Here is a 115,343-nt window from a genome sequence, read left to right on the forward strand (position 1 = left end):
AAATACAAAAAGGTGATGAAAGAATATTAACCGATAGCTTTTTAAGATTTAAAAGTCATTATGGCTTTAAATCAATATTTTGCAATGCAGCAGCTGGAAATGAAAAAGGAAATGTAGAGAATAAATGTGGATATGTAAGACGAAATTTTTGTGTTCCAATACCAATATTTAAAAGCTTTGAAACATTGGAAAATGAACTTGATAAGAGAACTAAAAAAGATATGCAACGTGTACATTACGCAAAAGATCAAAAGATACATGAATTATGGGAAGAAGATAAAAAGAATTTAAAAAAGTTACCAGATACAGAATATGAAATATATAGATTAGAAAGTAAAACTGTTAATAAATACGGTGAAATCAAGGTAGATAATACAGATATAAAGATATTTGGAGTCAATATAGGTACAAGCCTTCCTGTAAAGGTTACATGGGACAAAATAGATATATTAGACACAAAATATAACATGATTACATCAATACCAAGACCATATACAGATAAAATCCATGAGGTTCCATGGATAGAAGTATTTAAAGGATATAGTAAAAAGCCAAGAAGTGTAATACATTCACAATTTACAAAGATGTTACCAAAAGAACTAAAAGAATATATAAGCATAGAAAATTTAGATGTTCGAAAAGAAAGAATATCAGCCTGTATTAATTGGTTAAATGTATACAATATCAAGGACATATCAGTATGTATAGGACAATATAATCATAACAATAGTATTTCAACGATAACCGCTGCTTTATACGATAATTCTGAACATAGTGGAATTTACAAAAGTGATATAAATGAAAATTACACTCCAAAGGATATAAAAGAATCATCAATAAATTTATGCAAATATAATAAATTATCACATGGAGGTGTAAGTGTTGAATAATGAAGCAATAAAGGATATATGTAAACAGTTAAAAATAGCATATATAGATGATTTAATTGAAACTAGTACAACTAAGCAAAAAGAATATATTTATGAGGTTTTAAATGCTGAAATAGAAGGCAGAAAAAGAGCTAAACTTAGCAAATTATTAAAAACATCAAATATTCCTCAAATTAAAACATTTGAAGGATATAAATTTGACGAAATAATCTTTCCATCAACATGTAACAAAGAAAGATTAATATCATTAGAATGGATAAAAAATAAGGAAAACATAGTTTTAATGGGTAACGTAGGAACTGGTAAAACACATATGGCTACGGCCTTATCAATAGAGGCTTGCAGGAAAGGACTAAATGTACAATTTTTTAGGGTTTCTGAACTCGTTGAAACTTTAGTATATAAATATAATCAGGGTAACATACGTCAATTTAGAAACAGATTGAAGAAAAATGAATTGTTAATTTTAGATGAAGTTGGGTATGTACCATTTGATAAAATAGGATCAGAATTATTGTTTAATGTAATATCAGAATGTTATGAAAAGCAAAGTATAATTGTAACTACAAACCTTGAGTTTGGTCAATGGTCATCGGTTTTTGGAGATACAAAACTTACTGCTGCCTTGATTGATAGACTTGTGCATCATGCGAGCATTGTTTCTTTCCCAGGTGAAAGCAACAGGCTTGCACAAGCACTAACTAATCAAAAATAATATATAAATTTGTAGCAAGTGCACTATGCAAAAAAAAGAAGCTACATTGTGTATTTTTTACTTGCAAAACACACAAACATATTCACAATCAGATGATTTACTGTATTTTAATTCTATATTTTTATAGGTTTTTGCTAAATAATTATCTACACTTGGTAAGTATCCTATACCAATAAAACTTGTATTTAAATCAATAGATTCAGAAGCTTGTTCTATGTCATAATCTATAAAGTAAGACATGACAGTTGTTTTTTTATGACATTTCCAGCACTCTCTTTCCCAGGAGTAAAGATTAATACCATTGTTTTTAATAAAATTATATATTATTGTACTACTAGATATATTATGTGTATCAATTTTATGTTTTTGAACAAATTCAGCTACAATTCCATGTTCAGAGGTTGTTTTATTATTTTCATTTGAATTATTTATATTGTTTGAAATATTGTTTTTCTTTGATACTTTAGTTTTATGATTATATTTAAATAGTTTAAAAATATATTTCATTATAATATTTAATATAATAGTAATCAGTAATGCTAATATAAAAGTATATAAAAATCTCCATTTTCCCATGATATATTGACATACTATAGTTTTAATATAAGAAGAATTAGGAATCGTGTTAAAAATATAATTTGAGAGAATAAAACATCTAAATAACATACTTAAATCTAAAATTATTATTAAAAACTTCCTAATATGATTACTGTTGCTAAACTTTAATAAAATTCTATCTTTAAATATTCTTCTAAGGGTAGCAATTAAAACTATAAATAGGGTAGATAATAAAATACCAGGAACAGTAATAACAGATGTTTTTAAATCCATTAACATATGATTTAAAAATTCAATTGGAATTTCGATAAAGATACGTTTTAAGAAAAATAAAATCATAAGTATAATAAAAAAAGGTATAAATTTAATAAGAAAATTAAAAAAGTCCATACAATCACCTCATAAAGAAATTTTAGATATTATTTTATATTTCTAAATTTTGAATAATTAATTACTTTCTAGTCTTTTTCTCCATCCTAACCTTATCCAACATCACGATGTTTTTACATTCTGAAAATTTTTTTCAGTTTTTAGTATTCTTAGATATTTTGTTAATTTTTTTATATTTTTTTCAATTAAATTATCAATACCATTATGTAGTAAGTGGTCATTTTTCTTCATATATGCCCCTTATTGTGAAAAATATGACATTAATAAGCGAAAAATAAACCTACAGCTTTTGTTAGATGTAGGTTGAAAATACATTATGTTAAAGTATAAGCTATCAAATATATGTTTGAAACTTTATTTTGCTATTATTTTATTTTAATTTATGTTTTAAATCTTCTCATTTCAGAAATATTAATATCTTTAAAATCTTTTCGTCAACTAAATATAATTATTAGTTAAAATTAACTAAATTATTTAGCTTCTTTATCTATGTCTTTGTTATTTTCTTCTTTTTGTTGAAGTAATAATAAATTCATGTATTTAATAAAACTATCCTGACTTTTATCTGATAAGGTTTCAAATTCTTCTATTATTTCATCAGTATCGTACTCAACTGGTTGGTTATTTACTTCAGGATTATCTGTTCTGCCAAGTAAATAGTCTACAGAGCAATCGAGGTAATCGGCTATGCCTTTTAATGTTTCACCGTTTGGTATTGAACCATTATGTAATGCTATTATAAAATTACAAAAATTTTTCAACCAATCTATCGACTGCCTGCTCGAACAGGTAGTCGATAAATCTTAAAAAATAAATAATAAACTATTGACTAAATTATAGCAGAAAAGTTCAAAAATTAAAAGCAGTTATTTATTAACACCTATATATTTTGGAATAGTTATAAACAAAAATACAAAAACAAACAAAATACTACATATGTTCCATTGGAACATAACGATACTAAAGTATTGCTGTTATGAAGCTTGTCAGGCTTAAATATAATTAACTATATCTTTATATTCTTATTATAAAATAAAAATATAAACGTATAGTTAAATTATAAAATAATTGAGTTTAATTAGCATATAATTAAGTGAGGTGATTAAATGTCAAGTTTAAACGCTCAAAAGGAATTTGATAAAAAGATAGAAAAAAATACATATAAGGTAGTTAGCAGTTTTAGTGAAGGAAAAACAGTTGTAGAAATAATAAAGGAACTTCTATCAAGCAAAGTTAAAAATTTATAGTTGCTTGATGTATAGATAAAATTTTGATAGAATAACCCATAGAAATATGGGTTGTTTTTATAGAGTTTCAAGTATTAAAAAGGAGGAGTGTGCTTGGAATTAAGTAAAACAATTTATAGTACAGCACTTTACATGAGACTTTCACGAGAAGATGATGATATAAAAGAAAGTTCAAGTATATCCACTCAGAAAAAAATGCTTGAGGCATATGCAAATGAAAATAATTTGATTATATATGATGAATATATTGATGATGGATTTTCAGGAACAAATTTTGAAAGACCAGCCTTTAAAAGAATGATACAGGATATTGAAAATAAAAAGGTAAATTTGATTATAACTAAAGATTTATCACGTCTTGGAAGAGACTATATAACAACTGGTCAGTATACAGAGATTTACTTTCCTGAGCATAGCGTCAGATATATAGCAATCAATGATGCATATGATTCAGATAATGAATATAACGATATAGCACCATTTAAAAATGTTATAAATGAAATGTATGCCAGAGATACATCAAAGAAAATAAAGACAGCATTTAAGGCTCGTATGAAAGATGGTAAATATATAGCTAATTTTGCTCCTTATGGCTATACTAAGGCAGAAGATAATAAAAACAGACTTGTTCCTGATCCAATAGCCTCAGTTGTTGTTAAAGATATCTTTGCCATGGCTAAAAAAGGACTAAGACCTATAGATATAGTTAGAGAACTTGAAAGCAACAATATTATGTCTCCTGCAGTTTATAAATGTACAATAAATTCTAAATTGAATGTAGATACATACACAAAGCATAAGCAATGGACATCAGCAACGATAACCAAAATCCTTAAAAATATTGTATATTTAGGACATACAGCTCAGGGTAAATCAAGCAAAATAAATTTTAAGAGCAAAGTTACAGTTCAAACTCCAAAGGCTGAATGGATTATAGTTGAAAATACACATGAACCTTTAGTTGACCAAGATACTTTTGATAAAGTCGCACAGTACAGAGTTACAAGGACAAATAAAAGGACAAGGAACTTTAAAAACATATTCTCAGGTATAGCAAGATGCGCTGATTGTGGAAGAGCAATGTCATCCACTGGTACAAGAAAAAAAGGTGCAGTGGCTAATTTAGTTTGCGGTGGATATAAATTATATGGTACTAAAGCATGTACAAATCATTTTATTGATTATGATACTTTGTACAATATTGTTTTAAGTGAATTAAAAAAACAAATAAATTTGTCTTCAAGTGAAAAAAATGATATAGTAAAAATAATATCTAAAGAATTTGAAGTTAATTCATCTGATAATAATGAAACTGTTAATTCTCAGAGACATCTGCAAAAACTTAATAATCGAATGACTGAACTTGACCATATAATTAAACGAATATATGAAGATAACATTATCGGCAAAATTAGTGATGAAAGATTTTCAAAACTGCTTAAAGATTATGAGAACGAGCAAAAGAGTATTAAATCAATGATAGACAGATTTAATGTTTCTAATGAGAGAGTTAAGGAAGAAAGAAAAGCTTATATTAACTTTTTTAAGCTTGTTGAAGAAGTTGCTAATGTTGACAAACTAACTCCTGATTTGCTATATAAGTTAATTGAAAAAATTGAAATCGGACAGGGAGTATATGTGAAAACAGAGCAGGGCAAGATTAAGCAGCAAACCGTAATAATTTATTATAGATTCATTGGAAACATAGAAGAAAATAGGTATAGCATATATTAACCATGCACATGCATAGGCATTGTTTCCCATGTGCACATGCTTTTTTAAATTGATGGTCAAGGTTAAATGCAACTCTAGGTAGATACCCTAAATCCTCAAGTAAAGTAAACAATGGGAAAAATATAGCCATAGGTGGAAGCATAACAGCTATAACCCATGCTAGTGTTCTATATAAACCTAAAATAAAAATTCCATGTATAAATTCTGGTACATTTAGCCTTATACACAAATTTGTTAAGATGTTTTCAAATCCAAATAATAAATTACTTAATAATTGCGAAGGATAGTTAGCACCTTGAATTGTTATCCAAAGAACTATGCCAAGTAAACATAACATTATTGGAATTCCATAAACTTTTGACGTTAGGATATCATCAATTTTTTTATCTCTATAAAGTTTTTTCTTATCTTCAGTAACACATTTATCCTTCATTAATTTTGCATTTACATAGTTATCCTTTGAAATTTCTTCTCGAATAGATGATTTATTAATACCAATATCAATAACTTCAGAAATTTCACTTAATATTACGTCTATATTATCTATATTATTAAAGAAAGTATTATCTCCATCAAGAATTCTTAATGCAATATATCTTGGATTTGATAAATTGTATTTTTCTAATATAGGTATAATTATTTCAACGTTTTTTTCTATAATATCATTGTATTTTACAGTATGTGGTTTGATAACCTTTTTATTTACTGTAACATCTTCAATGCATCTTTTTAAATCTTTCATACCTGTTCCATTCCTTGCTGCTGTTAAGATAACAGGAATTCCAAGTTCGTTTTCCAAGCGTTCTTTATCGATTTGTATATTTTTCTTCTTAGCTTCATCTATGAGATTTAAGCATAAAATTACATTTGAGGTTATTTCCATAATCTGAAAAACTAAATTCAAATTTCTTTCTATACAAGTAGCATCTGCCACAACTATTACGGCGTTATGATTTCCATAACAAATAAATTCTTTAGCAACTGCTTCATCTTGTGAAGATGTAAACAAGGAATATGCGCCAGGTAAGTCAACTAAAATATAATCATTACCGTTATAATTAAATCCCCCTCTTGCATTAGAAACTGTTTTGCCAGGCCAGTTTCCAGTGTGTTGTTTCAATCCTGTTAGGTAGTTAAATACAGTACTTTTTCCCGTGTTTGGATTTCCTGCTAATGCTATTACAAATTCATTGTTATCATTTTTTATATAAAAAATATCCTCTGGCGCAATTTTGCCAGTAGATTGTGAAGTTAAGCCCATAATTTTCCCCCTTATTAGCTAATTAATTACAATAAATATATTTAGTTTCTTCATTTCTAAGTGCTATCATTGCACCCCTTATTCTATATACAGTTAGATTGTTTTTAGGTCCTTTTCTTAACACTTCTATATTAGCACCTTCAGTCATACCAAGTGCTAAAAGTCTTTCTTTAAGAGAACTATTAGTATTGTTTTTAACAATTCTAATTATATCGCCTGGTATGGCTTCACATAAATTTTTCATAATATCTCCTATTAATATAATTATTTATTTATTAGCCTAAGCTAAAACATAATATAGTTTATGAAATAAAAATTGTTTTGACACTAATACATAAACTTTTTAAGCATAAAATATATTACTGCTATAAAAAAGAGGTAAATTTATGAATAATAATTTTTATACATTTAGTGAGTACTTAAAAAATGACAATAAAGTTTTAACTCCATCTATGGAAGACTATGTAGAAATGATTTATAGAATGAGTATTGAAAATCAGAATAATGGTATTAGAGTTAGTGATTTATCTAGTGCTTTAAATGTTAAACCACCTTCTACTACTAAAATGATAAAAAGACTTTATGAGTTAGACATATGTAAATATAAGAAGCATGAAGCAATTGTTCTTACAAAAAACGGAGTGAATTTGGGGGAGTATTTATTGGATAGACATAACATAGTAAATTTTTTTTTGGAAAAACTTGGAGTGGAAAAAACTCTATTCGAGCAAACAGAAAAAATAGAGCATGTAATCAATTCAGAAACATTAGAGTGCATTAAAATGTATTTACAAAATAATATATAAAATACTATGCTGCAAATTTTAATAATGAATGTAAATATGTATTTATTGTAAAAATAAAAAACACAAAATAAAAAGAAATCAAAAGTTTCTTTTATTTTGTGTTGTAATTTTTATCAATTGTTATAACTGGATAATAGTTAATATTAATTTTTTTTATTTCTTGTGATATACTACACGTTAATTCGTCGGGAGTTTTATCGCATTCATTTGGTATAACTATATCAAAAAGTACATTTGTATGTGTATGACCTTTTACCAATCTAAAGTCATGCATTGAGTAGTTACAACCTAAATTACTCACTATGTTATTAACAATTTCTTTTAATTTGTTTGTTTCTTTATCGTTAGTTACAATAGGGTCAAGATGTATTACAAGATTAATATCTAGATCTTTGTGTATATCTCTTTCAATATTATCAATCATGTCATGACTTATTAGGATGTCCTCACTTGCAGAAACTTCAACATGTACTGTGGCAAAGTATTTGTTTGGACCATAGCTATGAACAACTAAATCATGCAAATTAAGAACGCCTTCGTAGCATAATATTTTATCAACAATATTATCGATTAGTTCTCTGTCTGGGGGTTCACCTAAAAGTGGATTTAAAATATCCCTTAAAATATCAATACCAGAAAAAATAATTATAACTGCAACAAGCATACCAACATATCCGTCTATTTTCAAACCTGTTAGCTTAGTGATAATAACTGAAATTAGAACTGCGGATGTAGATAAAACATCATTTAGGCTGTCCTTTGCTGTGGCCTTAATTGTAGTAGAATTTATTTTGTTACCCAAATTATTGTTTACATAGCATAAAAATAGCTTGATAATTATAGATAAAACTAAAATGATAAGCAGTATTACACTAAAACTACTTTCTTCTGGATGAAGTATTTTATCAAATGATGTTTTTATTAGTTCAATACCCAAAAATAATATAATAAATGTTACTATTAAACCTGAAATGTACTCTATTCTTGCATGACCAAATGGATGATCTTTATCAGCGGGCTTATTTGAAAGTTTAAAACCTACAAGTGTAATAACTGATGAGCTGGCATCAGAAAGGTTATTAATACCATCGGCAGTTATAGAAATATTATTAAATAGAAAACCAACAATAATTTTACTTGTGCATAGTAATACATTGCAAATTATACCTAAAATACTGCTAAACCTTCCATATCTTTCACGAACATTTGCATTCTTAACATCATTATAATTTTTAACAAATAGTTTAAGTAATGTATTAATCATATTAGACCTTCCATTAAAAATAAATTTTATATAAGTATATCACATTTAACAAAAATTTCAATATTGTCCTTATTAATAGTATTTAAATTTTTATAATATGTAAATATTTACAATGCAAAATATTGACAAATTATTTATTAAAATGTATAATTTATTATAATATGTAAGGGGATCATAGTATGAATTATTTATTACAATATAAAAACGAGTTGGAAAAATTACTTGATAATGAAGACAATGTAAGTTTTTTTTGTGAAAAATTAAAAAATCAATACACAGTTGGTATAGATGAATATACACATTTTGTAGATTTTATAATTAAATTTACAGAAGATAATGATCTTATGGTGGCATCTGCGTGGTTAAAAAATTACAAATGTTGGTGCTATTACAACAATAATGAATATGAAAAAGCAATAGGACTGGCTTTGAAATCATATGGTATACTTGAAAGTTTTGATTGTAAAAAAGGTATGGCCTGTATATGCAATTCTTTAATGGCTTTTTATTCTCAAATAGGTAAAGTTGAATTGGCAAATGACTGGGGAATCAAAGGGGTATTAATGGCAGAAGAATTAGAAGATGATGAGCTTATTTTAGCCATGCTGTTAAATATTTGTGTTGGATATATTGAACTTGAAAAGTATAGAAAGTCTAGAGAAACACTGGAATTTTTAGAAAATAAAAATTTTGAAATGAATAATGATAGAAAAATTACTTATTTACAATGTTTAGCAGAGGTTGAAATTAATATAGGTGATGTTAATTATGCGTTAAATATTTTAAATAAAATATATAAAATAGCTGATTTAGTCAATGCTGATTATTATATTGGTGAAACTATTAAGCTTGAAGCTATGGCATATTGTAGACTTGATCAGTATGATAAAGCTGATGAATTGTTTCAGAAGGCATATGAAATTAATAAAGATTTATCTAATACATTTTTAGTGTGTATAACTTTATTTAAGTGGGCAGAAATGTATTTAAAAAGAGGTAGTACAGATAAATCATTAGAAAAACTAAATGGTATGTTATCTACAGCTGAAAAACACAATTATATAACATTATTACAAAAGGCTTATAATTTATTATATAAAGTATTCAAAAATAGGAACAATTCAAGCAAAGCATTAATGTATTTGGAAAAGTATATAAATGTTAATGAACAGATAAATGAGGTACATTACAGTAAGTGGAATACAAGATTAAATATAGGGCATATGGAAAGAGAGGCAAAACTATATAAAATATTATATGATAAAACAGAGTTGCTTTCTTCAATAGGAAGAGATATTTTATCAAATTTGGATGAATCTATAATATTAAATATGATTACTAAAGAAATTTCAAAACTGATGATAGCAGATGTGTTTAGTATTGGGTTATATAATGAAGAAAATAGTGAGATAGTTTATAAATATATTGGTGAAAATTCAAAAGTTGCGGTTAAAGGACCTATTAAGATGGAAAAAGGAATTTCTTTGGCAGATTATTGTATTCGGTATGGAAAAGATATAGTTATAAAGGATTTTGAAAAAGAACATGTTGAATTTAATATTAATTCTTTAGAAGAATATTATGATGATGATATAAAATACCATTCATTAATGTTTACTCCAATGTTTGTAAAAGAAAAAATCATTGGTCTTATAACAGTACAAGCTGCAGAAGTGAATTCATATGATAAAAGTGATTTAAGCACGTTGAAGATACTTAGTAATTATGTAGCGACAGCTCTATTTAATGCAAATATGTACAAGGATATGGAGAATAAAGCTATATATGACAATTTAACTGGTATTTCTAATAGGCGAGAAATACTTAAGATAGGTGAAAATTCATTAAATAAATTTTTATTGAACGGAGAAAATTTAACTATTGCTATGATAGATATTGACAAGTTCAAAAAACTAAATGATAATTATGGACATGTAGCAGGTGATAAGGTTCTTTGTAATGTAGCTGATAATATTAGTAAAAGTATTAGAAAGACTGATTATATTGGAAGATATGGTGGAGATGAATTTTTATTGATATGTACCAATACAAAATTAGAACAAGCATTTTCTATTACCGAAAGAATTAGAAAGGTTATTTATAATGATAAATTAGAGTTTAACAATAAAGCTACAAAGGTGAGTGTTAGCATAGGTTTGTATGAATTTGAAGCTGGTGATAATGAATTCATGTTAGGAGTACATAAAGCAGATGTTTCATTATACGAAGCAAAAAAAATATACGGCAATAAAGTTAGACAAAATAATAAGAAATTTAACAATATAGTTAAATTGATGAAAAGAGCAGATTAGAGAAATATTAATTCCATAGAATGTATAAGGTGTGGTGAATTTAAAAAAATTTGCCCGACAAATGCTATTTATAGTGGATTTAAATCAAAATAAAGTTAATCAAAACACCTAAGCTATGGTACATCAGCTTAGGTGTTTTTAATCTAATTCTAATGATACTCTTATTGACATATAATATTATACGTCATATAATATTATATACAAATATTTTTATTATGAAAAGTAAAGAAAGGATGTTTATATGACATTTCAATTAGGTTCTGTTTTGTTGGATGCTTGTGTATTAGCTGTATTATCAAAAGAAGATACTTATGGTTATAAACTAACACAAGAAGTTCAGTCAATTGTTAGTATTTCGGAATCAACGCTATATCCAGTACTAAGAAGATTACAGAAAGATGAGTGCTTGGAAACATACGATATGCCTTTCCAAGGTAGGAATAGAAGATACTATAAAATTACTACAAGGGGAAAAGATGTTCTTGAAGTATATCAGGAAGAATGGATAGAATATGTAAAAAAAATTAACAAGGTTTTAGGTGGAGGTAAATAAATTATGGATAGGAAACAATTTATTGTTGGGTTAAGGGAACAATTAATGTGTTTACCACATGACGAGAGGGAAAAAGCAATAAGTTACTATGAAGAATATTTTGATGATGCTGGAGTTGAAAATGAAGCAAGTGTATTAGCTGAACTGGGTGATGTTAGTAAAATTGCAAAAGAAATAATTGAAAATTCAACTACAACTTTAGAATCTGTATCGAAAAATAAATATTCTTCATCAAACAATTATTCACAGCATACTAAAAATATGGGAAGCAATAATAATTCTAATAACTCAAAAAATGGCCATAGTTATAATTATAGCTATAGTTATTCAAAAGATAAAAATAACAAAAGTGGAAATGGCAACTCGAATTTAAAACCTTTGTGGATAATATTGTGTATAATAGGTTGCATAGTTGCTTTGCCAATAATATTGTCAATATTTGGTTTGGTCGTAGGACTAATAGGCACAATAATTGGATTGGTATTTTCATCAATTGGATTGGCTATTTCTTTGATTGTAGGTATTGTAGCAGTACCGTTTACAGGTATAGCTGTTATAGGTAAAATACTATTTTCCTTAGGCAAAGGACTTGTAGGAGTAGTATTACTTATACTTATAATTATAGGTATTATAAAATTAGTTCAAGTTATTAGAAATTATTTCGAGAATAGAAATAGGGCTTAGCTGGAGGATTGGAAATGAAGAAGGTATTAGTAACAATTTTTATTATTGGTATTGTTTTACTCGTAATAGGGGGAATAATTATGACAACACAGCATGAGGGTGTTGAATTATCTAATAATAAAGATTTTGATTTTCACTTAAATTTTAATTTAGATAAAATAATTAATAAAATGAAAAATATAAATTTTAATAATAAAGTTTTCGATGAAAATAATTTTAAAGATGTAAATGATTTCAAATTTGATACAATAAAAAAAGAATTTGAAAAAACAGATGATATATCAGTAGAATCATCTATATATTCCACCTTTATTCAAAAAGATAGTAGCTTAAGCAAGATTAGTGTAGAGGTTACTAGACCAATTGTTGAAGATAAGGATGAATACATATTTGAAGTTGAATTTAACAACAGTTTAGATAAATTAATTATTAAGCAAACATATGATTATAAAGATAATATTTTCAATAAATATCAAAAACTTTTTAATAAATGCAAGATAATTATTAAAGTTCCAGATAACTTTGAAATAGGTGACGTAGATATAAATTGCTCAGTTGGTAGTATTAACATAAATGAGATAAATGCTAAAAATGTTGAAATTAAAGGTGGAGTATCATCAATAAATTTAAATGATATAGAAGCGACCTCAATTGAATTAGAAACAGGAGTTGGAAGCTTGAACGCAAAGAATGTTTTATCTAAAAAGTTTGAATTTGTTAGTGGTGTAGGCAGTATAGATTTCGAGGGAAATATAGAAGATTTATTTAATATAGATTTAGGTACAGGGAGTGCAAAAATATATTTGCCTGAAAAAGAAAAGAATTATAACTATGACTTAGATTCTGGAATAGGTAGTGTTAAGATAAATGGTTTAAAACACAAGGATAAAGCTAAGATAAACAATGAAGTATCTAAAAACATAGTTGTGGAGACAGGTACAGGTAGCATAAGTATTTTTACTAAATAGTAAACATTATTTGACCTATATTCGTTATGCTTGTATAATATGTTTAATGGGATTAGTAACGAAGGAGAAACAAAATGTCTATTAAACTAAAGTATAAAGTTTATGAAATAATGGATACAGATTTTCTTAAAATATATTATAAAGAAACTATTAAAGAAGCAATTAAGAAATTAATGTTTTCTAAAAGGGATGAAATTGTTTTAGTAAATGAAGATGATGTAATTGTTGGAATATTTACTAAAACAGATATATATAAAATGAGAAATTCAAAAGAAAGCGAATTTGAAAGGCCTGCTTTTGATTTTTCTGTCAATGACATAGTAAAAGTGAATTATGATGAAAATGTTATACTTGCTAAAGATATAATGATACAAAAAAATCTTGGAAGATTATTTGTTGAAAAAGATGAAAAAATAGTTGGAATAATAACCAATAATAATATTAGAGATAGATTTTATGCTAAAGTTGAAGATTTGCATATAATGACAGAAGAAGCATTTGATAACATTTGTGAAGCTGTATGTATATGCGATTCTAATGGTGAAGTTATATATTGGAATAAAGCATCAGAAAAATTATATAACCTAAAAAAAGATAAAATAATTGGTGCAAATATAGCTAATTATTTTCCTAATGCTTTGACAAGTAAGGTTTTTAAAGAACAAAAAGCTTATAAGTACGTATTACATCAACCTGTTAAAGGGAAAGAGGTATTTTTAAGTGCTGTTCCTATATTTAATAAAAATAATCAAATGACTGCTGTTATTACTACTGATAAGGATATAAACGAATTAGACAAATTGATGGATAAACTTAAAAGAGAAGAAGAAAAGTCTAAATATTATGAAGTAAGATATAAGGAACAAATAAAAAAGCAGTATAGTTTTTCAACAATAATCAGTAAAAATAAAAAAGTTATTGAAGCGATAGCTTTATCACAACGTATTTCAACTAGTAATGCAAATATAATGATTACTGGAGAAAGCGGTACAGGAAAAGATGTTTTTGCACGTGCAATCCACGATTCTAGCGGAAGAAAAGGTAAATTAGTAGCACTAAATTGTAGCGCTATACCTGAGGAACTGTTAGAAAGCGAGTTGTTTGGTTATGAAGAAGGAGCATTTACTGGCGCAGTTAAAGGTGGTAAAATAGGAAAATTTGAATTAGCAAACAACGGTACGCTTTTTTTAGATGAAATAGGTGAAATGCCTATAAAGATGCAAAGCAAGCTGTTAAGAGTTTTACAAGATGGCATAATCAATAGATTAGGTAGCGATAAATCTATTAAAACTAATGTTAGAATAATATCCGCTACAAATATTGATATAAAAAGTGCTATAGAAAATGATAAATTTAGAAATGATTTGTACTATAGATTGGCTGTAGTAAATATTGAATTACCGCCACTTAGAGAAAGAAAAGATGACATAAGAGAATTAACTAAATATTTTATAAAGGAGTTTTCGGAAAAAGAAAACATATCAATTGATAGCTTTGATGATGAAATTTATGATATATTTAGTGAATATTGTTGGGAGGGTAACATAAGAGAACTTCGAAACGTTGTACAAAGAATAGTTATACTTTCAAATGATGGTATCATAAAAAAAGAAGATATACCAGAATATATACTTATATATAAATCAAATACAAATATAAGTACAATGATAGAAAATCTTGAAAATGATTTGGATTTTGACGATAATATAAAAAAAATAGAAATAAAGATGTTAAAAGAAGCAATAAACATATCTAAGGGCAACAGGTCCAAAGCTGCTAAATTGTTAAAAATAAACAGAACTACTTTTTATTACAAGATAAAACAATATGGACTTGAGAAACTGTTAGATTAAAATAGTGTTTAGAAATTGACATGTTGTTTAATAATGAACAATATATATATATTTCTACAAAATACGACATTAAAGCTATAAATGTTGGAATGTAAAGACTTTGTTAAAAAAATAACTTGTTATTAAAAATGTACTGTCAGTTTTTGAACAGTACATTTTTTTTGATTATTTTTATAAAAAGTTGTAAACGTTTGCAAATCTAAAAAACACTTTTCTACTTAATTAAAATTAGTTTTTTGACATTTAAAGTGATTAAAAAATCATTAGTGTTTTGGCATGAACTTTGCATATTGCATAATTGTATAGATGTAACATAATAAAGCAATTAGAGGAGGCTTAGTATGAGTTTAATATACAATTTTCCTTTGAAGATGCATGTAGGTGCACCATGCAAAGCTATAGTAAATGTAGATGAACTTATTAAAAGAGGACAGTGTATAGCAGTTCCGGAAGGCTTAGGAGCAAAAATACATTCTAGTGTAACTGGAAAAGTAAAAGATTTCAATGATAAATTTATTTTGATAGAAGCAGATAAAGAACAATCAGAAGATTATGTCAAAATAAAAGATTGCGAAACGTTAAAAGATATTTGTTTTGAGGCCGGCATAGTTGGTGCAGGTGGAGCTGGTTTTCCTACTCATATTAAAGTAGGAACAGAATTAAAGGCTGGATACATAATAGCTAATTGTGTAGAATGTGAACCTGTTTTATGTCACAATATCACAATGATAGAACAAAATCCTGAACTTGTTGTAAAAGGAATTAAATATGCCATGGAAGCTACTAAAGCTACACATGGTGTTATAGGTATCAAAGAGAAGAATCAAAATGCTATTAAAGCATTAGAAAAGATTTTACCAAATTATAAAGATATCACAATTAAAACTCTTCCTAATTTATACCCTATGGGAGAAGAAAGAGCATTAATTCATGAAATTTTTGATAAATGGCTTGAGCCAACACAATTACCTATTGAAGCAAACTGCGTAATTTTAAATGCAGAGACATTGGCTAATATTGTTAGAGCAGTTGAAGATAAGAAGCCTGTCATAGATAAGGATGTTACTGTTGGTGGAAAATTAGTAAATGGTAAAAAGCAAAATGTGTTTTTCAATACTCCAATTGGCACACCAGTTAAGGAAATGATTGAAAAATGTGGTGGAATAGATGGAGAATATGGTGAAGTAATTATAGGTGGACCTTATACTGGTTCAGCAGGAAATATAGAGGAAGGTGTTGTTACAAAAACAACTGGAGGAATAATAGTAACTATTCCATTCCCTAAATATGAAGGAAAGCTTGGACTTTTAGTTTGTGCTTGTGGAGCTAATGAAGATAGACTTAGAGACATAGCATCAAAAATGGGTTCAGAAGTTGTAGCAGCAGTACCATGTAAAAACGTAGAGGTTATAAAAGGAGCAAATAAATGTAAAACTCCAGGAACATGACCTGGGCAAACAGCTGTAGTTTTACAGCTAAAACAAGCAGGAGCTAAAAGAATTCTTATATCAAATTGTAGTGATTGTACAAATACAGTTATGAATAGTGCTCCACAATTAGGACTTGGTGTTTACCATCATACTGACCATACATTTAGAACTGTTGATCACGAGTTATCAAGAAGATTAGAGTTATAATATATAATTAATTTATAAAAGGAGAGTGCAAAATGTCATTAAGCGCTGAACATGTAGAAGAAATAAAAACAGAACTAGCAATTGTTTGTTGTAGAATTGAAGCTGGTAATGTTATAGGTGCAGAAAACTTAGAAGACCCAGCAATCTTTGATGATTTACAAGATTCAGGCCTTTTAAAAGTACCTGCAGATTGTTTAAGAATAGAACAAGTAATAGGTGCAAAATTAACTAAAACAATTGACTCTTTAACACCTTTAACTCCTGATATATTAGAAGGAATTAAAGAAGCAAGCGTTAAAAAAGTTGAAATTAAAGTTGATGAAAATGCAAAGGCAGTTTTAAAATATAACAAAAAGTCTGGGGATGTAGTAGAAGCTCAAGATTTTGAAAATCCAATGCATTTTGAAAAAATGATAGATTCTAATTTGTTCAAAATAGATGATGAAGTATTAACTATAAAAGATGTTATAGGAAAAAAATTAAATAAGGATGTAGTAGCATTAACACCAGTTGTAGGAGAAATGATAGAGGGCTTTGTTCCTAAAAAAGCAGATAAACCAACAAACTATGTTAGATCAGCTACAAATAGTGGAGTTATGAGAATAAAAATAGACGAAGGTAAAGGAATTGATATTCAAATACCATTAAATGTCATAGCACAAGGTGGATTTGAGCAAGAGGTTGAATGTGGAGATGTTGCTTACAATCAAGTAGCAGCTACAGAAGTAAAAGAAGTGCAAAATGGAAGTTTTGTACAAGAACCAAAAGAAATAAGAAAATTATTAAAGAAACATCATAAAATTACAGAAGTTAAATTTGGTAAAGAAACTAAAATAGAAGGTTCTACTCTATATATTAGAAAAAGTATTTGTAAAGATGCAGTTAAAGGTAGTGAATTAGTAAAAGACATAAAAATTGAAATTATCACACCTAATGAATATAACAAATATAGTGAAACTATCATGGATGTTCAACCGATAGCTACTAAAGAGAAAGATTGCCAAGTTGGTAGTGGTGTTACAAGGATGTTAGATGGTGTAATCATGATGGTAACAGGCATTGACGAAGATGGAGTTCAAATAGGTGAATTTGGTTCTTCAGAAGGTATATTGGAAGAAAATATTATGTGGGGTAGACCGGGTGCACCAGATAATGGTGATATCTTTATTAAAACACAAGTTACAATAGTTGCTGGAACAAATATGGAAAGACCAGGTCCATATGCTGCTCATAAGGTTTCTGATATAATTACTCAAGAAATAAGAGATTTTATGAAAGAAGCAGACGATTCATTATTTGAATCTAATGAAGAAGTTATACAATACAGAAGACCTGGAAAGAAAAAAGTAGTTATAGTTAAAGAAATAATGGGTCAAGGTGCAATGCATGATAACTTAATATTGCCTGTTGAACCAGTAGGTGTTTTAGGAGGAAAGCCTAACGTTGATTTAGGTAATGTTCCAGTTATGTTATCTCCACTTGAAGTATTAGATGGAGGAATTCATGCTCTTACTTGTATAGGACCTGCATCTAAAGAATGTTCAAGACACTATTTTAGAGAACCATTAGTTATAGAAGCTATGAATGATGAAAATATAGATTTATGTGGAGTTATATTTGTTGGTAGCCCTCAAATAAATGCTGAAAAATTCTATGTATCTGAAAGACTTGGAATGATGGTTGAAGCATTAGATGTTGATGGAGCGGTAGTAACAACTGAAGGATTTGGAAACAACCATATTGATTTTGCTAGTCACATCGAGCAAATTGGTATGAGGGGAGTAGAAGTTGTTGGTATGTCGTTCTGTGGAGTTCAAGGTGCGTTAGTTGTTGGTAACAAATACATGAAACACATGGTAGATAACAACAAATCCGAAGAAGGAATCGAAAACGAAGTATTAGGTTGCAATACACTATGCAAAGAAGATGCATTAAGAGCACTATCAATGTTAAAATCAGCTCTTGATGGAGATGAAGTTAAAGCTCCTGAAAGAAAATGGAATGCTAATGTAAAAGAAAGTAACTTAGACTTAATTGGAAATTCTTTAAATGATAAAATTGATAGAGTAGCTAATGAAACTAGTATTCCACTTAGTGAAAAAAGAAAAAAGAAAATGGGTGGAAATCAATAATAGATGAAACATAAGAGGTAAATATGAAATATTGTGATAACTTAATTGAAATGAAAGGCATCATCACAGAAGTTCATGATGGTTGTGTTGCTATTGAATTCAAAGGAAGACTTGGAACACTTAGAATTCCAAAGAGAATGCTTATTTCAGATTATGAATTAAAGGAAGGCTTAGAGATAGGACTTAAAATGAGTTTTATAGAAGTGCTTTCAGATAAAATAGATGAAAAATATAAAAAAAATATAGAAGCAAAAAAAGAAAGGTGTGAATAAAGTGAAAGGATTACAATCAGAAATATTTGTCCCTATAACTCCTAAATCTGTGTGGACACCAGTTACAAAAGAGTTAAAGGATATGAAAATAGCTTTTGCTACAGCAGCAGGAGTGCATTTAAAAAGTGAAAAAAGATTTAACCTTGCAGGAGATTTTACTTATAGATTAATACCAGGGGATACAAAAACAGATGACTTAATGGTATCACATGGTGGATATGACAATGGTGATGTTAACAAAGACATCAACTGTATGTTCCCCCTTGATAGATTAAGAGAGTTAAAAGCTGAAGGTTTTATAGGTGATATAGCACCAACTCATGTAGGATTCATGGGTGGTGGTGGAAACCAAGAAAAATTTAAACATGAAACTGGTCCAGCAATCGCTAAAATATTAAAAGATGAGGGAGTAGATGCAGTTGTTTTAACTGCTGGCTGAGGTACTTGTCACCGTTCTAGTGTACTAGTTCAAAGAGCCATAGAAGAAGCAGGTATACCTACTATAATAATAGCGGCATTACCTCCAGTAGTTAGGCAAGCTGGAACTCCAAGAGCAGTTGCACCATTAGTTCCAATGGGAGCAAATGCTGGAGAACCACACAATGTTGAAATGCAGACTGCTATATTGAAAGATACATTGCAACAATTAGTTAAAATAGAAACACCTGGTAAAATTATTTCATTACCATATGAATATGTAGCAAGAGTTTAGTATTATGAAAAAAGAAATTAGTAAATTAACAATTAAGGTATTTAGTATAGATGATGTCATATTAGGCGAAAGCACATATATAGCAAAAAACGTACTGAGCTTAAATAAAAGTGTAGTAAGTAAGGCACATGATAATTTTACTAATTATATTAAATCAATAAATATTGATATTATAAAAAAAGAAAATAGAAATATTTTTGTTAACTCCATAATGGATTTTATTCCTATATCTACTAAGGTTTTAGGCAAAGTAGGTGAAGGTATTACGCATACATTAACAGGTGTGTGCGTAATGCTAACTGGAGTTGATGAAAAAGGCATACAAGTTGCTGAGTTTGGTTCATCAGAGGGTATATTAAATAAACATGTAATTTTAAATACTCCTGGCACTCCAAGTGATACAGATATTATAATTCATGTTGATGTTGTTTTATACGAAGGTATGGGAACAGTTAGAAAAGCTATATTATCATCTCACTTAGCATGTGATATCATAATTCAAGAAATAAGAGAATGTATGAAAAAACTCAATGGAAGAAGTTGTGATGAGAAAAAAGACTTTATCCACACCATTGATGACTCGAATATGAATATTGCAATAATAAAGCAAGTGGCTGGACAAGGGGCAATGTATGATACTCATGTGTTACCTAGTGAGCCTTGTGGCGTAAAAGGTGGGAAATCAGTAATAGACATGGGTAACTTGCCAATTGTATTAACACCCAATGAATACAGAGATGGTGCTATACGAGCAATGTATTAGAAAGCAGGTAATATAATGGGAATAGGTCCATCTACTAAAGAAACAACATTACATCACTTTAAAGATCCACTACTTGATGTTGTATCAAAAGATAGTGAAGTAAATCTTATGGGAGTTATAATAGTTGGAACACCTCAAGCAAATGAAGAAAAATACTTTGTTGGTAGAAGAGTGGCTTCAATTTGTCAGTCGATGAATTTAGATGGTTGTATAATTTCTGTTGATGGTTTTGGCAATAGTCATGTTGATTTTGCCAATACGATAGAGGAAATAGCTAGTAAAGACATATCGGTAGTAGGTATGAGCTTTATAGGAACGCAGGGTAGTTTTGTTACGACTAATGAGTATATGGATACCATAGTCGATTTAAATAAATCAATTGATGGAATCGAAACATTGAGAGTCGGAGAAAATTCATCAGTAGAATTAGATGCTAAAAAGGCAATAGCAATGTTAAAACTCAAAATTCGGAGGAGTATAAAATGATAATAAAAAAATCACTTCAGGCTATAGATTCTCATACAATGGGAGAACCTACTAGAATTATAACAAGTGGTATTCCAAAAATACATGGAAAAACAATGGCAGAAAAAAAACAATACTTAGCAAAAAAATTAGATTATATAAGAACTGCAGTTATGAATGAACCAAGAGGACACAATGATATGTTTGGATCAATCCTTATGGAACCTATATCTGATGATGCTGATTTTGGTATAGTGTTTATGGATGGTGGAGGATACCTAAATATGTGTGGACACGGTTCTATTGGTGCTGCTTCAGCAATTGTTGAAACAGGAATGGTAGATGTAGTTGAACCTATAACAAAGGTAGTGCTTGAATCACCAGCAGGACTTATAAAAGCTGATGTAAGAGTAGAAAATGATAAAGTAAAAGAAGCAACAATTACAAATGTACCTTCGTTTTTATATAAACGCGATTTAAAAATAAATGTACCTGAAGTTGGAGAAGTTACATTGGACATTTCATTTGGTGGTAGTTTTTTTGCAATAGTAAGTATAGAGCAACCAAACTTGAATTTTAAAATTTGTCCTGAAAATTCACAAATGATTAAAGAAATAGGTATTAAAATTAGAGATGAAGTAAATAAAAGTATAATTGTTTCTCATCCATATTTAACACATATAAAAACTGTAGATTTGGTTGAGTTTTATGGTCCAAGTAAAAATCCAAAAGCTTCTCTTCAAAATGTTGTTGTATTTGGAGCAGGACAAGTTGATAGGTCTCCTTGCGGAACAGGAACAAGCGCTAAGATAGCAACTTTATTTTCAAAAGGTATATTGAAAATTAATGAAGAATTTGTATATGAAAGTATAACAGGAACATTATTTAAAGCTAAAGCTATTGATGAAATAAAAGTTGGAGAGTATAATGGTATAGTTCCACAAATTACAGGAAAAGCATATATTACAGGATTTAACCATTTTGTTATAGATGAAGATGATCCATTGAAATATGGTTTTAAATTAGGATAAATATATTTTTACAACTAAATTTGTGAAAAATTATACAATGATATGGAGGATATTATGAAGAAATTAGCTTTTTTAGGCGGAAACTTAATTGATGGTACAGGAAAAGACTTAATTAAAAATTCTCTTGTATTAGTTGAAGGCAAAAAAATAGTTTACGCAGGTAGCATGAAAGAAATTTCAAGCGATTATGAGAATATAGATATAACAGGAAAAACTATAATGCCAGGTTTGATAGATACACACTTACATTTTAGTGGTAACTTAACTGACAGTGATAGTGATTGGGTACTTGAAGATGTTGTACAGAAAACAGTAGTAGCAGTACAACAAGCACATGAATGCCTTGAAAACGGTTTAACTACTGTTGGAGAAATATCTCGTTCAGGTATTGCAATCAGAGATATGGTTGAAGCAGGAGTTATGCAAGGACCAAGAGTTGTAACTTCAGGACTTGGATTTTGTAGAACAGCAGGACATGGAGATAGCCATAAACTTCCATATAGCTATAATCATGATTCTCATCCATGGGCTGAGAGAGTTGATGGACCATGGGATTTAAGAAAAGCTGTAAGACATAGACTTAGAGATAATCCAGATGCAATAAAAATATGGTCAACAGGTGGTGGAATTTGGAGATGGGATAGGAAATTGGACCAACACTATACATTAGAAGAAATACAAGCAGTAGTAGATGAATGTAACATGGTTGGAATTCCAGTATGGTCACACGCTGAAGGATATGGTGGAGCATTAGATAGCTGTAAAGCTGGAGTACATCTTATCATTCATGGTCAAACATTAAATGAAGAATGTTTAGACATTATGGCTGAAAAAGGAATTTATTTCTGTCCAACAATCCAGTTCTTAAATGAATGGTTTAAAACTTATGCTCCACCTTACAATCCAGAGGTACATGATAAATTCCCTGGAGATACAGTTGCAGAAAAAGAATTGAATAGAGTATATGCTAATCTTAGACGTGCGAAAGAAAAAGGAATAGTTCTAACAATTGGCTCTGATTCATTCTGTTCAAGCTTAACACCTTATGGAACTACAGCAATAGGAGAAATGTATTCTTTCAATGAGAAAGCACATATTAGCAATATGGATGTTATAGTAGCAGCAACAAAATCAGGTGCGGAAATGCTTAAGGTTGGAGATATAACAGGAACGCTTGAAGAAGGTAAATTTGCGGATTTATTAGTAATTGAAGGAAATCCACTTGAAAACATTAGAACTATAAGTGTTGAAAATATGGAAGTTATATTAAAAGAAGGAACATTTGTAAAAAATAATTTATAAAAAATAATTTAATAATAAACTAATAAAAATACATTTTTACTAATTAAAAGGTAAAAATGTATTTTTGTTTATACATAACATAATGTACTAAAATAATTAAAAATGAAAATGGGAATTAATATTAATATAAATATAGTAACTAAAGGATAAAAATGATGAAAAAATTATTTAGCTTATGTTTAATAATATTGACCTTATTTTTGGTTATTTTTACGGATTTAAGTATTGAAAAAAAAGTAGAAAGTAATAATGAAGAATTGCATAAAACAAAGGTCATAAATGATATTACATTAAAAGAAGTTGAATGGTTAACTGTGGAAAAGAAAAATTACATTGAAATTGACTATGAGGGTGCGAATATTAGAACAAGATATAATACTCCAGAGGGATTTCAAAGAGAAACAATTAAAGAAGGAAGTTTTGCGGATTATTTAGCAAACAAAAAATTAAAAAATTATGGATATAAAGCTTTATATTACAATGGAAGAATAAAATCCAATAAAAATATTTATGATAGTGTTTTGGACTACAATATAGGCAATCAAAATTTACATCAAGCAGCTGATGCAATAATGTTTTTGAAAGCAGATTATCTATTTAACAAAGGATTTTACAATGACATAAGTTTTAGTTTTGTCAATGGGTTTAAAGCTGAGTATAGTAAATGGATGGCAGGATACAGAATAAAGGTTAGAGATAACGAAGCATCGTATCATAAGTGTAAAGAACAAATTTGTACCTATGAAGATTTTCTAAAATACATGAATATGATTTTTGCATATTGTAGTACAATTTCACTTAAAAAGGATTTAACACCGGTGCGAATCCATGAAATGCAAGTTGGCGATGTTTTTATAAATTCAGAAACAGTAGGCCATGCAGCTATAGTAGTGGATATGGCGATAAACTATGAAACTGGAGAAAAATTATTTATGTTAGCGCAAAGCGGAACACCAGCACAGCAAACACAAATACTTATAAATATAAATGACGCTACAATTAGTCCGTGGTATAGTATTGATTTTGGGAATGAGCTAATTACCCCAGAATGGACATTTTCATCCACTGAGCTTATGAGATTTAAAAAGTAAGTTAAAAATATTTTAAGAATTATACCTATTATATTTTAATAAATGATAGGTATAATTTTTTTATAAGCAAAATAGAAATGGTGTGTTATACTATAATTGAAAGAGGTGGTTAAATGAAAATACTTGTTTGTGATGATGAGGTTGAAATCGTAGAAGCAATTGAAATCTATCTATCGAATGAAGGATACCAAATATTTAAGGCATACAATGGTAAAGAGGCGCTACAAATATTAAGTGAACAAGAAGTGCATCTGATTATAATGGATATTATGATGCCTGAAATGAATGGAATTATAGCAACAAAGAAAATAAGAGAAAAATACAATATTCCAGTTATAATGTTATCGGCTAAATCTGAGGATACTGATAAAATAATAGGACTAAACCTAGGAGCCGATGATTATATAACAAAGCCATTTAATCCATTAGAACTAATTGCTAGAGTTAAATCACAATTAAGGCGTTATACTATGTTAGGAAATTATGTTATAAAAACAGGTATATATAAGGTTGGTGAATTAATAATTGATGATGAACAAAAACAAGTAACAGTTGATGGAGATATAGTAAAGCTTACACCAGTTGAGTATAAAATATTATTATTGCTTATACAAAATCAAGGAAAAGTGTTTTCAATTGACAATATATACGAGAGTGTATGGAATGAGCCTTCATATAGTGCTGAAAATACAGTAGCAGTGCATATAAGAAGAATTCGTGAAAAAATTGAAATCAATCCTAAAAAACCTAAATATTTGAAGGTGGTGTGGGGAGTTGGCTACAAAATTGAAAAAAATCAATAGAAGCATATTTTTAAAAATAGTTGCATATTTAATTATAATTATTTGTAGCTTCACATTTATATTACTTGGGTTTAAATTTGTAGACCATGATGAAGATATTGAATCAATATTTCAAAAAGATTTTCTTAAAAGCTATAAGCTGTGTAAAATTTATAGAGATTATGTTTATAGAATAAAAGATCTCATGGAAGATAATGAAGAAGATTTAGATTATAGCTATAAGTTAAATAAACTTAAAAATACTAAAGGTATGTATTTTTATGTAACAAATGGAGTTGAAACAGTTACTAACGTAGAAGAATATGACAGAAATTTTTTTATGAATCAGAAAACATATTTATTGATAAGCGATAATGATATAACTATAAATCCGAAAATTGAGAGTATCATTGATAATGACATAGATTACTACTTTAATTCAATGTTAAGAAATTTTGATAATACTGATTGTAAAATAAGCATTGCTTTTGCAAATGAGTTTATCGCTCCGTTAGAGGAAACATGGGCTGAATCAACAAGAAATAGTACAATATTAGTTTGTATTTTAGTTTTATTATTGCTGATTTCAACTATAGCTTTTATATACCTAGTAATTACAACAGGGAAAAAAGCAACTGATGAATTAATACATTTGAACTATTTTGACAGGTTATTTACAGATTTTAATTTAATAATAATAATATTGATTATAAGTTTAACAGTTAGTTTTTTAGGTGATAATGATTTGTATGATTATTTTATGAGATATGTTATTGCAAGTGTCGTAACTACATCTTTGGGTATTACTATATTATTGCATTTATCACTAGTAAGGCATATGAAAAATGGAACACTCATAAAGAAAACATTGATTTATACAGTGCTTCATAAAATTCATTCTGTTACATTATCAATTTTCAATGCAGGTTCTTTGATGGTAAAATCAATATTTATTTTAGCTATTTTTACAACAGCTTGTATTATAGGTACACTATTTTTCCCTCTAATATTTTTAGTATTTGCAGTAGCAATTTATTTTGTCTATGTAAATGTACAAAAATTTATTAAGCTTCGAGTTGGAGTAAACAATATTAAGGATGGAAATTTGAAAGAAAAAATATACATTAAGGGTAATGGTGAATTAGCCAAGATTGCGAACAATATAAATTCTATATCTGAGGGTTTAGAAAAAGCTGTATACAATGAGGTGAAAAGTGAAAGATTGAAAACTGAATTAATCAGTAATGTATCACATGATATTAAAACACCGTTAACGTCTATCATAAATTATGTTGATTTACTTAAAAGAGAGAATATTGAATCAGAAAACGCAAAAAAATATCTTAATATATTAGACAATAAGTCACAAAGACTTAAAATATTGACAGCTGATTTATTTGAAGCAGCTAAAGCTACCAGTGGTAACATGCCTGTTAACTTTGACAAGGTTGATGTGTATTCATTAATCCAGCAAGGACTTGGAGAATTAGAAGATAAGGTTGAAAAATCTAAGCTTATTTTCAAACTCGGTATTATAGAAAACAAAATATATGTTAAAGCTGATGGAAGACTTTTGTGGAGAGTTATTGAAAATTTATTTTCTAATGTATTTAAGTATGCACTTGGTGGTTCGAGAGTTTATATAGACTTTATAGATAATGTAGATGAGAAAAATGTTGCAATTATAATAAAAAACATTTCGTCATATGAATTAAATGTTGAAGCTGAAGAGTTGATGGAAAGATTTAAAAGAGCTGATGAGTCAAGAAATACTGAGGGTAGCGGTTTAGGACTTGCGATAGCTAAAAATTTACTAGAACTTCAAAATGGAGAACTAAGACTTGAAATTGATGGAGATTTATTCAAGGCAATAGTGCTAATACCTAAGTATGATGAACATCGCAAACAAAATAATAGTGAAAAAAATAATTTGGATAAAATCAAGTAATTGCCAAATTCACTGCAATCTAATTATAAGTTGCAGTGAATTTTTTATATACTAGGAAAGTTCTATTTCTAGTATATAAAAAATGAGTTGCGACTATTGGAAAATTATTATATAATAGAATGATTATTTATATAAAATTTCAAATTTTGTAAATGATATAATTATAAAATCATCATAGAAAATGTATATTTAATAGTTTATAAAATAAACAATAATATAATAAATTAAATTTTATACTGTTAATACAGTTAGTATATTTAGGAGGAAAAAAATGAGTGTAAGATTGAGATTTGCACCAAGTCCAACAGGATATTTACATATAGGTGGACTAAGAACAGCTTTATATGATTTTTTATATGCTAAAGGACATGACGGAAAATATATATTAAGAATAGAGGATACTGACCAAACAAGATATGTTGAGGGTGCAGTAGAAAACTTGATAAGTTCTTTAACATGGGCTGGTATTGTTCATGATGAAGGTGTATTTATTGAAAATGGTAAAATAGTTCAGAAAGGTGAATTCGGTCCATATATTCAATCTGAAAGATTAGATATATATAAAAAATATATTCAAATCCTTTTAGATAAAGGATATGCATACTATTGCTTCTGTACAAAAGAAAGATTAGATGAAGTTCGTGAAAAACAACGTGCAGAAGGCAAAACACCAATGTACGATAGACATTGTAGAAATATGTCAAAAGAAGAAGTTCAAAATCGTATAGATGCTGGACAAGAATATGTTATTAGACTTGTAGTTCCAGATAATAAAGACATAACATGGACTGATCCCGTAAAAGGGCAAATAACTATAAATTCATCAGAAGTTGATGACCAAGTATTAATTAAATCTGATGGGTTTCCAACATACCATTTTGCAGTTGTTATTGATGACCACTTGATGGGTATAACACATGCAGTTAGAGGAGAAGAATGGTTAACATCAACACCAAAGCAAAAGCTATTATATGATTATTTTGGTTTTGAAATGCCTCAATTTATTCATCTTCCAACAGTATTAAACAAGGATAGAAAAAAACTTAGTAAGCGTCAAGGCGATGTTGCTACATCCGATTTTAAAGATAAAGGATATTTACCGGAAGCACTTGTTAACTATTTAGCGCTTGTTGGTTGGAGCCCTAAAGACAATAAAGAATTACTTTCAATGGATGAATTGATTGCAGAATTTGATTTTGACAGAGTTTCTAAAACAGGTGGTATATTTGATGTAGATAAATTAAATTTTATAAACAATCACTATATCAAAGAATCTGATGCAAAAAGAATAGCTGAAATAGCCGTGCCAAGCATAGTAAAAGCAGGACTTATGACAGAAGAACAAACAAAAGATAGATTTGATTGGATAGTGTTAGTGACAGATGCTTTAAAAGAACGACTAAACTATGTGTCAGAAATAGTTAGTCACATGAATATATTCTTTGGTGATACTGTAACATTTGAAACAGACGAAGCAGAAGCAATTGTTAAACAAGAGCACGTTAAAGGTTTGTTAGAAGCATTTATAGCAGAACTAGATGCAATTGATGATATAGATGAAGAATTCACTAAAAATATATTCAATATATTAAAAAAGAAAACTGGAGCAAAAGGTAAAAACTTATTTATGCCAGTGAGGTGTGCTGTTACAGGTCAACAACATGGTCCTGATATGGGTAAAATATTGATAGCTTTAGGAAAAGAAAAAACTATCAATAGGCTGAAGGAATTAGTAACAAGATTATAATGTTAGAGGTGATTAGGTATGAAACTATACAACACATTAACTAGAAAAATAGACGATTTTAAATCAATTGAAGAAAACAAGGTAAAAATGTATACCTGTGGACCGACGGTTTACAATTATGCTCATATTGGAAACCTAAGAACTTATATTCATGAAGATATACTTGAAAAATCTTTAGAATATGTTGGATATGATGTGAAAAGAGTTATGAATATAACAGACGTAGGACACCTAGAATCAGATGCTGATGATGGTGAAGACAAAATGCTAAAAGGTGCAATAAGAGAGCATAAAACAATTTTAGAAATAGCAGAACATTATACTAACGCTTTTTTTAGTGATTCTGAAAAGTTAAATATTAAAAAACCTTCTATTATTGGAAAAGCTACAGATTATATAAATGATTATATAGAATTTGTTAAAGTTTTAGAGAAAAAAGGATTTACTTATTTTGCAAATGGAAATGTTTATTTTGATATTTCTAAAAAATCTGATTATACAAAATTATCTAGACTAGATTTAGATACATTGCAAACTGCTGTTAGAGATAATGTAACAGAAGACTTACACAAGAAGAATCCACAAGATTTTGTACTATGGTTTACTAAATCAAAGTTTGAAAATCAAGCTCTAAAATGGGATTCTCCATGGGGTGTAGGTTATCCAGGATGGCATATTGAGTGTTCAGTTATTTCACTTAAAAATTTAGGTGAGCAAATGGATATACATTGTGGAGGAGTTGATCATATTCCTGTACATCATACCAATGAAATAGCTCAAACAGAAAGCTACACAGGTAAAGATTGGGTAAATTATTGGTGGCATGCCGAGCATTTACTTGATTTAGAAGGTAAAATGAGTAAATCAAAGGGAAAAGTACTTACAGTTAGCTTGTTAGAAGAAAAAGGATTCAATCCAGTTGCTTATAGATATTATGTACTTAATTCGCATTATAGAAAACAATTAACTTTTTCATTTGAATCGTTAAAGCAAGCTGAATCTGGTTATAAAAAATTAAAAAATAGAATAAAAGTTGTAAAAGACAGAAATTCAAAAGAAGAATTAACTGATAATGTTATTACTTACAAACGAAATTTCAAATCATGTATAGAGGATGATTTAAATACGGCAAATGCCATAACAGTATTGTATGACGTGTTAAAAGCTGAAGATTTAAATGATAATGAAAAATTATATCTTGTAGAAGATTTTGAAAAAGTATTATCATTAAGTTTACTTGAAGAACCAAAGATTGAAGATGTTAATTCAGATGAAGTTAAAATGATAGAAGAGCTTATTGAAAAAAGAAAAGAAGCTAAGAAAAATAAAGATTTTCAATTAGCAGATAAAATAAGAAATGAGCTTTTAAATAAAGGCATACAGATAAAAGACACAAGAGAAGGCGTAACTTGGAGTAGAATTTAATATGAATAATTTAGAAGAATTAAACAAAAATAAAAAAGATACGAACAATAAATTACAGCTACATTCACCTGCACAGCTAGCCTTTGCAGGTGATGCTGTATATGAAATGCTTGTACGTGCGTATATAGTTGAAAAATTTGATTACAACGTAAACAAAATGCACAGAGAAGCTATAAAATTTGTTAAGGCTGCTTCTCAAGCAAAGTTTATTAAAGAACTTGACGAAGTTTTGACAGAAGATGAAAAGAAAATAGTTAAACGAGGAAGAAATGCGAAAGTCACTTCTGCACCTAAAAATCAAGATATGATTGATTATAGATATGCAACAGGATTTGAAGCACTTTTTGGACACTTATACTTAAAAAGTGAAAATGAAAGAATAATGTTTTTATTTGATAAAATAATAAACATGGTTTATAAAAAGGATGATGTTAAATGAGAAAAATAGAAGGTAAAAACCCTGTATTTGAAGCATTGAATGGGGATACGGTTGTAGATACAATTTATATAAACAAAGAAATGGCTGAAGGAATGGTATCTAAAATTACTAAATTGGCTAAAGAAAGAAATATACCAATTAAATATGTAGACAAGGACAAACTTATGAAACTTTCAGAAGGTGGAAGGCATCAGGGTGTTATTGCAGTTGCTGAAGAATTTGAATATAAAGAAATAAATGATATTTTAGAGCTTGCAAATAAGAAAAATGAAAAACCATTTGTTATAATACTTGACGAAATAACAGATGTTCATAATCTTGGTGCGGTTATAAGAACTGCGGAATGCTTGGGCGCTCATGGCGTTATTATACCAAAAAGAAGAGCAGCAAGTGTAAATAGTGTTGTTGCTAAAACATCTGCTGGTGCTGTTGAATATCTACCAGTAGCTAGAGTAACTAATATAAATCAAGCAATAGAAGAACTAAAAGAAAAAGGTTTATGGATATATGGTGCTGATATGCTTGGAGAAAAATATATTAACGAAGAAAAACTAGATGGAGCAATCGGAATAGTTATAGGAAATGAAGGTAAAGGTATAAGTAGATTAACAAAAGAAAAATGCGATACCTTAATAAAAATACCAATGAAAGGCAATATAACTAGTTTAAATGCCTCTTGCGCAGCATCAATTATAATATATGAAGTGTTAAGGCAGAGAGGAATATAATATGGCTAGAACTAAGAAAGAGTATCTATTTATTGATGGATATAATATAACAAATCAATGGAAGACTTTAAGAAATTATACCGATAGTATTGAAAATAGCAGAAATAAGCTTATAGAAGGGCTTATTGAGTACAAAGCATATAGAGGTATCAATGTTATAGTTGTGTTTGATGCTCATTTAGTTAAAGGTAGCAATGAAAAAAAAGAAATAATAGCAGGTGTTGAAGTTGTATATACAAAAGAGCATGAAACAGCTGATAGCTATATTGAAAGAGAAGTAACTAGGCTTGGTAGAGATGAAATTGTTCAAGTTGCTACATCGGACAATGCAATTCAAGAGATTGTTATAGCGAGGGGTGGAACAAGATTATCTGCTGAGGAAATGTTTCAAGAAATAAGCAGAACCAAACAAGAGATAAAAAGGAAAACTGACAGCAATAACAATAATAATACAAAATTAGCCAACATGCTCGACAATAAAACCCTTGAGAAATTAGAAAAAATAAGAAGAATGATAGATTAACTTGACTCGTAAAAAATGGTAGTTATATAATGTATTTAATGTACTATATTGTTTTTATTTAGGGGGAAACATTGTGGTTGATAATACAGTGTCAAATATTAATAAAAATACATTATATGATGAGTTAGATGATGAAGAATTAATTACTTTAATAAAAAAGGGCGATATATTTGCAGAAGAATGCTTGTATGGTAGGTATATTCGTACGATAAGAAAAATTATTTCACCGTTTTTTTTGATAGGCGCAGATAAGGATGATTTGTTACAAGAAGGTATGCTTGGTTTGTATAAGGCCATAAATGAATACAAAACTAACAAACAGTGTTCATTTAAAAGCTATGCGTCATTATGTATCAAACGACATATAATCACTATTATTAGAAGTTCAACAAGACAAAAACATAATCCTCTCAATAATTATGTTTCTTTTAATATGTTATTATGTGATAGCAATGGTATATATATTTTAGATACTATTGCTAATAACTATTGTGACAATCCGGAAAGTATTATTATTCTCAATGAAAATAAGAGAAAATTAAATTTTATAATCAATAAAAATTTAAGCAATTTTGAAAAGAAGGTTATTTCATGTTACATTTCGGGGTTATCATACCATGAAGCATCAATTATCTTGGAAACAGATGAGAAATCTATAGACAATGCCTTACAAAGAATAAAGAAAAAAATGAGAGAACAATTAGATGTATGTGAGGTATAAGTTAAATTTAATTTATTTGCCTATGTGGCACAGGCGGTAGCGCATTTGCATGGTAAGCAAAAGGTCACCGGTTCAAGTCCGGTCGTAGGCTCCAGAATTTTTTTAAAATAGATGTAAAGTGAGTATTTTGTCGAATACTTGCTTTACATTAAATATTGAATAATAATTATTAAAATAAATATTGAAACTTACTTTTTATTTTGGTATAATGTTTTCAATTAGACACTAGTCCAAATAATAAATTAAATATATTATTGCTATTATGAACTTGTAAGCTGGAATCAGATATATTAATTTTAGAAAAGAAAGTTAAAAATATCAGTAAATATGCTGATTTTCAGATTCCAATTTAGAAAAGCAATGAATTTCAGGAGGAGAAATAAATGGCAAAGCAAAAATATGAAAGAAATAAACCCCATGTTAACATAGGTACAATTGGCCACGTTGACCATGGTAAGACAACATTAACAGCAGCGATCACAACTGTATTAAACGCAAGATATGGTTCAGGCGAAGCAGTAGCATTTGACAACATAGATAAAGCACCAGAAGAAAGAGAAAGAGGAATCACAATATCAACAGCACACGTTGAGTATGAAACTCCAAACAGACACTATGCACACGTTGACTGCCCAGGCCATGCTGACTATGTAAAGAACATGATAACAGGAGCAGCACAAATGGATGGTGGAATATTAGTTGTATCAGCAGCTGATGGACCAATGCCACAAACAAGAGAGCACATCTTATTATCAAGACAAGTTGGTGTTCCACAATTAGTAGTATTTTTAAATAAAGAAGATATGGTTGACGATCCAGAGTTAATCGAATTAGTAGAAATGGAAATCAGAGAATTATTATCAGAATATGACTTTGATGGAGATAATACACCAATCGTTATAGGATCAGCATTAAAAGCATTAGAAGATCCAAGTAGCGAGTGGGGAGATAAAATAGTAAAATTAATGGAAGCAGTTGATGAAACAATTCCAACTCCAGAAAGAGACGCAGACAAACCATTCCTAATGCCAGTAGAAGACGTATTCTCAATCACAGGTAGAGGAACAGTTGCAACAGGAAGAGTTGAAAGAGGAGTATTAAAAGTACAAGATAAAGTTCATATAGTAGGATTATCAGAAAAACCAACAGAAACTGTATGTACAGGAGTAGAAATGTTCAGAAAATTATTGGATCAAGCAGAAGCAGGAGACAATATCGGAGCATTATTAAGAGGAGTTCAAAGAAGTGATGTTGAAAGAGGTCAAGTTTTAGCGCACCCAGGAACAATAACACCACATACAAACTTCTTAGGAGAGGTATATGTATTAACTAAAGAAGAGGGTGGAAGACATACACCATTCTTCAAAGGATACAGACCACAATTCTATTTCAGAACAACTGATGTAACTGGATCAATCGAGTTACCAGAAGGCGTAGAAATGGTAATGCCAGGAGACAATGCAACATTTGAAGTAGATCTAATCACTCCAATCGCAATGGATGAAGGATTAAGATTTGCTATCAGAGAAGGCGGAAGAACAGTAGGTTCTGGAGTTGTTTCTAAAATCTTAAAATAAGAATATAGATAATTTTAAAATTAATTAAGGTTAAGGGATTAATTTTTCTCTTAACCTTGATGTTTTATAAAAAGCTTTAATAAATTTATTTTAATCATATTTAAGTGAATATAAACAAATAAATTTTAAAAAATGATTGACATGTTTGAAAAACTATGATAACTTATTATAGGTAATTATATAAGAAAAGTTATGCTAGTAGGATACACGGTATTGACGGCATTTATTAATAATAAACTGGAGGTGTAACAGTGAGAGTTAAAGTTAAATTAGCGTGCACAGAATGTAAACAAAGAAATTATGACACTAATAAGAATAAGAAAACTAACCCTGAAAGAATCGAAATGCAAAAATATTGTAAATTTTGCAAAAAACACACTTTGCATAAAGAAACAAAATAGTAAATAAGAGGTGTAATTAGATGTCAAGTAGAGATAATATAAAAGTTAAAACTTCGACAAGAATAAAAAATTACTTCAAAGCTGTAAAATCAGAATTAAAAAAGGTAAATTGGCCAAATAAAAAGGAATTAACTAACTATACTATAGTTGTTATGATAACTTGTATTGCAATGACAATAGTTATTGGGGGATTAGACGTTTTATTCAAACAATTTATTAAATTAGTAGTTAGATAGTTAGATAGTTAGATAATTTATATAATAATAAAGATGTAGAGTTATAATATGATAAATTATAATTAATTTGTTAGAAAAGTTGAATAGTAAAGTGAATAATAACTAGACACTTACTAAGAAGGAGTATTGTTGGTATGAAGCAAAAATCCCAAGGACCAAGATGGTATGTTGTTCATACATATTCAGGACATGAAAACAAAGTAAAGGCTAATATTGAAAAATTAGTTGAAAACAGAGAAATGCAGGATATAATCTTTGAAGTTGTTGTTCCTTCTGAAGAGTATGAAGAAACAAGAAATGGTAAAAAGAAGATTAAGGAAAAGAAAATGTTTCCTGGTTATGTAATAATTAAAATGATAATGACTGACGAATCATGGTATCTTGTAAGAAATACAAGAGGAGTAACTGGATTCGTAGGACCTGGTTCTAAACCTGTGCCATTAAATGATGAAGAAGTCAAGGCATTGGGGGTTTCAGAAAAGCTTCCTGCTATAGATTTAGAAATTGGAGAAACAGTTACAGTAGTCGAAGGTCCTTTTGAAAATTTCATTGGTACAGTAGATAGTATTAACAATGAAAAGAGAAAGATCAAAGCTTATGTATCTATGTTCGGTAGAGAAACTCTAGTCGAACTAGATTATGAACAGATTGAAAAAGTATAAACTTTGTCAATAGATAGTAATTTACATTTATTGAAAAATGTAAGTTCAAACATTTTAATACTTTTGCAAAAAACACTTGAAAAAAATGTGACAAAAGTATACCATATGTTATGTGGGAGGGAATATCCCGATTAACCACACAGAAATAAGGAGGTGTAACATTATGGCAAAAAAAGCGATAGCTTTAGTTAAGCTTCAGATTCCAGCAGGAAAGGCAACTCCAGCTCCACCAGTAGGAACAGCTTTAGGACCTCATGGCCTAAATATTATGGGATTTTGTAAAGAATTTAATGCTAAAACAGCTGATAAAGAAGGATTGATTATTCCAATAGTATTAACTGTTTATCAAGATAGATCATTCACATTTATTACAAAAACTCCACCAGCAGCAGTTTTGATTAAAAAGGCTCTTGGTATAGAAAGTGGTTCTGGTGAGCCAAACAAAAAGAAAGTGGCTAACTTATCTAAAGAAAAATTAGAAGAAATAGCTAAAATGAAAATGCCTGATTTAAATGCTAATACTATAGAAGCAGCTATGAGTATGGTTGCTGGTACAGCAAGAAGTATGGGTGTAACAGTAGAAAAATAGTAACAAGGCGAATCAGTGGGAGGCAAAAGCCGTTAGACCACGAAGGAGGTAAACAATGCCAAAAAGAGGAAAAAAATATCAAGATAGTGTTAAAACTTTTGATAAATTAAAGCAATATGATTTAAATGAAGCTGTAGACGTTGTATTAGGTACAGCAAAAGCTAATTTTGATGAAACAATTGAGCTTCATGTAAAATTAGGTGTAGATTCAAGACACGCAGACCAACAAGTTAGAGGAGCTGTAGTTCTTCCACACGGAACTGGTAAAACTGTACGTGTATTAGTATTTGCTAAAGGAGATAAAGCTAAAGAAGCTTTAGAAGCAGGTGCTGAGTATGTAGGTGAAAGCGAATTGGCAGATAAAATACAAAAAGAAAACTGGTTTGATTTTGATGTAGTTATTGCAACTCCAGATATGATGGGTGTTGTTGGTAAATTAGGTAGAGTATTAGGACCTAAAGGAATGATGCCAAACCCTAAATCAGGTACAGTAACATTTGATTTAGTTAAAGCAATTAAAGAAATCAAAGCTGGTAAAGTTGAGTATAGACTTGACAAAACTGCTATTATTCACGTTCCAGTGGGTAAAAAATCTTTCGGTAGTCAAAAATTAGTTGAAAACACAGCATCTATTATGGATGCTATAGTAAAAGCGAAACCAGCTGCTTCAAAAGGTAAATACCTTAAAAGCGTTGCATTGACAAGTACAATGGGACCTGGAATCAAATTAAATACAGCTAAATTAATGGACTAGTATTTAAATTTCAATTAATGTATATATATATATATAAGTATCGAGAAAAATTAGAACTATTTAGATATAATAATTGCTACAATTTAATATCCACCGTAGAAAGCTGGTATTCATTACGATGTAATTTCCAGCCGAGGAAGAAGCTTATATAAAATTCTCTTCGTCTGCGAGGAGATTTTTTATTGTTGCATGATTGAGGAGGTGTAACTGTATGAATCAAAACGTATTAGAACAAAAGAAAAAAGTTGTTAGTGAAATAAAAGAGAAACTTGAAAGAGCACAATCAGTTGTACTAGTTGATTATAGAGGTTTAACAGTTGAAAATGTTACTGAACTTAGAAATAAGTACAGAGAAGCAGGTGTTGAATACAAGGTTTATAAAAATACTCTTATGAGATTCGCATTCAATGAATTAGGAATGAAGGATTTCGATGAGCAATTAAATGGACCTAGTGGTATAGCAATGTGTTATGATGACGTTGTAGCTACAGCTAAAATAACAAACGAATTTGCTAAAACTAATGATAAATTAAAAATCAAAGCTGGTTTAGCAGAAGGTAAAGTTTTAGATGTTGAAGGTGTTAAGGCATTAGCTAATGTACCATCAAGAGAGGTATTATTAGGACAATTAGCTGGTGTATTACAAGCTAATATTAAAAACCTTGCTTACATGTTAAGTCAAGTTAGTGAAAAAAATGGTGGAGAAGTTGTGGAAGAAGCACAAACTTCAGATGAAAACTAATAAAATAATAAAATTCCAGGAGGTTATATAAAATGGCAAGTGAAAAAATAGTTAATTTCGTAGAAGAAATTAAAAAATTAACAGTATTAGAATTAAATGAATTAGTAAAAGCAATAGAAGAGGAATTCGGTGTATCAGCAGCTGCTCCAGTAGCAGTTATGGGTGGAGCTGGTGGAGCAGCTCCAGCAGCTGAAGAAAAAACTGAATTTGACGTAGTTCTTACAAGTGTAGGAGCTAGTAAAATTAAAGTTATTAAAGTTGTAAGAGAATTAACTGGTTTAGGATTAAAAGATGCTAAAGAAATGGTAGATGGAGTTCCTAAAACTGTTAAAGCTGGAGTATCTAAAGAAGAAGCTGAAAAAATTAAAGCATCTTTAGAAGCAGAAGGCGCTGTTGCAGAAGTAAAATAGTTATTGCTAAACTTATAAGCATGCAATGTAACATTGCATGCTTATTTTTTTCGTGATTATTTGTTGAAATATAAAGAAATTTTACACATAAATCATTTTATTAAAACAAATTAGTTAAAAATAGAAAAAATATTAATAATATATAAAAAATGGGTAATTATAATATTAAAAAATGTGTTGACAAAAAAAATCAATAATGTTAATATTAAATATAATGCGCAAGCATAAAATGTTGGCACAAAAATTGTATGTCAAAAAAAATTATTACTAAGACTAAGGGGTGAAAAAATGCCGCATCCTGTGAAAATAGGTAATCGAGTAAGAATGAGTTACTCGAAAATAGAAGAAGTTTTAGAGTTACCAGATTTAATCGAAGTCCAAAAGACATCATATGATTGGTTTGTAAAAGAAGGCTTGAAAGAAGTTTTTGACGACATATCACCAATCGAGGATTATACTGGGAATCTTATACTTGAATTTGTTGACCATTCTTTAGATGGAGAGCCAAAATTCAGTCAGCTTGAGTGTAAAGAAAGGGATACTACTTATTCAGTACCTTTAAAAATTAAAGTAAGATTAATTAACAAAGAGACAGGTGAAATCAAAGAGCAAGAAGCATTTATGGGTGATTTTCCGCTAATGACTGAGAGAGGAACATTTATCATCAATGGTGCTGAACGTGTTATTGTTAGCCAGTTAGTACGTTCACCAGGCGTCTATTATCAAATGGGTAGAGATAAATTAGGTAAAGAATTGTATTCATGTACAGTTATTCCTAATAGAGGTGCGTGGTTAGAGTATGAAACTGATTCTAACGATATAATATCAGTTAGAGTTGACAGAACAAGAAAGCTTCCTATAACTGTACTTTTAAGAGCTATGGGAATACAAACAAATTCACAAATTATTGAAACAGTTGGTGAATCTGAGCAGTTACTTAAGACATTAGAAAAGGATACTACTACTAATAGGGAAGAAGCTTTAATAGAAATTTACAAAAGACTTAGACCGGGAGAGCCTCCTACTTATGATAGTGCAAATTCTTTGATATCTTCATTATTCTTTGATCAAAAAAGATATGATTTAGCTAAAGTTGGTAGATACAAATTCAACAAGAAATTAAGCTTTAGGTCAAGAGTTGAGGGTAGAAATATTGCTGCAGACATTATAGATCTAGAAACTGGAGAATTAATTATATCAGCTGGTGAAGTTATAACAGATGCTGTTTTAGACAAAATTGAAGCTGCTGGAATTAACTCTATTGACATTCTAGATCATGAAGATAATCTAGTTAGAGTTGTAAGCAATAACTTTGTAAAAACAAAGGTATTTAATTTAGATATAGACTTTGAAAAATTAGGTCTTAAGGAAAAAATTTATTATCCTACAATGAAGAAAATTATTGATGAAAATGATAATATTGAAGATATTGAAAAAGCCATTGTAGAAAATTTCAAGTTATTAAGCCCTAAACACATTATAATAGACGATATGATCGCTTCAGTTAACTATCAATTCAATTTATTTAAAAATGTTGGTAAAACTGATGATATAGATCATCTTGGCAATAGAAGATTACGTTCAGTTGGAGAATTATTGCAAAATCAAGTAAGAGTTGGTCTTTCTAGAATGGAAAGAGTAGTAAAAGAAAGAATGACTATTCAAGACGTAGATGTAATAACTCCACAAGTTTTAATTAATATAAGACCAGTATCTGCTGCAATTAAGGAATTCTTTGGAAGTTCTCAATTGTCACAGTTTATGGATCAAACAAATCCGTTATCGGAATTAACAAATAAAAGAAGAATGTCAGCTTTAGGCCCTGGTGGTTTATCGAGAGATAGAGCCAGTTTTGAGGTTAGAGACGTTCATCAATCACATTATGGTAGAATGTGTCCTATAGAGACTCCAGAGGGTCCTAATATAGGCCTTATCACCTCCCTTGCAACTTATGCAAGGATAAATGAATATGGCTTCTTAGAGTCACCATATAGAAGAGTTGATAAAGAAACAGGTGTTGTAACAAAGAACATTGATTATTTAACAGCTGATATAGAGGATAATGTTATAGTTGCTCAGTCAAATGAGCTTCTAGATGAAAATGGAAGCTTTGTTCATAACCGTGTTGTTGTTCGTGGTGCAAATGGTGCACCAGAAATAGTTTCTAAAGATAAGGTTGATTATATGGATGTATCACCAAAACAGGTTATATCTGTTGGTACATCGATGATACCTTTCCTTGAAAATGATGACTCTAGCCGTGCTTTGATGGGATCTAACATGCAGAAACAGGCTGTTCCTTTACTTATCACTGAAGCTCCAATTATAGGAACTGGTATGGAACATAAAGCAGCTAAAGACTCTGGTGTAGTTATAGTTGCTGAACATGATGGTCTTGTTACTTACGTATCAGCAACACAAATAATTGTAAAAAGAAGCGATAATGGAATGCTTGATAAATATCAATTATTGAAATTCAAACGTTCTAACCAAGGTACTTGCTTAAATCAAAGACCAATAATAGAACATGGAGACGATGTTAAAAAAGGTCAAATTATAGCAGATGGTGCTTCAACTGAAAACGGTGATTTAGCGATAGGTAAGAATCTTCTTATAGGATTTATGACTTGGGAAGGTTATAACTATGAAGATGCTGTATTATTAAATGAAAAATTAGTTATGAATGATGTGTTAACATCAGTTCATATAGAAGAATATGAAGCAGAAGCTAGAGATACAAAACTAGGTCCAGAAGAAATAACAAGAGATATTCCGAATGTTGGTGATGATGCTCTTAAAGACTTAGACGAAAGAGGAATAATTAGAATAGGTGCAGAAGTGGTTTCTGGAGACATATTGGTTGGTAAAGTTACTCCAAAAGGGGAAACTGAATTAACTGCTGAGGAAAGATTGCTTCGTGCGATATTCGGTGAAAAAGCAAGGGAAGTTAGAGATACTTCACTTAAAGTTCCGCATGGTGAAACAGGTATTATCGTTGACGTTAAGGTATTTACAAGAGAAAACGGAGACGAGTTAAGTCCTGGAGTAAGCAAATTAGTTAGAGTGTATATTGCTACTAAAAGAAAAATTAATGTTGGGGATAAAATGTGTGGTCGCCACGGTAACAAGGGTGTTATTTCAAGAATCATGCCAGAAGAAGACATGCCTTATTTACCAGATGGTACTCCATTACAAGTTGTACTTAATCCATTAGGGGTTCCTTCTCGTATGAATATCGGTCAGGTTCTTGAAGTTCATCTTGGATTAGCTTCTAAAAAACTTGGATGGCATGTTGCTACACCTGTATTCGATGGTGCGTCTGAAGAAGATATATTTGATGCATTAGAAATGGCTGAATATCCTAGAAATGGTAAAATCAAATTAAGAGATGGTAGATCAGGCGAATACTTTGATGGTAATGTTACGGTTGGATATATGTACATGTTAAAACTTCACCATCTTGTAGATGATAAAATTCATGCTCGTTCTACAGGACCTTATTCATTAGTTACTCAACAGCCACTAGGTGGTAAAGCTCAGTTTGGTGGTCAGAGATTTGGTGAGATGGAGGTTTGGGCATTAGAGGCTTATGGTGCTGCTCATACTCTTCAAGAAATCTTAACTGTAAAATCAGACGACGTTACTGGTAGAGTTAAAACTTATGAAGCAATAGTAAAAGGCGAAAATATTCCTGAACCAGGAGTTCCAGAATCATTCAAGGTATTAATTAAGGAATTACAAAGTTTAGCTTTGGATATCAAGATTATTACAAGTGATCAAAACGAAGTGGAAATCAACGAAAGTATTGACGATGATGCCTCAGTATTAAATGAGAGTATGGAAGAAGTCAAATACGAAGAAGGTTTAGATGGTATGAGAGAAGTAAATGTCACTGATGATTTGAATAGTGACTTAGATAATGGTATAGATAACATTGATGATGTTAGTGAAGATTGCGACAACTGTGATGATGATTCAAGTTTAGAAATAGATATTGATGAAGATGATCTTAATTAGTTACAAAAAGAGTGTAGTTAATTCTACACTCTATACAAACTATCTAAAAAATAATGAAGGGAGCGGACTCCTTGATAGAATATAATAATTTTGAATCTATAAGAATTGGGTTAGCATCACCTGAAAAAATTAGACAATGGTCTAGAGGTGAAGTTAAAAAACCAGAAACTATTAACTACAGAACATTAAAGCCTGAGAAAGATGGCTTGTTTTGTGAAAAAATATTTGGACCACAAAAAGACTGGGAGTGTCATTGTGGAAAATACAAAAGAGTAAGATACAAAGGTGTAGTTTGTGACAGATGTGGAGTTGAAGTTACTAAAGCTAAAGTTAGAAGAGAGAGAATGGGTCATATTGAATTAGCAGCTCCAGTATCTCATATTTGGTATTTTAAAGGTATACCAAGTAGGTTAGGATTAATGCTAGATATGTCTCCTCGTTCTTTAGAAAAAGTTTTATATTTCGCACAGTATGTTGTTACAAATGCTGGAGATACAACATTATCAGAAAAACAACTTTTAACTGAGATGGAGTATAGAGAATATAAAGAGCATTATAAAAATGCCTTTACAGCAAAAATGGGTGCAGAGGCTGTAAGAGATTTATTATTAAAAATTGATCTTGAAAAAGAAAATATTGAATTAAGAAAAGACTTAAAAGATAGCAAAGGTCAAAAGAAAATTAGGATTACAAGAAGACTTGAAGTTGTAGAATCATTTAGAACATCAGGAAATAAACCTGAATGGATGGTATTAGATGTTGTTCCAGTTATACCACCTGATTTAAGACCAATGGTACAATTAGATGGTGGAAGATTTGCTACTTCAGATTTAAATGATTTATACAGAAGAGTTATTAATAGAAATAACAGGTTAAAAAGATTACTTGATCTTGGAGCTCCTGATATTATTGTAAGAAATGAAAAAAGAATGCTTCAAGAAGCAGTAGATGCTCTAATCAATAATGGTAGAAGAGGAAGACCAGTAACTGGTCCTGGGAATAGACCTCTTAAATCGTTGTCAGATATGTTAAGTGGTAAACAAGGTAGATTTAGACAAAACTTGCTTGGCAAGAGGGTTGACTACTCTGGACGTTCAGTTATTGTTGTTGGACCAGAGCTTAAATTCTATCAATGTGGTTTACCAAAGAAAATGGCTCTTGAATTATTCAAGCCATTTGTAATGAGACAATTAGTTGAAAGAGGTATTGCACATAATATTAAGAGTGCCAAGAAAAAAGTTGAAAAAGTAGATGCTTCTGTTTGGGATGTATTAGATGATATCATCAAAGATCATACAGTAATGCTTAACCGTGCACCTACACTTCATAGACTTGGTATACAGTCTTTTGAGCCAGTATTAGTTGATGGAAAAGCAATCAAGCTTCACCCATTGGTATGTACTGCATACAATGCAGACTTTGATGGTGATCAGATGGCTGTCCACGTTCCTTTATCAGTTGAGGCACAAGCTGAATCAAGATTCATGATGTTATCTATAAACAATATATTAGCTCCTAAAGATGGTAGACCAATAACTACTCCTACACAGGATATGGTTTTGGGTAGTTATTATTTAACAATGACGCTACCAAATGTAGAAGAAAAAGGCGCTGGTATGATTTTCAAAGATTACGATGAAATGATACTAGCTTATTTCAACAAGGATGTGTCATTACATGCTGTTGTTAAAATGAGAAAATATGTCGATGGAGAACAAAAGCTTGTAGAAAGTACAGTTGGTAGGTTTATATTCAACGCAAATATTCCACAAGATTTGGGATTTGTTGACAGAAGTGTAGATAAATTTTCTCTTGAAATTGATAAAATTGTTACAAAGAAGACACTTGAAGAAATTATATATAATTGCTTTAAAACACATGGAAATACAAGAACTTCACAAGTGTTGGATAAAATAAAATCTACAGGATTTAAGTATTCAACAATAGGTGCTATTACTGTCAGCGTTAGCGATATCGAAGTACCAGAAGAAAAGACTCAGCTTATCCATGAAGCAGAACAAAAAGTTATGGAATACGAAAAGAAATATCGTCGTGGTATCATGACTGATGAAGAACGTTATGAGAATGTTGTTAAGATTTGGAATGATACTACAGAAAAAGTAACAAATGTTCTTATGGATAATTTGAAAGAGGATAACAGCCTTTATATCATGTCTGTTTCGGGAGCCAGAGGTGGACGTAACCAGATTAAGCAATTAGCTGGTATGAGAGGTCTAATGGCAAGTTCAACTGGTAAGACAGTTGAAATTCCGGTTAAATCAAACTTTAGAGAAGGTTTATCAGTACTTGAATTCTTTATTTCAGCTACTGGTACAAGAAAAGGTCTTACAGATACAGCCTTAAGAACTGCCGACTCTGGTTATTTAACTAGAAGACTTGTTGACGTAAGCCAAGATGTTATTGTTAGAGAAGTTGACTGTGGAACAACAGATGGTATTGAAGTAGAATCATTTGTTGATGGAAATGAAAGAATAGAAGAATTAAGAGATAGAATTACAGATAGATATAGTGCTGAAGACATAGTTAACCTAAATACTGGTGAAGTTATTGTAAAAGCTGGAGAAATTATAAATGAAGAAACTGCAGTATATTTACAAAAGCTATATGAAGATGAAAAAGCAATCAAAGAGATTAAAATTAGATCTGTTTTAACTTGTAAAACTCCACATGGTGTTTGTGCAAAGTGTTATGGTAATAACCTTGCAACAGGACATCTAGTTCACGTTGGTGGTTCTGTAGGTATAATAGCTGCTCAATCTATAGGTGAGCCTGGTACACAGCTTACAATGCGTACATTCCATACTGGAGGTATAGCTGCTGCTGGAGATATCACACAGGGACTTCCTAGAATTGAAGAATTATTTGAAGCTAGAAAACCTAAAGGTTTGGCAATAATTTCTGAAATACCTGGAAAAGTTTCATTTAGTGAAAAAGTTAACAGAAAAGAAGTTATTATTACTAATGATGAACTTATGGATAGCAAGACATATTTAATTCCTTATGGATCTAAATTACTTGTTGGCGATGGTATGGAAGTTGAAGCCGGAGAGAAAATAACAGATGGTTCTATAAATCCACATGATATTTTAAGAATAAGTGGATTAAAAGCATTACAATCATATATTCTTATGGAAGTTCAAAGAGTATATAGAATGCAGGGTGTTGATATCAGTGATAAACACGTTGAAGTTATTATTAGACAGATGATGAACAAAGTTAGAGTTGATGATGCTGGTGATACAATGTTATTACCTGGAAGTTTAGTTTCTCTTCAAGAATTTCAAAAAGAAAACAAAAAAATTGAAGAACAAGGACTAGAATTAGCAACAGGCGATAGAGCATTACTTGGTATAACAAAAGCATCATTGGCAACAGAATCTTTCCTTGCAGCTGCATCTTTCCAAGAAACAACAAGAGTTTTAACTGAAGCTGCTACAAAAGGTAAAGTAGATAATCTTATTGGGTTAAAAGAAAATGTTATAATTGGTAAGTTAATTCCTGCAGGAACTGGTATGAAAAAATACAGAAATGTAGGAATTGAAGTAGAAAAAGAAGAAGAAGAAGAAAAAGAAGAAAAAGAAGAAGAAATTTTAGTTGAATAATCAAAAAGATGTTGACATAAAAAAAATATGATGATAAAATATGCAAGTATTTAATCCTTTAGTATATCCAAGATTATGTGCTCTTTTCGAGCACATAATTTTCATGGTGTTTGAAAGGAGTTTAAAATATGGAAAGTAAATTACTAGAAGGCAACAAAGTAATAGGCAAAAAGCAGACTTTAAGATATATAGCTAAGGATATGGTGAAAACAGTATTCATTTCCAAAGATGCGGATGAACATGTAACTAAGGAAATTATTGATATTTGCAATATCAAAAATATTGATATAATATATTTTAATAATATGAAAGAGCTAGGTAAAGCCTGCAATATTGATGTAAACGCAGCGGCGGCTGCCGTTTTAAAATAAACATATATAAAAAGGGAGGTGCACAAATGCCAACTATAAACCAAATCATTAGAAAAGGTAGAAAAGCAGTTGAATACAAATCAAATTCTCCAGCTTTAAATGTGAGTTTCAATACTTTACAAAAGAAAATGAATGTTAGTAACTCACCACAAAAAAGAGGAGTTTGTACTTCAGTTAAAACAGTAACACCTAAAAAACCGAACTCAGCGTTAAGAAAGATTGCCAGAGTTAGATTAACAAACGGTACTGAGGTAACTGCTTATATTCCAGGTATAGGACACAACTTACAAGAACACAGTGTTGTTCTTATAAGAGGTGGTAGAGTAAAAGACTTACCAGGAGTTAGATACCATATAGTTAGAGGTACATTAGATACAGCTGGTGTTAATAAAAGAAACCAATCTAGATCTAAGTACGGTGCTAAAAAACCTAAAAAGTAAATCGAACAATATTCGGCACACTATGCAAGCTATGCGTATGAATAAGCTGTATAGGCCTTCATAATATATAGATGTAAGTTGTGCACAGCGGCAAGCTTAGAGTATTTTGTCGAGTACCTATGAATTAAATTTTATTAAGGAGGGAAGTAAAGTGCCAAGAAAAGGACACATACCCAAAAGAGTAGTGATGGAAGATCCTATATACAAGGATAAAATAGTTTCAAAATTAATTAATCAATTAATGTACGATGGAAAAAAAGGTGTTGCTCAAACAATAGTTTACGATGCTTTTGATATCATCAAAGAAAAAACAGGTGAAGAACCACTTGAAGTATTTTACAAGGCATTAAATAATATTATGCCTGTATTAGAAGTAAAAGCAAGACGTGTAGGTGGTGCTACTTATCAAGTACCAATTGAGGTTAGACCTGAAAGAAGACAGACACTTGGTTTAAGATGGCTAGTTTCTTATTCTCGTAAAAGAGGAGAAAAAACTATGCGTGAAAAGTTAGCAAAAGAATTAATGGATGCTGCTAACAATGTAGGCGCAAGTGTTAAGAAAAGAGAAGATACTCATAAAATGGCAGAAGCTAATAAAGCATTTGCTCATTTTAGATGGTAATAATGTAGCATGATTATTAAAATGTTTTTCAAAGCAGCAAGAAGGAGGAAAAAATGAGAGATTATCCTTTAGAGAAAACAAGAAATATAGGAATAATGGCGCATATTGATGCAGGAAAAACTACATGTACTGAGAGAATTCTGTACTATACAGGAAAGATCCACAAGATTGGTGAAACTCATGAAGGTGGAGCACAAATGGACTGGATGGAACAGGAGCAGGAAAGAGGAATCACAATAACTTCTGCTGCAACTACTTGTCATTGGAAAGATATGAGAATTAATATAATCGATACACCAGGACACGTTGATTTCACAGTAGAGGTTGAAAGATCGCTTAGAGTATTAGATGGATCAGTTGCTTTATTTGATGCCAAAGCAGGTGTTGAACCTCAATCTGAAACTGTTTGGAGACAGGCTGATAAATATAATGTACCAAGAATGTGTTTTGTTAACAAAATGGATAAATTAGGTGCAGATTTTTATTATTCAGTACAAACAATGAAAGATAGATTAAAAGCAAATGTTGTTCCTATTCAGTTACCAATGGGAGCTGAGGACGAATTTGTAGGTCTTATAGACTTAGTTGAAATGAAATCATATATATATCAAAACGATGCTGGTGATGATATTTTAGTTGGTGATATTCCTGCTGAGTACTTAGACAAAGCAAAAGAATATAGAGAACAAATGTTAGAATCAATATCAGATTATGATGATGCCTTAATGGAAAAATTTCTAGAAGGTGAAGAAATAACTATTCCAGAAATAAAGAAAGCATTAAGAGAAGCTACTATCAATGTTGACATAGTACCAGTACTATGTGGTACAGCTTATAAAAACAAAGGTGTACAAAAACTTTTAGATGCTGTACTTGATTACATGCCTTCACCATTAGACATTCCACATATTACAGGTTTTGATGCTGAAACTGGAGAAGAAGTTGAGAGAAAATCTTCTGACGATGCTCCATTTGCAGCGTTAGCATTTAAAATTATGGTTGACCCATTTGTTGGAAAACTTACATTCTTTAGAATTTATTCTGGAGTTATGGAATCAGGAAGTTATGTTCTTAATTCAACAAAAGGTAAAAGAGAAAGAATTGGTAGAATTCTTCAAATGCACGCTAATAAAAGACAAGAAATTGATAAAGCTTACGCAGGCGAAATTGGAGCAGCTGTTGGTTTAAAACAAACTACAACTGGTGACACATTATGTGATACAAATAGCCCAGTAATTCTTGAGTCAATGGAATTCCCAGATCCAGTTATTGAGGTTGCTATTGAGCCTAAAACAAAAGCTGGTCAAGAAAAAATGGGTATTGGTTTAGCGAAACTTGCTGAAGAAGATCCTACATTTAGAACTTATACAAACCCTGAAACAGGTCAAACAATTATAGCTGGTATGGGTGAGTTACATCTTGAAATAATCGTTGATAGATTAATGAGAGAGTTCAAAGTTGAAGCTAATGTTGGTAAACCACAAGTTTCTTACAAAGAAACAATTAGTTCAAAAGCAAACGTTGAAGTTAAATACGCTAAACAATCTGGTGGTTCAGGTCAATACGGTCACGTTAAGATTATTATGGAACCACAAGAAATGGGTGAAGGTTTCAAATTCGTTGATGCTATAAAAGGTGGAGTTGTTCCTAGAGAATACATTCCAGCTGTTCAAAAAGGTATCGTAGAAGCATCTGAAAATGGTATATTAGCTGGATTCCCTTGTATAGACTTCAAGGTTACATTATATGATGGATCTTACCATGAGGTTGACTCAAGTGAGATGGCATTTAAGATTGCTGGATCTATGGCTTTTAAAGAAGGTATGAGAAAAGCAACACCAATAATACTTGAGCCGTATATGAAAGTTGAAGTAACATCACCAGAAGAATACTTTGGAGATGTTATGGGAGATTTAAGCTCAAGAAGAGGTAGAATCGAAGGATTCTCTGAAAGAAGCGGTGTTAAAATAATCGCTGCATTCGTTCCATTATCGGAAATGTTTGGATATGCAACAACTTTGAGATCAATAACTCAAGGTAGAGCTAACTATTCTATGGAGTCTGACCACTTCGAGAAAGTTCCTAATAATATTGCTGAAAAAATCATTGGAGCAAAACAAGACTAATAAATTAAAATATCAGATATAAGTATAGTTAACTATACTTATATCTAAACTATATAAAAATAATTTAACTTAGGAGGAAATATAAATGGCAAAGCAAAAATATGAAAGAAATAAACCCCATGTTAACATAGGTACAATTGGCCACGTTGACCATGGTAAGACAACATTAACAGCAGCAATTACAACTGTATTAAACGCAAGATACGGTTCAGGCGAAGCAGTAGCATTCGACAACATAGATAAAGCACCAGAAGAAAGAGAAAGAGGAATCACAATATCAACAGCACACGTTGAGTATGAAACTCCAAACAGACACTATGCACACGTTGACTGCCCAGGCCATGCTGACTATGTAAAGAACATGATAACAGGAGCAGCACAAATGGATGGTGGAATATTAGTTGTATCAGCAGCTGATGGACCAATGCCACAAACAAGAGAGCACATCTTATTATCAAGACAAGTTGGTGTTCCACAATTAGTAGTATTTTTAAATAAAGAAGATATGGTTGACGATCCAGAGTTAATCGAATTAGTAGAAATGGAAATCAGAGAATTATTATCAGAATATGACTTTGATGGAGATAATACACCAATCGTTATAGGATCAGCATTAAAAGCATTAGAAGATCCAAGTAGCGAGTGGGGAGATAAAATAGTAAAATTAATGGAAGCAGTTGATGAAACAATTCCAACTCCAGAAAGAGACGCAGACAAACCATTCCTAATGCCAGTAGAAGACGTATTCTCAATCACAGGTAGAGGAACAGTTGCAACAGGAAGAGTTGAAAGAGGAGTATTAAAAGTACAAGATAAAGTTCATATAGTAGGATTATCAGAAAAACCAACAGAAACTGTATGTACAGGAGTAGAAATGTTCAGAAAATTATTGGATCAAGCAGAAGCAGGAGACAATATCGGAGCATTATTAAGAGGAGTTCAAAGAAGTGATGTTGAAAGAGGTCAAGTTTTAGCGCACCCAGGAACAATAACACCACATACAAACTTCTTAGGAGAGGTATATGTATTAACTAAAGAAGAGGGTGGAAGACATACACCATTCTTCAAAGGATACAGACCACAATTCTATTTCAGAACAACTGATGTAACTGGATCAATCGAGTTACCAGAAGGCGTAGAAATGGTAATGCCAGGAGACAATGCAACATTTGAAGTAGATCTAATCACTCCAATCGCAATGGATGAAGGATTAAGATTTGCTATCAGAGAAGGCGGAAGAACAGTAGGTTCTGGCGTTGTTTCTAAAATCTTAAAATAAGATAAATATTTAAAATAATTAAATTTATTTGTGTTGTGACGTTGAAAAAGCTAGGGATTGACCCTAGCTTTTTTTTTTTTTTTGTGTGTGTAAAAAATAAGTCTATTTTATTCAATTATATTAGCTATATTCCAGTTAATATCTTTTTCTATTACTCATTTTATAATGATAAATCCATTTTGATTCAAAAATTATTAATAATATAAACATTTTTATATATATTAATATATTTTTTTATAATTTATTTAAAATATTACTTAATTTTTGAATATATATATCAAAAATATGCAATAAAACGTTACAAGTATAAGATTTTTAGCTTTATTTGCTTTAGCTAAATAGCAGGCTTTGACATATATTTTATAGTTAATTAAGTACAATGTATACTACAAGTTGTTTATATTTATACAAGATATTTTAAAAGTTATAAAAGATAAATTTATATAATCTTTAGCGTAAAATTAATTGTACATAAATATTAAATATACAAATGTTTTTAACAGAATAGTAATTTACTAAAAAGTCAAAAACATTAGTAAAAAATATTCTGTTATTAATATTACAGTGTGTTATTAATGTAGCATATATTAATGTGCAATTAACAATAAATAAAAAAGTTTTAAGGAGGATTCTTATGAAAAAAGTAAGGAGAGTAGTATCATTTATTATTGTATTATCAATGTTCATGTTGTCATTGACAAGTGTTTATGCGCAAATTACAGATATTGACACACACTGGGCAAAAAATGAAATTAACTACTTAGTAGAAAAGGGTATTTTGACAGGTTATCCAGATGGTACATTTAAACCAGAAAACAATGTTAGTAAAGTAGAATTTTACAAAATTATAAACAACACAATGGGTTATAAAGAAGAAGCTACCTTTGAATTTAAAGATGTTAGATCACCAGAGGAAGATTGGTTTTACTATGATGTATCTAAAGCTGTGAAGGCAGGGTACATAACAGATGGAGAATTTCTATATCCAACAGAATTTATAACAAGAGAAGAAGTAGCAAGAATTATTGGTGTTACATTTAAATTAAATGAAAATCCAGAATTTACAGCTTACTTTAAAGATAATTTATTAATTTCATTAGATGCATTAGGTTTTATAGGAACCTTAAAAGAAAAAGAATATATTATAGGTTTTCCTGATGAAACCTTTAGACCAACTAATTCTATTAAAAGAGCAGAACTAGTAAAAATGCTTTATAATATTTTAGTTATAGAGGGAATACCTCAAAAAGCAGATTTGACAAAATACAAAGCAGCATTAGCAGCAGTTAATGAATCTGACTATACAAAACATAGTTGGGCTGCTTATCAAAACATAGTTTTAGCAAATGTGGTTACAGAAGATAATACACAGGATGAAGTAGATGCAGCAACTGAAACAATAATAAATGCACAAAAAGAATTAGTGAAAGTATATAGATATAAACCGGTGGTTCCAGAAGAACCAGAAGAGCCAGAAGAACCAGAAAAACCAGAAGAGCCAGTAATAGATAAAATAGAATTGGCAGCAAAGATATCAGAGGCAGAAAGATTAAATGAAGAAGACTATACCGCAGAAACATGGACAGTATTAGAAACAGCATTAGGAAGAGCAATAGAAGTAAACAACAATACAGAAGCAACACAGGAACAAGTAAATGAAGCATTAACAGCATTAGAAGATGCAATACAAGGATTAGAAGAAAAACAAGAAGAGCCAGTAGTAGATAAAACAGCATTGACAGCAAAGATATCAGAGGCAGAAAGATTAAATGAAGAAGACTATACCGCAGAAACATGGACAGTATTAGAAACAGCATTAGGAAGAGCAATAGAAGTAAACAACAATACAGAAGCAACACAGGAACAAGTAAATGAAGCATTAACAGCATTAGAAGATGCAATACAAGGATTAGAAGAAAAACAAGAAGAGCCAGTAGTAGATAAAACAGCATTGACAGCAAAGATATCAGAGGCAGAAAGATTAAATGAAGAAGACTATACCGCAGAAACATGGACAGTATTAGAAACAGCATTAGGAAGAGCAATAGAAGTAAACAACAATACAGAAGCAACACAGGAACAAGTAAATGAAGCATTAACAGCATTAGAAGATGCAATACAAGGATTAGAAGAAAAACAAGAAGAGCCAGTAGTAGATAAAACAGCATTGACAGCAAAGATATCAGAGGCAGAAAGATTAAATGAAGAAGACTATACCGCAGAAACATGGACAGTATTAGAAACAGCATTAGGAAGAGCAATAGAAGTAAACAACAATACAGAAGCAACACAGGAACAAGTAAATGAAGCATTAACAGCATTAGAAGATGCAATACAAGGATTAGAAGAAAAACAAGAAGAGCCAGTAGTAGATAAAACAGCATTGACAGCAAAGATATCAGAGGCAGAAAGATTAAATGAAGAAGACTATACCGCAGAAACATGGACAGTATTAGAAACAGCATTAGGAAGAGCAATAGAAGTAAACAACAATACAGAAGCAACACAGGAACAAGTAAATGAAGCATTAACAGCATTAGAAGATGCAATACAAGGATTAGAAGAAAAACAAGAAGAGCCAGTAGTAGATAAAACAGCATTGGCAGCAAAGATATCAGAGGCAGAAAGATTAAATGAAGAAGACTATACCGCAGAAACATGGACAGTATTAGAAACAGCATTAGGAAGAGCAATAGAAGTAAACAACAATACAGAAGCAACACAGGAACAAGTAAATGAAGCATTAACAGCATTAGAAGATGCAATACAAGGATTAGAAGAAAAACAAGAAGAGCCAGTAGTAGATAAAACAGCATTGACAGCAAAGATATCAGAGGCAGAAGGATTAAATGAAGAAGACTATACACCAGAAACATGGACAGTATTAGAAACAGCATTAGGAAGAGCAATAGAAGTAAACAACAATACAGAAGCAACACAGGAACAAGTAAATGAAGCATTAACAGTATTAGAAAATGCAATACAAGGATTAGAAGAAAAACAAGAAGAGCCGGTAGTAGTTGCAACTTATCATCCACAATTATATATGCCGACTATTGGAAAAATCTCTGTAGAAGTTAATAACGTAACAAATGCTGTAAAATTTAGTGTTACATATCATCTTTCTCCTGATGAACAAGGTAATGAAGTAATAAGAACTACAGAAATTATTGATATAAACACACCTTTAACAACTGAAGGATATCCTATAATGTTTTATAATCCTAGTACAACAGGATACGATACAATAACTATTTGCATATATGATGCAAATGAAAATTTACTATACACTTTTGAAAGTGTAGTGCCAGTAACTGCACGATAGTAAAATGTATTAGATAAAAGCCCTCCCCAAAGAACTCTTTGGGGAGGGGTTATTGAGCATATAACATGTTTTGGGGTACCCAGTTGCCATTTGTGTTGGTGTAACTGAGTCAGCTTCTAACTAATTATATAATAAGGATTTAGTCCTTCTTATATAACTTAAAAATAAGGAGGTGAATATTCTTAAATTTGTATAATAAAATGGTATAGGAGGTGAAATATATAAGTATTTCTTAACAGTAATTTGTAGGCATAAACTAAATATAATATGTTTAGACTTTAGTAATGAAATTTACATCAAAATTTTAATTTATTAAAATTTTTATTAATTTCTTTGATGTAAAAGTAAAAATTAAAAGGAGAAGACTATAAATGCTAAGTAACCTAAAAGTTAAAAAGAATTTTGCCGTACTATTAACATTATTAATGTTAATAAGCATGATTCCATCATTTGCTTATGCAAATGACAGTAATATTAGCTCAGCAAAAGAAGAATTAAAACAAGAAGCATTATCAAAGATTACACCAGAAGTAATGAATGATTTTGACGAAGACCTAATAGAAGTACTAGTGTATATGAAAGAACAAGTAGACACAGAAATGATAGCTGAGGCTACAAAATCTGCTGTGTCAGATGTAATGACCCCATATAATATAAAATTAGAAGTAAGAAAAGGAGTAGTTGAAGCTTTAAAAGATGAAGCAACTACTACTCAAAAAAATATAATCAAATATTTAGATCAAGAAATGGATAAAGGAAATGTTGAAGAATTTACATCTTATCACATAGTCAATATGATATATGTAAAAGCAACAAAAGAAGTAATAGAAAATATTTCATTTATGTCAGAAGTAGAGAAAATATATAAAAATAAAGTTCACACATTAGAAGTTACAGAAATGAGTGAAGAGATAAAACCAACAACAGAGGGCATAGAGTGGAACATTGAAAAAGTTAATGCAGACCAAACTTGGGAATTGGGAATTGATGGTAGCGGAGTTGTAGTAGGAAGCCTAGATTCAGGAGTAGATTGGACACATCCAGCGATAAAGAATAAATGGAGAGGATATGATCCATCAACAGGAGAAACTAATCCTGAAGGTAGCTGGTTTGACCCAGTATATAATTCAACATTACCAGAAGATTCAGATGAGCATGGAACTCATGTTATGGGAACAGTATTAGGACAAGAGGAAGATGGAAGTAATAAAATAGGTGTAGCACCAGGAGCAAGATGGATAGCAGCAAGAGTATTTAACACTTCAGGTTCAACTACAGGTACAATATTATTATCAGCAGCAGAATGGATGCTTCAACCAAATGGAGATCCAGCAAATGCACCTGATGTTGTCAACAACTCATGGGGTGGTGGATCAGGAATAGATGAATGGTATAGAGATGCTGTAAGGAACTGGAGAGCAGCAGGAATATTCCCAGTATTTTCAGCAGGAAACCAGAGAGCGGGCGAACCAGCACCATGGCCAGGATCAATATCATGCCCAGCAAATTATCCAGAATCATTTGCAGTAGCAGCAACAGATATAAATAATATGAGAGCTTCGTTCTCAAAATTAGGTCCATCACCATATGATGAAAGTTTAATAAAACCAGAAATATCAGCACCAGGAGTAAGTATTAGATCATCAATACCAGGTGGTGGATACCAAGGTGGATGGTCAGGAACATCAATGTCAGCACCACATATTACAGGAACAGTAGCATTGTTGTTATCAGCAAACGCATCATTGACAGTGGATGATATAGATGAAGTTATCAAGAGTACAGCAATGCCATTAGTTGACACATCATATCCAACAGCACCTAATATGTCATACGGTTATGGTTTAGTTGATACATTTGAAGCAGTATCACAAGTAGCATCAGGAACAGGATATATTTCTGGTAAAGTGTTAGTACCTGGCGAAGATACAAGTGAGCCAGTTATAAATCACGAACAAATGGTAACAGAAATATATATAGGTTCAGATACAGATATAATAGCAGAGATATCTGATGATGTAGCTATAACAGAAGTAGAGTTATTAGTAAAACAAGAAGGAAAATCCTACTGGATGTTAACTCCAATGAATAGAATATCAGGAGATCATAAAGCAGGAATATACAAAGGAACAATAAGCTATGATATGCTAGGAGGAAATAGTATTACATATAAGATAAAAGCTAGAGATTATGGAGGAGATGCTATTGTTTCGCCGAATTATAATATAGAAGTTAAATTTGGTATTGTTCCAGATGAATATACTCAAGGCTTTGAAGGCGGAGTAGAAGGTTGGATATTTGGTGGAGAATGGGAATATGGAGTACCATCAGGAACAAGTCCAGAAGCATATGAAGGAGAAAAATTAGCAGGAACTAAAATAGCTGAAAATTATGCAAATGGTGCAAATAGCTTACTAGTAACTCCACCAATAGATTTAAGAAATGCTGATCTAGGTTCAGCAACATTAAGATTCCAAGAATGGTACGAAACTGAAAACAATTATGATAAATGCTATGTATATGTTACAAACGACTATGGTAGCACTTGGACACAAGTAGGCCCAATCCGTACAGGAAATGTAACGGAATGGATGGAAACAGTAATTAATCTTAATGAATATATAGGCTGTTTAGATCCAGTATTTGTTGGATTCCGCTTTACTTCAGATAGTTCAAATGTAAAACCAGGTTGGTTTATAGACAATGTAAGATTAATTGGTGTAGATACTGAAGCTCCAGCAACTCCTATGGATTTAGTTGCAGAGGCTACTCTTACAGGAATAAAATTAAATTGGACTGCTGTAGATGATAGTGATGTATCACATTATAATGTGTATCGTTCATTAACTTCAGGAGAAGGTTATGAATTTATAGCAAATGCATCTTCTAATATGTTTATAGATACAACACTAGAAGCTGGAATTACTTACTATTATAAAGTTGCAGCAGTAGACATTTCAGAAAATACAAGTGAACTAAGCGAAGAAGTATTTGGTCAAATATCAGAAACAACAGTGTTATTTAGTACAGATTTTGAAAATGATGATGCAGGATTTGTTACAGGAGTTACAGCTGGAACTGAAAATCCATGGGAATTGGGAATACCTACGTCAGGATCTAATGAAGCAACATCAGGAGTAAATCTGTGGGCAACTAATCTTGAAGGAAACTACGAGCATAGAACTGATGCATATATTCAAAGCCCAACTATACAAATCCCAGCAGACATAAACGCTGTACTTACATTCAATCACTGGGTAGATATGGAAGGAACTAGCACGTTATATGATTATGGTCAAGTGCAAATTTCTAAAGATAATGGAAGTACTTGGACTAATATAACACCTGTAACAGGGGGAAAATATGGCAAGAGAGTTCAAGCTTGGGCAAATGAAGAAATAGCTTTAGAAGGATATAATGGAGAAACTATAAATATAAGATTCTTATTCCATTCAGATGGTTCTGGAGCATATACCGGATGGTATATAGATGATGTAGTTGTGCTTGGAATGGATACTACCCCAGAAGCTTTAGCAGAACAAATAAACTTAGAAAAAGAAGAAGAACCAGAAGTTAAAAAAGCTGATTATGTAGATCCAGAAGAATTAAGTTATAGCTTAAAGAAAGACAAAACAAATAATTATGTAACAATAGAAGATGAAGAAGTACAAAATATGCAAGCTGCATATGTTGGTGGAATCCCTGCTACAGATGCAGTAGTAACAGTACTAGAGACAGGAAGAAGTGTTAAAGTAAATCCAGTTAACGGTAAATTCTATATGAGACACGTACTTGGAGAAAACTTTACACTAAGAGCAGAAGCATATGGATATTATGCAAATGAAGTAACTGTAAATGTAAATGAAGATGAAACAACAAGAGTAAATATCATGTTAGAACCAAAACCACAGGGAACTATTATAGGAAGAGTATTTGACAGATATTATAATAACGGAGCAGCTAATGCTGTAATAAGAGTGGTAGAAGACCCTAAAGTAGCTCCAGTAGTAGCAGATGAAGATGGATACTTTAGAATTAACAAAGTATACGAAGGAACATATACACTTAAAGTGGTAGCAGATGGATTTGAACCGGGAGAAATTACTGTAGATGTATACGAAGATGAAATAACAAATGTTGATATACCACTTAAGAGATTTGTAGGTTATGAAGATGATATAATCTATGACGATGGAGTAGGAGAAAACGCATTAGTATTAAATAGTGCAGGTTACGGATTAGCAGTAAGATTTACACCTGAACAATACGGTAAAGTAAAAGGAGCAAATGTTTTCTTCTGGGATAATAGCTGGCCATCACCAGGAGGAAATAGAATAGGTTTTGCAATATACGGAATAGATGATAATGGAGCACCATATCAAGTAGGAGATCCTATATTTGTTGATGTAATAAGAGGAGAATTTAACTATATAGATTTATCAAGTTTAGGCTTCTCAACAGATAGAGATTTCTATATCTCAACGATACAAGATGCAGCAGGTTCTTCTTGCCCAGGAACAGGTATAGATGAAAACTCTCCATACGGAGATAGATCATATTTGAATCTTGGTGGAGAATTCAAGCTAATATCAGAAGAAAATATCCAAGGTGGAATAATGATCAGAGCAAGAATGGAATACTCAGTAGCTGTACCAGTTATAACTAATCTAAATGAATTAACATATACAAATCAAGACTCAATAACTGTAGAAGGAACAGTTACAGCAGATGGTAAAGTAAATGTATATCTAAATGGTGAAAAGGTAACTACAGTAGATACAGAAAACAAAGAATTTGCAGTAGAAATAAATTTACCATTAGATGAAAATACAATTATGGTAACAGCAGAAATGGACGGAATAGAAACAGAGCCATCATCAGCAGTGACAGTAATAAAAGACAAGATAGCACCAGAATTAATAGTAGAAGAACCAGAAGATAATTTAAAAATCAATGAAGAAGTAGTTCATGTTGTAGGTAATGTACAAGATAATATAGAAATAACACAATTATTGATCAACGAAGTAGAAGTAGCAATAGATGAAGATGGAAACTTCCATGAAAGATTGATGGTAAATCAAGGTGTTAATATTATTACAGTTAAAGCAATAGATATTGCAGGAAATGAAACTGTTATTGAAAGAACAGTAACTGTAGAATTAACAGAACCAGAAATTACAAACATACTTCCAGCAGAAGATTTAGAGCTTTATGTTGATGATATATTAACTGTTAGCTTTAATGCACCTACAGGTGGAGAAGGATATTTCAGATTATTGCTTCCATTTGAAACTTCAGATAATAATATAGGAATTCCTATGACAGAAGAAGATGGAGTATATACTGGTACTTGGACTGTTCCTGAAGGATTTGTTGCTACAGACTTACAAGTTGAAGTAGTATATGTTAGTCAGTATGGAACTACTGTATCCGAAATAGCAGAGGGTAGAGTTACTCTAATAGGTAGAATGGAAGATCTTCCAGAAAGTACAATAATAATTAACGGTGAAGCTTTTGATATGAATTTCATAAATAGTAATCCTGAAGGACAAATAAAATTAATAGAATGGTTAAATTCAGGTAATCAAGCTTATGTCAAACTTGATAAAAATACTATAGTTGATATGGAAGGTGAAATAATTAGTATTGAATTATTACCACAACGTATAACTTATATTGATATGAGTGGCAATATAACATTCTATGAAAAATAATCTAAATCTTTATAGAAAGTTATCCCTATGTTTTAGGGATAACTTTTCTAAATCAATTACAGAATTTATTAATTTACTTTGATATAAATGGTTAAATAATCTTATAAAGGGGAGACCTAGAATGCTAAGTAATCTAAAAGTTAAAAAGAATTTTGCCGTAATATTAACATTATTAATGATAATAAGCATGATTCCATCATTTGCTTATGCAAATGACAGTAATATTAGCTCAGCAAAAGAAGAATTAAAACAAGAAGCATTATCAAAGATTACACCAGAAGTAATGAATGATTTTGACGAAGACCTAATAGAAGTACTAGTGTATATGAAAGAACAAGTAGACACAGAAATGATAGCTGAGGCTACAAAATCTGCTGTGTCAGATGTAATGACCCCATATAATACAAAATTAGAAGTAAGAAAAGGAGTAGTTGAAGCTTTAAAAGATGAAGCAACTACTACTCAAAAAAATATAATCAAATATTTAGATCAAGAAATGGATAAAGGAAATGTTGAAGAATTTACATCTTATCACATAGTCAATATGATATATGTAAAAGCAACAAAAGAAGTAATAGAAAATATTTCATTTATGTCAGAAGTAGAGAAAATATATAAAAATAAAGTTCACACATTAGAAGTTACAGAAATGAGTGAAGAGATAAAACCAACAACAGAGGGCATAGAGTGGAACATTGAAAAAGTTAATGCAGACCAAACTTGGGAATTGGGAATTGATGGTAGCGGAGTTGTAGTAGGAAGCCTAGATTCAGGAGTAGATTGGACACATCCAGCGATAAAGAATAAATGGAGAGGATATGATCCATCAACAGGAGAAACTAATCCTGAAGGTAGCTGGTTTGACCCAGTATATAATTCAACATTACCAGAAGATTCAGATGAGCATGGAACTCATGTTATGGGAACAGTATTAGGACAAGAGGAAGATGGAAGTAATAAAATAGGTGTAGCACCAGGAGCAAGATGGATAGCAGCAAGAGTATTTAACACTTCAGGTTCAACTACAGGTACAATATTATTATCAGCAGCAGAATGGATGCTTCAACCAAATGGAGATCCAGCAAATGCACCTGATGTTGTCAACAACTCATGGGGTGGTGGATCAGGAATAGATGAATGGTATAGAGATGCTGTAAGGAACTGGAGAGCAGCAGGAATATTCCCAGTATTTTCAGCAGGAAACCAGAGAGCGGGCGAACCAGCACCATGGCCAGGATCAATATCATGCCCAGCAAATTATCCAGAATCATTTGCAGTAGCAGCAACAGATATAAATAATATGAGAGCTTCGTTCTCAAAATTAGGTCCATCACCATATGATGAAAGTTTAATAAAACCAGAAATATCAGCACCAGGAGTAAGTATTAGATCATCAATACCAGGTGGTGGATACCAAGGTGGATGGTCAGGAACATCAATGTCAGCACCACATATTACAGGAACAGTAGCATTGTTGTTATCAGCAAACGCATCATTGACAGTGGATGATATAGATGAAGTTATCAAGAGTACAGCAATGCCATTAGTTGACACATCATATCCAACAGCACCTAATATGTCATACGGTTATGGTTTAGTTGATACATTTGAAGCAGTATCACAAGTAGCATCAGGAACAGGATACATTTCTGGTAAAGTGTTAGTACCTGGCGAGGATACAAGTGAGCCAGTTATAAATCACGAACAAATGGTAACAGAAATATATATAGGTTCAGATACAGATATAATAGCAGAGATATCTGATGATGTAGCTATAACAGAAGTAGAGTTATTAGTAAAACAAGAAGGCAAATCCTACTGGATGTTAACTCCAATGAATAGAATATCAGGAGATCATAAAGCAGGAATATACAAAGGAACAATAAGCTATGATATGCTAGGAGGAAATAGTATTACATATAAGATAAAAGCTAGAGATTATGGAGGAGATGCTGTTGTTTCACCAGATTATAATATAGAAGTTAAATTTGGTATTGTTCCAGATGAATATACTCAAGGCTTTGAAGATGGAGTAGAAGGCTGGATATTTGATGGAGAATGGGAATATGGAGTACCATCAGGAACAAGCCCAGAAGCATATGAAGGAGAAAAATTAGCAGGAACTAAAATAGATGGAAATTATGCAAATGATGCAGATAGCTTGTTAGTAACTCCACCAATAGATTTAAGAAATGCTGATCTAGGTTCAGCAACATTAAGATTACAAGAATGGTTCGAAACAGAATACTATTACGATATATGTTATGTTTATGTTTCAAACGATTATGGTGATACATGGACAATAGTAGGCACCCGTACAGGAATTAGAATGGAATGGATAGACACAGTAATTAATCTTAATGATTATATAGGTTCTCTAGATCCAGTATTTGTTGCATTCCGCTTTACTTCAGATAGTTCAAATGCAAATCCAGGTTGGTATATAGACAATGTAAGATTAATTGGTGTAGGTACTGACGCTATGAAAGTTTCAGAAAACCAAGTAAGTCAAGAAGAAGCGTCAAAACCTGAAATTATGAAGTCGGATTATGTAGATCCAGAAGAATTAAAATATAGCTTAAAGAAAGACAAAACAAATAATTATGTAACAATAGAAGATGAAGAAGTAAAAAGTATACCAATGGTATATGGTGGAATCCCTGCTACTGATGCAGTAGTAACAGTACTGGAGACAGGAAGAAGTGTTAAAGTAAATCCAGTTAACGGTAAATTCTATATGAGACACGTACTTGGAGAAAACCTTACACTAAGAGCAGAAGCATATGGATATTATGCAAATGAAGTAACTGTAAATGTAAATGAAGATGAAACAACAAGAGTAAATATCATGTTAGAACCAAAACCACAGGGAACTATTATAGGAAGAGTATTTGACAGATATTATAATAACGGAGCAGCTAATGCTGTAATAAGAGTGGTAGAAGACCCTAAAGTAGCTCCAGTAGTAGCAGATGAAGATGGATACTTTAGAATTAACAAAGTATATGAAGGAACATATACACTTAAAGTGGTAGCAGATGGATTTGATCCAGGAGAAATTACTGTAGATGTATACGAAGATGAAATAACAAATGTTGATATACCACTTAAGAGATTTGTAGGTTATGAAGATGATATAATCTATGACGATGGAGTAGGAGAAAACGCATTAGTATTAAATAGTGCAGGTTACGGATTAGCAGTAAGATTTACACCTGAACAATACGGTAAAGTAAAAGGAGCAAATATTTTCTTCTGGGATAATAGCTGGCCATCACCAGGAGGAAATAGAATAGGTTTTGCAATATACGGAATAGATGATAATGGAGCACCATATCAAGTAGGAGATCCTATATTTGTTGATGTAATAAGAGGAGAATTTAACTATATAGATTTATCAAGTTTAGGCTTCTCAACAGATAGAGATTTCTATATCTCAACGATACAAGATGCAGCAGGTTCTTCTTGCCCAGGAACAGGTATAGATGAAAACTCTCCATACGGAGATAGATCATATTTGAATCTTGGTGGAGAATTCAAGCTAATATCAGAAGAAAATATCCAAGGTGGAATAATGATCAGAGCAAGAATGGAATACTCAGTAGCTGTACCAGTTATAACTAATCTAAATGAATTAACATATACAAATCAAGACTCAATAACTGTAGAAGGAACAGTTACAGTAGATGGTAAAGTAAATGTATATCTAAATGGTGAAAAGGTAACTACAGTAGATACAGAAAACAAAGAATTTGCAGTAGAAATAAATTTACCATTAGATGAAAATACAATTATGGTAACAGCAGAAATGGACGGAATAGAAACAGAGCCATCATCAGCAGTGACAGTAATAAAAGACAAAATAGCACCAGAATTAATAGTAGAAGAACCAGAAGATAATTTAAAAATCAATACAGAAGTAGTTCATGTTGTAGGCAATGTACAAGATAATATAGAAATAACACAATTATTGATCAACGAAGTAGAAGTAGCAATAGATGAAGATGGAAACTTCCATGAAAGATTGATGGTAAATCAAGGTGTTAATATTATTACAGTTAAAGCAATAGATATTGCAGGAAATGAAACAGTTGTTGAAAGAACAGTAACTGTAGAATTAGCAGAACCTGAAATTACTAATATACAGCCATCAGAAGATTTAGAGCTTTATGTTGGTGATGTATTGACTGTTAGCTTCAATGCGCCAACAGGTGGAGAAGGCTACTTTAGATTATTGCTTCCATTTGAAGTTTCAGATAACAAGACAGGAATTCCTATGACAGAAGAAGATGGAGTATATACTGGTACTTGGACTGTTCCTGAAGGATTAGAGGGAAACAATATACAGGTCGAAGTTGTGTATATCAGCGAATTTGGATATGAGGTAACAGCAATTGCAGATGGAAGATTAACAATAATATTAGAAGAGACTTCAATCATAAACATACAGCCATCAGAAGATACAGAACTTAGAGAGGGAGATGCATTAGAAGTAAGTTTTAATGGACCTAGTAGATGTAGTGGATACTTTAGATTATTATTTTCACCTGAAATGTCAAATAATGAACTTGAAATTCCAATGATTGAAGTAACACCAGGATTCTATAGGGGTTTATGGACAGTACCAGAAACAATGGTAGTAAGTAACTTACAAATTGAAGTATTGTTAGTAACTGAAGATAATATTAGAATGCTTGATATAGCTGAAGGCCGTATTACAGTGGTAGGACAGATGAATATGCTTCCAGTAAATTCAGTAATAGTTGGTGAAGAAGCATATGACATAAATTATTTAAATAGTAACTCGGAAGCGCAAGAAAAATTAATCGAGTGGTTAGATTTAGGCAATCAAGTTTATATAAAACTTGATAATGATGATATAGTAGACTTTGATGGTCAAATTGTTAGTTATGAATTATTACCACAACGTATTACTTATTATAATTCAAACGGAAATATAACATTCTATTCAAAATAGTAAAATTATATCTTAATTTATAACAATACTATAGAATGGCCTATAATTTTAAAATTATAGGCCATATCAGTATGTCAAAAAGCTACATAGTTTTAATGTTTAAAAGTATTAAGTTTAACCTTAAATTACCAAAATATTTTTATTTACAAGGTAGAAAAATTAATGTATACTGTTAAAGTTGCAAAGATTAGTATAAAACATGACATTAATACTTACAACATATTTTAAACAATCTTAAATATTAATTTTTCTTAACAATTGAAAAATAATAAAAAAAAGACTTGCATTAACTGCTATATTAGTGTACTATGATATAGCGTGCCACATGCGATGAGACAAAAGGTTGCTGATTTAATCAGGTAATTTTTGTTGAGAATGTCTTGTTTTAAAAACGGGGCGACCGGTATCGTTTTTTTTAAAAAAATATTAGAAACACCCGGATAGGTGTATCAGCGATTCCGAGTTGTATGTGCAACATACGAAGAAGGAGGTAAAAAAATGGCAAGCACTCAAAAAATAAGAATTAGGTTAAAGGCTTATGACCATCAATTGATTGATCAATCTGCACAAAAAATTGTAGAGACTGCTAAAGCAACTGGAGCAACTGTAGCTGGACCAATTCCACTACCTACAGAAAAACAAGTTGTTACAATATTAAGAGCAGTTCACAAGTACAAAGATTCTAGAGAGCAGTTTGAGCAAAGAACACACAAAAGATTAATTGACATCACTAATCCTACTCCTAAAACAGTAGACTCATTAATGAAACTTAATTTGCCTGCTGGAGTAGACATTGAAATTAAGCTATAAGAAAGTAAAGTAGAGATAATATAATATATACAACTCTGCTTAGAATGATTACCTGGCGGTAATCCGCTGTAAGAAAATAGGAGGTGTAATCTAAATGAAAGCAATTCTTGGTAAAAAAATAGGAATGACTCAAGTGTTCACAGAACAAGGTAATGTTGTTCCAGTATCAGTAGTAGAATCGAGCAAAATGTTCGTAGTTCAAAAGAAAACTATTGAGAAAGATGGTTACAACGCAATCCAAGTTGGATTCGGTGATATCAAAACAAAAAATGTAACAAAACCTTTAAAAGGTCATTTCGAAAAATCAAACGTTGAATACAAAAAAATCCTTAGAGAATTTAGAGTAGAAAACATTGATGAATACGAAGTTGGACAAGAAATAAAATTAGATATTTTCCAAGCCGGAGACAAAGTTGATGTTATTGGAACATCAAAAGGTAAAGGATTTGCAGGAAATATTAAAAGACATGGTCACTCGAGAGGACCTATGAGTCATGGTTCTAAATTCCACAGATTAAGAGGTTCTTTAGGAGCTTCAGCTGGTATTTGTAGAGTAATTAAAGGAATACCTGCACACGGACATATGGGTCATGTAAGAGTAACTGTACAAAACCTTGAAATTATAAAAGTAGATACAGCTAAAAATGTATTGCTTATAAAAGGTGCTATACCAGGACCTAAAAAAGGCTTAGTAACAGTTAAAGAAACAGTAAAAAGATAGTTAGAAAAGTAGAAAGGAGGATTAAAGATGCCAAAAGTAGCTCTTTATGATATAAACGGCAGTCAAGTGGGTGATGTCGAATTATGCGATGCAATATTCGGAATTGAGCCAAATAACCACGTTATGTATGAGGCTGTAAAAAACTATTTAGCTAATCAAAGACAAGGTACACAATCAGCAAAGACTAGAGCAGAAGTAAGAGGTGGCGGAAGAAAACCTTGGAGACAAAAAGGAACAGGACGTGCAAGACAAGGTAGTATCAGAGCACCACAATGGAAAGGCGGCGGAGTTGTATTCGCACCAAAACCAAGAGATTATAGCTATTCAATACCTAAAAAGGTTAAGAGATTAGCACTTAAATCAGCATTAAGCTCAAAGGTTATAGACAAAGAAATAATTGTTCTTGATAGTTTAACTTTAGAACAACCAAAAACTAAAGAAATGGTAAAAGTTTTATCAAATCTTAAAGCAAACAAAAAATCTTTAATAGTAATACCTGAAAGAGACGCAAATGTTGTTAGATCAGCAAGCAATATTCCAGGTGTTAAAACTGCATATGTTAACACAATTAACGTATATGATATTTTGAACTGTGATACTTTCATAATAACAAAAGACGCAGTAAACAAAGTGGAGGAGGTGTACGCATAATGCGCAGTCCACACGATTTAATAAAAAGACCAATAATTACAGAAGCAAGTATGGATGCAATGGCTGACAAAAAATACACTTTTGAAGTGGATAAAAAAGCCAACAAAACTGAAATTAAAAACGCAGTTGAGCAAGTTTTCGGAGTAAAAGTTAAGAGCGTAAACACAATGAATATGCTTGGAAAAATGAAAAGACAAGGCGCTCATGCTGGAAGAAGAGCAAGTTGGAAAAAAGCTATCATAGCTTTAACTGAAGACAGCAAAGCAATTGAATTCTTCGAAGGAATGAACTAAGATTTTAATATATTATAAAAATACAATAAACAAAATAATCAAAAGGAGGAAATCTCATGGGTATAAAAAAATTTAAACCTACTTCTCCATCTTTAAGACAGATGACTGTTTCGACTTTTGAAGAGATAACAACTAACGAACCTGAGAAATCTCTTTTAGCACCTTTAAGTAAAACTGCAGGAAGAAACGTACATGGATGTATTACAGTTCGTCATAAAGGTGGCGGTGAAAAGAGAAAATACAGAATAATAGATTTCAAAAGAAATAAAGACGGTGTACCAGGTAAAATTGCTACAATTGAGTATGATCCAAACAGAAGTGCTAATATTGCATTAGTACATTATGTAGACGGAGAAAAAAGATATATAATAGCTCCAAACAAGTTAAAAGTTGGAGATGTTATAGAATCAGGTAGCAAAGCGGATATCAAAATAGGTAATACATTACAATTGAAAAACATACCTGTTGGTACTACAATTCATAATATTGAATTGAAGGCTGGAAAAGGTGCACAGTTAGTTAGATCTGCTGGTAACTCAGCACAGTTAATGGCTAAAGAAGGAAAGTATGCACAAGTTAGACTTCCAAGTGGTGAAGTAAGAATGGTAAGCATGGAGTGTAGAGCTACAATCGGTCAAGTTGGTAACATAGACCATGAAAATATCAATATCGGTAAAGCCGGTAGAAAGAGACACATGGGTATTAGACCAACAGTAAGAGGTAGTGTAATGAACCCTAACGATCACCCACACGGTGGTGGTGAAGGTAAAGCTCCAGTAGGAAGACCATCTCCAGTAACACCTTGGGGTAAACCAGCATTAGGCTATAAAACTCGTAAGAAGAATAAAAAGTCTAATAAAATGATTGTAAGAACAAGAAAATCTAAATAAATAACAGGTTTTGTGAAAGGAGGAAATAGTAGATGGGTAGATCGTTAAAAAAGGGACCTTATTGTGAGCCTAGTCTAATGAAAAAAGTAGTTACTTTAAACGAAGCTAATGACAAAAAAGTTATTAAGACTTGGTCAAGAAGATCTACAATATTCCCTGAAATGATAGGACACACATTAGCTATACATGATGGACGAAAGCACGTTCCTGTATATATAACTGAAGATATGGTTGGACATAAATTAGGTGAGTTTGCTCCGACAAGGACTTATAGAGGACATAATAAGACTGAAAAATCTTCAAAAGTTAAATAAATGAAGGGAGGTAGCTAAAGTGGAAGCTAGAGCAATCGCTAAGCATGTAAGAGTATCATCTAGAAAGATGAGATTTATATGTGATATGGTAAGAGGAAAAAGTGTTGAAGAAGCACTTACAATATTAAAGTTTACACCTAATAAAGGTGCTAAAATATTAGAAAAAGTTGTAAAATCAGCTGCTGCTAATGCAGAAAACAATTTTGATATGAATAGAGATCAGTTATTTGTATCTGAGGTATATTCAAATCAAGGACCTACTACAAAAAGATTTAGACCAAGATCACAAGGTAGAGCATTTAAAATATTAAAAAGAACTAGCCATATAGGTGTAGTTGTAAAAGAAAGAGACTAGTAAAGGAGGTAAATTAATGGGCCAAAAAGTAAATCCTCATGGACTGAGAGTTGGAGTAATTCAAGATTGGGATTCAAAATGGTACGCTAGTAAAAAGGACTTCCATATAAATCTTATTGAAGATTACAAAGTTCGTGAATTTATTAAGAAAAACTTATACCAAGCAGGAATTGCTAAGGTAGAAATAGAGAGATTTGCAAGTAGAATAAAACTTAGTGTTTATACTGCTAAACCTGGTATGATTATAGGAAAAGGCGGATCAGGTGTTGAATCATTAAAGAAGAATGTTGAAAAAATAACAGGTAAGACTGTCATAATTAATGTAGAGGAAGTAAGAGTTCCTGAGTTAGATGCTCAATTGGTTGCAGAAAGTATTGCAAGCCAAATAGAAAAAAGGGTATCATTCAGAAGAGCAATGAAACAATCTATTCAAAGAACTATGAGATCAGGTGCTAAAGGTATAAAAACTTCTGTATCGGGTAGATTAAACGGTGCTGATATGGCAAGAACTGAAAGATATACTGATGGTACAGTGCCATTGCAAACATTAAGATCTAACATAAGCTACGGTTTTGCAGAAGCAGATACTACTTATGGTAAAATAGGTGTTAAGGTTTGGATTTGTAAAGGCGAAGTTTTGGGCAAAAAACTTGTTTCTGGTCAAGAAGAAGTTAAAGGCGCAGTTTCGCACAACAAAGATAAAAGAAAAAGAAGATCAAACAATAACTATAAAAGAGATAAAAAGTAGACAGTACTTAAGGAAGGAGGAAGTTAATTATGTTAATGCCTAAAAGAGTTAAACACCGTAAAGTTCAAAGAGGAAGAATGACTGGAGTAGCAACAAGAGGCAATAAGTTAGCATATGGCGAATTTGGACTTCAAGCGTTAGAGCCAGCTTGGATCACATCTAACCAAATAGAAGCTGCCAGAAGAGCGATGACAAGATACGTAAAAAGAGGCGGTCAAATTTGGATTAAAGTATTTCCAGATAAGCCAGTTACAAAAAAACCTGCTGAAACTCGTATGGGTAAAGGTAAAGGATCTCCAGAGTACTGGGTAGCAGTAGTTAAACCAGGAAGAATTTTATTTGAAATGACAGGAGTTTCTGAGGAAGTAGCTAGAGAGGCTATGAGACTTGCCATGCATAAATTGCCTATAAAATGTAAGTTTGTTATGAAAGAAGAGCAGGCGATAGAAAAGGATGGTGAAGCAAATGAAAGCTAAAGAAATAAGAGAAAAAACAGTTAGCGAATTAAACCAATCATTAGTAGAATTAAAAACAGAACTTTTTAATTTAAGATTTCAACTTGCTACAGGTGAGTTGGAAAATCCTTTAAGAATAAATAAAGTAAAAAAAGACATTGCACGTGTTAAAACAATTCTTAGAGAGAGAGAAATTAATGTTAATGTGCAATAGTTTAAGAAAGGAGGACTATTAATTTGGAAAGAGGCAACAGAAAAGTTAGAATTGGTAAAGTAGTAAGTGATAAAATGGATAAAACAATAGTAGTTGCTACTGAAAAGCTTGTAGCACATCCTCTTTATAAGAAGCAAGTAAAGAAATCAAAGAAATATAAAGCACATGATGAAGAAAATAAGTGCAAAATTGGTGACATAGTAAAAATAATGGAAACTAGACCATTATCAAAAGACAAAAGATGGAGATTAGTTGAAATTGTTGAAGAAGCTAAATAACCCTACAACAATTGAAGGGAGGTTTAATAAATGGTACAAAACGAATCAAGATTAAGAGTTGCAGATAATTCAGGAGCTAAAGAAATACTTGTTATAAGAGTACTGGGCGGTTCAAGCAGAAGATATGCAAATATTGGTGATATAATCGTTGCTGCTGTTAAAACAGCAACACCTGGAGGAGTTGTTAAGAAGGGTGAAGTTGTTAAGGCTGTAGTTGTAAGAACAAAAAAAGGTGTTCGTAGAAACGATGGAACTTATATTAAGTTTGACGAAAATGCGGCTGTAATTATAAAAGAAGATAAAACACCTGTAGGTACTCGTATATTTGGACCTATAACAAGAGAATTAAGAGATGGTAACTTTATGAAAATAATCTCTTTAGCACCGGAAGTACTTTAATAGGAGGTGTATAAGATGCACGTTAAAAAAGGCGATAAAGTTGTAGTTATTGCAGGTAAAGATAAGGGTAAAATAGGAACAGTTTTGACAGGTATTCCAAAAAACAATAGAGTAATAGTTCAAGGTGTCAACATGATAACAAAACACCAAAAAGCAACTAGAGATATGCAACAAGCAGGTATAATACACCAAGAAGGCTCTATAAATGTTTCTAACGTTATGCTTTACTGTAGTAAATGTAAACAAGGCGTAAGAGTAGAAAAGAAAGTTTTAGAAAACGGAAAAAAAGTTAGAGTATGTAAAAAATGTGGAGAAATGTTTGAATAATGCTCGAAGGGAGGTACAAAGCAAATGGCTTCAAGATTGTTTGAGACATATAAAAATGACGTAGTGCCAGCATTGGTTGAAAAATTCCAATACAAAAGTGTTATGCAGGCACCAAAGGTAGAGAAAATAGTTATAAACATGGGAGTTGGCGAAGCAAAAGATAATCAAAAATTCTTAGAAAAAGCTGTAGAAGAAATGACTCTTATTGCTGGTCAAAAACCTGTTACAACAAAAGCAAGAAAATCTGTATCTAACTTCAAAATAAGAGAAGGCATGGCAGTTGGTTGCAAAGTTACACTTAGAGGAGAAAGAATGTATGATTTCTTAGATAAGTTTGTAAACATCTCATTGCCAAGAGTTAGAGACTTCAGAGGAGTATCAAAAACTTCATTTGATGGAAGAGGAAATTATGCATTAGGCATAAAAGAACAATTGATTTTTCCTGAAATCAACTATGATAAAATAGATAAAATAAGAGGTATGGACATAATTATAACAACAACTGCTAACACAGATGAGGAAGCAAGAGAACTATTAAAATTAATGGGTATGCCTTTTAGTAAGTAAGAGGAGGATTGAAAATTGGCTAAAACATCTTTAAAAATTAAGCAAGTAAGAAAACAAAGATTTAAGACAAGAGAGTATAGCAGATGTAAAATTTGTGGAAGACCTCATGCTTATTTGAGAAAATACGGAATTTGTCGTATATGCTTTAGAGAACTAGCATACAAAGGACAAATACCTGGCGTTAAAAAGGCTAGTTGGTAGAGAATTATAAGAATGGAAGGAGGTTACTTACATGGTAATGACAGATCCTATTGCAGATATGTTAACAAGAATCAGAAATAGTAATCATGCAAAACACGAATTCGTGGATATTCCTGCTTCTAAAATCAAAAAAGAAATAGTAACGATTTTATTAGAAGAAGGCTATATCAAGGGTTTTGATGTAATAGATGATGGTAAGCAAGGAATTATTAGAGTTGAATTAAAATATGCTAATAATAAAGAAAGAGTAATAACTGGAATAAAGAGAATTTCTAAACCTGGACTAAGAGTTTTTGTACAAAAGGATGAAACTCCTAGAGTACTTGGTGGATTAGGGATAGCAATAATCTCTACATCTTCAGGTATTATGACAGATAAGAATGCAAGAAAACACGGAATAGGCGGAGAAGTAATCTGCTACGTATGGTAATATAAGAAATAGGAGGTGCTGTACAAATGTCAAGAATAGGATTAAAGCCAATAAACGTGCCTAGCAATGTTGAAGTGAAGCTTGATGCTAATAACTTTGTAACAGTAAAAGGACCAAAAGGTACTTTAGAACAACAACTACCTAAATTAATGATAATTGAATTAAATGAAGGTGTTATAACAGTTGCTAGACCAAATGATGAAAAACAATCTAGATCATTACACGGGTTAACAAGAACTTTAATAAGCAATATGATTATTGGTGTAACAGACGGATACGAAAAAGTCCTAGAAATTGTTGGTGTTGGTTATAGAGCACAAAAAAAAGGTAAAAAATTAGTTATGAATTTAGGTTTTTCCCATCCCGTTGAAATGGAAGATCCTAATGGAATAGAAACTGCAGTTGACGGAACTAACAAGGTTATTGTTAAAGGTATTGATAAACAACAAGTTGGAAACTATGCAGCGGTAATTAGAGATTGGAGAAAACCTGAACCATATAAAGGTAAAGGTATTAAATACGCTAACGAAGTAATTAGACGTAAAGCTGGTAAGACTGGTAAATAACAGAAAGGAGTGAGTATTAGTGCTTAAAAAAGTAAATAGAAATCAAAAAAGAGTTAACAGGCACAACAAAATTAGAAATAAAATTGTAGGAACTCCTGAGAGACCAAGACTAAATGTATATAGAAGCTCTAAGAACATATATGCTCAAGTTATTGATGATGTAACAGGTACTACTATTACTTCAGCTTCAACAAAAGATAAGGAAATAGTAGCTAAAGTTACTGAATTAAATAAAACTGAAGCAGCTAAGCTTGTGGGTGCTGAAGTTGCTAAGAAAGCAAATGAAAAAGGTATAAAATCAGTTGTGTTTGATAGAGGCGGATATTTATATCATGGTAGAGTGAAATCACTTGCAGATGCTGCAAGAGAAAATGGACTTGAATTTTAAGAAGGAGGTAAGGCAATGGAACGTGGACGTATGGAAGCAAACCAAACAGATGAGTTTAAAGATAAACTTATAACTATCAACCGTGTAACAAAAGTTGTTAAAGGTGGTAGAAACTTCAGATTTTCTGCATTAGTGGTTGTAGGTAATGAAAACGGCCAAGTTGGTGTTGGTATGGCAAAAGCTATAGAAATACCAGATGCTATTAGAAAAGCTAAACAAGATGCTATGAAAAGAATGATTGAAGTGCCAATACAAAACACAACCGTACCTCATGAGATGGTTGGAGTGTTTGGCGCTGGTAGAGTTCTTATTAAACCTGCAAAAGAAGGTACTGGAATTATAGCTGGTGGCCCTGTTCGTGCGGTTTTAGAACTTGCAGGAATTAAAGATATAAGAACTAAGTCTCTAGGATCAAATAATCCTAAGAACATGGTGAGTGCAACAATAGAAGCCTTAAAATCCCTAAAGAAACCTGAAGATGTAGCAAAAATTAGAGGGAAATCAGTAGAAGAGATTTTAGGTTAAGAGGTGAACATTAATGGCAACAATTAAAATAAAACTAAAGAAAAGCTTAATTGGCAGAACACCTGCACAAAGAAAAACAATTCAAGCTTTAGGATTAAGAAAAATTAGTCATGTTGTAGAACACGAAGATAATGCTGCAATAAGAGGTATGATCGCAAAAGTTCAACACATGGTAGAGGTTGTAGAATAAAACTATAAGGAGGTGTACAGATGAAACTTCATGAATTAAAACCTAATCCTGGTAGTAACAAAAACAGAAAAAGATTAGGAAGAGGTACTGCTTCAGGACAAGGTAAAACTGCTGGTAGAGGACAAGATGGTCAAAATTCTCGTTCAGGTGGTGGTGTTAGACCTGGTTTTGAAGGTGGACAGATGCCTCTTTACAGAAGACTTCCAAAAAGAGGATTCACAAATATTTTTGCTACTAGATATGCAGAGATAAATGTTGAAGTATTAAATAGATTTGAAGATGGAGCAGAAATCACTCCAGAACTTTTAAAAGAAACAGGTATACTAAAGAAACAGCTGGATGGAGTAAAAGTTTTAGGAAATGGTGAAATCATAAAAAAACTAACAGTAAAAGCGAATAAATTTAGTAAATCTGCAGTTGAAAAGATTGAGGCTGCTGGTGGAAAAGTAGAGGTGATCTAAGTTGTTTGAAACAATGAAGAATGCATGGAAAATACCTGATTTACGAAAAAGAATACTTTTTACGTTAATGATGATAGTCATTTACAGGTTTGGTGCGGTAATACCAGTACCATTTATCGATCGTAGTGTTGTAGCACAAATGTTTACAAACTCAGGCGGGGGCGGAGGAATTTTGGATTTCTTTGACCTAATGGCTGGTGGAGCATTTAAAGATTTTACAATATTTGCGTTAAATATTTACCCTTACATTACATCATCAATAATTCTTCAGTTGCTAACTATAGTAATACCAAAGCTTGAAGAAGTATTCAAAGCTGAAGATGGAAAGAAAAAAATGGGTCAATATACAAGATATTTGACAGTAATTTTAGCTTTGATTCAAGCTGTTGCTTATAGCGTAGGTTTTTTCAATAGAGCAATTATTGATAAGAGCTTTTTCTCAATAACAGTTGTTGTAATAGTGTTAACAGCAGGTACAGCATTTTTAATGTGGCTTGGTGAACAAATTACAGATAAGGGTATTGGAAATGGTATATCAATTATTATATTTGCTGGTATTATTTCGAGAATACCAATAGATATAGGCAATGTTGTTTATTCATTCCAAGTAGGAACTGCAAGAATTCACGAATTAATCATATTCTTAATATTTGCAGTAGCAATAGTAATTGGTGTAATTGCTGTTCAACAGGGTGAAAGAAGAATACCTGTTCAATATGCAAAAAGAGTTGTAGGTAGAAAAATGTATGGTGGTCAAAACACACATATTCCAATGAAAGTTCTTATGGCAGGAGTAATGCCTGTAATATTTGCTTCAACAATATTGGCTTTACCACAAACATTAGCATTTTTCGTTCCAAGTTGGACAGATGGTTTAACTAAGTGGTTTTCAACAACTGGTAATCCAGGTAAGTGGATATATTCGTTGGTAAATATACTATTTGTTATATTCTTCACATATTTCTATACAGCAATACAATTTAATCCATTTGAGTATGCAAATAACTTGAAAGAAAATGGTGGTTTCATTCCTGGTATTAGACCTGGAAGACCAACAACAGAATTTTTAACAAAGGTATTGAATAGAGTTACAATCGTAGGAGCAGTTTCTCTTGCAATTATAGCTACAATACCAACATTAGTACTTTCATTCACTCACCTTAAAATTTATTTTGGTGGAACTGCGCTTTTAATCGTAACAGGTGTTGCTTTGGAAACAATGAAACAATTAGAAGCTCATATGTTGATGAGACACTATAAAGGATTTTTAAAATAATAATTAAAAATCAAATCGAGGAAATAAAAAATGAGAGCTATATTATTAGGACCTCCTGGTGCTGGTAAAGGCACACAGGCAGAAACTATAGTAAATGAATTTAAAATTCCACATGTTTCAACTGGAGACATGTTTAGAAAAAACATAAAAGAACAGACACAACTTGGTAAAAAGGTAAAAAGTTATCTTGATAAAGGTGCTTTAGTACCTGATGAGTTAACTGTTGAAATTGTGAAAGATAGAATTTCACAAGTTGATTGTAAAAATGGATTTCTACTTGATGGTTTTCCAAGAACACTTGAACAAGCGAATGCTTTAGACAATGTTCTTTCAGAATTAGGTCAAAAATTAGACTATGTAATAAACATTGAAGTAGATTCAAAATTATTGATAGACAGAGCAGTTGGTAGAAGAATATGTAAAGATTGTGGTCAGACATATCATTTATTATTCAACAAACCTACTAAAGAAGGTGTTTGTGACAAATGCGGTGGAGAACTATATCAACGTAAAGATGATACAGAAGAAACTGTAGCAAACAGAATCAATGTTTATCAAAATCAAACTCAACCATTAATTGAATATTATACAAACAAAGGTTGTATAATAAACATTAATGGCGAACAATCAATAGATAAAGTTAGCAGGGATATAATTTCAAATTTAAGAGGCGAGTAATATGATTATTATTAAGACGCAACGAGAAGTTGAAATAATGCGTGAAGCTGGTAGAATAGTTGCAGGAGCACATGATTTAATAAGAAAGCATATCAAGGTTGGAGTCACAACGGCTGAACTAGATAAGATTGCTGAAGATTATATAAGATCTTGCAATGCAATTCCTACTTTTAAAGGATATGGTGGCTTCCCGGCTTCAATATGTGCATCTGTAAATGAAGAAGTAGTCCATGGATTTCCTTCTTCAAGAAAGCTTAAAGATGGTGATATTGTAAGTGTAGATATAGGTGCTACATTTGAAGGATATGTTGGGGATAGTGCAAAAACACATCCGGTTGGTCAAATTGACAGTGAGAAAGAGCAGCTAATAAAAGTTACTAGACAGAGCTTTTATGAAGGTATGAAATTTGCTAGAGTTGGCTATAGGCTATCAGATATTTCACATGCAATTCAGCAATATGCTGAATCTTGTGGGTTTTCTGTTGTAAGAGACTTTGTAGGGCATGGCGTCGGCAAAGAAATGCATGAATCGCCACAAATACCTAACTTTGGAAGTCCTGGAAAAGGTCCGCGGCTGCAAAAAGGAATGGTTCTAGCAGTAGAACCAATGATAAACGCAGGAACCTATCATGTGAAAATATTAGGTAATGATTGGACTGTAGTAACTGTAGATAGCAAACCATCGGCGCATTATGAGCATACATTTGCTATAACTGATGGTGAACCAGATTTGCTTACCGTACTGTAATTGATACGAGGTGAATTGATGGATACAACAACTAGTATACAAAAAGGTCAAGTTGTTAAATCAAAAGCAGGAAGAGACAAAGGCAGAGTATTCGTGATATATGATATTATAGATGATCAACATGTATTATTGTGCGATGGTGATTTAAGGAAACTAAATTGTCCAAAGCGTAAAAAGATTAAACATTTAATGGTTTATAATTCAGTAATCGAAAATTTTGCTAAAATGTTAAAAAGTAATGAGAAAATAAATGATGCTTTTGTTAGGAAGCAATTAAATGCTTTCTATTCAGAAGAGAATTAGAAATGGGAGTTGAGAAATCAATGTCCAAAAAGGATGTAATAGAAGTAGAAGGAAAAGTTCTTGAGGCTCTACCAAATGCTATGTTTAAAGTAGAACTCCAGAATGGGTATCAGATTTTAGCTCATATCTCTGGAAAATTGAGAATGAATTATATCAGGATTCTCCCTGGAGACGCAGTTGTAGTTGAACTGTCACCATACGATTTATCAAGAGGTAGAATAACTTGGAGGAAAAAGTAGTAAGGAGGTATTACAATGAAAGTAAGACCATCAGTAAAACCAATTTGTGAAAAATGTAAGATCATAAAGAGAAAAGGTAAAGTAATGGTAATTTGTGAAAACCCTAAACATAAGCAAAAACAAGGTTAAGGATATAACAATTACGACAACTAAAATTATAAAAAAAGCAAACTACTAAGGGTAGGAGGTGTACGCTTAATGGCCAGAATTGCTGGTGTAGATTTACCAAGAGACAAAAGGGTAGAAGTAGGTTTAACATATATATTTGGTATAGGTAGATCAACTTCTAGAAAAATATTAAAATTATCAGGTGTAAACCCTGATATAAGAATTAAAGACTTAACAGAAGATGATATAGCAAAAATAAGAGCTGAGATTGATAAGTATCCAGTAGAAGGTGACTTAAGAAGAGAAGTTTCTTTAAATATTAAAAGATTAAAAGAAATCAACTGTTATAGAGGCTTAAGACACAAAAGAGGATTACCAGTTAGAGGACAAAATACTAAAAATAATTCAAGAACTAGAAAAGGTCCAAAAAAAATAGCAGGTAAAAAAAATAAATAAGGAGGGACTTAAATGGCAGCTAAAAAACAAAAAAACACAAGAGTAAGAAGAAAAGAACGTAAAAACATTGAAAAAGGCCAGGCTCATATTAAGTCTACCTTCAATAATACATTAGTAACTTTAACTGACATGCACGGAAATGCAATTTCTTGGGCTAGTTCAGGTCAAGTTGGATTTAAAGGTTCAAGAAAATCAACTCCTTTCGCTGCATCAATGGTAGCAGAAGAAGCTGCAAAAAGAGCAATGGAACACGGATTAAAAACAATAGAAGTATACGTTAAAGGCCCAGGCGCTGGAAGAGAAGCTGCAATAAGATCATTGCAAGCTGCTGGTTTGGAAGTAAGCTTAATTAAAGATGTTACTCCAATCCCACACAACGGTTGTAGACCTCCAAAACGTAGAAGAGTATAGGAAAGGTGAGGTGTAAGAATGGCAAGATATACTGGACCTGTATGCAGACTTTGTAGAAGAGAAGGTACTAAGCTTTACTTAAAAGGTGATAGATGTTACAGCGATAAGTGTGCAATTGGCAGAAGGAATTATGCTCCTGGCCAACACGGACAAGATACAAAGAAACAAAAGAACTACGGGTTACAATTAAGAGAAAAGCAAAAAGTAAGAAGATACTATGGTGTATTAGAAGGACAATTTGCTGAATATTACAATATGGCTGAAAAAATGCCTGGAAAAGCAGGAGATAATTTATTACAATTATTGGAATTAAGATTTGATAATATAGTATATAGATTAGGTTTTGCAGCATCTAGAGCAGAGGCTAGACAATTAGTTGTACACGGTCACTTTACTTTAAACGGTAAAAAGGCTGATATTCCTTCTATGATTCTTAGTGTAGGTGATATTATAGCTGTGAAAGAAAAAAGCAGAAGCTCAGCTAAATTTAAAGCAATTATAGAAAACCATAAAGTAACAGTAGCACAGTGGTTACAAGTTGACCCAGACAATTTAACAGGTAAAGTTATAGCTGAACCTACAAAAGCAGATATAGAATTACCAATTGAAGAACATCTAATTGTTGAGTGGTATTCTAAATAATAATTAATTTAAGAATTATTACCCTCGGCAAACCAAAAAAAACTAAGGAGGGTTTGGGATGATAGAAATTGAAAAGCCTAATATTACCTTAATTGATAAAAATGAGAAAAACACATATGGCAAAATTGTTGTTGAGCCATTAGAAAGAGGTTACGGAACAACTTTAGGGAATTCATTAAGAAGAATACTTCTTTCATCGTTACCTGGAGCAGCTGTAACATCTATAAATATTCAAGGTGTTTTACATGAATTTTCTACTATACCTGGAGTAAGAGAAGATGTTTCAGAAATAATTCTTAATATTAAAGATATCGCTGCAAGAATGAATGTTAATGGACCTGTGCAACTTTTAATAGATGCAAAGGGACCTAAAGAGGTAACTGCAGCTGATATAATAACTGGTGTCGATGTAGAAATTGTAAATGAAGATTTACATATTGCTACACTTGAAGAAGGCGCGGAACTAATTATTGAGATGGAAATGGAACGCGGACGTGGATATGTGGTTTCCGAAAGAAATAAGAAGGAAAATCAAACTATAGGAGTTATTCCTATTGATTCTATCTATACACCAGTTAAAAAAGTTAATTTTTCTGTAGAAGATACAAGAGTTGGCAACAGAACGGATTTTGATAAATTAACACTAGAAGTTTGGACTGATGGTACAATTGATCCTGAAGAATCAGTATCATTAGGTGCTAAGATATTAAATGAGCATCTTAACTTATTTATATCATTAACTGATCATATCAATGATGTTGAGATAATGGTAGAAAAAGAAGAAGATGAAAAAGAAAAAGTATTAGAAATGACAATAGAAGAACTTGATTTATCGGTTAGATCTTACAATTGTTTAAAGAGAGCAGGTATTAACTCTGTTGAAGAGCTTACTTATAAAACTGAAGATGATATGATGAAAGTTAGAAATCTTGGTAAAAAATCTTTAGACGAAGTAGGAAAGAAACTTGAAGAATTAGGTTTATCTTTAAGAAAAAATGATAATTAGATTCATAAGGAGGGCTAAGGCATGGGTATGCACAGAAAACTTGGTCGCCCAACTTCTCACAGAGTAGCTATGTTAAGAAACTTGACTGCAAGTTTATTGACAAATGGCAAAATCGTTACTACTGAGACTCGCGCAAAAGAGTTAAGAAAAGTAGCTGAAAAAATGATTACTCTTGGGAAAAGAGGAGACTTACATGCAAGACGTCAAGCATTAGCATATATCTACGAGAAAGACGTAGTAGCTAAATTATTTGAAGAGATAGCTCCTAAGTACGCTGAAAGAAACGGAGGCTATACGAGAATAATGAAATTAGGACCTCGTAGAGGCGACGCAGCGGAAATGGTTATAATTGAATTAGTGTAGAGCAATCTATATTATAATAGGGGATTAAGTTATACTTAATCCTCTATATATGTTTATTTGAAATTATTATTAGCATTTAAAAAAATTTAGTTGCTAATAATGATTTTAATTGGTAAAGTATAATTGCTGATAAGTTTTATTTTTCAAAAAAATATAAAGATTGTTTTATTATACACTGCAAGTTAGCTAAGATTATAGGAGGGCATTTTGAATATAATTAAAATAGATAATGTTAAATATAAATATGAAGATGAAGATAAATTTGCTTTAAATGGTGTAACACTTGATATAAAAAAAGGCGAATTCACTGCAATATTGGGACATAATGGCTCAGGTAAATCAACACTAGCCAAGCTTATAAATGCACTTCTTCTACCAACTGATGGCAAAATATATGTAAATGATATGGATACATCAGATGAAAATAAATTGTGGAATATAAGACAAACTGCAGGAATGGTTTTCCAAAATCCTGATAACCAACTAGTAGCAACAATAGTAGAAGAGGATATTGCTTTTGGTCCTGAAAATCAGGGTGTAGAGCCAAAAGAAATAAGAAAAAGAGTAGATGATGCACTAAACACGGTTGGAATGTATGAGTATAGAAAAAGACCTCCACATTTGTTATCTGGTGGTCAAAAACAAAGAATTGCAATAGCGGGAGTATTAGCATTAAATTCTGAATGCATTATACTTGATGAACCTACTGCAATGCTTGATCCAATGGGTAGAAAAGAAGTAATAGAAACAATAAAAATGCTTAACAAAGAACAAGGAAAAACAATTCTATTAATAACACATTATATGGATGAAGCAGTTCAAGCTGATAGAGTAGTAATAATGGATAAAGGGAATATTAAAATAGATGGAACACCCAAAGAAGTATTTAGAAATGTTGAAAAGATTAAAAATTTTGGGTTAGATGTTCCTCAGGTAACTGAATTAGCATATGAATTATCTAAAGATGGAATAAAGATATCAAATGATATAATAACAATAAAGGAGTTAGTAGACGAATTATGTCAATAAAAGCAGAAAATATTGTATATATTTATGGTGAAGGAACAGCTTTTAAAACAATAGCACTTGACAATGTTAATGTTACTATTACTCAAGGTGATTTTGTAGGAATAATTGGACATACTGGCTCTGGAAAATCTACATTTATTCAACTCTTAAATGGACTTGAAATGCCTGCTCAAGGAACGGTATATGTAAATGATAAGAAAATAGGTTCAAATAAGAGCGAATTAAGAAAAATCAGACAAACAGTAGGATTAGTATTTCAATATCCTGAGTATCAACTGTTTGAAGAAACAGTTGCAAAAGATGTTGCGTTTGGACCATTAAACTTAGGATTATCAAAAGAAGAAGTAAACACAAGAGTAAAAAAATCTTTAGAAGCAGTCGGATTTGATTTCAATGATATTAAAGACAGATCACCATTTGATTTAAGTGGTGGACAAAAAAGGCGTGTAGCAATTGCAGGTGTACTTGCTATGGAACCAGAATATCTTATATTAGATGAACCAACAGCAGGATTGGACCCAGCAGGAAGAAAAGAGATATTTGGACAAATAAAAAAGCTTCACAAGAGTAAAAATCAAACAATAATATTGGTTTCACACAGTATGGAGGATGTAGCAAAACTTGTAGAAAAAGTTATAGTTCTTTACAAAGGTAAAGTACATATGCAGGGGACTCCAAAAGAAATATACAAAAACTCACAGGAGTTAATTAGAATAGGGTTAGGAGTACCACAAATAGTAGAGGTGGTTTCTGAATTAAGAAGAAAAGGATTTAATCTAAGTGATGATATAATTACTGTAGAGGAAGCTAAAGTAGAAATATTAAAGGAATTAAGGAGACGAAAAAATGTTTAAAAATCTAACCATTGGACAACATTATCCTATTGAGTCACCAGTTCATGAACTTGATCCAAGAGTTAAAATTGTTGTAACATTTATATATATTATATCATTATTTGTCATAAATAATTTCCTGGGCTATATAGCAGTAGGAATTTTCTTGGCTATATCTATTATAGCTTCTAAAGTACCATTTAAATTTGTATTAAAGGGATTAAAACCAATTTTGATAATTATTTTGATCACATTTGTAATAAATCTTTTATTAACACCAGGAACACCAATCTTTAAATTTTGGATAATAAAAATAACAAGAGAAGGTTTACATCAAGCGACATTTATGGCGTTAAGACTAGTTTTATTGATACTTGGTACATCTCTATTGACATTAACTACATCGCCTATATTATTGACAGATGGTATAGAAAGTTTATTAGGTCCGTTTAAGAGAATAGGATTACCAGCACATGAATTAGCAATGATGATGACTATTGCTCTTAGATTTATACCTACACTAATGGAAGAAACTGAAAAAATTATGAAAGCTCAGAAAGCTAGAGGAGCTGATTTTGAAAGTGGGAATTTAATTAATAGAGCTAAAAATTTAGTGCCGTTACTAGTACCATTGTTTATAAGTGCATTTAGAAGAGCTGATGAACTTGCTATGGCTATGGAATCAAGATGTTATCGTGGTGGAGAAAATAGAACAAGAATGAGAATCCTTAAGATGAGAAAAGGGGATGGAATTGCAATTTTTGTATTTTCGATATATATGGTTGCAATTATAATGCTTAAAATATGAATAGAAATATAAAATTAACAATTATGTATGATGGAAATAGTTATTTTGGCTGGCAAAAGCAAAAAGATCTTCCAACTGTACAACAAGCAATAGAGAAGGCAATATACAATATAACAAAAGAAAATGTGAATTTAGTTGGTTCAGGACGAACTGATTCAAAAGTACATGCACTAGGACAAGTTGCGAATTTTATAACTGATAGTTCTATTCCAACAGACAGGTTTGCTAGAGCTATAAATTCCAATATTGATACTAGAATACGGATAATGAAAGCTGAAGAAGTAGACATTTCATTTAATTCCAGATTTAGTTCTAAAAAAAAGACATATTTATATCAGATATATAATAAATCCATATCAAATCCATTTTATGATAAATATGCTTGCTTTGTTCCATATGAACTTGATATTGAGAAGATGAGAAGTGCATTGAAACTTATTGAAGGTGAACATGATTTTAAGGCGTTTATGGCATCAAATTCTGATGTTAAATCTACAATAAGACAAATATACTCAACAAAAATAATAGTTGAAAATAGCTTGATTAAAGTTGAAATAATGGGCAATGGTTTTTTGTACAATATGGTGAGAATTATCGTCGGCACACTATTAGAAATTGGAAGTAATAGAAAAGAAATAAATGTGTTTAAAAGAGCTTTTGAGTTAAAAGATAGAAATGTTTTAGGTCAGACTGCAAAAGCAGAAGGCTTATTTTTGAAAAAAGTAATTTATTAAATTAAATGCCTTTTCCTTGCAATAAGTGACAAATTAAGTTATAATTATATAAGATTTTAACTGAAAGGAAATGTATGTTATGTGCGAAGATTTTTTAGAAAAGGATGTAGAAAATATCAATCTTCCTTGGATACTATTTGAAGTTAATAAAAACACTTATGCTGTTAACAGTGAAAATGTTATATCTATTATAAAAATGACTGACGAAATAATTTCAGTCCCAGACATTCAAAATTATATTAGAGGGGTGATTGACCTTAGAGGAAGCATAATACCACTAATTGATTTAAAAATAGTTTTTGGGGAGAAATCATATGATGAAATCATAGCTGATTATAAAAGTATGATTAACATTAGAAAAAAAGAGCATACTGCTTGGGTAAATGAATTAGAAAATTGTATAATAAATAGTAATGAATTTACTTTGTGCACAGATGCTCACGAATGTAATTTAGGAAAATGGTATTATAATTATAAACCACAAAACAATTCATTACAATATCATATGAAAAAGTTAGAAGAGCCTCATGAAAAATTACATTCATATGCTTTAGAATACAATAATATTTTAAAAAACATAAAATTAGTAAATAAACAAGAAAAAATTGATGCTATATTTAAGGAGATAAAAGAAGAATTATATCCACAAATTATATCATTATTAGATGAATCAATAGATACAATGAAGCTAAATCTAAAAGAAATGATTGTTGTTTTAGAATATAATAACTTTAAAGCTGGAATAATTGTTGATAAAGTTTCATCTATAGAAAATATTGAGAATTCATTTGAACAAGGTGATATGGATGATTTATATTATAATACTAAATATGTAACAGGCATTGGTAAATCTGAAAAATCAAAGAAAAGTGTTATGAAAATAAATTTAGATAATATTCTATCAAAAGCTGCACATATTGATTTAGAAGATTTAGAAAAAACTGAAGAAACTGAAGAAGTTGAGGAAATATTTAATAAATAGAAATAAGATAAAAAAAGAATTTAGAAATATGAAATAATATAGATTTTGTATAAATTTTATAAAAACAAAGTCGTATTATTTCTTTTTTTGTTTAAAAATGTCAATAGAAATTTATTAAAAATTAAGTATATAATAATAAACTTTATTCAAGTTTAGACGAAATATATTATAGAAAGGGTTATTAAGTAGGAAAGGAATGATAATTTGAAAATATCAAATATTGGTAGCTTCACTAGCTATCACACTAATACTAGTAAAATAAAGAAAACAGAAATTTCAAAGCCAAAAAACTTTGATTCAATTCAAATAAATAAAAACACAAATGATATAACACAGAGCAATATTTCTTTAGATATATATAAAATAAAAGATAAGATACTTTCAGAAGTTAATTTAGATGCTAATGCAGATCGAATAAAACAAATTAAAGAAAAAACAGAAAATAAAACTTATGATATCAATACTACAGAATTAGCAAAAATTCTTTTAAATATTTAAAATTCAACAATTACAGAGCTAATAATATAATAAAGAGAAGGAAGCTTAATAATGAATAAATTTGATGTATTATACGATATATTGCTTCAACAGCTTAAACTTTATGAAAGTTTTTTAATATTAGAAAACAAAAAATATGATGTTATCATAAATGACAATGTAGAGGATTTAGATAAAATAGTATCAGAAGAACAAGTATTCTTTTTGAAATCGAGAGGATTAGATTTAAAAAGAGAAGACATACTTAAACAATTGGGTATGGCAAATAAAACATTGTTAGAAGTGGTAAGTTTAATAGATGAAAATGAAAAACATAGATTTAAAGAAATGCATGCTAAAATATATAAAGTTCTTGCTGATTTTAAAGAAAAAAATACTCAATGTCAGGAACTTACACAAATTAGACTTCATAGAGTAAAAACTATAATTAATAAACTTGAGGAAAGTAAATCACAGAGTAAGCAATACTTTAAAGATGGAAATAAAGGTGAAGTTGATATAAATAAGGTAAATTTAATTTCAAAAAAAATATAAACCAAGGAGAAAATAAATGTTAAGATCTACTTTTTCAGGATTTCAAGTAGCAAACCGAGGTTTAAGTTCGAGCCAACGTTTATTAGATATAACAGCTCAAAACATAACTAACATTAATACAGAGGGTTATACAAGACAAAGATTAGATTTATATTCTATTGCATATAGCTCAGGGTCATCTCAATTTTCAGCGCTTTATGGAGGAATTGGTAGAGGAGTTGGAGATTCAGGTGCATCACAAATTAGAGACCCATTTTTAGATATCAGATATAGAAGCGAAGCTGCTAAGGTTGGCGAACAAGATATTATGAAAGATGCCTTAAAAGATTTAACCGCTATATTTGATGAGGTAACTACAGATGGGTTAGACGCACAATTTTCAGATTTAATTAAGCAATTACATGCTTTAAGTGCAACCCCATCTGATCCGGTTATAGAAGGTGTAGTTAAAACATCTGCAACAATGGTTTCTCAATTGTTAAATCACTATTCGTCGCAAATTGAAACAGTTAAAGATCAACAAATAAGTTATTTAGAAAAAGATTCAATGAGTAAGGTAAACAATCTTTTATCTGCTATTGGTGAATTAAATGACCAAATTAAACAGCAAAATGTGCATGGTGATAAGGCACTTGAGTTAAATGATAAAAGGAACTCTCTAATTGATGAATTATCTACATATATGAATATTGATTTGATAAGAGAAAAAGAGAATATCGGGAATGATCAAGATGTTGAAGTTCTTACAATTGTGTCCAATGATATAACAGACGCAGCAGGAAATAAACTTCAATTAGTAAATCAATCTAAAGCAGCAAAGCTTAATGTAGATTCTACTGATAAAAATAACATTGTAGTTTCAATAGAAACATCAATAGATGCTAATTTTAGTGATGGTGATGACATAACATCAAGCTTAAAAAAAGGTGAACTTGCTGGATACTTGAATTTCTTAAATAATAAGGCTGAATTTACAGATGGAGCATATTCAACTGAGAATAGAGGTATTCAATTTTATGAAGGTATGCTAGATGGCGTAGCAAGAGAATTTACTAAAATGTTCAATGATGCCAATGAGTATCCTGCTGGAACTAAAAAAGACCTTTTTGAAGCAGACGGTGGTGGAGAAATAACAGCTGCAAATATTAAAATTTCAGATGCTTGGAAAAATGCAAATGATTGCTACATAACCAATACAAAACAGCCAGCTGCTGGTGATGACAATAAAGGTGCAAATGACAATATATTAACTATGATTGCTTTGTTTGATAAAAAAATCAGTTTTAATAGTAAAATAGATGGAACAGGTAATTTTGTATTTAGCGGCACAATTCAAGAGGGATTTTCACATGCGGCTTCAACTTTGGATTTACAAATTAATCATGCACAAGATTTATATAAAAGCTATGGAGAAACTCTTATAACAATAGATACAAGTAGAGCATCTATATCTGGAGTATCAATGGATGAGGAGGGTATTAATCTATTACACTACAATAAGTCATACAGCGCAGCTGCTAGACTTATGACAACATTAGATGATGCACTTAGTACATTAATAAATAATACGGGTAGAGTAGGATTATAGGAGGAAATATATGAGAGTCACCAATAAAATGATAACAAGTAGATATAGTAGAGATTTGAATAAAAGTTTATCAGATCTTAATACTCTAAGTCAAAAGGTTGAAACAGGAAGAAAATTTCAAACGGGAGCAGAAGATCCCATAGGGGCAGTAAAAGCGTATAGACTTAGAAGAGAGTATTATAAAAATAAAAATTATGATACTAACTTAAAAGAAGCTGATTCTACTTTAACATCTGCAGAAGGTAATCTAATGCAGCTTAATAAAAATCTACAAGCTATTCATACAAGTTGCTTAAAAGGTATAAATGGAACTATGACACTTGATGAAAGAGAAATAATATCAAATGAATTAAAAAACATACAGCATTCAATTGTAACTACATTAAATTCTGAATTTAATGACAAATATTTATTTAGTGGTAACAGTATGAGTACACCACCGTTTTCAGTAAGTAATGATAATCATCTTCTTTACAAAGGTGTTGATGTTTCAATAGCTGACCAAAATGCAACTGCTGGTAGCGATGAGAAAAAGGCATATGATGCGTTGGTAGAATTATCAAAAGAAAATGTATATTTAGATATCGGGCTATCGTTAAAAGTAAATCCTGATAGTTCAATAGATAAAAACAGTGTATTTGATATTGGAATACCTGGAATAAATATATTAGGATTTGGTAAAGATTCAACAACTGGTATAAGCAAAAACGTATATGATACAATAACCAGTATTTGTGATGAGCTAGAAGATTCAAACTTCTCTATGAATTCTATAAGCCCATACTTAGATACATTTAATGACCAAAAAAATGATATATTAAAAGAAATAACATCAATAGGTTCAAAGTCACAGTATATAGATTTTCTAAAATCTAGAACTGAAAACAACAATATAAACTTAAATAGCAAAATGTTTGAGGTGGAATGTGTAGATCCTGCCGAAGCAATAATGGATTGGAAAATGCAAGAGTATTCATATAATGCAGCTTTGCAAATGGGTATGAAAGTAATTCAGCCAAGTTTTCTTGACTTTATGAGATAAAAATAACATAAAATATTTTACATAAATTTTAAACTAAATTATTAAGCGTTTGGGGTGAATGTAAATGTTGGAACCTTTAATAGAAATTAGAAGTATTCCGATGAGCATTGAGTATAAAATTCGTAATGCTACAATTGAATTAGCGTCTGGAGATGCAAATTTAGAGATTAATAGAGATAAAAATGGGTTGCAAATAAAAATGCAACCAGCTAAAATTAATATTGATACATTTAATGCAAGAAATTCTATGGAAACTAAATCTCCTTTGCTTTCTATAGAAAAGTTTGCAAAAGATGGTATAAAAGCTGGATATGAGGCTACAGCTGATTTTGCAAAAGAGGGAGAAATGCTTATGGACATATACTTAGACAATGATGTTTTTGCTAAAATAGCTAGTGAAAGATTAAAAAGTGATGTGCAGTTTAATTTAGGTTTTACACCAAGTGAACCAGTAGAACTAGATTATCAAGAAGGTGATTTATCTATTAAATACGAAATGGATAGACTAAATTTTGATTGGAAAATGAGCAGACCAGAATTAGAGTTTACACCTGGTGATATAGAACTTTTAATAAAAGAGTATGCTAGAGTTGAACTTGAATATATAGGTTCACCTTTGTATGTACCACCAAGTGCTAATCCTGATTACGAACCAAAATTTATAAACACAAAAGCATAAATAAGTATAAAGGGAGTAAAACATATGAACATTAATACAAAAGAATTTGGAGAAATAGAAATACAAGATAATGATATAATCAATTTTAAAGGTAGTATTTATGGCTTTGAGAAATATAAAAAGTATGTGATTCTCAACAATTCTCCGGAAGATAGTATAATGTATTTACAGTCAGTAGAGAATGAGGATTTACATTTTGTAATTGTTGATCCATATGCTATTTTTCCCTTGTACACTCCAATATTAAATGATGAAGATTATAAAAATCTTGAAATTACAAAAGGTAAACACAATAAACTAAAATATATGCTTATAGCTGTTATATCAGAAAATATGAAAGACTCAGTAGTAAATCTAAAAAGTCCTATAGTTATTAATCCGGATAATAGGTTGGCAGTACAGTCAATTTTGCAAAATCAAGATTACTGCTTAAGATATCCTCTATTTCAAAAAAAAGAGGATGGTGAATAAATGCTAGTAATCAAAAGAAAGTTAAATGAATCAATATTAATTGGAGATAATATTGAGGTAATAGTTTCCGAAATTTCAGGAGATAAGATAAAGTTAGCTATAAGTGCACCGAATGATATAAAAATAATGAGAAAAGAACTAAAAGAAACTTTAGATTTTAATAAGAATGCTACAAAAGTAATCGGCAAGTCAGACATATCTAAGTTAAATGAAAAACTTAATAAGTAAAAGCCTTTATGGCTTTTTTTAATACGCAGAGTTGCGTAGCAACTTTTTTATATAAGTGAAATCAATTTTAGTTAATAAAATTCAATTAAATTAAAAAATAAATGCTAAAAAAGTATTGACATATAACCAAGTTTAATATAAACTTGATAGGTAATTGTTAATAAAAAAGCTACCAATGCCCCGGAAGTTTTTTTTATCATAGATTATCATAGATTATTAGGAAAATAAATAGGAGGACCAACCAATATGAAAAGCTTCATTGCAAAACCTAATGAAGTAGAAAGAAAATGGTATGTTATTAATGCCGAGGGAAAAACATTAGGTAGATTATCAACAGAAGTTGCTAAGCTTTTAAGAGGAAAGCATAAACCAATATATACTACACATGTAGACACAGGAGACCATGTAATAATAGTTAACTGTGACAAAGTAGTTTTAACAGGAAAGAAATTAGAACAAAAGATGTATAGACATCACTCGGGATACATGGGTGGAATGACAGAAATTCCTTACAAACATTTCATGGAAGATAATGCTGATAAAGCTGTTTACCTTGCAGTAAAAGGAATGCTTCCTAAAAATAAATTAGGAAGACAAATGCTTAAAAAATTAAGAGTATACGCAGGACCAGAGCATGAGAACCAAGCTCAACAACCTGAAGTATACGAGTTTTAATTAGGATAGGAGGAGAAATAGCTAATGAAAGCACAATACATTGGTACTGGTAGAAGAAAAAAAGCAATTGCTAGAGTAAGATTAGTTCCAGGAACTGGAAAAATAACTATAAATAAAAGAGATATTGAAAACTTTTTTAACTATGAAACATTAAGAGTTGTAGTTAAAGAACCATTAATGATAACTGATACATTAAGCCAATATGACGTATTAGTAAACGTACATGGTGGAGGATACACTGGTCAAGCTGGAGCAATCCGTCACGGTATATCAAGAGCCTTATTACAAGCTGATGCTGAATTAAGACCAATACTTAAAAAAGCAGGTTTCTTAACAAGAGACCCAAGAATGAAAGAAAGAAAGAAATACGGTCTTAAAAAAGCTAGAAAAGCTTCACAATTTAGCAAGAGATAGAATTTCAAAATTAATGATATTAATGCGGTTTTGGGTTATCCAAAGCCGCTTAGTGTTTCCTTGGCACCCACTTTAAAAATCAAGGTCATTTAAATTAATATATGATTATTAATAAATAAGTGACTCCGGGAAACTAATAAATTCAAGGAGTTTTTTTTATGGATAAAAACAAAGTAAAATTTATAACAAAGTCTGCTATAGTTGCAGCACTTTATGCAGCAATCACATTTGCGTTTGCAGGACTATCATATGGACAAATTCAATTCAGGATATCTGAGATATTAGTTCTATTAGTATTTGTTGACAGAAAATATTTCTGGGGATTAGTATTAGGTTGTATTATATCAAATGCAGCTAGTCCACTTGGAATTGTAGATGTTTTTGCAGGAACATTGGCTACATCTATAGCATTAGCATTTATTATTTTTGTTAGAGAAAAACTTGGCGATAACAATAAAGCTTTAATCATTGCAAGTCTTGGACCTGTAATATCAAATGCAATTATTGTAGGTATAGAGTTAACTGTTCTATTCAAAGAAATGCCTTTTATAATCAATGCGGCATATGTAGCGTTAGGTGAATTTGTAGTAGTAACAATAGCTGGAGTAGTAGTTTTTGCTAAAATGAAAAATGTAATAAAAAAAGTAGCAAGTTTCTAAAAAAACGTAGGTATAAGCCTACGTTTTTATTTTGTATTTAGTTTTTTTTTTTTTTTTTTTTTTTTTTTTTTTTTTTTTTTTTTTTTTTTTTTCTTCATTACTTCCTGATTTAAGCTTTTTTAACTAATATTTGTAGTTGAGTTAAATATTGACTAACATCGCTTGTTTCATGCACATCAATTTTATATAGCTCAATAGGGTCAGATAAAACTTCCATGTTATTTTCATTTATAAAAGAAATCATTTTAGGGAGGAATTCTTTAGTTCTACTATAATCACCGTTATATTGGAGAGTAACATAATCTCCCTCAGGCAAAACAAAATCATAATTTTTATCATTCTTGTTCAAAATGAAAAATACAGATGTGTAGGAATTGTAAATTTTATTGATAACATCGGTAGCATTCATTGTTACACCAACGTAGTTATTGCCAAGAAGATATAATTTGTTTTCATACTTTTTATGAAGTTTTTTAATCAAAAAATCAGCCTCTTCATCACGAGAAAAATTATCATTAAGCATAATAACCTTACGTTCATCAAAATGCTTTAAATCTATAATTTCCTTTTCAGGATCCTTAAAATCTTCTTGTAAGGACTTCATTCTTTCTTTAATAGAGCTTTTTTGATAATTAAGCTTATTAATGCTTTTGGTTATTAAATCTATTTCTTGGTTAAGAATATCAAGAGTATTTTCAATAGTACGATTTTCCAAATATTCCTTGATTTTATTCATAGAAAAATTCAAATTTCTTAAATCTTTTATAATATTAAGTCTCCATATATCTTGAATACTATATAGTCTGTAACCATTATCTTCACGTTTAGGTTTTAATATACCTATTTTTTCATAGTACCTCAAAGAGTCTTTTCCTATGTTGTAAAGGGTAGATATTTCATTAATTTTATAATAATTTTTCATGTTAAACTCCTATTAATAAATTACGTATATTATATCACAAAAAAATAATTAAAAACTAATTTATATTGCAATAATAAAAGTATTTTAATATAAGTTGACATGGAAAAATATACATATGGAAAATGCGTTGCTTAGGCAAAATAAAACAAAGCAAAATTAAGTTTATTTATAATTCTCAATCAGAAATGAATGCGCGTTTTAACAATAATAGTATTAAGCTATTAGTATCTAATTGTGAAATCAAAGATATTATTAAAAATACTATATTGACAGAATCAACAAATAAGTTTAAAATAAAACAGTATGAAACTTATGCAAAATTTCAAAATTTTGCACTAGAAGATGGAAAAGAATATTTGCTTGTGTTTGATATAATATTCTCATCAGATTCTAATTTGACTTCATTTAATACTATCGTTGATTTTTATAGTTTCTCTAAAGATTTGTTGTATGACACCAGATATGTAAGAGAAGAAATTATGCGTGGTGAAACTGGATATAGTATTAGATTTAGCTATGATGCACAAGGTAAGTATTATGAGGTTAAAAAAAATTCTGATGCTGAGAAGAAATACATAAAAGGTACATTTGATATTATAATGATTCTAAAGATACATTTATATTTTTTAATACAGATGGAACTTTAAAAAATGGTGCACAAACGATTACTATTAAAAAGAACGACTCGTCTGAGGTTACTTTGATTAAAGTAAATAATATGGGGAATTCTTATAATGAATAATTTATTTGTTGCGCTAGACAAAACATTGGAATAAACAGCAATATGCTGGTTATAATACACAAAAAGGAGGATACAACAAATGATTTCAGCAAGTGATTTTAAAAAGGGTGTCACTATGGTGTGGAATGACGGACTTTGGCAAATAGCTGATTTTCAACATGTTAAGCCTGGTAAAGGTGCTGCATTTGTAAGAACAACATTAAAAAATATTAAGACAGGTGCAACTAGAGTAGAAACTTTTAATCCTGCAGATAAGTTTCCTAAGGCTCATATTGAAACAAAAGAAATGCAATATATATATAATGATGGTGAATTATATTATTTCATGGATCTTGAAAGCTTTGAACAGATTCCACTTAACTTTGAACAAGTTGAAGTAGCTATCAAATATATAAAAGAGAATGAAAATGCTATCATGAGATTTTATGAAGGCAAGCCTTTTGAAGTTCAAGCTCCAAATTTTGTTGAGTTAGAAGTTGTAGAAACTGAACCTGGTTTTAAAGGTGACACTGCCACTGGTGCAAATAAACCTGCTAAGTTGGAAACAGGTGCTGTTGTTAACGTACCGCTTTTCATTGAAACTGGAGATGTTTTGAAAATTGATACAAGAACAGGCGATTACTTATCTAGAGTATAATAAAAAAGGAGAAAATTTAATATGGATTTTTTATTTGAAAAAATTGCTTACCTTAAAGGTTTAGCAGAAGGTTTAGACGTATCTGAAAATACAAAAGAAGGTAAACTTTTCAAAGCTATGATTGATGTACTAGAAGAAATTACTAACAACATAGACGAATTAGTTGAAGACCAAGATGAAGTTAATGAATACTTAGATCTTTTAGATGAAGATTTATCAAAAGTAGAAGGCGAAATTTTCGGAGAATATGACATAGACGAAGACTTTGAATTTGATGAAGATGATTTTGAAGACGAATGTGAATGTAGTTGCGGATGCGACTGCGAATAATAAATAAAAAAATGCGAGCAAGTTAATTGCTCGTTTTTTTTATTTATTAGGAAAGTTCTACTTCTAGTATATAAAAAACGAGGATTGCAAAGGACGGGACGTCCTTGCCTTTAAGGGGGGTGCTCAGTAAAAATGCTTATGAAGTAGGCATTTTTACGCCGAAGGGGGACATAGGTCCCCCTAGCGGAGTTGCGTAGCAACTTTTTTATCCAATTTTTTAAGTAAATATAAAAGCAAATAGTAAAACTGACGAATTTTGTTGTAATTTTAACAATGAATTACATTAATAATTTTTAAAAATTACTTAAATTGACAAATTTTTTTTATTACTTGTTTTATAATTGATTAAATAATGTGAGCTATGGGGGTAAACCTTGGAATATTATATAGAATATATTATTTTTCAAGAATTCGTCATTGACTTCATATTGCTATATACTACTGCTTTGCTATTGAAAAAAAAGATTAAATTTAAACGAATTATAATGGCAGCAATGGTAGGAGTGTTGTATACAGTATTAGTTTTCATGATTGAAAGAGAATTTTTAAATTATTTTATAATTAAATTCCTTGTTTCTGTGTTGATGCTTACAATTGCACATTCACCTCATGGATTTTTAGGATATATTAAAACTATAATTTGTTTTTATATTCTTTCAATTTTAACATTTGGCATAGTAATTATTTCCTATTATATTTTTAAAAGTAGATTGACGATAATCTTGTTGTTAGCTACGTTATTTGCTGTATATTTGCTATTTAAAATATTATTTTTTGAAATTAGAAAAAATAACGACAATGCAGATTATTTAAGAGAAGTAAGTATATTTTTAAATGGAAATAAAGTAAATTTAACTGGTTATATTGATACTGGTAATGAACTTACTGAAACACTTACCAATAGGCCTGTGATTATTGTTAAAAGGGATAGTTTAAAGCCTTTGTTTGATGAGAAAACTATTGATGAAATCTCATTCGCATATAGTAATGGTACTGAAGCTATAATGGATTTTTTGTTAAATAAATTACAAAATTATAATTTTAGAATTTTAAAGTATGGGACTATTAGTAGTAAAAACGAGTATATGTTATGCTTAGTTCCAGATAAAATTGTCGTTAAGAACAAGGATAAGTGCTTTATAGTTGATTGTGTGATTGGTATTCATGATGGATTATTAAACGATGAAGATAATTATCAAGCTTTATTATTTAAAAAACTATTAAGTTGGGAGGGTGAAAGTTTTAATGCAAATGAATATTTTTAAAAGAATTTACATAAGAATATATACAGAATTAATAAAAAAACTAAAGATTAATAAGAAAGTATATTACATTGGTGGAAGCGATTCGTTACCTCCTCCATTAGGTATAGAAGAAGAAAAAGAACTTTTAATTAAAAAAGATATATGCTCTCAGTCTAAATCTACACTTATTGAGCACAATTTGAGATTAGTTGTATATATTGCTAAAAAATTTGAATCGTCAGGTATAAATGTAGAAGATTTAATATCTATAGGTACTATTGGCTTAATTAAGGCCGTTAATACGTTCAAAATCGAAAAAAATATTAAACTGGCTACTTATGCTTCAAAATGTATTGAAAACGAAATATTGATGTATTTAAGAAGAATTTGCAAAATGAAAACAGAGATATCATTAGATGAACCATTGAACATTGATTGGGATGGAAATGAACTTTTATTATCTGATATTTTAGGTACTGAAGAAGATGTTATTTTTAAGGATTTGGAGAATGAAATTGATTTAAATTTACTAGATGATTCTATCAAAAAGCTTAATAATAGAGAATTCTTAATTATGAAGCTTAGATTTGGATTAAAAGGTAGTAAAAGCTATACTCAAAAAGAGGTTGCTGACATGTTAGGTATTTCACAGTCGTACATATCAAGACTTGAGAAGAAAATACTTAAAAGATTAAAAAAGGAAATCAGTAAAGTGGTATAAAAACGTACACTAAGGTAATAATTTACAAGGGGGATAATTTTAAATAAAGGGGTAAAACAATGATTATAAACAAAGTAGAAATTTGTGGCATTAATACATCTGAATTGCCTAAAATCAAGTCTTCCGTTATGAGAGATATGTTAAAAAAGATTCAAGAAGGCGATACAGCTATTAGAAGTGATTTTATTTATGGAAACTTACGACTTGTTTTAAGTGTAATTCAAAGGTTTAATTCCAGAAATGAGTCGGTTGATGATTTGTTCCAAATAGGCTGTGTGGGATTAATCAAAGCTATTGATAATTTTGATTTATCTTTGGATGTAAAATTTTCTACGTATGCTGTACCAATGATAATTGGTGAAATTAGAAGATATCTTCGAGATAATAATTCTATTAGAGTTAGCAGATCTATGAAAGATACTGCATATAAAGCATTGCAAGTTAGAGAAAAATTGACTGCGTTAAAATCCTGTGAGCCTACTATTGAAGAAATTGCTAAGGAATTAGATATTGAAAAAGAAGACATCATTTTTGCATTAGAGTCTATTCAGGAGCCTGTTTCTTTATTTGAACCAATTTACAATGATGGTGGAGATGCTTTATTTATCGTAGATCAGATTAAAGATGAAAGAAATTTGGATGAAAAATGGGTAGAAAAAATGACACTAGAGCAGAGCATAAATGATTTGACTGAACGTGAAAAACAGATAGTTGATATGCGATTTTATAAGGGGAGAACACAAATGGAGGTTGCTGATGAGATAGGCATTTCACAAGCACAGGTATCAAGACTTGAAAAATCAGCATTATCGCAGATACGAAAAAAATTTTAATAATTATATTGGGGGAATATAATGATTAGCTATTTAGAATTAATAGATAAGGATATAATTAATATCAAAAATGGCGAAAATATTGGTAAATTTACAGATATAGAAATAGATACAAAAAAAGGTAGAGTGTTGGCGTTATATGTAAGTGAGCCAACTAAAATTTTTAAATTTTTAAAAAATAATCCTCCCAAAGCTATTAAATGGGAGGAAATAGTTAAAGTAGGTCTTGATGTTATAGTTGTAAACTATGATAACGACCTAATAAAAACTGCAAAAGAATTGGTGAACGAATAAAGTCTACAAAAAGAAATTTTGGTTTATACAAAATTTCTTTTTGATTGTTTAATTATAATTTTTTATTTTACAAAAATCTATATTAATTACTAAATCATATGTTTTCATTGATTAATATGTGGTATAATATACATATATTACAAAATTAATCTGTGAGGTGCTATGGAAAAGATACTTTCTAAAAAAATCAAAGAAATTATTTGTAACTCGGACAAAATTGATTACATTGATAATGTTAGAAGTAGTTTATATACTATTTCTTATATTTTTTTTGTAAATAAATTTATTTATAAAAAAAATTTTTGTGAATTTATAGAAAACTTTTTAGAAAATTTTGATAATTGTAATTATGCTGGTATACCTATATTTGATGAGTTTATAAAGTTCAAGTTCAATTCAACTAACTTCGAAAGAGATGTAATACGCATACTATTTGAATTTAGAAAAAGTATAGATGTTAATAATATTAATATTGCTATGCTTTATGAATATTTATTGTCAGGCTCAGATAAAAAAACTTTAGGGCAAGTGTATACTCCTCAGTATATAATTGAAGGTATGGTTGATTCATTATTTGAAAATTCATCAGTAAGCTTGGATAGTAAGTTTTTAGATCCTGCTTGTGGTGGTGGATACTTTTTGATTTATATATTTACAAAGTTGAAAGATTATTTTAAATCAAAAAGTATATTAATTTTAAATATTGAAAAGCATATTTTAGAGAATATGATTTATGGTGTTGACGTAGATGAATTTTCTATATTTTTAACAAAAATATCTCTACTTTTAAAGTCTAATATATGTGATGCTAATTTAAATATTGTAGAAAAGGACTTTTTATTTGCAGATGATTTTAAATATAAATTTGATTTTATTGTCGGTAATCCACCGTATATTGGTCACAAAAAAATAGATAAAATATATAATAAAGAGTTAAAAGTTAGATATAAAGAAGTTTTTTATGATAAATCAGATATATCATATTGTTTTTTTGAGGCGAGTAAAGGTTTCCTTAAGGCTAATGGGTTAATATGCTTTATAAGTTCTAGATATTTTGTAGAAGCAAAATATGCTGATAAATTGAGGAATTATATAAATAATAATTATAGAATTATATATATATATGACTATAATGGTAAGAATATTTTTAAAAATGCACTTATAAGTCCATTGGTAGTTATGTTAACTCCCAAGGGAAAAGATAGGTATTATATAAGTATTAACAAATATAATTCTTTTAATAATGAGTTTGAAACTTTTGATTATGATAATACTCTTTTAGACAATAATGGTTGGTGTTTTTTAAATTATAAGCAAGAGTCATTGTATGAAAAGATTAATAAACAGTGTAACTATAAAATCAATGATGTTTGTGAAATTAAGCAAGGAATTATAACAGGTTATGACAAAGCTTTTATCGTTACTGAGGAAATTATAGAAAAATATAAATTAGAAAGAGATATTTTGAGAAAGTGGATAAAAAATAGTAACATTACTAAAGAGAAAATATGTTATAATAATTTGTATGTTATTTATACTAATTTAATTGATGATGATAGAAAATATCTTAATACAATTAATTATTTGTTTAAATTTAAAAACAGATTAGAAAAGCGTAGAGAATGCATAAGTGGTGTAAGAAAATGGTATGAATTACAGTGGGGGAGAAATCTGAATATATTTGAAAATGATAAAATCATTTTTCCATATAAAGCTCATCAAAATACATTTTATTATGATAAAGAAAAATACTTATGTAGTGCGGATGTATATATGTTATTGCCTAAATGTAATGAAGAATTGAGTGAATATTTAGTAAAATATTTAAATTCTAATATTTTTGATTTCTATTTTAAGTGCAAAGCTAAAAAAGTTGGGGAAAATTTATATGAATATTATCCAAATAAATTAGTGAATTCAGATATATATATTCCATGTAAAAATGATTTGAAAAAAATATTAAATAATAATAAAATAAGTCTTGATATTTACTTGAATAAGTTGTTTAATATATCTTTGGATGAACAATATTTAATTAGTCCTGTATAGAGGAAAAGTAAGGTGATTTTGATGAAAAAATTTGTTGGTTTTGTTCTAATTCTAATTTTAATATTTAGTTTAACTACAGTTGCAAGTGCAGAAGTATATTATAGTGATACTGTTAATCACTGGAGTTCTGTTGATGTTAATATAGCTACTAATGTTTTGAATGTATTTAGAGGTTATAGTGATATGACTTTCAGACCAGATAATAACATTACTAGAAGCGAGTTTATAACAATTTTAGTTAGAACGGGTGTTAAGTTAGGATTGTTGGATGAAGTGTATACAACAACCATGAAGTATGGTGACATGGAAAATACTGAGTGGTCATACACATATGTCATATCTTATTATGAATATATGAAGAATAAAATTCATGACTATAAATTTGAAGACATTTTCAAAGGATATTATTTTTACCCTGATAAGCCAATAACAAGAGAAGAATCAATTCTACTAATTAGTGCATTGCTTAAAAATTCAATTTATGATAATGATATTATTTACAATGATTTAGATAAGTCATATAAGTATTATGACGAAGTTAAAACATTAAGCAGTTTAGGTGTTTTAATTGGTTATAGTGATGGTACCTTGAAGCTTTATAACAATATTACTAGGGGAGAATCAGCAGCTTTAATTAGAAGAATTTATGATAATGCAAAAACATTCAAAATAAATTATTTAGATTCTTTACAATATATGCCTATTGCTGGAGAAGATGTTTTACCATTCTTCGGAACCTATAGCTTAAGTACTAAAGATCCTTTAGAAAAAAAATATATCAAAGCCAAAAACACGTTAGAATATCTTGCATTTGGTGGATATATATTTGAAGAAGATAAACATTTGTATGACAATGATGCAATAGGAACATTAAAGACGTTAAAGGACGAAGAATTTAGTAATATAGCCGGAGTTAATTTTTATTTGCTTAAATTCGGAAATGTTACTACTGATGAAAAAGTAAAACTATCAAACGAAATTTTGCTAGATATAGCAAACAGAAATGATTTAAATGATTCTGAATTAATGCAATTATTTAACTTAATTAAAAAGTATAATACTACTGAAGCATATTATATGAATGCATTATCAAAATGGTATGGTAAAACAAATAATACTAATGCTATTATAAATATAAAAACGCTAAGATATGAACATTTTATCAAAGTTAATAATTATACCTATGTTAGAAATTTGATATATAAAGATGCTAAAGCTAATATTAATATTGAAAGTATGTTAAATCTTAATTGGAATTTAGAGGTTGATGATGATTTTGATTTCTTAGATTTTACAGATAAAAATATTTATTATAGTATGTATACTATTGAAGAATTTAATGAAGCATTGCACAATCCATACAATAAAAATATGGTTATTCTTAAAAACTATGTATTGGTTGATGATATAATTATTAATTCTAATATTGACTTTAATAATGAAGAATTGTTTTATAAATACAGTAAAAACAAAGCATATATATTATATACATTAGGTCAATATGAAAGAGCATTTATTGAAACTATAAATGATTATAAAGTTGTTAAAAACCTAAAAATTTATAAAACTAATAGAGCAAGTATTGATGAAAATTACACAGGAATTTTAAATATGTTAAAAGATAAAATATTCATTAGATAGCTCGTTGAAAAACGGGCTTTTATTATAAAAAAACCTATGGGGGACATAGGTTTTTAGGGGGGTTAGTGAAAAACACTACGAATAATTTTATAGTGTTATATATTTCTAACATTTATTATTTACCCAGTAGAATATTATCTAAACACTTATTTAAGACAAATTCAAAATTATTTTGTTATTATTTTAACTAAATTGAAATTTACAATAGTATTTTTAAAAATATACTTATAATATAAGATATCATATAAAAATGTAAAAAATATATCGTAAAGGTGATACTAATTTTAGTCATATAGGGTAAGGAGGTTATTTTGAAAAATAAAAAAATTATTACACTAATATTTGTTTTAATTTTAGTTTGTACATGTATTGTAATATATTTTGCACAAAATAGTGAGCAAGAGCATATATCATTTGATTTTAAGCCTGTAATTGATGAAAATGATAATATATATTCAGAACCAGAAAATGAACTTAGTGAAGATGAACTTTTGAAAGTGTGGTTTGAAATAGGATTTGCATATAAACCATTTTTAAATAATGGAGAAGAATATTATGGAAATGTTGATATTGTTGCGTATGTAAATAAAGTACCTGTAAATAAAGGTGAAATAATTGAGAGAGCAGGAAAAATCGAAGCATTAAATAGAACTTTGAGGAAAACATGGACTACTAATCCTGTAGAATACATATATTACGAAAAATTTGAAAAATATTATGGAGAATCGAACAATATTGAGATATCAGATGAAGAATTAGACCAATATATTAATTATCAAAAAGAAGGTCTAAATGGACAATCTTATTTTGAAGAATATTTAAAAGGAGTGGGAGTTAGTAAAGAAGAATATTGGAATAATATAGATCCAAAGACATATAAACAGCATCTTTTTAGAAATGCTGTTAGAAAGCATATTTTAGAAAAAATCACTCCGTATTATAAAGGTATTGAAAAGTTAAGCGGTGACGTTAAAGACCAATACATAAATCAATTTTGTAAGGATAATATGAAAGTAAAAGTTAAAGATAAAAAATTTATAGAATTATACAACAAAAATATTGAGTAGAAATTGTGATGCAAATATCTATGCTGCTGACGAACTGCTAAAAATGCTACTGTATTACAAAAAAGTTGCAACTATAAAAAATTGCAACTTTTTTTATTACTTTAACTAATATTATAATTGTGTTTGGTTGCAGCAAGGATGTTTTCCACAACCATTATTACTTCCACCTACATTCGATACGCTATTTTCGTCTATCTGTTTAGGGAAAAGTGATGGGAATGAACCACAAATCATTCCTGAGTCAGGTGATAATTGTGTAAATCCTGTGGATAATACACACAACTGAACTGGAACAACAATTTTCTTTTCACAAGATATACAAATAGAAATTAGTATGTTTGCAACAACTGTTCCATCTGGTAAAACTGTCACATCTCTTACTAGATTATTAGTCATAAGTCTTCCTGTTAATGATGCATTGCAAAGCTCTGTAAATCTAGGGTAAAATGCTCCATCAAAAACTGAAGGAATGCATAATTCAAAGAAATTAGTTAATACTAAATCTCCGCCTGATCCTGGTGCTACAACTGTAAAGCAACCTGTTAATACTTGAGGTATAGGGCATCCACCAACTTCTGGATCGATGTATTCTATGCTCATTTCTATAATAACCATACCTTTTAATTTGATATTTTGGCTACCAAATACAGGTGTTCCTCTTCCACTTGAGTCACAAGCAGAAGTATCTGCGTATATTATTTTTTCTGATAATCTTCCGTCAGGGCCTACTACTTTTTCATCACAGTCGCAGCATTGAACAAACTGAGCACCTTGAAGTGTAGTACAAGGTTTTATTTTGAAGTTATTTTCATTGTTGCAATCTGTAGGATCAAAATATTTTGTAATATTAATATAATTTATTTTCACTATTGTTGAACCAACAGGTAGTTTTGGTGAAAACTGTTGTCCTTCTGCATATGAAATACCTTGTAAATTAAACAAAGCAGAATCGTATACTTTTTGTACATATATTGGTTCAAGAACTAAACTATTTAAATCTCCATCCCAAAGGCAACCTGATTGACCTGTACAACAGCTTTCTCTAATTATGTTATTTGCTGGTGATACTTCGTTGTTAGGATTGCAAGGTGACTTGCAATTTGTATTAAAGTTATTTGCATTAGTCATGCTTAATAAACCTCCTCATTGTAATTATTACTTTAATATATTCTAATTAGTTTTTCTTGTTACAAGTAAGGGAAAATATAATAATATATATTGAAAAAATCATAATAATAATGTAAAGTAATACTATGTATTAACAACAAAAATTAGGAGGGTTTTATGAAATTACCAGTAGTTACATTTGAGTTTGAAAATGAAGATATAATTAAAGCTGAGCTTTATCCAGAAATAGCTGAAAATACAGTTAAAAATTTTATATCATTAGTTAAAAAGGGATTTTATGATGGAAAAATATTTCACAGAGTTATCGAAAACTTTATGATTCAAGGTGGTTGCCCAAATGGTACAGGAACTGGAGGACCAGGATATACTATTAAAGGTGAATTTACTTCGAATGGTTTTAAAAATGATTTAGCACATAATGCAGGTGTTTTGTCAATGGCAAGAGCTATGGATCCAGATTCAGCAGGTTCGCAATTTTTTATTATGCACAAAGCATCACCACATCTTGATGGTCAATATGCTGCGTTTGGTAAAGTTATTGAAGGTATGAATGTAGTTGATAAAATAGCTATTTGTAAAACTGGCAGAAATGACAGACCAAAGCAAGAAGTTAAATTAAAATGTGTAACCATAGATACTTTTGGAGAAAATTACGAAGAGCCTGAAACAAAATAAAAAAATGCTACAAATATTTTTTATATTTGTAGCATTTTTTTTATTTTGTACCGAACAATCTATCTCCTGCATCACCAAGTCCAGGAACTATATATCCACATTCATTTATTATTTCATCTATAACGGGTGTATAGATTTCAATATCTGGATGAACTTCTACAAGCTTTTTAATTCCTTCTCTTGAACAAATAAGATGCATAGATTTTATATTTTTTACTCCATGCTTTTTCAATAAATTAACAGCACCAATCATCGAGCCGCCAGTTGCTAACATTGGTTCAGTTATAATAACTGTTCTGTTTTCAATGTCTTTGGGTAATTTGCAGTAGTACTCAACTGGTTCGAGAGTTTCTTCGTTTCTATATAATCCAATATGACCAACCTTTGCGTTAGGTATTAAATCAAGAATACCATCAACTAAACCAAGTCCTGCTCTAAGAATCGGAACAATAGCTAAATCATAACCAGCTAATTCTTTTCCTACCATAGGTGAAATTGGAGTTTCAACCTTTTTATCTTGAAGTGGAAGGTTTCGTGTAACTTCATATGCCATTAACATTGCAATTTCTCTTGCAAGTTCTCTAAAGTCTTTAGAAGTAGTATTTTTATCTCTTAATATTGATACCTTATGTTGAATAAGTGGATGAGTAATCAAGGTTACATTTTCGTACATATTTAACTCCTTTGTTAATTTAATTATTTTACTGTTTGATTTTATCATTTTGTGTTATATAATTCAAGTAAAGTTAATAAAAAAGAGGTAAAAATATGGTTTTTGGTACAGGAATTGATATAGTTCAGATTAATAGGATAGAAAAGCTATTGAATAATAAAAACTTTATAAATAAAGTATATACAAAAAAAGAACAAGATTATTTGGATAGAAGGAAATACAATCCACAAACTGCTGCTGGGATTTTTGCTGCAAAAGAAGCTATTTCCAAGGCATTAGGAACTGGTATAGCAGGTTTTAATATTACAGATTTAGAAATACAAAATGATGAATCGGGAAGGCCTTATGTTGTTTTATATAATAATGCATTAAAATTATCAATAGAAAAATGTATTGTTTCAATCAATATATCTATTTCACATGAAAAAGAATATGCGGTTTCTATTGCTATAGCAGAAATAAATTAGGCATATATTTGTGTAGCTAATAATATATTTTATTATAATAGTATTTTGTTGGATGATTTGTAAGCAAAGTAGGAGGAAAATAAAATAAAAAAGTGTTTATTAGTTGTTATAATATGTGTTTTACTTTGTAGTTGTGGTGCAAAAGAAGTTGAATATATTGCACCTGAAAAATACTATGCAGAAATTGAGATGACAACCTATTCTGATTCTGATAAACAAAACATAAAATATGATATGAAAATATTAAATAATAACGAGGAGTCAAAGATTATCATAAATTATAATGATATTAACTTTCTCATAAATTGCTCTGATGGAAAATGCACATTTATAAATAAAAAGTTTCAAAGCAACCAAATAGAGTGTAATTTACCTATACTTAATTATTTAATAGAGGAAATAAGCCTAAGTAAATTTAATGGAATTAAAAGTAAAGCAAATAATACCGTCGAACTAAATATTGGCTTATATAGGTATGTTTTAGAATTTAAAAAAGGAACTTATAGTCCTAGAAAAATGATGGTTTATAAAGAAAACTCTTTGTATAAAAATTTTGAGTATAAAAAAATCAAATTGTACAAATAATAGTTACGTATACTAAACTTAATATCTAGTCATCTTTTACAGTTAAATACATAAATTACCGTTATACTTTTTGTGCAATTATGATAAAATGAGAGTAACAATAGTATTGTATAATTGTGAGGTGAATAATTTGGCTGATAACAAAAAGATTTTAATATCAATTCCAGAAAATTTATTGAAGGAATTAGATATAGCTTCAAAGAATGATAATACAAACAGAAGTGATTTTATTAGAAAATCTATTAGATTTTATTTGATAGAGAAAAGGAAGATAGAAATTAGAGAAAAAATGAGAGCCGGTTATTTAGAAATGAGTAATATTAATAAAAGCATTACAGAAGAGTATTCAAAGGGAGATTATGAAGACTTTTTAAGTTATGAAACAAAACTATTGGGAAGTGAATAAATTTGATAGTAAGAAGGGGAGATGTATACTATGCCGATCTAAGTCCAGTTATTGGATCAGAACAGGGCGGAGTTAGACCGGTATTAGTAATACAAAACAATATAGGGAACAAGTATAGTCCCACAGTTATCGTTTCAGCCATCACATCTCAAATTAACAAAGCTAAGTTGCCTACACATATTGAAATTAGTTCTCAAGATTTCAGTTTGCCAAAAGATTCAGTTGTTCTTTTAGAACAAATCAGAACCATTGACAAGAAAAGGTTAAAAGAAAAAATAGGTAAATTTGATATAAAGCTAATGTCAGAAGTGGATGATTGTCTTAAAATAAGTTTAGGGCTAATTGATTTTTAAATCAATACATACGGGAGCGTTGCAAAACTATTTTAGAAATAGTTTTGCAACTTTCTTTTTTTGAAAATTAATACAAAAAAGAATAGCTATTGCTAAACTATATATTTTAGTTTTGCAATAGCACATTTTCTATCTATTGTTATTTTGCAATAAAGTACGAATATCGCCAATCATGTACAATGAACCTACACATGCAATAATATCGTCCTTGTCTATCTTATCAATAATAGGTAATATTTCTTCATATTTTTCTATTGCAGTTACCTTTGTTTTAGTACCTCTTTTGACAATTAAATCCCTTAAATCTTTGCAATCCATTGCTCTAGCAGGATTATTTGGAGTAAGTGTATAAATTTGTTCTGAAATATCAAGCAAGTAATCAATTACATCAATTGGATGCTTATCCTTTAACATTCCATAAAACAAAATAATTTTTTTATCCTTAAAATATCTTTTTATAGCCTTTTGAAAATATTCAACACCATTGATATTATGTCCACCATCTAGTATAATTGTGGGCTTTTTTCTTATAATTTCAAATCTTCCGGCAAATTTAGAGTTGAGCAGACCTTCTTTTACGCTTTTTTCAGTTATAATGAAGCCTTCTTGTTTTAGAAGCTCTAAAACTTTTAAAACTGTGAGGCAGTTATAAGCCTGATGTTCACCAAGCATATTAATTTTAAAATTATCTAAGTTGAAAATTCTTTTATCTATGTAGTTTAGTGTTTGACCTTCTATGGTAGAATCTAATATTTTTATGTTATTTGAGTCTAATTCATATATATTAGAATGTTTTTTTCTTGCTTGTTCCTTAACTACATCAACAACATTTTTACCCTGAGGATAAACAACTACTTTGCTATTTTCTTTTATTATTCCAGCTTTTTCAAATGCAATTTTTTCTAGTGTATCACCTAAATATTCAGTATGGTCATAGCTTATAGATGTGATAACAGAAATTAAAGATGATTTGACTACATTTGTAGCATCAAATCTACCACCAAGTCCAACCTCTAATACTAAAAAATCAATGTTTTGTTCTTCAAAATATTTAAATCCTATGGCAGTAACAACTTCAAATTCTGTAGGATGATTATAGCCCTCAGAAAGCATGATATCAATTTTGTCTTTTATAAGAGTAGTTATTTTTGCCAATGAATCTCTATTTATTTGTTTGTTGTTTATTTGTATTCTTTCTGTAAACTCTTGCAAAAATGGACTTATAAATAATCCAACTTTATAACCACTCTTAACTAAAACATTATGTATCATATTGCAAGTAGAACCTTTTCCGTTTGTGCCTGCAACGTGTATTATTTTATATTTATCTTGAGGATTTCCTAATAATTCAGTAAGTCTTTTAATATTTTCAAGACCAAGTTTTGAACCGAATTTGTATGTATCACTTATATATTTTAAAGATTCTTCGTAATTCATTTTAGTACCTTCCTTATAATATAATTAAATCGTAACAATTATTATAATAGTGCATTTTATTTGTTTTTGCAATATAATTTATAGTAGATAAAATAAATAATTCAAAAATAAAATTTATAATTATAATACAAATAGATGAAATATATTGTATTTAGTTTTATAAAATATACTACTTGCAAAATAAATATATATATGGTATGCTTTACGTGAATTAAATAATTATAGGTGTTTATAAAACATAATAGGGAAAATGGTAAATGCCATTGCAGCCCCCGCTACTGTAAGTGAGTACAAATTTTACAAACCACTGTTTTGAAAATGGGAAGGGTAAAATGAGGATGATCCGCGAGCCAGGAGACCTACCTATAATGAGAATTAGCCTTCGGTGGGAAGGTGTGATGATAGTATAATTGTGTACTTTTATCCTAACCCAACAAGGTTAGGATTATTTTTTTAGAGGAAGGTATATTATGAAAATTACAAAAAAAGTTTTATGTATTTTATTAGCAGTATGTATGATTATAACATTTGCTGCTTGTACGAAAACAAATGACAATGGTAGTGAAAATCAAAATAACGATCAAACTAACAATGTAGGTGAAGAAAGTAAAAGTGTTTATCCATTAACATTTAAAGATGATTTAGACAATGAGGTAACCCTTGAAAAGGCTCCAGAAAAAATCGCATCTGGTGCTCCATCTATTACAGAAACAATATATGCGATTGGCAAAGATAACTTATTAGTTGGAGTTACTGAATACTGTAATTATCCAGAAGATACAAAAAACAAACAAGTTATTGGTGGATACACTGGACCGAATATTGAAAAATTATTAGAGCTAGATGTTGATTTGTTTATCTCTGATAAAATTAAAGACGATGATTTAAAAACATTAAAAGACGCGGGTATTCAAGTTGTTATAGTAAATGCAAAAGGATATGAGGATACTTTTAAAAAGATTGAATTTATCGGAAATATGCTAGATGCAAAGGACAAAGCTATAGAACTTGTAAGTGCGATGAAGGATAAGGAAAAAGAAATATTAGACAAAATTAAAGGTGAAGATTCAAAAACTGCTTTTTATGAGGTTTGGAATGATCCACTTCAAACTGCAGGGCCTGGAAGTTTTATTGATGATTTAATTACTTTAGCAAATTGTGAAAATATTGCACATGATGCTGAATCAGCATATGCAGAATTTAGTTTAGAAAAATTAATAGAGGAAAATCCACAAGTATATTTATCAGCTGATGATGGATTTAAAACAGTTGATGATATAAAAGGAAGAGTTGCATTTGAAGAAATAGATGCAATAAAGAATAATCAAATATATCTTTTAGATCAAGATATATCATCAAGACCAGGACCAAGAATTGTGGAAGCATTAGAATTAGTTGCAAAAGCAATTCATCCAGAAGCATTTAAATAAAATAAATTAACTTATTAGCTAATTATTAAACTCCCTATTCCAAGCTAATAAGTTTAATTTTTTTTTAAGAAGAGATATATTTAAATTTTAGCAAATTGCTTATATAATATAAGTGGGACGTGATAAAATGAAAAAAAATACTAAATTAATTATTCTGATATCGATTGTAGTATTATTTTTAACAGTATTAATTTGTAGCTGTATTGGTGCTGCAAATATAAGTATTGGAGATTCATTTAAAATTATAATAAATAAAATTTTAGGTCTTGAAAAAAACTTAGTAGATATGAAATCTTCTACTATAACAATAATATGGAAGGTTAGATTTCCAAGGATTTTGGTATCGTTAATAGTGGGTGGTGCCTTATCTATAGCTGGTGTTACATACCAAGGACTTTTAAAAAATCCTATGGCAGATCCATATGTTATTGGTGTATCATCGGGTGCTGCTTTTGGTGCAGCTATCGGTATAGCATCGCACATAACATTTAAATTCTTTGGATTATCAATAATAACTATATTAGCTTTTTCATGTGCTGTTGGTGTTATGTTCTTGGTATATTCTATTTCAAGAATTGGTAAAAAAGTGCCAATAACTACTTTGCTTTTAAGTGGTATTGCAGTAGGAAACTTTTTAACAGCCTTTACATCTTTGATAATGATTTTTGCAGGTGATGATTTGAGTAAAATATACTTTTGGACTATGGGTTCTTTTTCTGGTAAAGGTTGGTCACAGCTAGTAACAATTTTGCCTTATGTACTTATAGGATTTGCAATATTATTTTATTATTCAAAAGACTTAAATTTAATTTTACTTGGCGAAGAAACAGCAAGCAATTTAGGAGTGAATGTTGAAAAGGTTAAATTGATTTTATTAGTAACAAGTACTATAGTTACAGCATTTGTAGTTTCTATATCTGGTATAATTGGATTTGTAGGACTTATAATTCCTCATATAACTAGAATGATTATTGGACCTGACCATAAAAAGTTATTTCCACTATCATTTATTTTTGGAGCAATACTGATGGTTATTTGTGATACTCTTGCAAGAAGTGTCTTCTCACAAGAAATACCTGTTGGTTTAGTTACTGCAATACTTGGCGGTCCTTTTTTTGTTTATTTACTTAGAAGTAAAAAAAGAGAATTATTTTAGAGGTGTAAAAAGTGGAAAATGTTATTGAAGTTAAAAATATATCAGTAAAATATGGTACTACAACAGTTTTGAATAATATTAGCTTTGATGTACAAAAAGGCGAATTTTGCACCATAATTGGGCCAAACGGAGCTGGAAAATCTACAATACTTAAAAGTATTATGAAAAATATAGACATTGAGTCTGGTGACATTTTAATTAATCATAAAAGTATAAAAAATATTTCACACAAAGAAAAAGCATGTATGATTGGGTTTGTTCCTCAGGAGTACAATATAAGCTTTAATTTTAATGTGTACGATATTGTTGCAATGGGAAGAAATCCATACACTAAAAAATTTGGTAAATCACAATACGACGATAAAAAAATTATACAAGATGCATTGATTAAAACATCTACATTTTACTTGAAGGACAAAAATTTTAATGAACTTAGTGGTGGTGAAAAGCAAAGAGTCATTATAGCAAGGGCACTTGCACAGCAAACTAGTATTTTGGTATTGGATGAAGCTACATCAAATCTTGATATACATCATCAGTTAGATATAATAGAATTAATATATTCTCTTAATAGAGAGGATAATTTGACAGTTTTAACTATTATGCATGATTTAAATTTATCTAGTAGATTTAGTGATAAAATTGTTTTGCTGAGTGACGAAGGTATTGTAAAAATAGGCACGCCAGATGATATAATAGATGAAAGTGTATTGAGGCAAGTATATGATATGGAAATGCTTGTTAGAGAAAATAAACTTTTGTCTTGTAAGGAAGTCGTTGCTCTTAGAGCTAGAAGGGCTAAGGACGATAAGAATAAAAATATTCACGTCATCTGCGGTGGAGGAACAGGAGAATATATAATTCAAAAGCTTTATTCTGAAAGATATAATGTTAGCTGTGGTGTTTTAAATGATGGAGACAGCGATTTAGAAATATGTAAAAATTTAAGTATTAGATATGTTAAAGAACTACCTTTTACATCATTTAGTAAAGAGAGTATAGAAAAAAATAGAGAATTAATAAAAAAAAGCGACATAGTAATTTTAACGGATGTTGCAATAGGTGAAGGTAATTTTGAGAATATAGAAATTTTAAGCTATTTAGATGATAAAAAAATTATAATTTTATATAATAGCAAAAGAGATTTTGTAAACGGAAAATGTGAAGAAATACTTGGAAAAATAAAAAGCAAAAAAAATGTTTGCGTTGCAATGAATTTAAAAGAGCTATTCAATTTAGTAGAAGAAAAGAATTAGAAACAAAAAAACTAATAATCCAATTAAAATAAAATGATTATTAGTTTTTTATTGTCTATGTCTTAAAAACTGAAATTTAGTTAATCAAACCACTTAATACACCTTGTTTGTTTTCTATTTGTATTTTTGACCATAATTCTGCATCAAGAATATCGTTAATTGATTCAACTTTTTTTACAGAATGTTTTGTCATAAGAACTTCTATTATTTTAGGAATATCCAAAAATTTAACCTTCCCTTCTAAAAATAGATTAACTACAAGTTCATTGCTCGCGTTTAAAATTGTAGGAAGTGTTCCTCCTATCTTTAGTGCATAATAAGCAAGATCTAAACACCTAAATGTTTTTTTATCAGGTTCTTCAAAGGTTAAGTTTTTTATTTTGCTAAGTGATAATGTTTCATAATTATTTTTTATCCTTTTAGGATAAAAAAGAGCATATTGAATTGGAATTCTCATATTTTGTAAACCCATTTGTGCTAAAGTCGAGTGGTCACAATATTCAACAGCAGAATGTATTATACTTTGTGGATGAACCACTACTTCAATTTTTTCTTCAGGAATATTAAATAAATATTTTGCTTCAATTACTTCTAATCCTTTATTCATCAAAGTGGCTGAATCTATAGTTATTTTTCTACCCATTTTCCAAGTTGGGTGGTTAAGTGCGTCATCTAATGTTACATTTTCTAGTTCTTTTTCACTTTTACCTAAAAAAGGTCCTCCTGATGCTGTTAATATAAGTTTGTTGATGCTTTCATGCTTGTTTCCTTGTAATGCTTGAAATATAGCACTATGTTCGCTATCAACAGGTAAAATTGTAGCTTTGTATTTCTTAGCTAAGTGCATGATATACTCTCCACCCGTAACAAGTGTTTCTTTGTTGGCTAAAGCGATAGTTTTACCTAGTTTTATAGCTTCTATTGTTGGTCTAAGACCAATCATACCTGATATGCCAGTAACAATAATATGTGCTTGAGAATGTGTTGCTACACTTATCAATCCATCCATACCAGTTACAATTTCAGTTTTACAAAATTTAGGCAATATGTTTCTTAGCTTTATAGCATTTATCCCATTCATAACTGAACATACTTCAGGGTTAAACTCTAGAATTTGCTTTTTCAATAATTCAATATTGCTATTACCTGAAATAGCACATACCTTTACTTTGTCCAGGTTGTCTCTAACTACATCTAATGTCTGTGTACCTATAGAGCCTGTCGAACCCAAAATGCTAATACTAATCATATTTTTATGCACCTCTTTGCTGATTTCTATTTATTTTTTGTGTATACACCACATTATTATACTATAATGTTTCTTTGAAATCAATTTTTAGTTAAAAAACTTGTATTATTCATATAAAATTATGTATAATATATAAAAGCTTTTACATTATTGGGGGAGAAAATTCAATGTTAAAAAAATATTTAATTGTAAATAAAGAAATTTTACCAGATGTTTTTGATAAGGTGATAGAGGCTAGAAATTATATAAATGATGGAACTGTAAAGAGTGTAAGCGAGTCAGTAAAAAAAGTTGGAATAAGTAGAAGTACGTATTATAAATATAAGGATTACGTTTTTTCACCATCTGAAAATTCTATGGGAAGAAAAGCTGTTATTGCTTTGATGCTTACTCATAGAAGCGGTGTTTTGTCTGAAGTCTTAAATTTATTGTCAACTGTAAAGGCGAATATTTTGACTATGAATCAAAATATACCAATCAATGGTAAAGCTTCTGTTAATATATCCATTGATATGTCTGACATTTTGATTTCAATAGATGATTTAATTAGCAAGATAGAAGAAAAAGATGATGTAAATGGTGTTAAGCTACTATCTATAGAATAATAAAGGAGTATATTAAATGTATGGTCTTGTTTTAGAAGGTGGAGGAGCAAAGGGCGCATATCATGTAGGTGCATATAAGGCTTTGCTTGATTTAGGGATAAAAATAGACGGTGTTGCAGGAACCTCAATTGGAGCATTGAACGGTGCTGCTATTGTTCAAGGAGATTATGATAAATTAGTTGATATTTGGAATGAAATTGATTTAGAATCTCTTTTCGGATTTAATAAAGAACAAATAGAAAATGTAAAAAGTAAAAATTTTGCTGACATAAGTTTATCATATTTTGTTAATTTGTCCAAGAATATAATAACTAACAAAGGCTTGGATACATCAAAAATTAGAAAGCTAGTAAGTAGCTTCATAGATGAAGAAAAGGTTAGAAATTCAAAACTTGATTTTGGAATTGTTACAATTTCTTTAACCGATAAGCAACCTATAGAAATTTTGAAGGAAAATATTCCAAAGGGTAAACTCATTGACTATATACTTGCAAGTTCTAATTTACCAGTATTTAAAATGCAAAAAGTTGATGGAAAATTCTTTTTAGATGGTGGAGCATATGATAATTTGCCATTTGGGGTTTTGCAAAAAAAAGGATATAAGAATTTTATTGCAGTCAGAACATATGGAATTGGAAGAGTCAAAAAAGTGAATACTGATGAAATAAATGTTATATATATTCAACCTGTTGAGGATTTAGGCGGAATTTTAGATTTTGACGTACTTAAAGCAAAAACCAATATATCTTTAGGATATTATGATGCTATGAAGGTATTTAAACAGCTCAAGGGTTATAAATATTATTGCAAGCAATATAAAAATAACTTTTTGAAATATTTGCTCAATAATTTTGATAATAATGAACAAAGATATATAAATATAGGTAAATTATTAGGATTTGAAGATATACCTACTGATAGAATGTTATTTGAAAAAATATTGCCAAGACTAGAATCTTTACTGGAGATGAAAGGTAAATTTGATTATCAAGATATTATACTGAGACTAGTTGAGTGTATTGCAGAAAAATATAGTGATATTAAAAGATTTAAAATATATGATGCGGATGATTTTATCAAGATTGTTATTGATAAATTCAAGAAAGAGCCTCTTAGTGTAAATAAAAAAATTCCAACTTTTGTTAGACAAAATAAAATTTTATCGTTAGCAGTTAAGGATGATTTAGTTATAAGAATATTTAGAGAGATGTTTATTTGAATTAATTAAGAAACGTTAGTGATACTAGCGTTTTTTTTGCATAAACATAATAAAAACATATAATTTGGAGTTTATTATGGAATTTACAAGTTTTTGTATTGCCTTTGCTCTTACGGCTATTGCAGGATTGTCAACAGGTATAGGCGGTCTATTGATTTTAGCTTTTGATAAAGAAAACTATAAAAATCTTGCTTTTTTTCTGTCTTTAGCTGCTGGTG

General features: G+C 30.2%; 124 protein-coding genes, 1 tRNA gene, 1 riboswitch and 1 other annotated feature (2 of these 127 cut by a window edge). Of the genes, 114 read left to right on the plus strand and 11 right to left on the minus strand.

The features are described 5' to 3' along the window. Together istA and istB are read left to right on the plus strand one after the other, a co-directional pair. Positions 1–890: the 3' portion of an IS21 family transposase gene (gene istA / locus JYG23_RS00280; RefSeq protein ID WP_207235127.1), read on the plus strand. The gene continues 613 nt to the left of window position 1, outside the view; the window shows 890 of its 1,503 coding nt (coding positions 614–1,503); its start codon lies off the left edge, out of view; its stop codon occupies positions 888–890. Next, positions 880–1,605, plus strand: a complete 726-nt coding sequence (istB, locus tag JYG23_RS00285; protein ID WP_242631547.1) for an IS21-like element helper ATPase IstB — start codon at positions 880–882, stop codon at positions 1,603–1,605. Before istA ends, istB begins: the two co-directional genes overlap by 11 nt. A gap of 57 nt (positions 1,606–1,662) precedes the next feature. Here the strand turns inward: istB and JYG23_RS00290 are convergent, their stop codons facing one another. The 3 genes from JYG23_RS00290 to JYG23_RS14725 form a co-directional block, all read right to left on the minus strand. After that, a complete protein-coding gene (locus JYG23_RS00290) occupies positions 1,663–2,553 on the minus strand; it encodes a hypothetical protein (protein ID WP_207236473.1) in 891 nt (296 codons plus the stop codon). A 102-nt stretch (positions 2,554–2,655) separates the two neighbouring features. After that, positions 2,656–2,784 (minus strand): hypothetical protein, encoded by a 129-nt coding sequence (locus tag JYG23_RS14965; RefSeq protein ID WP_256440272.1) that lies wholly within the window; start codon positions 2,782–2,784, stop codon positions 2,656–2,658. Positions 2,785–3,023: 239 nt separating this feature from the next. Further along, positions 3,024–3,314 carry a hypothetical protein gene (locus tag JYG23_RS14725; protein WP_242631599.1) on the minus strand — a complete coding sequence of 97 codons (291 nt, stop codon included), beginning with the start codon at positions 3,312–3,314 and terminating at the stop codon, positions 3,024–3,026. A 345-nt stretch (positions 3,315–3,659) separates the two neighbouring features. On the opposite strand from JYG23_RS14725, the gene JYG23_RS00300 reads away from it, so the two are divergent. Beyond that, positions 3,660–3,800, plus strand: a complete 141-nt coding sequence (locus JYG23_RS00300) for a hypothetical protein (protein ID WP_207236474.1) — start codon at positions 3,660–3,662, stop codon at positions 3,798–3,800. A 93-nt stretch (positions 3,801–3,893) separates the two neighbouring features. Then, positions 3,894–5,534 carry a recombinase family protein gene (locus JYG23_RS00305; protein WP_207236475.1) on the plus strand — a complete coding sequence of 547 codons (1,641 nt, stop codon included), beginning with the start codon at positions 3,894–3,896 and terminating at the stop codon, positions 5,532–5,534. On the opposite strand, the gene JYG23_RS00310 is transcribed toward JYG23_RS00305, so the two are convergent. Together JYG23_RS00310 and JYG23_RS00315 are read right to left on the minus strand one after the other, a co-directional pair. Then, positions 5,494–6,795 (minus strand): ferrous iron transporter B, encoded by a 1,302-nt coding sequence (locus tag JYG23_RS00310; RefSeq protein ID WP_207236476.1) that lies wholly within the window; start codon positions 6,793–6,795, stop codon positions 5,494–5,496. The genes JYG23_RS00305 and JYG23_RS00310 overlap by 41 nt on opposite strands. Positions 6,796–6,817: 22 nt before the next feature. Beyond that, positions 6,818–7,039, minus strand: a complete 222-nt coding sequence (locus JYG23_RS00315) for a FeoA family protein (protein WP_207236477.1) — start codon at positions 7,037–7,039, stop codon at positions 6,818–6,820. A 142-nt stretch (positions 7,040–7,181) separates the two neighbouring features. On the opposite strand from JYG23_RS00315, the gene JYG23_RS00320 reads away from it, so the two are divergent. Next, positions 7,182–7,601: a metal-dependent transcriptional regulator gene (locus JYG23_RS00320; RefSeq protein WP_207236478.1), complete on the plus strand. Its 420-nt coding sequence runs from the start codon at positions 7,182–7,184 to the stop codon at positions 7,599–7,601. Between the two features lie 91 nt (positions 7,602–7,692). Here JYG23_RS00320 and JYG23_RS00325 read toward each other — a convergent pair whose 3' ends face one another. Further along, positions 7,693–8,865 carry a cation diffusion facilitator family transporter gene (locus JYG23_RS00325; RefSeq protein WP_207236479.1) on the minus strand — a complete coding sequence of 391 codons (1,173 nt, stop codon included), beginning with the start codon at positions 8,863–8,865 and terminating at the stop codon, positions 7,693–7,695. 179 nt (positions 8,866–9,044) lie between these two features. Between JYG23_RS00325 and JYG23_RS00330 the strand changes: the two genes are divergently transcribed. From JYG23_RS00330 to JYG23_RS00770, 88 genes are all read left to right on the plus strand, one after another. Then, the gene (locus JYG23_RS00330) at positions 9,045–11,177 is read left to right on the plus strand and encodes a GGDEF domain-containing protein (RefSeq protein ID WP_207236480.1); all 2,133 of its coding nucleotides are present in this window, start codon (positions 9,045–9,047) and stop codon (positions 11,175–11,177) included. A gap of 241 nt (positions 11,178–11,418) precedes the next feature. Further along, a complete protein-coding gene (locus tag JYG23_RS00335; protein WP_207236481.1) occupies positions 11,419–11,730 on the plus strand; it encodes a PadR family transcriptional regulator in 312 nt (103 codons plus the stop codon). Positions 11,731–11,733: 3 nt separating this feature from the next. Then, the gene (locus JYG23_RS00340; RefSeq protein ID WP_207236482.1) at positions 11,734–12,414 is read left to right on the plus strand and encodes a DUF1700 domain-containing protein; all 681 of its coding nucleotides are present in this window, start codon (positions 11,734–11,736) and stop codon (positions 12,412–12,414) included. A 14-nt stretch (positions 12,415–12,428) separates the two neighbouring features. Next, a complete protein-coding gene (locus JYG23_RS00345) occupies positions 12,429–13,382 on the plus strand; it encodes a DUF4097 family beta strand repeat-containing protein (protein WP_207236483.1) in 954 nt (317 codons plus the stop codon). Between the two features lie 74 nt (positions 13,383–13,456). Continuing rightward, entirely contained in the window at positions 13,457–15,235 is a 1,779-nt protein-coding gene (locus tag JYG23_RS00350; protein WP_207236484.1) for a sigma-54-dependent Fis family transcriptional regulator, read from the plus strand. A gap of 341 nt (positions 15,236–15,576) precedes the next feature. Beyond that, positions 15,577–16,872, plus strand: coding sequence for a proline reductase-associated electron transfer protein PrdC (gene prdC, locus JYG23_RS00355; RefSeq protein WP_242631600.1), 1,296 nt, complete (start codon positions 15,577–15,579; stop codon positions 16,870–16,872). 32 nt (positions 16,873–16,904) lie between these two features. Further along, positions 16,905–19,004: a D-proline reductase (dithiol) proprotein PrdA gene (prdA, locus tag JYG23_RS00365; RefSeq protein ID WP_207236486.1), complete on the plus strand. Its 2,100-nt coding sequence runs from the start codon at positions 16,905–16,907 to the stop codon at positions 19,002–19,004. 23 nt (positions 19,005–19,027) lie between these two features. Further along, positions 19,028–19,276: a CBO2463/CBO2479 domain-containing protein gene (locus tag JYG23_RS00370; protein WP_207236487.1), complete on the plus strand. Its 249-nt coding sequence runs from the start codon at positions 19,028–19,030 to the stop codon at positions 19,274–19,276. After that, on the plus strand, positions 19,269–19,988 hold the full coding sequence (gene prdB / locus JYG23_RS00375) for a D-proline reductase (dithiol) protein PrdB (RefSeq protein ID WP_207236488.1): 720 nt from the start codon (positions 19,269–19,271) through the stop codon (positions 19,986–19,988). Before JYG23_RS00370 ends, prdB begins: the two co-directional genes overlap by 8 nt. A 4-nt stretch (positions 19,989–19,992) precedes the next feature. Then, positions 19,993–20,751, plus strand: a complete 759-nt coding sequence (prdD, locus tag JYG23_RS00380) for a proline reductase cluster protein PrdD (protein WP_207236489.1) — start codon at positions 19,993–19,995, stop codon at positions 20,749–20,751. A gap of 15 nt (positions 20,752–20,766) precedes the next feature. Then, positions 20,767–21,237: a glycine/sarcosine/betaine reductase component B subunit gene (locus tag JYG23_RS00385; protein WP_207236490.1), complete on the plus strand. Its 471-nt coding sequence runs from the start codon at positions 20,767–20,769 to the stop codon at positions 21,235–21,237. Next, the gene (locus JYG23_RS00390; protein ID WP_207236491.1) at positions 21,234–22,247 is read left to right on the plus strand and encodes a proline racemase family protein; all 1,014 of its coding nucleotides are present in this window, start codon (positions 21,234–21,236) and stop codon (positions 22,245–22,247) included. Before JYG23_RS00385 ends, JYG23_RS00390 begins: the two co-directional genes overlap by 4 nt. A 54-nt stretch (positions 22,248–22,301) precedes the next feature. Continuing rightward, entirely contained in the window at positions 22,302–23,549 is a 1,248-nt protein-coding gene (locus JYG23_RS00395) for an amidohydrolase family protein (protein WP_207236492.1), read from the plus strand. 155 nt (positions 23,550–23,704) lie between these two features. Beyond that, positions 23,705–24,640, plus strand: coding sequence for a DUF4846 domain-containing protein (locus JYG23_RS00400; RefSeq protein ID WP_242631601.1), 936 nt, complete (start codon positions 23,705–23,707; stop codon positions 24,638–24,640). A 113-nt stretch (positions 24,641–24,753) separates the two neighbouring features. Then, complete coding sequence (locus tag JYG23_RS00405; protein WP_207236493.1) at positions 24,754–25,443, plus strand: response regulator transcription factor; 690 nt, start codon at positions 24,754–24,756, stop codon at positions 25,441–25,443. Next, a complete protein-coding gene (locus tag JYG23_RS00410) occupies positions 25,415–27,370 on the plus strand; it encodes a HAMP domain-containing sensor histidine kinase (protein ID WP_207236494.1) in 1,956 nt (651 codons plus the stop codon). The genes JYG23_RS00405 and JYG23_RS00410 overlap by 29 nt, the downstream gene beginning before the upstream one ends. A 271-nt stretch (positions 27,371–27,641) precedes the next feature. Continuing rightward, positions 27,642–29,117, plus strand: a complete 1,476-nt coding sequence (gltX, locus tag JYG23_RS00415; protein ID WP_207236495.1) for a glutamate--tRNA ligase — start codon at positions 27,642–27,644, stop codon at positions 29,115–29,117. Between the two features lie 18 nt (positions 29,118–29,135). Beyond that, positions 29,136–30,542: a cysteine--tRNA ligase gene (gene cysS, locus JYG23_RS00420; RefSeq protein ID WP_207236496.1), complete on the plus strand. Its 1,407-nt coding sequence runs from the start codon at positions 29,136–29,138 to the stop codon at positions 30,540–30,542. A gap of 1 nt (position 30,543) precedes the next feature. Continuing rightward, complete coding sequence (locus JYG23_RS00425) at positions 30,544–30,981, plus strand: Mini-ribonuclease 3 (protein ID WP_207236497.1); 438 nt, start codon at positions 30,544–30,546, stop codon at positions 30,979–30,981. Further along, positions 30,978–31,709, plus strand: coding sequence for a 23S rRNA (guanosine(2251)-2'-O)-methyltransferase RlmB (gene rlmB / locus JYG23_RS00430; protein WP_207236498.1), 732 nt, complete (start codon positions 30,978–30,980; stop codon positions 31,707–31,709). Before JYG23_RS00425 ends, rlmB begins: the two co-directional genes overlap by 4 nt. A gap of 1 nt (position 31,710) precedes the next feature. Further along, positions 31,711–32,232, plus strand: a complete 522-nt coding sequence (locus tag JYG23_RS00435) for an NYN domain-containing protein (RefSeq protein ID WP_207236499.1) — start codon at positions 31,711–31,713, stop codon at positions 32,230–32,232. Between the two features lie 73 nt (positions 32,233–32,305). Continuing rightward, positions 32,306–32,953 (plus strand): sigma-70 family RNA polymerase sigma factor, encoded by a 648-nt coding sequence (locus JYG23_RS00440; protein ID WP_207236500.1) that lies wholly within the window; start codon positions 32,306–32,308, stop codon positions 32,951–32,953. A gap of 18 nt (positions 32,954–32,971) precedes the next feature. Then, positions 32,972–33,047, plus strand: a tRNA-Thr gene (locus JYG23_RS00445). 289 nt (positions 33,048–33,336) lie between these two features. Next, positions 33,337–34,530, plus strand: coding sequence for an elongation factor Tu (gene tuf, locus JYG23_RS00450; protein WP_207236501.1), 1,194 nt, complete (start codon positions 33,337–33,339; stop codon positions 34,528–34,530). A 251-nt stretch (positions 34,531–34,781) separates the two neighbouring features. Beyond that, entirely contained in the window at positions 34,782–34,931 is a 150-nt protein-coding gene (rpmG, locus tag JYG23_RS00455; protein WP_207236502.1) for a 50S ribosomal protein L33, read from the plus strand. Positions 34,932–34,951: 20 nt separating this feature from the next. After that, positions 34,952–35,167: a preprotein translocase subunit SecE gene (gene secE / locus JYG23_RS00460; protein WP_207236503.1), complete on the plus strand. Its 216-nt coding sequence runs from the start codon at positions 34,952–34,954 to the stop codon at positions 35,165–35,167. Positions 35,168–35,301: 134 nt separating this feature from the next. Next, positions 35,302–35,829, plus strand: coding sequence for a transcription termination/antitermination protein NusG (gene nusG / locus JYG23_RS00465; RefSeq protein ID WP_207236504.1), 528 nt, complete (start codon positions 35,302–35,304; stop codon positions 35,827–35,829). A gap of 163 nt (positions 35,830–35,992) precedes the next feature. Continuing rightward, complete coding sequence (gene rplK, locus JYG23_RS00470; RefSeq protein ID WP_207236505.1) at positions 35,993–36,418, plus strand: 50S ribosomal protein L11; 426 nt, start codon at positions 35,993–35,995, stop codon at positions 36,416–36,418. A gap of 55 nt (positions 36,419–36,473) precedes the next feature. After that, positions 36,474–37,172 (plus strand): 50S ribosomal protein L1, encoded by a 699-nt coding sequence (rplA, locus tag JYG23_RS00475; RefSeq protein WP_207236506.1) that lies wholly within the window; start codon positions 36,474–36,476, stop codon positions 37,170–37,172. Between the two features lie 75 nt (positions 37,173–37,247). Then, positions 37,248–37,362: a sequence feature (ribosomal protein L10 leader region), on the plus strand. A 21-nt stretch (positions 37,363–37,383) separates the two neighbouring features. Beyond that, a complete protein-coding gene (rplJ, locus tag JYG23_RS00480; protein WP_207236507.1) occupies positions 37,384–37,914 on the plus strand; it encodes a 50S ribosomal protein L10 in 531 nt (176 codons plus the stop codon). A gap of 32 nt (positions 37,915–37,946) precedes the next feature. Beyond that, the gene (rplL, locus tag JYG23_RS00485) at positions 37,947–38,324 is read left to right on the plus strand and encodes a 50S ribosomal protein L7/L12 (protein WP_207236508.1); all 378 of its coding nucleotides are present in this window, start codon (positions 37,947–37,949) and stop codon (positions 38,322–38,324) included. A 288-nt stretch (positions 38,325–38,612) separates the two neighbouring features. Then, positions 38,613–42,341 (plus strand): DNA-directed RNA polymerase subunit beta, encoded by a 3,729-nt coding sequence (gene rpoB / locus JYG23_RS00490; protein ID WP_207236509.1) that lies wholly within the window; start codon positions 38,613–38,615, stop codon positions 42,339–42,341. Between the two features lie 71 nt (positions 42,342–42,412). Continuing rightward, entirely contained in the window at positions 42,413–45,964 is a 3,552-nt protein-coding gene (gene rpoC, locus JYG23_RS00495; protein WP_305848855.1) for a DNA-directed RNA polymerase subunit beta', read from the plus strand. Between the two features lie 128 nt (positions 45,965–46,092). Next, positions 46,093–46,335 carry a ribosomal L7Ae/L30e/S12e/Gadd45 family protein gene (locus tag JYG23_RS00500; RefSeq protein ID WP_207236511.1) on the plus strand — a complete coding sequence of 81 codons (243 nt, stop codon included), beginning with the start codon at positions 46,093–46,095 and terminating at the stop codon, positions 46,333–46,335. Between the two features lie 26 nt (positions 46,336–46,361). Next, positions 46,362–46,775, plus strand: coding sequence for a 30S ribosomal protein S12 (gene rpsL, locus JYG23_RS00505; RefSeq protein ID WP_207236512.1), 414 nt, complete (start codon positions 46,362–46,364; stop codon positions 46,773–46,775). 151 nt (positions 46,776–46,926) lie between these two features. After that, positions 46,927–47,397, plus strand: coding sequence for a 30S ribosomal protein S7 (rpsG, locus tag JYG23_RS00510; protein ID WP_207236513.1), 471 nt, complete (start codon positions 46,927–46,929; stop codon positions 47,395–47,397). A gap of 53 nt (positions 47,398–47,450) precedes the next feature. Next, entirely contained in the window at positions 47,451–49,523 is a 2,073-nt protein-coding gene (gene fusA, locus JYG23_RS00515; protein WP_207236514.1) for an elongation factor G, read from the plus strand. A gap of 85 nt (positions 49,524–49,608) precedes the next feature. Further along, positions 49,609–50,802 (plus strand): elongation factor Tu, encoded by a 1,194-nt coding sequence (tuf, locus tag JYG23_RS00520; RefSeq protein ID WP_207236501.1) that lies wholly within the window; start codon positions 49,609–49,611, stop codon positions 50,800–50,802. Between the two features lie 634 nt (positions 50,803–51,436). Next, on the plus strand, positions 51,437–54,127 hold the full coding sequence (locus JYG23_RS00525; protein WP_207236515.1) for an S-layer homology domain-containing protein: 2,691 nt from the start codon (positions 51,437–51,439) through the stop codon (positions 54,125–54,127). 371 nt (positions 54,128–54,498) lie between these two features. Next, positions 54,499–59,841, plus strand: a complete 5,343-nt coding sequence (locus JYG23_RS00530) for a S8 family serine peptidase (protein WP_207236516.1) — start codon at positions 54,499–54,501, stop codon at positions 59,839–59,841. Positions 59,842–59,962: 121 nt separating this feature from the next. Further along, the gene (locus JYG23_RS00535) at positions 59,963–64,819 is read left to right on the plus strand and encodes a S8 family serine peptidase (RefSeq protein WP_207236517.1); all 4,857 of its coding nucleotides are present in this window, start codon (positions 59,963–59,965) and stop codon (positions 64,817–64,819) included. 498 nt (positions 64,820–65,317) lie between these two features. Continuing rightward, positions 65,318–65,629, plus strand: coding sequence for a 30S ribosomal protein S10 (gene rpsJ, locus JYG23_RS00540; RefSeq protein ID WP_207236518.1), 312 nt, complete (start codon positions 65,318–65,320; stop codon positions 65,627–65,629). 94 nt (positions 65,630–65,723) lie between these two features. Beyond that, a complete protein-coding gene (rplC, locus tag JYG23_RS00545) occupies positions 65,724–66,350 on the plus strand; it encodes a 50S ribosomal protein L3 (RefSeq protein WP_207236519.1) in 627 nt (208 codons plus the stop codon). Positions 66,351–66,377: 27 nt separating this feature from the next. Next, on the plus strand, positions 66,378–67,001 hold the full coding sequence (gene rplD, locus JYG23_RS00550; RefSeq protein ID WP_207236520.1) for a 50S ribosomal protein L4: 624 nt from the start codon (positions 66,378–66,380) through the stop codon (positions 66,999–67,001). After that, a complete protein-coding gene (rplW, locus tag JYG23_RS00555) occupies positions 67,001–67,294 on the plus strand; it encodes a 50S ribosomal protein L23 (protein WP_207236521.1) in 294 nt (97 codons plus the stop codon). Before rplD ends, rplW begins: the two co-directional genes overlap by 1 nt. A 56-nt stretch (positions 67,295–67,350) precedes the next feature. Beyond that, entirely contained in the window at positions 67,351–68,184 is an 834-nt protein-coding gene (gene rplB / locus JYG23_RS00560; protein ID WP_207236522.1) for a 50S ribosomal protein L2, read from the plus strand. A gap of 32 nt (positions 68,185–68,216) precedes the next feature. Then, positions 68,217–68,498, plus strand: a complete 282-nt coding sequence (gene rpsS / locus JYG23_RS00565) for a 30S ribosomal protein S19 (RefSeq protein WP_207236523.1) — start codon at positions 68,217–68,219, stop codon at positions 68,496–68,498. A 19-nt stretch (positions 68,499–68,517) separates the two neighbouring features. After that, positions 68,518–68,853, plus strand: a complete 336-nt coding sequence (gene rplV / locus JYG23_RS00570) for a 50S ribosomal protein L22 (protein WP_207236524.1) — start codon at positions 68,518–68,520, stop codon at positions 68,851–68,853. A gap of 16 nt (positions 68,854–68,869) precedes the next feature. Further along, positions 68,870–69,601 carry a 30S ribosomal protein S3 gene (gene rpsC / locus JYG23_RS00575; protein ID WP_207236525.1) on the plus strand — a complete coding sequence of 244 codons (732 nt, stop codon included), beginning with the start codon at positions 68,870–68,872 and terminating at the stop codon, positions 69,599–69,601. A gap of 29 nt (positions 69,602–69,630) precedes the next feature. Then, a complete protein-coding gene (rplP, locus tag JYG23_RS00580; protein ID WP_207236526.1) occupies positions 69,631–70,077 on the plus strand; it encodes a 50S ribosomal protein L16 in 447 nt (148 codons plus the stop codon). Next, a complete protein-coding gene (rpmC, locus tag JYG23_RS00585) occupies positions 70,067–70,270 on the plus strand; it encodes a 50S ribosomal protein L29 (RefSeq protein ID WP_207236527.1) in 204 nt (67 codons plus the stop codon). Before rplP ends, rpmC begins: the two co-directional genes overlap by 11 nt. A 23-nt stretch (positions 70,271–70,293) precedes the next feature. After that, positions 70,294–70,548, plus strand: a complete 255-nt coding sequence (gene rpsQ, locus JYG23_RS00590; protein ID WP_207236528.1) for a 30S ribosomal protein S17 — start codon at positions 70,294–70,296, stop codon at positions 70,546–70,548. A gap of 30 nt (positions 70,549–70,578) precedes the next feature. Next, positions 70,579–70,947 (plus strand): 50S ribosomal protein L14, encoded by a 369-nt coding sequence (rplN, locus tag JYG23_RS00595; protein WP_207236529.1) that lies wholly within the window; start codon positions 70,579–70,581, stop codon positions 70,945–70,947. Between the two features lie 15 nt (positions 70,948–70,962). Beyond that, complete coding sequence (rplX, locus tag JYG23_RS00600) at positions 70,963–71,274, plus strand: 50S ribosomal protein L24 (protein WP_207236530.1); 312 nt, start codon at positions 70,963–70,965, stop codon at positions 71,272–71,274. 24 nt (positions 71,275–71,298) lie between these two features. After that, positions 71,299–71,841 carry a 50S ribosomal protein L5 gene (rplE, locus tag JYG23_RS00605; RefSeq protein ID WP_207236531.1) on the plus strand — a complete coding sequence of 181 codons (543 nt, stop codon included), beginning with the start codon at positions 71,299–71,301 and terminating at the stop codon, positions 71,839–71,841. Positions 71,842–71,856: 15 nt separating this feature from the next. Then, positions 71,857–72,042: a type Z 30S ribosomal protein S14 gene (locus JYG23_RS00610; protein WP_207236532.1), complete on the plus strand. Its 186-nt coding sequence runs from the start codon at positions 71,857–71,859 to the stop codon at positions 72,040–72,042. Between the two features lie 31 nt (positions 72,043–72,073). After that, positions 72,074–72,472, plus strand: a complete 399-nt coding sequence (gene rpsH / locus JYG23_RS00615) for a 30S ribosomal protein S8 (protein WP_207236533.1) — start codon at positions 72,074–72,076, stop codon at positions 72,470–72,472. Positions 72,473–72,498: 26 nt separating this feature from the next. Continuing rightward, entirely contained in the window at positions 72,499–73,038 is a 540-nt protein-coding gene (gene rplF / locus JYG23_RS00620; RefSeq protein ID WP_207236534.1) for a 50S ribosomal protein L6, read from the plus strand. A gap of 19 nt (positions 73,039–73,057) precedes the next feature. Further along, complete coding sequence (gene rplR, locus JYG23_RS00625; RefSeq protein WP_207236535.1) at positions 73,058–73,426, plus strand: 50S ribosomal protein L18; 369 nt, start codon at positions 73,058–73,060, stop codon at positions 73,424–73,426. 30 nt (positions 73,427–73,456) lie between these two features. Next, positions 73,457–73,951: a 30S ribosomal protein S5 gene (gene rpsE, locus JYG23_RS00630; protein ID WP_371818648.1), complete on the plus strand. Its 495-nt coding sequence runs from the start codon at positions 73,457–73,459 to the stop codon at positions 73,949–73,951. A gap of 13 nt (positions 73,952–73,964) precedes the next feature. Then, a complete protein-coding gene (gene rpmD, locus JYG23_RS00635) occupies positions 73,965–74,141 on the plus strand; it encodes a 50S ribosomal protein L30 (protein ID WP_207236537.1) in 177 nt (58 codons plus the stop codon). Between the two features lie 20 nt (positions 74,142–74,161). Continuing rightward, positions 74,162–74,602, plus strand: a complete 441-nt coding sequence (gene rplO, locus JYG23_RS00640; RefSeq protein WP_207236538.1) for a 50S ribosomal protein L15 — start codon at positions 74,162–74,164, stop codon at positions 74,600–74,602. A gap of 1 nt (position 74,603) precedes the next feature. Further along, positions 74,604–75,878, plus strand: coding sequence for a preprotein translocase subunit SecY (gene secY, locus JYG23_RS00645; RefSeq protein WP_207236539.1), 1,275 nt, complete (start codon positions 74,604–74,606; stop codon positions 75,876–75,878). A gap of 30 nt (positions 75,879–75,908) precedes the next feature. Continuing rightward, positions 75,909–76,556, plus strand: coding sequence for an adenylate kinase (locus JYG23_RS00650; RefSeq protein ID WP_207236540.1), 648 nt, complete (start codon positions 75,909–75,911; stop codon positions 76,554–76,556). Between the two features lies 1 nt (position 76,557). Beyond that, positions 76,558–77,304 carry a type I methionyl aminopeptidase gene (map, locus tag JYG23_RS00655; RefSeq protein ID WP_207236541.1) on the plus strand — a complete coding sequence of 249 codons (747 nt, stop codon included), beginning with the start codon at positions 76,558–76,560 and terminating at the stop codon, positions 77,302–77,304. An 18-nt stretch (positions 77,305–77,322) separates the two neighbouring features. Then, positions 77,323–77,607: a KOW domain-containing RNA-binding protein gene (locus tag JYG23_RS00660; protein WP_207236542.1), complete on the plus strand. Its 285-nt coding sequence runs from the start codon at positions 77,323–77,325 to the stop codon at positions 77,605–77,607. A gap of 20 nt (positions 77,608–77,627) precedes the next feature. Beyond that, positions 77,628–77,846: a translation initiation factor IF-1 gene (gene infA / locus JYG23_RS00665; protein WP_207237904.1), complete on the plus strand. Its 219-nt coding sequence runs from the start codon at positions 77,628–77,630 to the stop codon at positions 77,844–77,846. Between the two features lie 15 nt (positions 77,847–77,861). Further along, a complete protein-coding gene (gene rpmJ / locus JYG23_RS00670) occupies positions 77,862–77,975 on the plus strand; it encodes a 50S ribosomal protein L36 (RefSeq protein WP_008516283.1) in 114 nt (37 codons plus the stop codon). 69 nt (positions 77,976–78,044) lie between these two features. Beyond that, complete coding sequence (rpsM, locus tag JYG23_RS00675; protein WP_207236543.1) at positions 78,045–78,410, plus strand: 30S ribosomal protein S13; 366 nt, start codon at positions 78,045–78,047, stop codon at positions 78,408–78,410. A 12-nt stretch (positions 78,411–78,422) separates the two neighbouring features. Then, a complete protein-coding gene (gene rpsK, locus JYG23_RS00680) occupies positions 78,423–78,821 on the plus strand; it encodes a 30S ribosomal protein S11 (RefSeq protein ID WP_207236544.1) in 399 nt (132 codons plus the stop codon). A gap of 18 nt (positions 78,822–78,839) precedes the next feature. Beyond that, positions 78,840–79,463 (plus strand): 30S ribosomal protein S4, encoded by a 624-nt coding sequence (gene rpsD / locus JYG23_RS00685; RefSeq protein ID WP_207236545.1) that lies wholly within the window; start codon positions 78,840–78,842, stop codon positions 79,461–79,463. Positions 79,464–79,521: 58 nt separating this feature from the next. After that, complete coding sequence (locus JYG23_RS00690) at positions 79,522–80,469, plus strand: DNA-directed RNA polymerase subunit alpha (protein ID WP_207236546.1); 948 nt, start codon at positions 79,522–79,524, stop codon at positions 80,467–80,469. A gap of 21 nt (positions 80,470–80,490) precedes the next feature. After that, the gene (gene rplQ, locus JYG23_RS00695; RefSeq protein WP_207236547.1) at positions 80,491–80,832 is read left to right on the plus strand and encodes a 50S ribosomal protein L17; all 342 of its coding nucleotides are present in this window, start codon (positions 80,491–80,493) and stop codon (positions 80,830–80,832) included. A 204-nt stretch (positions 80,833–81,036) separates the two neighbouring features. Continuing rightward, positions 81,037–81,861, plus strand: a complete 825-nt coding sequence (locus JYG23_RS00700; protein WP_207237905.1) for an energy-coupling factor transporter ATPase — start codon at positions 81,037–81,039, stop codon at positions 81,859–81,861. Beyond that, positions 81,852–82,715, plus strand: coding sequence for an energy-coupling factor transporter ATPase (locus JYG23_RS00705; RefSeq protein ID WP_207236548.1), 864 nt, complete (start codon positions 81,852–81,854; stop codon positions 82,713–82,715). Before JYG23_RS00700 ends, JYG23_RS00705 begins: the two co-directional genes overlap by 10 nt. Further along, positions 82,708–83,502 (plus strand): energy-coupling factor transporter transmembrane protein EcfT, encoded by a 795-nt coding sequence (locus JYG23_RS00710; RefSeq protein ID WP_207236549.1) that lies wholly within the window; start codon positions 82,708–82,710, stop codon positions 83,500–83,502. Before JYG23_RS00705 ends, JYG23_RS00710 begins: the two co-directional genes overlap by 8 nt. Further along, entirely contained in the window at positions 83,499–84,236 is a 738-nt protein-coding gene (truA, locus tag JYG23_RS00715) for a tRNA pseudouridine(38-40) synthase TruA (protein WP_207236550.1), read from the plus strand. Before JYG23_RS00710 ends, truA begins: the two co-directional genes overlap by 4 nt. A gap of 79 nt (positions 84,237–84,315) precedes the next feature. Continuing rightward, the gene (locus JYG23_RS00720; protein ID WP_207236551.1) at positions 84,316–85,218 is read left to right on the plus strand and encodes a chemotaxis protein CheW; all 903 of its coding nucleotides are present in this window, start codon (positions 84,316–84,318) and stop codon (positions 85,216–85,218) included. Between the two features lie 204 nt (positions 85,219–85,422). Beyond that, positions 85,423–85,716, plus strand: a complete 294-nt coding sequence (locus JYG23_RS00725; RefSeq protein WP_207236552.1) for a flagellar biosynthesis anti-sigma factor FlgM — start codon at positions 85,423–85,425, stop codon at positions 85,714–85,716. Positions 85,717–85,767: 51 nt separating this feature from the next. Next, complete coding sequence (locus JYG23_RS00730; protein ID WP_207236553.1) at positions 85,768–86,250, plus strand: flagellar protein FlgN; 483 nt, start codon at positions 85,768–85,770, stop codon at positions 86,248–86,250. 16 nt (positions 86,251–86,266) lie between these two features. Further along, complete coding sequence (flgK, locus tag JYG23_RS00735) at positions 86,267–87,838, plus strand: flagellar hook-associated protein FlgK (RefSeq protein WP_207236554.1); 1,572 nt, start codon at positions 86,267–86,269, stop codon at positions 87,836–87,838. A 10-nt stretch (positions 87,839–87,848) separates the two neighbouring features. After that, entirely contained in the window at positions 87,849–88,880 is a 1,032-nt protein-coding gene (gene flgL / locus JYG23_RS00740; RefSeq protein ID WP_207236555.1) for a flagellar hook-associated protein FlgL, read from the plus strand. Positions 88,881–88,944: 64 nt separating this feature from the next. Then, the gene (locus JYG23_RS00745; RefSeq protein ID WP_207236556.1) at positions 88,945–89,559 is read left to right on the plus strand and encodes a DUF6470 family protein; all 615 of its coding nucleotides are present in this window, start codon (positions 88,945–88,947) and stop codon (positions 89,557–89,559) included. A 24-nt stretch (positions 89,560–89,583) separates the two neighbouring features. Then, positions 89,584–90,030, plus strand: coding sequence for a flagellar assembly protein FliW (gene fliW / locus JYG23_RS00750; RefSeq protein WP_207236557.1), 447 nt, complete (start codon positions 89,584–89,586; stop codon positions 90,028–90,030). Beyond that, positions 90,031–90,258: a carbon storage regulator gene (locus tag JYG23_RS00755; RefSeq protein ID WP_207236558.1), complete on the plus strand. Its 228-nt coding sequence runs from the start codon at positions 90,031–90,033 to the stop codon at positions 90,256–90,258. 246 nt (positions 90,259–90,504) lie between these two features. After that, complete coding sequence (rplM, locus tag JYG23_RS00760) at positions 90,505–90,933, plus strand: 50S ribosomal protein L13 (protein ID WP_207236559.1); 429 nt, start codon at positions 90,505–90,507, stop codon at positions 90,931–90,933. A 24-nt stretch (positions 90,934–90,957) separates the two neighbouring features. Continuing rightward, complete coding sequence (gene rpsI, locus JYG23_RS00765) at positions 90,958–91,347, plus strand: 30S ribosomal protein S9 (protein WP_207236560.1); 390 nt, start codon at positions 90,958–90,960, stop codon at positions 91,345–91,347. 158 nt (positions 91,348–91,505) lie between these two features. After that, positions 91,506–92,006, plus strand: coding sequence for a QueT transporter family protein (locus JYG23_RS00770; protein WP_207236561.1), 501 nt, complete (start codon positions 91,506–91,508; stop codon positions 92,004–92,006). Positions 92,007–92,115: 109 nt separating this feature from the next. Here JYG23_RS00770 and JYG23_RS00775 read toward each other — a convergent pair whose 3' ends face one another. Next, positions 92,116–92,928, minus strand: a complete 813-nt coding sequence (locus JYG23_RS00775) for a MerR family transcriptional regulator (protein ID WP_207236562.1) — start codon at positions 92,926–92,928, stop codon at positions 92,116–92,118. A gap of 122 nt (positions 92,929–93,050) precedes the next feature. Between JYG23_RS00775 and JYG23_RS00780 the strand changes: the two genes are divergently transcribed. The 10 genes from JYG23_RS00780 (at position 93,051) to JYG23_RS00825 (ending at position 102,486) form a co-directional block, all read left to right on the plus strand. After that, entirely contained in the window at positions 93,051–93,575 is a 525-nt protein-coding gene (locus tag JYG23_RS00780) for a hypothetical protein (protein ID WP_207236563.1), read from the plus strand. A 174-nt stretch (positions 93,576–93,749) separates the two neighbouring features. After that, entirely contained in the window at positions 93,750–94,307 is a 558-nt protein-coding gene (gene efp, locus JYG23_RS00785) for an elongation factor P (RefSeq protein ID WP_207236564.1), read from the plus strand. A gap of 21 nt (positions 94,308–94,328) precedes the next feature. Then, positions 94,329–94,637, plus strand: a complete 309-nt coding sequence (locus tag JYG23_RS00790; RefSeq protein ID WP_207236565.1) for a CD1247 N-terminal domain-containing protein — start codon at positions 94,329–94,331, stop codon at positions 94,635–94,637. A 374-nt stretch (positions 94,638–95,011) separates the two neighbouring features. Continuing rightward, a complete protein-coding gene (locus JYG23_RS00795; protein WP_207236566.1) occupies positions 95,012–95,902 on the plus strand; it encodes a sigma-E processing peptidase SpoIIGA in 891 nt (296 codons plus the stop codon). Next, positions 95,889–96,602 carry an RNA polymerase sporulation sigma factor SigE gene (sigE, locus tag JYG23_RS00800; protein ID WP_207236567.1) on the plus strand — a complete coding sequence of 238 codons (714 nt, stop codon included), beginning with the start codon at positions 95,889–95,891 and terminating at the stop codon, positions 96,600–96,602. Before JYG23_RS00795 ends, sigE begins: the two co-directional genes overlap by 14 nt. A gap of 59 nt (positions 96,603–96,661) precedes the next feature. After that, on the plus strand, positions 96,662–97,435 hold the full coding sequence (gene sigG / locus JYG23_RS00805; protein ID WP_207236568.1) for an RNA polymerase sporulation sigma factor SigG: 774 nt from the start codon (positions 96,662–96,664) through the stop codon (positions 97,433–97,435). 21 nt (positions 97,436–97,456) lie between these two features. Then, positions 97,457–97,729 (plus strand): YlmC/YmxH family sporulation protein, encoded by a 273-nt coding sequence (locus tag JYG23_RS00810; RefSeq protein WP_207236569.1) that lies wholly within the window; start codon positions 97,457–97,459, stop codon positions 97,727–97,729. A 162-nt stretch (positions 97,730–97,891) separates the two neighbouring features. Further along, entirely contained in the window at positions 97,892–99,778 is a 1,887-nt protein-coding gene (locus tag JYG23_RS00815; RefSeq protein WP_207236570.1) for an Eco57I restriction-modification methylase domain-containing protein, read from the plus strand. A gap of 21 nt (positions 99,779–99,799) precedes the next feature. Then, complete coding sequence (locus tag JYG23_RS00820) at positions 99,800–101,419, plus strand: S-layer homology domain-containing protein (RefSeq protein WP_207236571.1); 1,620 nt, start codon at positions 99,800–99,802, stop codon at positions 101,417–101,419. Between the two features lie 311 nt (positions 101,420–101,730). Further along, positions 101,731–102,486: a hypothetical protein gene (locus JYG23_RS00825; protein WP_207236572.1), complete on the plus strand. Its 756-nt coding sequence runs from the start codon at positions 101,731–101,733 to the stop codon at positions 102,484–102,486. 111 nt (positions 102,487–102,597) lie between these two features. On the opposite strand, the gene JYG23_RS00830 is transcribed toward JYG23_RS00825, so the two are convergent. Then, positions 102,598–103,614, minus strand: coding sequence for a hypothetical protein (locus tag JYG23_RS00830; RefSeq protein ID WP_207236573.1), 1,017 nt, complete (start codon positions 103,612–103,614; stop codon positions 102,598–102,600). A gap of 156 nt (positions 103,615–103,770) precedes the next feature. On the opposite strand from JYG23_RS00830, the gene JYG23_RS00835 reads away from it, so the two are divergent. After that, complete coding sequence (locus JYG23_RS00835) at positions 103,771–104,289, plus strand: peptidylprolyl isomerase (protein WP_207236574.1); 519 nt, start codon at positions 103,771–103,773, stop codon at positions 104,287–104,289. Between the two features lie 40 nt (positions 104,290–104,329). Here the strand turns inward: JYG23_RS00835 and upp are convergent, their stop codons facing one another. Continuing rightward, positions 104,330–104,962 (minus strand): uracil phosphoribosyltransferase, encoded by a 633-nt coding sequence (gene upp / locus JYG23_RS00840; protein ID WP_207236575.1) that lies wholly within the window; start codon positions 104,960–104,962, stop codon positions 104,330–104,332. A 95-nt stretch (positions 104,963–105,057) separates the two neighbouring features. On the opposite strand from upp, the gene acpS reads away from it, so the two are divergent. The 4 genes from acpS to JYG23_RS00860 all read left to right on the plus strand — a co-directional run bounded on the left by acpS (position 105,058) and on the right by JYG23_RS00860 (position 106,773). Continuing rightward, positions 105,058–105,429, plus strand: a complete 372-nt coding sequence (gene acpS, locus JYG23_RS00845) for a holo-ACP synthase (RefSeq protein ID WP_207236576.1) — start codon at positions 105,058–105,060, stop codon at positions 105,427–105,429. Positions 105,430–105,618: 189 nt separating this feature from the next. Beyond that, entirely contained in the window at positions 105,619–106,014 is a 396-nt protein-coding gene (locus JYG23_RS00850) for a hypothetical protein (protein WP_207236577.1), read from the plus strand. A 130-nt stretch (positions 106,015–106,144) separates the two neighbouring features. Then, positions 106,145–106,420 carry a CopG family ribbon-helix-helix protein gene (locus JYG23_RS00855; protein WP_207236578.1) on the plus strand — a complete coding sequence of 92 codons (276 nt, stop codon included), beginning with the start codon at positions 106,145–106,147 and terminating at the stop codon, positions 106,418–106,420. Between the two features lie 2 nt (positions 106,421–106,422). Further along, positions 106,423–106,773 carry a type II toxin-antitoxin system PemK/MazF family toxin gene (locus JYG23_RS00860; RefSeq protein WP_207236579.1) on the plus strand — a complete coding sequence of 117 codons (351 nt, stop codon included), beginning with the start codon at positions 106,423–106,425 and terminating at the stop codon, positions 106,771–106,773. Between the two features lie 129 nt (positions 106,774–106,902). Here the strand turns inward: JYG23_RS00860 and JYG23_RS00865 are convergent, their stop codons facing one another. Beyond that, a complete protein-coding gene (locus JYG23_RS00865; RefSeq protein WP_207236580.1) occupies positions 106,903–108,210 on the minus strand; it encodes a folylpolyglutamate synthase/dihydrofolate synthase family protein in 1,308 nt (435 codons plus the stop codon). 206 nt (positions 108,211–108,416) lie between these two features. Next, a riboswitch (cobalamin riboswitch) is annotated at positions 108,417–108,592 on the plus strand. Positions 108,593–108,680: 88 nt separating this feature from the next. Here JYG23_RS00865 and JYG23_RS00870 point away from each other — a divergent pair. The 3 genes from JYG23_RS00870 (at position 108,681) to JYG23_RS00880 (ending at position 112,052) form a co-directional block, all read left to right on the plus strand. Then, a complete protein-coding gene (locus tag JYG23_RS00870) occupies positions 108,681–109,640 on the plus strand; it encodes an ABC transporter substrate-binding protein (RefSeq protein ID WP_207236581.1) in 960 nt (319 codons plus the stop codon). Positions 109,641–109,767: 127 nt separating this feature from the next. Further along, entirely contained in the window at positions 109,768–110,796 is a 1,029-nt protein-coding gene (locus JYG23_RS00875) for an iron ABC transporter permease (RefSeq protein ID WP_207236582.1), read from the plus strand. A gap of 11 nt (positions 110,797–110,807) precedes the next feature. Then, the gene (locus tag JYG23_RS00880; RefSeq protein WP_207236583.1) at positions 110,808–112,052 is read left to right on the plus strand and encodes an ABC transporter ATP-binding protein; all 1,245 of its coding nucleotides are present in this window, start codon (positions 110,808–110,810) and stop codon (positions 112,050–112,052) included. Between the two features lie 76 nt (positions 112,053–112,128). Here the strand turns inward: JYG23_RS00880 and JYG23_RS00885 are convergent, their stop codons facing one another. Continuing rightward, on the minus strand, positions 112,129–113,301 hold the full coding sequence (locus JYG23_RS00885) for a 1-deoxy-D-xylulose-5-phosphate reductoisomerase (protein ID WP_207236584.1): 1,173 nt from the start codon (positions 113,299–113,301) through the stop codon (positions 112,129–112,131). 167 nt (positions 113,302–113,468) lie between these two features. On the opposite strand from JYG23_RS00885, the gene JYG23_RS00890 reads away from it, so the two are divergent. The 3 genes from JYG23_RS00890 to zupT all read left to right on the plus strand — a co-directional run. Next, on the plus strand, positions 113,469–113,906 hold the full coding sequence (locus JYG23_RS00890) for an ACT domain-containing protein (protein WP_207236585.1): 438 nt from the start codon (positions 113,469–113,471) through the stop codon (positions 113,904–113,906). Positions 113,907–113,922: 16 nt separating this feature from the next. Next, positions 113,923–115,125 (plus strand): patatin-like phospholipase family protein, encoded by a 1,203-nt coding sequence (locus JYG23_RS00895; protein WP_207236586.1) that lies wholly within the window; start codon positions 113,923–113,925, stop codon positions 115,123–115,125. Between the two features lie 76 nt (positions 115,126–115,201). Further along, positions 115,202–115,343, plus strand: partial view of a zinc transporter ZupT gene (gene zupT, locus JYG23_RS00900; protein WP_207236587.1) — the 5' portion only. It continues 650 nt past the right edge of the window; only the first 142 of its 792 coding nucleotides appear in the window; it begins with the start codon at positions 115,202–115,204; the stop codon falls past the right edge of the window.

Origin of the sequence: Sedimentibacter sp. zth1, from assembly GCF_017352195.1 — a bacterium.
Lineage (GTDB): Bacteria > Bacillota > Clostridia > Tissierellales > Sedimentibacteraceae > UBA1535.

Bases quoted from the DNA above. Each gene is read 5' to 3' on its own strand.
- JYG23_RS00290 (WP_207236473.1), bottom strand. From the start codon at position 2,553: ATGGACTTTTTTAATTTTCTTATTAAATTTATACCTTTTTTTATTATA.
- JYG23_RS14965 (WP_256440272.1), bottom strand. From the start codon at position 2,784: ATGAAGAAAAATGACCACTTACTACATAATGGTATTGATAATTTAATT.
- JYG23_RS00300 (WP_207236474.1), top strand. From the start codon at position 3,660: ATGTCAAGTTTAAACGCTCAAAAGGAATTTGATAAAAAGATAGAAAAA.
- JYG23_RS00310 (WP_207236476.1), bottom strand. From the start codon at position 6,795: ATGGGCTTAACTTCACAATCTACTGGCAAAATTGCGCCAGAGGATATT.
- JYG23_RS00315 (WP_207236477.1), bottom strand. From the start codon at position 7,039: ATGAAAAATTTATGTGAAGCCATACCAGGCGATATAATTAGAATTGTT.
- JYG23_RS00320 (WP_207236478.1), top strand. From the start codon at position 7,182: ATGAATAATAATTTTTATACATTTAGTGAGTACTTAAAAAATGACAAT.
- JYG23_RS00325 (WP_207236479.1), bottom strand. From the start codon at position 8,865: ATGATTAATACATTACTTAAACTATTTGTTAAAAATTATAATGATGTT.
- JYG23_RS00330 (WP_207236480.1), top strand. From the start codon at position 9,045: ATGAATTATTTATTACAATATAAAAACGAGTTGGAAAAATTACTTGAT.
- JYG23_RS00335 (WP_207236481.1), top strand. From the start codon at position 11,419: ATGACATTTCAATTAGGTTCTGTTTTGTTGGATGCTTGTGTATTAGCT.
- JYG23_RS00340 (WP_207236482.1), top strand. From the start codon at position 11,734: ATGGATAGGAAACAATTTATTGTTGGGTTAAGGGAACAATTAATGTGT.
- JYG23_RS00345 (WP_207236483.1), top strand. From the start codon at position 12,429: ATGAAGAAGGTATTAGTAACAATTTTTATTATTGGTATTGTTTTACTC.
- JYG23_RS00350 (WP_207236484.1), top strand. From the start codon at position 13,457: ATGTCTATTAAACTAAAGTATAAAGTTTATGAAATAATGGATACAGAT.
- prdA (WP_207236486.1), top strand. From the start codon at position 16,905: ATGTCATTAAGCGCTGAACATGTAGAAGAAATAAAAACAGAACTAGCA.
- JYG23_RS00370 (WP_207236487.1), top strand. From the start codon at position 19,028: ATGAAATATTGTGATAACTTAATTGAAATGAAAGGCATCATCACAGAA.
- prdD (WP_207236489.1), top strand. From the start codon at position 19,993: ATGAAAAAAGAAATTAGTAAATTAACAATTAAGGTATTTAGTATAGAT.
- JYG23_RS00385 (WP_207236490.1), top strand. From the start codon at position 20,767: ATGGGAATAGGTCCATCTACTAAAGAAACAACATTACATCACTTTAAA.
- JYG23_RS00390 (WP_207236491.1), top strand. From the start codon at position 21,234: ATGATAATAAAAAAATCACTTCAGGCTATAGATTCTCATACAATGGGA.
- JYG23_RS00395 (WP_207236492.1), top strand. From the start codon at position 22,302: ATGAAGAAATTAGCTTTTTTAGGCGGAAACTTAATTGATGGTACAGGA.
- JYG23_RS00400 (WP_242631601.1), top strand. From the start codon at position 23,705: ATGAAAAAATTATTTAGCTTATGTTTAATAATATTGACCTTATTTTTG.
- JYG23_RS00405 (WP_207236493.1), top strand. From the start codon at position 24,754: ATGAAAATACTTGTTTGTGATGATGAGGTTGAAATCGTAGAAGCAATT.
- gltX (WP_207236495.1), top strand. From the start codon at position 27,642: ATGAGTGTAAGATTGAGATTTGCACCAAGTCCAACAGGATATTTACAT.
- cysS (WP_207236496.1), top strand. From the start codon at position 29,136: ATGAAACTATACAACACATTAACTAGAAAAATAGACGATTTTAAATCA.
- JYG23_RS00425 (WP_207236497.1), top strand. From the start codon at position 30,544: ATGAATAATTTAGAAGAATTAAACAAAAATAAAAAAGATACGAACAAT.
- rlmB (WP_207236498.1), top strand. From the start codon at position 30,978: ATGAGAAAAATAGAAGGTAAAAACCCTGTATTTGAAGCATTGAATGGG.
- JYG23_RS00435 (WP_207236499.1), top strand. From the start codon at position 31,711: ATGGCTAGAACTAAGAAAGAGTATCTATTTATTGATGGATATAATATA.
- tuf (WP_207236501.1), top strand. From the start codon at position 33,337: ATGGCAAAGCAAAAATATGAAAGAAATAAACCCCATGTTAACATAGGT.
- secE (WP_207236503.1), top strand. From the start codon at position 34,952: ATGTCAAGTAGAGATAATATAAAAGTTAAAACTTCGACAAGAATAAAA.
- nusG (WP_207236504.1), top strand. From the start codon at position 35,302: ATGAAGCAAAAATCCCAAGGACCAAGATGGTATGTTGTTCATACATAT.
- rplK (WP_207236505.1), top strand. From the start codon at position 35,993: ATGGCAAAAAAAGCGATAGCTTTAGTTAAGCTTCAGATTCCAGCAGGA.
- rplA (WP_207236506.1), top strand. From the start codon at position 36,474: ATGCCAAAAAGAGGAAAAAAATATCAAGATAGTGTTAAAACTTTTGAT.
- rplJ (WP_207236507.1), top strand. From the start codon at position 37,384: ATGAATCAAAACGTATTAGAACAAAAGAAAAAAGTTGTTAGTGAAATA.
- rplL (WP_207236508.1), top strand. From the start codon at position 37,947: ATGGCAAGTGAAAAAATAGTTAATTTCGTAGAAGAAATTAAAAAATTA.
- rpoB (WP_207236509.1), top strand. From the start codon at position 38,613: ATGCCGCATCCTGTGAAAATAGGTAATCGAGTAAGAATGAGTTACTCG.
- JYG23_RS00500 (WP_207236511.1), top strand. From the start codon at position 46,093: ATGGAAAGTAAATTACTAGAAGGCAACAAAGTAATAGGCAAAAAGCAG.
- rpsL (WP_207236512.1), top strand. From the start codon at position 46,362: ATGCCAACTATAAACCAAATCATTAGAAAAGGTAGAAAAGCAGTTGAA.
- fusA (WP_207236514.1), top strand. From the start codon at position 47,451: ATGAGAGATTATCCTTTAGAGAAAACAAGAAATATAGGAATAATGGCG.
- tuf (WP_207236501.1), top strand. From the start codon at position 49,609: ATGGCAAAGCAAAAATATGAAAGAAATAAACCCCATGTTAACATAGGT.
- JYG23_RS00525 (WP_207236515.1), top strand. From the start codon at position 51,437: ATGAAAAAAGTAAGGAGAGTAGTATCATTTATTATTGTATTATCAATG.
- JYG23_RS00530 (WP_207236516.1), top strand. From the start codon at position 54,499: ATGCTAAGTAACCTAAAAGTTAAAAAGAATTTTGCCGTACTATTAACA.
- JYG23_RS00535 (WP_207236517.1), top strand. From the start codon at position 59,963: ATGCTAAGTAATCTAAAAGTTAAAAAGAATTTTGCCGTAATATTAACA.
- rpsJ (WP_207236518.1), top strand. From the start codon at position 65,318: ATGGCAAGCACTCAAAAAATAAGAATTAGGTTAAAGGCTTATGACCAT.
- rplC (WP_207236519.1), top strand. From the start codon at position 65,724: ATGAAAGCAATTCTTGGTAAAAAAATAGGAATGACTCAAGTGTTCACA.
- rplD (WP_207236520.1), top strand. From the start codon at position 66,378: ATGCCAAAAGTAGCTCTTTATGATATAAACGGCAGTCAAGTGGGTGAT.
- rplW (WP_207236521.1), top strand. From the start codon at position 67,001: ATGCGCAGTCCACACGATTTAATAAAAAGACCAATAATTACAGAAGCA.
- rplB (WP_207236522.1), top strand. From the start codon at position 67,351: ATGGGTATAAAAAAATTTAAACCTACTTCTCCATCTTTAAGACAGATG.
- rpsS (WP_207236523.1), top strand. From the start codon at position 68,217: ATGGGTAGATCGTTAAAAAAGGGACCTTATTGTGAGCCTAGTCTAATG.
- rpsC (WP_207236525.1), top strand. From the start codon at position 68,870: ATGGGCCAAAAAGTAAATCCTCATGGACTGAGAGTTGGAGTAATTCAA.
- rplP (WP_207236526.1), top strand. From the start codon at position 69,631: ATGTTAATGCCTAAAAGAGTTAAACACCGTAAAGTTCAAAGAGGAAGA.
- rpmC (WP_207236527.1), top strand. From the start codon at position 70,067: ATGAAAGCTAAAGAAATAAGAGAAAAAACAGTTAGCGAATTAAACCAA.
- rplN (WP_207236529.1), top strand. From the start codon at position 70,579: ATGGTACAAAACGAATCAAGATTAAGAGTTGCAGATAATTCAGGAGCT.
- rplX (WP_207236530.1), top strand. From the start codon at position 70,963: ATGCACGTTAAAAAAGGCGATAAAGTTGTAGTTATTGCAGGTAAAGAT.
- rplE (WP_207236531.1), top strand. From the start codon at position 71,299: ATGGCTTCAAGATTGTTTGAGACATATAAAAATGACGTAGTGCCAGCA.
- rpsH (WP_207236533.1), top strand. From the start codon at position 72,074: ATGGTAATGACAGATCCTATTGCAGATATGTTAACAAGAATCAGAAAT.
- rplF (WP_207236534.1), top strand. From the start codon at position 72,499: ATGTCAAGAATAGGATTAAAGCCAATAAACGTGCCTAGCAATGTTGAA.
- rpsE (WP_371818648.1), top strand. From the start codon at position 73,457: ATGGAAGCAAACCAAACAGATGAGTTTAAAGATAAACTTATAACTATC.
- rpmD (WP_207236537.1), top strand. From the start codon at position 73,965: ATGGCAACAATTAAAATAAAACTAAAGAAAAGCTTAATTGGCAGAACA.
- rplO (WP_207236538.1), top strand. From the start codon at position 74,162: ATGAAACTTCATGAATTAAAACCTAATCCTGGTAGTAACAAAAACAGA.
- JYG23_RS00650 (WP_207236540.1), top strand. From the start codon at position 75,909: ATGAGAGCTATATTATTAGGACCTCCTGGTGCTGGTAAAGGCACACAG.
- map (WP_207236541.1), top strand. From the start codon at position 76,558: ATGATTATTATTAAGACGCAACGAGAAGTTGAAATAATGCGTGAAGCT.
- JYG23_RS00660 (WP_207236542.1), top strand. From the start codon at position 77,323: ATGGATACAACAACTAGTATACAAAAAGGTCAAGTTGTTAAATCAAAA.
- infA (WP_207237904.1), top strand. From the start codon at position 77,628: ATGTCCAAAAAGGATGTAATAGAAGTAGAAGGAAAAGTTCTTGAGGCT.
- rpmJ (WP_008516283.1), top strand. From the start codon at position 77,862: ATGAAAGTAAGACCATCAGTAAAACCAATTTGTGAAAAATGTAAGATC.
- rpsM (WP_207236543.1), top strand. From the start codon at position 78,045: ATGGCCAGAATTGCTGGTGTAGATTTACCAAGAGACAAAAGGGTAGAA.
- rpsK (WP_207236544.1), top strand. From the start codon at position 78,423: ATGGCAGCTAAAAAACAAAAAAACACAAGAGTAAGAAGAAAAGAACGT.
- rpsD (WP_207236545.1), top strand. From the start codon at position 78,840: ATGGCAAGATATACTGGACCTGTATGCAGACTTTGTAGAAGAGAAGGT.
- JYG23_RS00690 (WP_207236546.1), top strand. From the start codon at position 79,522: ATGATAGAAATTGAAAAGCCTAATATTACCTTAATTGATAAAAATGAG.
- rplQ (WP_207236547.1), top strand. From the start codon at position 80,491: ATGGGTATGCACAGAAAACTTGGTCGCCCAACTTCTCACAGAGTAGCT.
- JYG23_RS00705 (WP_207236548.1), top strand. From the start codon at position 81,852: ATGTCAATAAAAGCAGAAAATATTGTATATATTTATGGTGAAGGAACA.
- JYG23_RS00710 (WP_207236549.1), top strand. From the start codon at position 82,708: ATGTTTAAAAATCTAACCATTGGACAACATTATCCTATTGAGTCACCA.
- truA (WP_207236550.1), top strand. From the start codon at position 83,499: ATGAATAGAAATATAAAATTAACAATTATGTATGATGGAAATAGTTAT.
- JYG23_RS00720 (WP_207236551.1), top strand. From the start codon at position 84,316: ATGTGCGAAGATTTTTTAGAAAAGGATGTAGAAAATATCAATCTTCCT.
- JYG23_RS00730 (WP_207236553.1), top strand. From the start codon at position 85,768: ATGAATAAATTTGATGTATTATACGATATATTGCTTCAACAGCTTAAA.
- flgK (WP_207236554.1), top strand. From the start codon at position 86,267: ATGTTAAGATCTACTTTTTCAGGATTTCAAGTAGCAAACCGAGGTTTA.
- flgL (WP_207236555.1), top strand. From the start codon at position 87,849: ATGAGAGTCACCAATAAAATGATAACAAGTAGATATAGTAGAGATTTG.
- JYG23_RS00745 (WP_207236556.1), top strand. From the start codon at position 88,945: ATGTTGGAACCTTTAATAGAAATTAGAAGTATTCCGATGAGCATTGAG.
- fliW (WP_207236557.1), top strand. From the start codon at position 89,584: ATGAACATTAATACAAAAGAATTTGGAGAAATAGAAATACAAGATAAT.
- JYG23_RS00755 (WP_207236558.1), top strand. From the start codon at position 90,031: ATGCTAGTAATCAAAAGAAAGTTAAATGAATCAATATTAATTGGAGAT.
- rplM (WP_207236559.1), top strand. From the start codon at position 90,505: ATGAAAAGCTTCATTGCAAAACCTAATGAAGTAGAAAGAAAATGGTAT.
- rpsI (WP_207236560.1), top strand. From the start codon at position 90,958: ATGAAAGCACAATACATTGGTACTGGTAGAAGAAAAAAAGCAATTGCT.
- JYG23_RS00770 (WP_207236561.1), top strand. From the start codon at position 91,506: ATGGATAAAAACAAAGTAAAATTTATAACAAAGTCTGCTATAGTTGCA.
- JYG23_RS00775 (WP_207236562.1), bottom strand. From the start codon at position 92,928: ATGAAAAATTATTATAAAATTAATGAAATATCTACCCTTTACAACATA.
- JYG23_RS00780 (WP_207236563.1), top strand. From the start codon at position 93,051: ATGCGTTGCTTAGGCAAAATAAAACAAAGCAAAATTAAGTTTATTTAT.
- efp (WP_207236564.1), top strand. From the start codon at position 93,750: ATGATTTCAGCAAGTGATTTTAAAAAGGGTGTCACTATGGTGTGGAAT.
- JYG23_RS00790 (WP_207236565.1), top strand. From the start codon at position 94,329: ATGGATTTTTTATTTGAAAAAATTGCTTACCTTAAAGGTTTAGCAGAA.
- sigE (WP_207236567.1), top strand. From the start codon at position 95,889: ATGAATATTTTTAAAAGAATTTACATAAGAATATATACAGAATTAATA.
- sigG (WP_207236568.1), top strand. From the start codon at position 96,662: ATGATTATAAACAAAGTAGAAATTTGTGGCATTAATACATCTGAATTG.
- JYG23_RS00810 (WP_207236569.1), top strand. From the start codon at position 97,457: ATGATTAGCTATTTAGAATTAATAGATAAGGATATAATTAATATCAAA.
- JYG23_RS00815 (WP_207236570.1), top strand. From the start codon at position 97,892: ATGGAAAAGATACTTTCTAAAAAAATCAAAGAAATTATTTGTAACTCG.
- JYG23_RS00820 (WP_207236571.1), top strand. From the start codon at position 99,800: ATGAAAAAATTTGTTGGTTTTGTTCTAATTCTAATTTTAATATTTAGT.
- JYG23_RS00830 (WP_207236573.1), bottom strand. From the start codon at position 103,614: ATGACTAATGCAAATAACTTTAATACAAATTGCAAGTCACCTTGCAAT.
- JYG23_RS00835 (WP_207236574.1), top strand. From the start codon at position 103,771: ATGAAATTACCAGTAGTTACATTTGAGTTTGAAAATGAAGATATAATT.
- upp (WP_207236575.1), bottom strand. From the start codon at position 104,962: ATGTACGAAAATGTAACCTTGATTACTCATCCACTTATTCAACATAAG.
- acpS (WP_207236576.1), top strand. From the start codon at position 105,058: ATGGTTTTTGGTACAGGAATTGATATAGTTCAGATTAATAGGATAGAA.
- JYG23_RS00850 (WP_207236577.1), top strand. From the start codon at position 105,619: ATGACAACCTATTCTGATTCTGATAAACAAAACATAAAATATGATATG.
- JYG23_RS00865 (WP_207236580.1), bottom strand. From the start codon at position 108,210: ATGAATTACGAAGAATCTTTAAAATATATAAGTGATACATACAAATTC.
- JYG23_RS00870 (WP_207236581.1), top strand. From the start codon at position 108,681: ATGAAAATTACAAAAAAAGTTTTATGTATTTTATTAGCAGTATGTATG.
- JYG23_RS00875 (WP_207236582.1), top strand. From the start codon at position 109,768: ATGAAAAAAAATACTAAATTAATTATTCTGATATCGATTGTAGTATTA.
- JYG23_RS00885 (WP_207236584.1), bottom strand. From the start codon at position 113,301: ATGATTAGTATTAGCATTTTGGGTTCGACAGGCTCTATAGGTACACAG.
- JYG23_RS00890 (WP_207236585.1), top strand. From the start codon at position 113,469: ATGTTAAAAAAATATTTAATTGTAAATAAAGAAATTTTACCAGATGTT.
- JYG23_RS00895 (WP_207236586.1), top strand. From the start codon at position 113,923: ATGTATGGTCTTGTTTTAGAAGGTGGAGGAGCAAAGGGCGCATATCAT.